The organism is Candidatus Syntrophocurvum alkaliphilum (genome assembly GCF_009734445.1).
Classification (GTDB): Bacteria; Bacillota; Syntrophomonadia; order Syntrophomonadales; family Syntrophomonadaceae; genus Syntrophocurvum; species Syntrophocurvum alkaliphilum.
On record NZ_CP046457.1, the window covers coordinates 1,802,056 to 1,917,398 of the forward strand.

General features: G+C 34.5%; 105 protein-coding genes (2 of these 105 only partly in view). 19 read left to right on the top strand and 86 right to left on the bottom strand.

Features of this window, described 5'->3' with window-relative positions; translation table 11 throughout:
- The 10 genes from gpmI to SYNTR_RS08745 all read right to left on the bottom strand — a co-directional run.
- Window positions 1-932, bottom strand: the 5' portion of a protein-coding gene (gene gpmI / locus SYNTR_RS08700) for a 2,3-bisphosphoglycerate-independent phosphoglycerate mutase (RefSeq protein WP_156204148.1). It extends 613 nt beyond the left edge of the window; the window shows 932 of its 1,545 coding nt (coding positions 1-932); the start codon lies at window positions 930-932; its stop codon lies off the left edge, out of view.
- Window positions 925-1,683, bottom strand: coding sequence for a triose-phosphate isomerase (tpiA, locus tag SYNTR_RS08705; protein ID WP_156204149.1), 759 nt, complete (start codon window positions 1,681-1,683; stop codon window positions 925-927). The genes gpmI and tpiA overlap by 8 nt, the downstream gene beginning before the upstream one ends.
- 2 nt (window positions 1,684-1,685) lie before the next feature.
- Window positions 1,686-2,813, bottom strand: coding sequence for a phosphoglycerate kinase (locus SYNTR_RS08710; protein WP_243140280.1), 1,128 nt, complete (start codon window positions 2,811-2,813; stop codon window positions 1,686-1,688).
- An 85-nt stretch (window positions 2,814-2,898) separates the two neighbouring features.
- Window positions 2,899-3,906: a type I glyceraldehyde-3-phosphate dehydrogenase gene (gap, locus tag SYNTR_RS08715; RefSeq protein ID WP_156204151.1), complete on the bottom strand. Its 1,008-nt coding sequence runs from the start codon at window positions 3,904-3,906 to the stop codon at window positions 2,899-2,901.
- Window positions 3,907-4,932, bottom strand: coding sequence for a sugar-binding transcriptional regulator (locus tag SYNTR_RS08720; protein ID WP_156204152.1), 1,026 nt, complete (start codon window positions 4,930-4,932; stop codon window positions 3,907-3,909).
- A 213-nt stretch (window positions 4,933-5,145) separates the two neighbouring features.
- On the bottom strand, window positions 5,146-6,525 hold the full coding sequence (gene rpoN / locus SYNTR_RS08725; RefSeq protein ID WP_156204153.1) for an RNA polymerase factor sigma-54: 1,380 nt from the start codon (window positions 6,523-6,525) through the stop codon (window positions 5,146-5,148).
- A 67-nt stretch (window positions 6,526-6,592) separates the two neighbouring features.
- Window positions 6,593-7,537 (bottom strand): DNA-binding protein WhiA, encoded by a 945-nt coding sequence (whiA, locus tag SYNTR_RS08730; RefSeq protein ID WP_156204154.1) that lies wholly within the window; start codon window positions 7,535-7,537, stop codon window positions 6,593-6,595.
- A gap of 131 nt (window positions 7,538-7,668) precedes the next feature.
- Window positions 7,669-8,628 (bottom strand): gluconeogenesis factor YvcK family protein, encoded by a 960-nt coding sequence (locus tag SYNTR_RS08735; protein ID WP_156204155.1) that lies wholly within the window; start codon window positions 8,626-8,628, stop codon window positions 7,669-7,671.
- A complete protein-coding gene (rapZ, locus tag SYNTR_RS08740; RefSeq protein ID WP_156204156.1) occupies window positions 8,629-9,519 on the bottom strand; it encodes an RNase adapter RapZ in 891 nt (296 codons plus the stop codon).
- On the bottom strand, window positions 9,483-10,271 hold the full coding sequence (locus SYNTR_RS08745) for a PHP domain-containing protein (RefSeq protein WP_156204157.1): 789 nt from the start codon (window positions 10,269-10,271) through the stop codon (window positions 9,483-9,485). The genes rapZ and SYNTR_RS08745 overlap by 37 nt, the downstream gene beginning before the upstream one ends.
- Window positions 10,272-10,949: 678 nt before the next feature.
- Here SYNTR_RS08745 and SYNTR_RS08750 point away from each other — a divergent pair.
- From SYNTR_RS08750 to SYNTR_RS08780, 7 genes are all read left to right on the top strand, one after another.
- Window positions 10,950-11,954: an ABC transporter permease gene (locus tag SYNTR_RS08750; protein ID WP_156204158.1), complete on the top strand. Its 1,005-nt coding sequence runs from the start codon at window positions 10,950-10,952 to the stop codon at window positions 11,952-11,954.
- Between the two features lie 21 nt (window positions 11,955-11,975).
- Window positions 11,976-12,881: an ABC transporter permease gene (locus tag SYNTR_RS08755; protein ID WP_156204159.1), complete on the top strand. Its 906-nt coding sequence runs from the start codon at window positions 11,976-11,978 to the stop codon at window positions 12,879-12,881.
- A 15-nt stretch (window positions 12,882-12,896) separates the two neighbouring features.
- Window positions 12,897-13,874, top strand: a complete 978-nt coding sequence (locus tag SYNTR_RS08760; RefSeq protein ID WP_156204160.1) for an ABC transporter ATP-binding protein — start codon at window positions 12,897-12,899, stop codon at window positions 13,872-13,874.
- The gene (locus SYNTR_RS08765; RefSeq protein WP_156204740.1) at window positions 13,874-14,839 is read left to right on the top strand and encodes an ABC transporter ATP-binding protein; all 966 of its coding nucleotides are present in this window, start codon (window positions 13,874-13,876) and stop codon (window positions 14,837-14,839) included. The genes SYNTR_RS08760 and SYNTR_RS08765 overlap by 1 nt, the downstream gene beginning before the upstream one ends.
- Before the next feature lie 361 nt (window positions 14,840-15,200).
- Window positions 15,201-16,766, top strand: a complete 1,566-nt coding sequence (locus SYNTR_RS08770; RefSeq protein WP_156204161.1) for an ABC transporter substrate-binding protein — start codon at window positions 15,201-15,203, stop codon at window positions 16,764-16,766.
- A gap of 70 nt (window positions 16,767-16,836) precedes the next feature.
- Window positions 16,837-18,123 carry a metal-dependent hydrolase family protein gene (locus tag SYNTR_RS08775; protein WP_156204162.1) on the top strand — a complete coding sequence of 429 codons (1,287 nt, stop codon included), beginning with the start codon at window positions 16,837-16,839 and terminating at the stop codon, window positions 18,121-18,123.
- Between the two features lie 77 nt (window positions 18,124-18,200).
- A complete protein-coding gene (locus tag SYNTR_RS08780) occupies window positions 18,201-19,058 on the top strand; it encodes a MurR/RpiR family transcriptional regulator (protein ID WP_197079083.1) in 858 nt (285 codons plus the stop codon).
- Window positions 19,059-19,136: 78 nt separating this feature from the next.
- On the opposite strand, the gene SYNTR_RS08785 is transcribed toward SYNTR_RS08780, so the two are convergent.
- The 16 genes from SYNTR_RS08785 to prfB form a co-directional block, all read right to left on the bottom strand.
- Window positions 19,137-20,168, bottom strand: a complete 1,032-nt coding sequence (locus SYNTR_RS08785; protein WP_243140173.1) for a bifunctional phosphoglucose/phosphomannose isomerase — start codon at window positions 20,166-20,168, stop codon at window positions 19,137-19,139.
- A 23-nt stretch (window positions 20,169-20,191) separates the two neighbouring features.
- Window positions 20,192-21,139 carry an ROK family protein gene (locus tag SYNTR_RS08790; protein WP_197079084.1) on the bottom strand — a complete coding sequence of 316 codons (948 nt, stop codon included), beginning with the start codon at window positions 21,137-21,139 and terminating at the stop codon, window positions 20,192-20,194.
- Between the two features lie 148 nt (window positions 21,140-21,287).
- Complete coding sequence (locus tag SYNTR_RS08795; protein ID WP_156204165.1) at window positions 21,288-22,091, bottom strand: Cof-type HAD-IIB family hydrolase; 804 nt, start codon at window positions 22,089-22,091, stop codon at window positions 21,288-21,290.
- Between the two features lie 94 nt (window positions 22,092-22,185).
- Window positions 22,186-22,545 (bottom strand): phage holin family protein, encoded by a 360-nt coding sequence (locus SYNTR_RS08800; protein ID WP_156204166.1) that lies wholly within the window; start codon window positions 22,543-22,545, stop codon window positions 22,186-22,188.
- A 462-nt stretch (window positions 22,546-23,007) separates the two neighbouring features.
- Window positions 23,008-24,789, bottom strand: a complete 1,782-nt coding sequence (uvrC, locus tag SYNTR_RS08805) for an excinuclease ABC subunit UvrC (protein WP_156204167.1) — start codon at window positions 24,787-24,789, stop codon at window positions 23,008-23,010.
- 488 nt (window positions 24,790-25,277) lie between these two features.
- Window positions 25,278-28,100 (bottom strand): excinuclease ABC subunit UvrA, encoded by a 2,823-nt coding sequence (uvrA, locus tag SYNTR_RS08810; RefSeq protein ID WP_156204168.1) that lies wholly within the window; start codon window positions 28,098-28,100, stop codon window positions 25,278-25,280.
- Window positions 28,101-28,667: 567 nt separating this feature from the next.
- Complete coding sequence (gene uvrB / locus SYNTR_RS08815; protein WP_156204169.1) at window positions 28,668-30,668, bottom strand: excinuclease ABC subunit UvrB; 2,001 nt, start codon at window positions 30,666-30,668, stop codon at window positions 28,668-28,670.
- A gap of 152 nt (window positions 30,669-30,820) precedes the next feature.
- Complete coding sequence (locus SYNTR_RS08820) at window positions 30,821-31,912, bottom strand: hypothetical protein (protein WP_156204170.1); 1,092 nt, start codon at window positions 31,910-31,912, stop codon at window positions 30,821-30,823.
- A gap of 178 nt (window positions 31,913-32,090) precedes the next feature.
- Window positions 32,091-33,332: a PDZ domain-containing protein gene (locus tag SYNTR_RS08825; RefSeq protein ID WP_156204171.1), complete on the bottom strand. Its 1,242-nt coding sequence runs from the start codon at window positions 33,330-33,332 to the stop codon at window positions 32,091-32,093.
- A gap of 161 nt (window positions 33,333-33,493) precedes the next feature.
- Window positions 33,494-34,648, bottom strand: coding sequence for a S41 family peptidase (locus tag SYNTR_RS08830; RefSeq protein ID WP_243140281.1), 1,155 nt, complete (start codon window positions 34,646-34,648; stop codon window positions 33,494-33,496).
- Between the two features lie 179 nt (window positions 34,649-34,827).
- Window positions 34,828-35,958 carry a murein hydrolase activator EnvC family protein gene (locus tag SYNTR_RS11740; RefSeq protein ID WP_279285949.1) on the bottom strand — a complete coding sequence of 377 codons (1,131 nt, stop codon included), beginning with the start codon at window positions 35,956-35,958 and terminating at the stop codon, window positions 34,828-34,830.
- A 118-nt stretch (window positions 35,959-36,076) separates the two neighbouring features.
- Window positions 36,077-36,967: a permease-like cell division protein FtsX gene (ftsX, locus tag SYNTR_RS08840; protein WP_156204173.1), complete on the bottom strand. Its 891-nt coding sequence runs from the start codon at window positions 36,965-36,967 to the stop codon at window positions 36,077-36,079.
- On the bottom strand, window positions 36,967-37,647 hold the full coding sequence (gene ftsE / locus SYNTR_RS08845) for a cell division ATP-binding protein FtsE (RefSeq protein WP_156204174.1): 681 nt from the start codon (window positions 37,645-37,647) through the stop codon (window positions 36,967-36,969). The genes ftsX and ftsE overlap by 1 nt, the downstream gene beginning before the upstream one ends.
- Window positions 37,648-37,719: 72 nt before the next feature.
- Entirely contained in the window at window positions 37,720-38,658 is a 939-nt protein-coding gene (locus SYNTR_RS08850) for a transketolase family protein (RefSeq protein WP_338140456.1), read from the bottom strand.
- A 230-nt stretch (window positions 38,659-38,888) separates the two neighbouring features.
- Window positions 38,889-39,719, bottom strand: coding sequence for a transketolase (locus SYNTR_RS08855; RefSeq protein WP_156204176.1), 831 nt, complete (start codon window positions 39,717-39,719; stop codon window positions 38,889-38,891).
- Between the two features lie 296 nt (window positions 39,720-40,015).
- Window positions 40,016-41,114 (bottom strand): peptide chain release factor 2 gene (gene prfB / locus SYNTR_RS08860; protein WP_243140174.1). Its coding sequence is split into 2 segments (ribosomal slippage): window positions 40,016-41,044 and window positions 41,046-41,114, totalling 1,098 coding nucleotides; the frame shifts between segments, so codons are not numbered across the junction.
- A 293-nt stretch (window positions 41,115-41,407) separates the two neighbouring features.
- On the opposite strand from prfB, the gene SYNTR_RS08865 reads away from it, so the two are divergent.
- From SYNTR_RS08865 to SYNTR_RS08880, 4 genes are all read left to right on the top strand, one after another.
- Entirely contained in the window at window positions 41,408-42,286 is an 879-nt protein-coding gene (locus SYNTR_RS08865) for a phosphate ABC transporter substrate-binding protein (RefSeq protein WP_156204178.1), read from the top strand.
- Window positions 42,287-42,358: 72 nt separating this feature from the next.
- Complete coding sequence (pstC, locus tag SYNTR_RS08870) at window positions 42,359-43,249, top strand: phosphate ABC transporter permease subunit PstC (RefSeq protein WP_156204179.1); 891 nt, start codon at window positions 42,359-42,361, stop codon at window positions 43,247-43,249.
- Window positions 43,246-44,088 carry a phosphate ABC transporter permease PstA gene (gene pstA, locus SYNTR_RS08875; protein WP_156204180.1) on the top strand — a complete coding sequence of 281 codons (843 nt, stop codon included), beginning with the start codon at window positions 43,246-43,248 and terminating at the stop codon, window positions 44,086-44,088. The genes pstC and pstA overlap by 4 nt, the downstream gene beginning before the upstream one ends.
- A gap of 3 nt (window positions 44,089-44,091) precedes the next feature.
- Window positions 44,092-44,841, top strand: a complete 750-nt coding sequence (locus tag SYNTR_RS08880) for a phosphate ABC transporter ATP-binding protein (protein ID WP_197079085.1) — start codon at window positions 44,092-44,094, stop codon at window positions 44,839-44,841.
- A 98-nt stretch (window positions 44,842-44,939) separates the two neighbouring features.
- On the opposite strand, the gene secA is transcribed toward SYNTR_RS08880, so the two are convergent.
- The 7 genes from secA to SYNTR_RS08915 form a co-directional block, all read right to left on the bottom strand.
- The gene (gene secA, locus SYNTR_RS08885) at window positions 44,940-47,447 is read right to left on the bottom strand and encodes a preprotein translocase subunit SecA (protein ID WP_420885501.1); all 2,508 of its coding nucleotides are present in this window, start codon (window positions 47,445-47,447) and stop codon (window positions 44,940-44,942) included.
- Window positions 47,448-47,540: 93 nt separating this feature from the next.
- The gene (gene hpf / locus SYNTR_RS08890; protein WP_156204181.1) at window positions 47,541-48,086 is read right to left on the bottom strand and encodes a ribosome hibernation-promoting factor, HPF/YfiA family; all 546 of its coding nucleotides are present in this window, start codon (window positions 48,084-48,086) and stop codon (window positions 47,541-47,543) included.
- Between the two features lie 418 nt (window positions 48,087-48,504).
- Window positions 48,505-48,801, bottom strand: a complete 297-nt coding sequence (locus SYNTR_RS08895; protein WP_156204182.1) for a zinc-ribbon domain containing protein — start codon at window positions 48,799-48,801, stop codon at window positions 48,505-48,507.
- A 145-nt stretch (window positions 48,802-48,946) separates the two neighbouring features.
- The gene (locus SYNTR_RS08900; protein ID WP_156204183.1) at window positions 48,947-49,444 is read right to left on the bottom strand and encodes a hypothetical protein; all 498 of its coding nucleotides are present in this window, start codon (window positions 49,442-49,444) and stop codon (window positions 48,947-48,949) included.
- A gap of 9 nt (window positions 49,445-49,453) precedes the next feature.
- A complete protein-coding gene (locus SYNTR_RS08905) occupies window positions 49,454-49,936 on the bottom strand; it encodes a hypothetical protein (RefSeq protein ID WP_156204184.1) in 483 nt (160 codons plus the stop codon).
- A 6-nt stretch (window positions 49,937-49,942) separates the two neighbouring features.
- Window positions 49,943-50,368: a flagellar export chaperone FliS gene (gene fliS / locus SYNTR_RS08910; RefSeq protein WP_156204185.1), complete on the bottom strand. Its 426-nt coding sequence runs from the start codon at window positions 50,366-50,368 to the stop codon at window positions 49,943-49,945.
- A gap of 156 nt (window positions 50,369-50,524) precedes the next feature.
- Window positions 50,525-50,887, bottom strand: coding sequence for a flagellar protein FlaG (locus tag SYNTR_RS08915; RefSeq protein WP_156204186.1), 363 nt, complete (start codon window positions 50,885-50,887; stop codon window positions 50,525-50,527).
- Between the two features lie 148 nt (window positions 50,888-51,035).
- Here SYNTR_RS08915 and SYNTR_RS08920 point away from each other — a divergent pair, with 148 nt between their 5' ends.
- Both SYNTR_RS08920 and SYNTR_RS08925 read left to right on the top strand, forming a co-directional pair.
- Window positions 51,036-51,527, top strand: coding sequence for a hypothetical protein (locus SYNTR_RS08920; RefSeq protein WP_197079086.1), 492 nt, complete (start codon window positions 51,036-51,038; stop codon window positions 51,525-51,527).
- A gap of 194 nt (window positions 51,528-51,721) precedes the next feature.
- Window positions 51,722-52,486 carry an SIR2 family NAD-dependent protein deacylase gene (locus SYNTR_RS08925; protein ID WP_156204187.1) on the top strand — a complete coding sequence of 255 codons (765 nt, stop codon included), beginning with the start codon at window positions 51,722-51,724 and terminating at the stop codon, window positions 52,484-52,486.
- 397 nt (window positions 52,487-52,883) lie between these two features.
- On the opposite strand, the gene SYNTR_RS08930 is transcribed toward SYNTR_RS08925, so the two are convergent.
- The 5 genes from SYNTR_RS08930 to SYNTR_RS08950 form a co-directional block, all read right to left on the bottom strand.
- Window positions 52,884-53,078: a YjfB family protein gene (locus SYNTR_RS08930; RefSeq protein WP_156204188.1), complete on the bottom strand. Its 195-nt coding sequence runs from the start codon at window positions 53,076-53,078 to the stop codon at window positions 52,884-52,886.
- 12 nt (window positions 53,079-53,090) lie between these two features.
- Window positions 53,091-53,459 carry a DUF8042 domain-containing protein gene (locus SYNTR_RS08935; RefSeq protein ID WP_156204189.1) on the bottom strand — a complete coding sequence of 123 codons (369 nt, stop codon included), beginning with the start codon at window positions 53,457-53,459 and terminating at the stop codon, window positions 53,091-53,093.
- A 69-nt stretch (window positions 53,460-53,528) separates the two neighbouring features.
- Window positions 53,529-53,999 (bottom strand): hypothetical protein, encoded by a 471-nt coding sequence (locus SYNTR_RS08940; protein ID WP_156204190.1) that lies wholly within the window; start codon window positions 53,997-53,999, stop codon window positions 53,529-53,531.
- Window positions 54,000-54,115: 116 nt separating this feature from the next.
- Window positions 54,116-55,147 carry a DUF2804 domain-containing protein gene (locus tag SYNTR_RS08945; RefSeq protein WP_156204191.1) on the bottom strand — a complete coding sequence of 344 codons (1,032 nt, stop codon included), beginning with the start codon at window positions 55,145-55,147 and terminating at the stop codon, window positions 54,116-54,118.
- Between the two features lie 290 nt (window positions 55,148-55,437).
- Window positions 55,438-57,030, bottom strand: a complete 1,593-nt coding sequence (locus SYNTR_RS08950) for a BCCT family transporter (RefSeq protein ID WP_156204192.1) — start codon at window positions 57,028-57,030, stop codon at window positions 55,438-55,440.
- A 711-nt stretch (window positions 57,031-57,741) separates the two neighbouring features.
- Between SYNTR_RS08950 and SYNTR_RS08955 the strand changes: the two genes are divergently transcribed.
- The 4 genes from SYNTR_RS08955 (at window position 57,742) to SYNTR_RS08970 (ending at window position 63,040) form a co-directional block, all read left to right on the top strand.
- Window positions 57,742-58,773 carry a TRAP transporter substrate-binding protein gene (locus tag SYNTR_RS08955; protein ID WP_156204193.1) on the top strand — a complete coding sequence of 344 codons (1,032 nt, stop codon included), beginning with the start codon at window positions 57,742-57,744 and terminating at the stop codon, window positions 58,771-58,773.
- A gap of 36 nt (window positions 58,774-58,809) precedes the next feature.
- Complete coding sequence (locus SYNTR_RS08960; protein WP_156204194.1) at window positions 58,810-59,361, top strand: TRAP transporter small permease; 552 nt, start codon at window positions 58,810-58,812, stop codon at window positions 59,359-59,361.
- Window positions 59,358-60,665, top strand: a complete 1,308-nt coding sequence (locus SYNTR_RS08965; RefSeq protein ID WP_156204195.1) for a TRAP transporter large permease — start codon at window positions 59,358-59,360, stop codon at window positions 60,663-60,665. Before SYNTR_RS08960 ends, SYNTR_RS08965 begins: the two co-directional genes overlap by 4 nt.
- A 200-nt stretch (window positions 60,666-60,865) precedes the next feature.
- A complete protein-coding gene (locus SYNTR_RS08970; RefSeq protein WP_156204196.1) occupies window positions 60,866-63,040 on the top strand; it encodes an HD domain-containing phosphohydrolase in 2,175 nt (724 codons plus the stop codon).
- A gap of 492 nt (window positions 63,041-63,532) precedes the next feature.
- Here the strand turns inward: SYNTR_RS08970 and SYNTR_RS08975 are convergent, their stop codons facing one another.
- Window positions 63,533-63,922 carry a hypothetical protein gene (locus SYNTR_RS08975; RefSeq protein ID WP_156204197.1) on the bottom strand — a complete coding sequence of 130 codons (390 nt, stop codon included), beginning with the start codon at window positions 63,920-63,922 and terminating at the stop codon, window positions 63,533-63,535.
- Window positions 63,909-64,766, bottom strand: a complete 858-nt coding sequence (locus tag SYNTR_RS08980; RefSeq protein ID WP_156204198.1) for a ParA family protein — start codon at window positions 64,764-64,766, stop codon at window positions 63,909-63,911. The genes SYNTR_RS08975 and SYNTR_RS08980 overlap by 14 nt, the downstream gene beginning before the upstream one ends.
- 443 nt (window positions 64,767-65,209) lie before the next feature.
- On the opposite strand from SYNTR_RS08980, the gene SYNTR_RS08985 reads away from it, so the two are divergent.
- Window positions 65,210-66,097: a glycine betaine ABC transporter substrate-binding protein gene (locus SYNTR_RS08985; RefSeq protein ID WP_156204199.1), complete on the top strand. Its 888-nt coding sequence runs from the start codon at window positions 65,210-65,212 to the stop codon at window positions 66,095-66,097.
- A 153-nt stretch (window positions 66,098-66,250) separates the two neighbouring features.
- Here the strand turns inward: SYNTR_RS08985 and SYNTR_RS08990 are convergent, their stop codons facing one another.
- From SYNTR_RS08990 to SYNTR_RS11745, 12 genes are all read right to left on the bottom strand, one after another.
- Entirely contained in the window at window positions 66,251-66,562 is a 312-nt protein-coding gene (locus tag SYNTR_RS08990) for a type II toxin-antitoxin system RelE/ParE family toxin (RefSeq protein ID WP_156204200.1), read from the bottom strand.
- Window positions 66,559-66,864 (bottom strand): type II toxin-antitoxin system RelB/DinJ family antitoxin, encoded by a 306-nt coding sequence (locus tag SYNTR_RS08995; RefSeq protein WP_156204201.1) that lies wholly within the window; start codon window positions 66,862-66,864, stop codon window positions 66,559-66,561. The genes SYNTR_RS08990 and SYNTR_RS08995 overlap by 4 nt, the downstream gene beginning before the upstream one ends.
- A 124-nt stretch (window positions 66,865-66,988) precedes the next feature.
- Window positions 66,989-67,309, bottom strand: coding sequence for a hypothetical protein (locus SYNTR_RS09000; protein ID WP_156204202.1), 321 nt, complete (start codon window positions 67,307-67,309; stop codon window positions 66,989-66,991).
- An 82-nt stretch (window positions 67,310-67,391) separates the two neighbouring features.
- A complete protein-coding gene (locus tag SYNTR_RS09005; protein WP_156204203.1) occupies window positions 67,392-67,706 on the bottom strand; it encodes a type II toxin-antitoxin system RelE/ParE family toxin in 315 nt (104 codons plus the stop codon).
- A 1-nt stretch (window position 67,707) separates the two neighbouring features.
- Window positions 67,708-67,965, bottom strand: a complete 258-nt coding sequence (locus tag SYNTR_RS09010) for a type II toxin-antitoxin system prevent-host-death family antitoxin (RefSeq protein ID WP_156204204.1) — start codon at window positions 67,963-67,965, stop codon at window positions 67,708-67,710.
- 375 nt (window positions 67,966-68,340) lie between these two features.
- Window positions 68,341-68,586, bottom strand: coding sequence for a hypothetical protein (locus SYNTR_RS09015; RefSeq protein WP_243140175.1), 246 nt, complete (start codon window positions 68,584-68,586; stop codon window positions 68,341-68,343).
- Between the two features lie 219 nt (window positions 68,587-68,805).
- Window positions 68,806-69,054: a hypothetical protein gene (locus tag SYNTR_RS09020; RefSeq protein ID WP_156204206.1), complete on the bottom strand. Its 249-nt coding sequence runs from the start codon at window positions 69,052-69,054 to the stop codon at window positions 68,806-68,808.
- Window positions 69,032-69,259 (bottom strand): hypothetical protein, encoded by a 228-nt coding sequence (locus SYNTR_RS09025; protein ID WP_156204207.1) that lies wholly within the window; start codon window positions 69,257-69,259, stop codon window positions 69,032-69,034. Before SYNTR_RS09025 ends, SYNTR_RS09020 begins: the two co-directional genes overlap by 23 nt.
- Before the next feature lie 96 nt (window positions 69,260-69,355).
- Window positions 69,356-69,754 (bottom strand): hypothetical protein, encoded by a 399-nt coding sequence (locus SYNTR_RS09030; RefSeq protein ID WP_156204208.1) that lies wholly within the window; start codon window positions 69,752-69,754, stop codon window positions 69,356-69,358.
- A 55-nt stretch (window positions 69,755-69,809) separates the two neighbouring features.
- Window positions 69,810-70,130 carry a type II toxin-antitoxin system RelE/ParE family toxin gene (locus tag SYNTR_RS09035; RefSeq protein WP_156204209.1) on the bottom strand — a complete coding sequence of 107 codons (321 nt, stop codon included), beginning with the start codon at window positions 70,128-70,130 and terminating at the stop codon, window positions 69,810-69,812.
- Window positions 70,120-70,383: a type II toxin-antitoxin system Phd/YefM family antitoxin gene (locus SYNTR_RS09040; protein WP_156204210.1), complete on the bottom strand. Its 264-nt coding sequence runs from the start codon at window positions 70,381-70,383 to the stop codon at window positions 70,120-70,122. Before SYNTR_RS09040 ends, SYNTR_RS09035 begins: the two co-directional genes overlap by 11 nt.
- A 472-nt stretch (window positions 70,384-70,855) precedes the next feature.
- Window positions 70,856-70,978 (bottom strand): hypothetical protein, encoded by a 123-nt coding sequence (locus tag SYNTR_RS11745; protein WP_279285950.1) that lies wholly within the window; start codon window positions 70,976-70,978, stop codon window positions 70,856-70,858.
- Window positions 70,979-71,145: 167 nt separating this feature from the next.
- On the opposite strand from SYNTR_RS11745, the gene SYNTR_RS09045 reads away from it, so the two are divergent.
- Window positions 71,146-72,165 (top strand): integrase core domain-containing protein, encoded by a 1,020-nt coding sequence (locus SYNTR_RS09045; protein WP_243140176.1) that lies wholly within the window; start codon window positions 71,146-71,148, stop codon window positions 72,163-72,165.
- 69 nt (window positions 72,166-72,234) lie between these two features.
- Here SYNTR_RS09045 and SYNTR_RS11750 read toward each other — a convergent pair whose 3' ends face one another.
- The 34 genes from SYNTR_RS11750 to SYNTR_RS09215 form a co-directional block, all read right to left on the bottom strand.
- On the bottom strand, window positions 72,235-73,578 hold the full coding sequence (locus tag SYNTR_RS11750) for a flagellin N-terminal helical domain-containing protein (protein WP_156204211.1): 1,344 nt from the start codon (window positions 73,576-73,578) through the stop codon (window positions 72,235-72,237).
- 418 nt (window positions 73,579-73,996) lie between these two features.
- Window positions 73,997-75,826, bottom strand: a complete 1,830-nt coding sequence (gene fliD / locus SYNTR_RS09055) for a flagellar filament capping protein FliD (RefSeq protein WP_156204212.1) — start codon at window positions 75,824-75,826, stop codon at window positions 73,997-73,999.
- Window positions 75,827-76,006: 180 nt separating this feature from the next.
- The gene (csrA, locus tag SYNTR_RS09060) at window positions 76,007-76,240 is read right to left on the bottom strand and encodes a carbon storage regulator CsrA (protein ID WP_156204213.1); all 234 of its coding nucleotides are present in this window, start codon (window positions 76,238-76,240) and stop codon (window positions 76,007-76,009) included.
- A gap of 3 nt (window positions 76,241-76,243) precedes the next feature.
- Entirely contained in the window at window positions 76,244-76,717 is a 474-nt protein-coding gene (fliW, locus tag SYNTR_RS09065) for a flagellar assembly protein FliW (RefSeq protein ID WP_197079087.1), read from the bottom strand.
- Between the two features lie 189 nt (window positions 76,718-76,906).
- Window positions 76,907-77,461, bottom strand: coding sequence for a DUF6470 family protein (locus SYNTR_RS09070; protein ID WP_156204215.1), 555 nt, complete (start codon window positions 77,459-77,461; stop codon window positions 76,907-76,909).
- 162 nt (window positions 77,462-77,623) lie between these two features.
- Window positions 77,624-78,553, bottom strand: a complete 930-nt coding sequence (gene flgL, locus SYNTR_RS09075) for a flagellar hook-associated protein FlgL (protein ID WP_156204216.1) — start codon at window positions 78,551-78,553, stop codon at window positions 77,624-77,626.
- Between the two features lie 174 nt (window positions 78,554-78,727).
- Window positions 78,728-80,953, bottom strand: a complete 2,226-nt coding sequence (gene flgK, locus SYNTR_RS11575) for a flagellar hook-associated protein FlgK (RefSeq protein ID WP_197079088.1) — start codon at window positions 80,951-80,953, stop codon at window positions 78,728-78,730.
- Between the two features lie 279 nt (window positions 80,954-81,232).
- A complete protein-coding gene (locus tag SYNTR_RS09085; RefSeq protein WP_156204217.1) occupies window positions 81,233-81,601 on the bottom strand; it encodes a four helix bundle protein in 369 nt (122 codons plus the stop codon).
- 59 nt (window positions 81,602-81,660) lie between these two features.
- The gene (locus SYNTR_RS09090; protein ID WP_156204218.1) at window positions 81,661-82,173 is read right to left on the bottom strand and encodes a flagellar protein FlgN; all 513 of its coding nucleotides are present in this window, start codon (window positions 82,171-82,173) and stop codon (window positions 81,661-81,663) included.
- 12 nt (window positions 82,174-82,185) lie between these two features.
- The gene (locus tag SYNTR_RS09095) at window positions 82,186-82,485 is read right to left on the bottom strand and encodes a flagellar biosynthesis anti-sigma factor FlgM (RefSeq protein ID WP_156204219.1); all 300 of its coding nucleotides are present in this window, start codon (window positions 82,483-82,485) and stop codon (window positions 82,186-82,188) included.
- Window positions 82,486-82,676: 191 nt separating this feature from the next.
- The gene (locus tag SYNTR_RS09100; RefSeq protein WP_156204220.1) at window positions 82,677-83,093 is read right to left on the bottom strand and encodes a TIGR03826 family flagellar region protein; all 417 of its coding nucleotides are present in this window, start codon (window positions 83,091-83,093) and stop codon (window positions 82,677-82,679) included.
- Window positions 83,094-83,112: 19 nt separating this feature from the next.
- Window positions 83,113-83,832, bottom strand: a complete 720-nt coding sequence (locus SYNTR_RS09105; RefSeq protein ID WP_156204221.1) for a ComF family protein — start codon at window positions 83,830-83,832, stop codon at window positions 83,113-83,115.
- A 384-nt stretch (window positions 83,833-84,216) separates the two neighbouring features.
- Window positions 84,217-84,525, bottom strand: a complete 309-nt coding sequence (locus tag SYNTR_RS09110) for a hypothetical protein (protein ID WP_156204222.1) — start codon at window positions 84,523-84,525, stop codon at window positions 84,217-84,219.
- Window positions 84,526-84,586: 61 nt separating this feature from the next.
- The gene (locus SYNTR_RS09115) at window positions 84,587-85,228 is read right to left on the bottom strand and encodes a response regulator (protein ID WP_156204223.1); all 642 of its coding nucleotides are present in this window, start codon (window positions 85,226-85,228) and stop codon (window positions 84,587-84,589) included.
- Complete coding sequence (locus SYNTR_RS09120) at window positions 85,229-86,392, bottom strand: sensor histidine kinase (RefSeq protein WP_156204224.1); 1,164 nt, start codon at window positions 86,390-86,392, stop codon at window positions 85,229-85,231. It lies immediately after the preceding gene.
- 237 nt (window positions 86,393-86,629) lie between these two features.
- Entirely contained in the window at window positions 86,630-88,069 is a 1,440-nt protein-coding gene (locus SYNTR_RS09125; RefSeq protein ID WP_156204225.1) for a phosphoglucomutase/phosphomannomutase family protein, read from the bottom strand.
- 33 nt (window positions 88,070-88,102) lie between these two features.
- Window positions 88,103-88,837: a DUF421 domain-containing protein gene (locus SYNTR_RS09130; protein WP_243140177.1), complete on the bottom strand. Its 735-nt coding sequence runs from the start codon at window positions 88,835-88,837 to the stop codon at window positions 88,103-88,105.
- 444 nt (window positions 88,838-89,281) lie between these two features.
- Window positions 89,282-90,421, bottom strand: coding sequence for a non-hydrolyzing UDP-N-acetylglucosamine 2-epimerase (gene wecB, locus SYNTR_RS09135; RefSeq protein ID WP_197079089.1), 1,140 nt, complete (start codon window positions 90,419-90,421; stop codon window positions 89,282-89,284).
- Between the two features lie 459 nt (window positions 90,422-90,880).
- A complete protein-coding gene (locus SYNTR_RS09140; protein ID WP_156204226.1) occupies window positions 90,881-91,288 on the bottom strand; it encodes a hypothetical protein in 408 nt (135 codons plus the stop codon).
- Window positions 91,289-91,473: 185 nt separating this feature from the next.
- Window positions 91,474-94,734, bottom strand: a complete 3,261-nt coding sequence (locus SYNTR_RS09145; protein ID WP_156204227.1) for a S8 family serine peptidase — start codon at window positions 94,732-94,734, stop codon at window positions 91,474-91,476.
- Window positions 94,735-94,886: 152 nt separating this feature from the next.
- Window positions 94,887-95,468, bottom strand: a complete 582-nt coding sequence (locus SYNTR_RS09150) for a TetR/AcrR family transcriptional regulator (protein WP_197079090.1) — start codon at window positions 95,466-95,468, stop codon at window positions 94,887-94,889.
- Between the two features lie 90 nt (window positions 95,469-95,558).
- Window positions 95,559-96,728 (bottom strand): TolC family protein, encoded by a 1,170-nt coding sequence (locus SYNTR_RS09155; protein ID WP_156204229.1) that lies wholly within the window; start codon window positions 96,726-96,728, stop codon window positions 95,559-95,561.
- Between the two features lie 165 nt (window positions 96,729-96,893).
- Window positions 96,894-100,019, bottom strand: a complete 3,126-nt coding sequence (locus SYNTR_RS09160) for an efflux RND transporter permease subunit (RefSeq protein ID WP_156204230.1) — start codon at window positions 100,017-100,019, stop codon at window positions 96,894-96,896.
- Window positions 100,019-101,152 carry an efflux RND transporter periplasmic adaptor subunit gene (locus SYNTR_RS09165; RefSeq protein WP_156204231.1) on the bottom strand — a complete coding sequence of 378 codons (1,134 nt, stop codon included), beginning with the start codon at window positions 101,150-101,152 and terminating at the stop codon, window positions 100,019-100,021. Before SYNTR_RS09165 ends, SYNTR_RS09160 begins: the two co-directional genes overlap by 1 nt.
- Window positions 101,153-101,403: 251 nt before the next feature.
- Entirely contained in the window at window positions 101,404-102,870 is a 1,467-nt protein-coding gene (locus tag SYNTR_RS09170; RefSeq protein WP_156204232.1) for a stalk domain-containing protein, read from the bottom strand.
- 214 nt (window positions 102,871-103,084) lie between these two features.
- Window positions 103,085-104,893 (bottom strand): stalk domain-containing protein, encoded by a 1,809-nt coding sequence (locus SYNTR_RS09175; RefSeq protein WP_197079091.1) that lies wholly within the window; start codon window positions 104,891-104,893, stop codon window positions 103,085-103,087.
- 262 nt (window positions 104,894-105,155) lie between these two features.
- Complete coding sequence (locus tag SYNTR_RS09180) at window positions 105,156-106,748, bottom strand: S41 family peptidase (protein WP_156204234.1); 1,593 nt, start codon at window positions 106,746-106,748, stop codon at window positions 105,156-105,158.
- A gap of 110 nt (window positions 106,749-106,858) precedes the next feature.
- Window positions 106,859-108,736 (bottom strand): serine hydrolase, encoded by a 1,878-nt coding sequence (locus SYNTR_RS09185; protein ID WP_156204235.1) that lies wholly within the window; start codon window positions 108,734-108,736, stop codon window positions 106,859-106,861.
- Between the two features lie 249 nt (window positions 108,737-108,985).
- Entirely contained in the window at window positions 108,986-110,971 is a 1,986-nt protein-coding gene (locus SYNTR_RS09190; protein ID WP_197079092.1) for an S-layer homology domain-containing protein, read from the bottom strand.
- Between the two features lie 202 nt (window positions 110,972-111,173).
- The gene (locus tag SYNTR_RS09195) at window positions 111,174-111,935 is read right to left on the bottom strand and encodes a transposase (RefSeq protein ID WP_156204237.1); all 762 of its coding nucleotides are present in this window, start codon (window positions 111,933-111,935) and stop codon (window positions 111,174-111,176) included.
- A gap of 68 nt (window positions 111,936-112,003) precedes the next feature.
- Window positions 112,004-112,504, bottom strand: coding sequence for a VanZ family protein (locus SYNTR_RS09200; protein WP_156204238.1), 501 nt, complete (start codon window positions 112,502-112,504; stop codon window positions 112,004-112,006).
- 133 nt (window positions 112,505-112,637) lie between these two features.
- Window positions 112,638-114,356: a CotH kinase family protein gene (locus SYNTR_RS09205; RefSeq protein WP_156204239.1), complete on the bottom strand. Its 1,719-nt coding sequence runs from the start codon at window positions 114,354-114,356 to the stop codon at window positions 112,638-112,640.
- An 18-nt stretch (window positions 114,357-114,374) separates the two neighbouring features.
- On the bottom strand, window positions 114,375-115,040 hold the full coding sequence (locus tag SYNTR_RS09210; RefSeq protein WP_197079093.1) for a leucine-rich repeat domain-containing protein: 666 nt from the start codon (window positions 115,038-115,040) through the stop codon (window positions 114,375-114,377).
- A 142-nt stretch (window positions 115,041-115,182) separates the two neighbouring features.
- Window positions 115,183-115,343: the 3' portion of a DUF4956 domain-containing protein gene (locus tag SYNTR_RS09215; protein ID WP_156204241.1), read on the bottom strand. The gene runs 517 nt beyond the window's last position; 161 of the gene's 678 nt are visible here — the last part of the coding sequence; the start codon falls outside the window, past its right edge — the gene reads right to left on this strand; the stop codon is at window positions 115,183-115,185.

Here is a 115,343-nt window from a genome sequence, read left to right on the forward strand (position 1 = left end):
AAATTCTGAGGTTTATAAGCCACAGGTGCAGGAATAGTAATGTCATATTGAGTCATACAAACATAATAAACTTGTGGAAACTTCTTTCTAGTAAAATTGTTAAAATCTTGTTCAACCAAAGCTCTGCTAATTTGGCGCGCTCTATCTGCTCTAAAGTTATAAAATATAATACTGTCACCATCATTAATAGTTGCAATAGGTTGACCATTCTCATCTATGATTACATGTGGTTCCACAAATTCATCAGTTATATCTTTTTCATAACTATCTTGAACTGCAGCATGAGCATTAGCTGCTTTAAGCCCTTCTCCTAAAACCATAGCATTATAGCCTTTTTCTACTCTTTCCCATCTTTGATCCCGATCCATGGGATAGAATCTGCCAGCAACAGTAGCAATCTTGCCTATACCTAACTCATTTATCTTGTGAGCAAGCATCTCTAAATAGGTGATCGCTGTTTTAGGACCGACATCACGACCATCAAGAAAGCAATGCATATACACTTTTTCTAAGCCTTTTCGTTTACATAACTCTAGTAATGCATAAAGATGTGTTATGTGGCTATGTACACCACCATCTGATAAGAGCCCCATTAAATGAAGAGCTCCATTAGTATTCTGCACATTGCTTATGGCTTTATTTATTTCTACATTATCAAAAAAAGTTCGATTTTTAATTGATTTAGATATTCGAGTTATATCTTGATATACTACCCTACCAGCACCAATGTTAAGGTGTCCTACTTCAGAATTACCCATCTGACCTTCTGGTAAACCTACATCTATACCACTGCTTTTTAGTAAAGTATCAGGATAGTCTTCTTGCAATCTATAAAAGTTTTTAGGATCTGCTAAGGTTATAGCATTATCCTTTTCTGCAGTTCTTTCACCCCAACCGTCAATAATCATTAGTACTAATGGTTGCTTAGACATTTTTATCAAACCTCACAATATCTGCAAAAGTATCTGGAGTTAAGCTAGCTCCTCCAACTAAAGCTCCATCAATGTCTTCCTTATTCATAAATTCTGCTATGTTTTCTGGTTTAACACTTCCACCGTATAATATGCGAATTGTTTTGGCAAAATCTTCATTAAATATTTTCCCCAAATACTCACGGATATAACCAATCATTTCCTGTGCATCAGTACAACTAGCGTTTATTCCAGTTCCTATAGCCCAGACAGGCTCATAAGCTATTACTATACCATTTTGTTTAATATCTAAATCTTTTAGACCATTAGTTAATTGCTCTTTCACAACCTCTAGAGCACGATTATTTTCACGCTCTTGTAATGTTTCCCCCACACAAAAAATGGGAATTAATTCTGTGTCTAGAGCTGCTTTAAGTTTACGATTTATAGTTAAGTCATTCTCAGCAAGAACAGTTCTTCTTTCTGAATGTCCGATTATTACCCAGTTGCACCCTACATCTTTAAGCATTACTGGAGAAATTTCACCTGTATAAGCACCTTTTTCTTCCCAAAATACATTTTGAGCCCCTAACTCTACATTTGTCCCTTTAAGTTCATTACTTAATACATGTAAGCTAGTAAATGTTGGACATAATACAATATCCTTTGTAGTTTCATTTGTTACTAATGGTAAAAATTCATTTATAAATTGTTTACCTTCAGCTATTGTTTTATGCATTTTCCAATTACCAGCTAACATTGGTTTTCTCATAATTACACCCCACAAACTGCAACACCGGGAAGCAATTTTCCTTCTAAAAATTCTAAGGTCGCACCTCCACCGGTAGAAATATGAGTTATATTTTTTTCTAATCCTAAATGGTGCACAGCCGCTGCTGAGTCACCACCTCCTATAACGCTAACTGCTGGAGAATCAGCTAGTTTTTTAGCTACCTCTTCTGTTCCCTTAGCAAATTGATCATATTCATAAACACCTAAGGGCCCGTTCCAAATTATAGTTCTAGCTTTTAATATTTCTTTACTATATTCTTCAATTGTTTTAGGTCCGATATCTAGAATCATCTTATCATCAGGCACTTCTAATACATCAACTACCTGACCTTGCGCTTTCTCAGAAACTTCATCTGCAATCACAACATCTAGGGGTAAAAGTATACGGGTATCTTTCTTTTCTGCTTCCTTTAGAAGCTCAGTTGCTTCATCAATCCGATCCTTTTCCAAAATTGATTTACCTACATTTATTCCTTTTGCTTTTAGGAAGGTATTGGCCATACCTCCTCCAATCACAATAACATCCATTTTATCTAATAAGTTATTTATTAACCCTAATTTATCATAAACCTTTGAACCACCTAAGATAGCCATTCGAGGACTTTCAGGATGTTCTATGACACCTTTTAACATTTTCACTTCATTTTCTACTAAAAGCCCAGCATATGAAGGTAAATAATCAGCCACACCAGCAGTAGATGAGTGAGCACGATGGGCTGTTCCAAATGCATCATTAACAAAGATATCACCTAGTAAAGCTAATTTTTTTGAAAAATCAGGATTATTTTTTTCTTCTTCCTCGTGATAACGTACATTCTCAAGCATTAAAACTTCACCTGGTTTCAATTCTTGTGCTTTTTCTTCGACTTCTGAACCAATACAATCATCTGCTATAATAACAGGTCCATTTATAAGTCTGCTAAGATACTGAGCAACTGGCTTTAAGCTATATTTACTTTCACGCCCCTTGGGCCTACCCAAATGACTCATTAAAATAACTTTAGCATTTTGCTTAACCAAATATTCTATAGTTGGTATTGCAGATTGTATTCGATTATCATCAAGAATTTCTCCGTCTTTATCCATAGGCACATTAAAATCTACTCGCATTAAAACTCTTTTGCCGCTTAAATCAATATCCCGTATACTTCTCACCTTTGAAAGCACCTCCAAGTAAATCGAATAATACTAAAAACTATTTTAGACCTTTAGAGGCAATATAGGTCACAGTATCTAGCACTCTTAGTGAATATCCCCATTCATTGTCATACCATGCTATTACTTTTGCCATTTTATTACCCATAACCATTGTTAGTAATCCATCAATTACAGCTGAGTGTTCTTCGCCATTATAATCACTAGATACTAATGGCTCTTCCGTATATTTAATAATTCCTTTTAAATTAGTTTCACTAGCTTTTTTAAATGACATATTAATTGCTTCTGCAGAAGCTTCTTTTTCCAACTCCACTGTAAAATCTACTAATGAAACATTTGGAGTTGGTACCCTTATTGCCAAACCATCCAGTTTACCATCTAATTCAGGGATTATTTTTCCTACCAAACCTGCTGCACCAGTAGTGGTTGGAATCAATGAGATTGCAGCAGCTCTGGCTCTTCTTAAATCATTATGCTCTAAATCTAAAACCTTCTGATCATTAGTATATGAATGAACGGTATTCATAACACCTTTTACAATACCAAAATCATCATGCAATACCTTAGCAACTGGTGTTAAACAATTTGTTGTACAAGATGCATTAGATAAAATATCATGTTCCGGCTTATATTCATCTTCATTTACACCCATTACTATAGTTAAATCCATATTTTTACCCGGTGCAGTTAAAACAACCTTTGAAGCACCGGCTTTTAAATGTTTTGCAGCACCATCCCTACTACGAAATACGCCTGTTGCTTCAACAATCACTTGCACTCCCATATCTGCCCATGGTAATTGTTCTGGATCCTTTTGGGACAAATACTTAAATTTTTTATTTCCAACAACAATATCTTCACCTTGAACAGACACATCTGCATCATAAACACCATGGATAGAGTCGTACTTAAATAGATGGGCACCACCTTTAGGATCTCCTAAATCGTTTACTGCTACTAACTCTATATCATTTCTCTGTAAAGCTGCCCTAGCTACTAAACGTCCGATTCTGCCAAAGCCATTAATAGCAATTTTCACCGCCATTTAATTCATCCTTTCTAATATTTTTTTTGCTGCACCCTCATCAGTAATAAGCACATTAAGCTGTTTACTATTTAAAACCGCTTCTATAGCATCAGTTTTATTACTTCCTCCAGCAACAGCTACGATAGTTTCAACATTTTCCAAATCTTTCTTTTCTAAACCTATACCAGGAAGTTCATATACTATGTTTCCCACTTTGTCATAATAATATCTAAGTGATTCAGCTAAAGCCTTTTGTTTTTTCAAAAAATTTATTTCCAGTTCAGATAATCCTCTCCGTTTAGCCATGTCAATTGCTGGGCCAATTCCATGAATGAGGATGTTGCTAAACTTTATGTTTTTTATAAGCTTGCTTATGTTAGCATCCTTTTTTAATATTTCAGCTGTGTTTTCTTCTAGATAATCAGGTATGTGTAGCAGTTTATATTGAGCTCCAATTGTTTTTGCTATTTTGGCTGCAATAACACTTGCTTGTTGTTCCATATCTTCACCTAAACCACCACGAGCAGGAACAATCATAGCTCCAGTTCCATCAATGCTACTATCTACTGCTTCAGCCATTTCAGCAAGTGTTGTTCCACCAGTTACTGCCACAGTACAACCGGGAAAAATAGCTTTTTGTAAAAATCGTGCTGCAGCTCTACCAATATCTTTTTTGGTAAATGGGTCAGACATCGAATCACCTGGCACAATAATAGCTTCTTTTAGATTAAATATTTCCTTAAATTTTTGCTCTAATATACCAGTGCTAAAAAGATATGGAACTAGTTCATTCATTTCATTTAAAATACCTTCACCAAGAACAGTTAGATTTATACCACTAGGTGTACTATACAGTATTCCTCGTTCTTTTAATCTATCAAGCTCTGAACGAACTAGCCTTTCAGAATAACCTAGATTTTTAGCAATCTGACGCCTGCCTATTGGTTGATAGTCAAAAACTTGTTTTAAGATCTGATATCTATTTTTTAGAGCATCTAATAATTCAGGTGCACATCGTTCTACAATTGTAAATAGTCTTTCCATTAAGGTAACTCCAATATTATTATTTGATGGGACAAGCTTCTAACTCAGGGTCAAATTAGTCCCAGTAAATGCAGACAAATTCCTTGATTTTTATTATTTACTACTAAATATTATAGCATAATCAATTAAAAATGTTGCATATTTCTTGCTTATCGTGACATATTTTCATTTTTCATAATAGAAAAACGGGCTTCCCCCCGTTTGTCTAGTTCCTTATTTATATCTTTTCCTAGCTGATGTAGATAATATTCCTAATTCTTGACGATATTTTGATACTGTTCTTCTAGAAATTTTTACCCCTTTTTCTTTAAGTATCTTTGTTATATTTTCATCACTTAAAGGTTTAGTTATATCCTCATTGCTAATTATTTCAGAAATAATATTTTTAATACTCTTAGAAGATTTTTGTTCATCTCCTTGACAGGATACACCTGTACTAAAAAAGTATTTAAGTTCAAAAAGCCCTTGAGGTGTTTGGATATATTTATTGTTCGTAGCTCTACTTACTGTTGATTCATGTACATCAATTAGCTCAGCAACTCTTTTCAAGTTTAATGGCTTCAAATATTTTATTCCTTTATCTAAAAATTCCTTTTGTATATCTACTATACACCTAGCAACCTTATACAGTGTCATTCTGCGCTGCTCAATGCTTTTAATCAACCATATAGCAGAACCCATTTTTTCTTCCATATATTTTTTGCAATCACCAGAAAAGCTTTCTGACTGGCGCATTAAATTTTCATACATATAATTTATGGTTAACCTAGGAAAGTTACTATCATTTACTACTATCATATATTCATCATCGACTTTTTCCACTATTACATCTGGAAATATAAATTTAACTTCATCAGAACTATACTGCAAACCTGGTTTTGGATCGAGTGTTCGAATTAAATCACAGGTTTCTTGGACATTTTTAACTGAAACACCTAAGGATTGGGCAATCTTGTTAATTCGGTTTCTACTTAAATCATCTAGATGGTCTTTTACAATGCTTTTCGTAAGGGAATCATCTTTACCATAGTGTTTTAATTGAATTAACAAGCACTCCTGTAAATTTCTAGCTCCTACTCCGCTAGGGCTAAATGATTGTATTACTTCTAATACCTCTTCTACTTTATCTATTGCTACATTAGCCTTTTCTGCCACTTCTTTAAGTTCAATAGAAAGGTATCCATTGTTATCAATACTACCTATTAGATAATGTCCAATGGTTAAAGAGTTGGAATCACAGTTAGTTAAATTTAGTTGAAATTCTAAATGCTCATATAAGCTAGGACGTTTAGTGATAAAGTTTTCAAAGGTTTTTTCTTCTTGCACTTCTTTTTCCCTATATTCAATATCTCTATCATTAAAGTATTCAAGCCAATCTTCTACATCAGCATTATTATCTGTATTCTCTTGAGTTTCTTCTTCTGTATATTCAATATCTTTTTCTTCTAACAACGGGTTTTCTGCGAGTTCATTTTGAATATACTCACTAAGCTCTAAAGTGGACATTTGCAATATAGCTATAGCTTGCCGCAATTCTGGTGTCATCACTAACTTTTGTTGCTGTTCTAAATAAACATCGTGTGTAAGTCTCATGCATGTCCCTCTCTTTTAAAAGTAGCTTCTAGTTATTTATATTCGTGAACTTTCAAGCTATGTCCTGCTATAAATAATCATCCTCAAGTAACTGCTCACAAATTCTTTCTAATTTTCTCATTCTATAAGCTGTCCCAGACTTAGTTAGAGGTGGACTCATCATATTCCCTAACTCCTTTAATGTACTATCCGGATAGTCAATTCGCAACATAGCCAATTCTTTTATCCCCAGGGGAAAAATATCTACACCATGTCTGTCTATAACTTTTTTTATGAGTTCAATTTGCCTTAAGGAAGCATCTACAGTCTTAGCTAGATTAGCGGTTTCACAATTCACCTGACGATTCACATTATTACGCATGGATTTAATAATACGTACATTTTCAAACTCTAATAAAGCCTTATTAGCTCCTATTATTCTTAATAAATCTACTATTTTTTCACTTTCTTTAAGATAAATTATTATATTACTTTTACGCTCAGTCAATCTAGCTTCTATATCACATTTTGCCAATAATCTTTTAGAATCATGCGCTAATTTAGTATCATTACATACAATTTCTAAATGATAGCTACCTTCAGGTTTATTCACAAAGCCTCGAACCAAAAAAAGGCCCCTTATATAAGCTCTTTTACAACACTTTTTCCCTACTAATCGCCAATTAATTTTATTATTAATTTTACAGTTATCATTAAGTATATTGAAATTTGCTAATACATTTATATTTTCTTTATTTAAAATAGTATCTATTATATATACTTTGTTTTTTTTAAATCTTTTTCTGTTATCAATTACTACTGTTGATTTTAAGTCATAACTTTCTTTAAGTATTTTAAAAACCTTTCTAGCAGCAGCCACATTTTCATTAACTATCCTTAATATTGTTTCATTAGTATTTAAAATATAACCACTAGAATTTAAAATTGCTGCTGCCTCTGCTTTTTTGCAACAATCCTTCTCTGGCATAATCCGTGCCAATTCATTTTTCACTTCATTAGAAAAATTAATCATAAAATCACATCCACAAAAATTAAAACACTGACAGGGGGGAGTAGAACAGGGGACGGTTCTCTGTTTTGCCCTTGTAGAACAGAGAACCGTCCCCTGTTCTACTCCCCCCTGTTCTACTCCGCCTGTTCCGCTTATCTGCCTATGGTTTTCATTATCACCTTAGCTAATTTGTCTGAGTCATGCCAGGCAAAGTCTGCTTGAGAAACAAGGTCTTCTTCTATTACTTTTACGCCTAAATCATTTATTTCTTGTAAAGCTTTTCTTACAGGTATAGCTTTTTCCTCTTTATAACGTTCTAATCTATATTTATCTATGTTTCCTGAATTCATTATAACATAGTTAAAAATTTGCTTATTTATATGCTCTAATATAACCTTTAGGTGATCATATGCTGTAAAATCATCAGTTTCACCTTGTTCAGTCATTATATTACTTACATACATAGTTACTGCATTAGAATCAGCTATAGCATCTACAACACCATCAACAAGTAGGTTTGGAATAATGCTAGTATATAGGCTTCCAGGTCCTACAATTATCGCATCAGCATCCCTTATAGCATTTAAGGTTTCTGGAACTGGTCTACAGTATTCTGGTTTTAAAAAAAGCCTTTCTATTTTATATTTATAATTCCTAATGAGAGTTTCACCAGAAACCATTTTACCATCACTCATTAGAGCCTTTAAGGTAACATGCTCTAATGTAGCCGGCAAAACATTTCCTCTTACTTTTAATACTTTACTAACTTCTTTAATAGCCGTTATAAAGTCTCCAGTTATTTCGGTCATTGCTACTAATAATAGATTACCTAAGCTATGTCCCTTTAGCCCTTCACCTGTTTGAAATCTATGCTGTATAACTTCATCCATTAAAGTTTCAGTATCTGCCAAAGCAACTAAACAGCTACGAATATCACCAGGTGGCAATACCCCTAACTCAGCCCTTAACCTACCGGAGCTACCTCCATCATCAGATACTGTGACTACTGCAGTTACGTTTGTAGTTAGTTTTTTTAGTCCTTTCAAAAGAACAGATAAGCCGGTACCTCCTCCAATTACTACAATCCTAGATTCTCTATCTATTCTATTCATTTAATCCTCCATAGTATATTTAGAAACATCTCGGTGTTTTACAGTTACGTTATATCCCAGTCTATTGAGTTGTTTGCCTATATAATCAGTTATAGCAACTGATCGGTGCTGCCCACCTGTACATCCTATAGCAATTGAAAGATTAGTTTTTCCTTCAGTAATATAATTAGGTATTAAAAACTTCAACAGATTTAAGAAACGACGAATAAATGATTTTGTAATTGACGATTCTAAAACATAGTCAATTACCTCAGTATCCTGACCAGTCATATTTTTCATTACTGGATCATAATAAGGATTTGGTATAAACCTTACATCCATGATTAAATCAGTATCTAATGGTATACCTGCCTTATATCCAAAAGAGATTAAACTAATTGAAAACCCACCTGAATTTTCATCACTACTATACAGTGTTAAAAGCTTTTCCTTTAAATCTCTAGGGGAAATATTAGATGTATCTATTATCACATTTGCCTTACCTCTTAGTTCTTCTAACATGCTGCGTTCATTCTGTATAGCCTCTAACAATCTTCCTTCCGGAGCTAACGGATGTCTTCTGCGCGTTTCTTTAAACCTGCGAATTAGAACCTCATTAGATGCTTCTAAAAATAAAATTTCATACTTTATATTATTTTGTTTTAGCTCAATAAGTGCATTGAAAAGATCGTGAAAAAACTCTCCTCCTCTAACATCCATAACTAAAGCTACTTTGTTTATTTTTCCCTCTGATTGCATGCTCAATTCTGTAAACTTAGTCAGTAAAGTTGGGGGTAAATTGTCTACACAAAAGTAACCCCAATCTTCTAAGTAGTTTACAACCTGGGTTTTTCCTGCACCAGATAAACCTGTAATTATGAGTACTTGAAAGTTATCATTTTTCTTTTCCACTCTATATTCCCCCCCATATGAAGTGAATTCACAACTCGTTCAGGCTTTATACCCAAGGATTCAACCAACTTACTTCCATACTTAAGGTCGCCTACGGTTTTTTTAAAGTGAGAATCACTATTCACAATAAAGTTTGCTCCAACCCTTTCTGCTTTTATTATATCAGATATTTCAGGATACTCATGACCACAGTTAATCTCAAATAATACCTGATTGTCTCGACATGCTTCTGCTACTTGCTCAATATCTACATTAAAAAATAATCCTGGGTGGGAAAGAATATCAACCTCGGGGTTTCTTGAAAGCGCTTCTATTATAGCAATTGTATTGTTTTTTACTGCTTTAGCCCGCTCTTTTTTCCCCAAATGACGAAGGGAATTTTGCAGAAAAAGGTTTAATCCATCAGCTATTGAAGTTGGCAATGTATATGGATGCAGTCCTATTATCAATATGTCCAAGCTTTTCATTACTTCCTTATCTATATCAAGAGTACCTTTAAAGTCCCTAACGTTAGCTTCAGCACCCAAAAGTATTTTTAAACCTAAATCTCTACTATTTATTTCGTTAATCTTTTTTCTTAATTGTAAATAAACATCACAATTTTTAACTCCAATAACCGCAGCTAAAGGCCCATGGTCAGTCACCGCCACCTCTTTCAAGCCTTTTTGCAGAGCAACTTCAGCTATTTCTTCAACTGTCTGATTACCATCACTAGCCCTACAATGAACATGATAATCTCCATAAAACTCCAAAAATCACACCTCCACTTATATATAGAGACAAAGGACATTAATAAAAAATTGATACCACTGCAAAGAGTAACTACAACAAACTTAAGGCTTAGCAAACATGTTTATCTAAGTCCCGAATAGCAAGGCGTGGTGCATAGATCACGGCTAAGTATAAATAAAAAATCATTTTAGATAATAAGTGCTAAGCTAAAATGAAGGTAAAGACCGATGAGTGGCGTGATAAACATGTTTGCTCAGCCGATTCCATACTCTAAGTTTAGCTTTTTGCAGTGGAATTAAATTCAAAATTAAGAATTCAAAATTAAAAATTAAAAATTCCATTTAGTGTATTACTAATATTTCCCGAGACCCCTGAGTTAATGTAAGTGATACAATTATGCTGTTTATAAAAACATTTAATTTCTAATGATTTAAAATACCATTATTCAAATTTACCCTAAGGGTTGTTGAGCTAATTATATACAGCATAAATAATAATTATTTGCATTTTCACTATTCTTTCTTTTTATTATGAAGATATTATTCAAATAACACGTTTTTATGAAAAAAGATGTTGAAAAAACACCAATTATGAATTAGGGTACTATATGTATAGTGAAATAATTTTTTCACCAAAAGCATTAGGTGAAAAAAATTTATCACCTTAGAAAACAATCTTGTTTGGGGAGAAAGAAACATATGAGAGACTATTTAATAAAGAGGTTATTACTAGCAATACCTACTATTCTGGGTGTTACAATATTAGTATTTTTATTATTACATATGATTCCCGGTTGCCCAGCACAGGTAATGCTCTACCCTAGAGGTACAGCAGAAGAAATTGAAGCACTTCGAGTACAGTTAGGACTACACCAACCTTTAATTACACAATACATTCAATGGCTAGGCAATGCTGTACAGTTTGATTTAGGTAACTCTGTTAGAACAGGTGAAGAGGTTCTAAATATTATAATTAGACATTTTCCCGCTACTATAGAATTAGCTCTTGCAGCTTTATTAATTGCTGTAGTATTCGGTATTCCTTTAGGTGTTATTGCCGCTCAAAAACGCAATTCAATAATTGATTATATTACCACCACCTTGTCACTAGCAGGTGTATCAATCCCTGTATTCTGGTTAGGTTTGATGTTAATATTTGTTTTTTCAGTAATTCTAGGATGGTTCCCCGTTTCGGGACGAATGACAATGGGAGCATCCATGCCAATTGTTACTGGGATGTACACAATAGATGCATTAATTGCTGGTAATTATGATGCTTTTCTCACAGCATTAAAACATTTAGCACTCCCAGCTATATCCTTAGCAACTATTCCTTTAGCTATTATTGTTAGGATTACGCGCTCAAGTATGCTTGATGTTTTATCTCAGGATTATATTCGTACTGCCAAAGCAAAAGGACTTCCAACGAGACGTATTATATATAAACATGCCCTTAAAAACGCCTTAATTCCCGTTGTTACTGTTATCGGTTTGCAATTAGGCAGAATGATGGGTGGAGCCATCTTAACTGAAACAGTTTTTTCATGGCCAGGAATAGGAATGGTAGTTGTATCATCTATTGGGGTCAGAGATTATCCAATAGTACAAGGTATTATATTAGTTATTGCCTTAGGGTTTGTTTTGATAAATATTTTAGTAGATGTAATCTATGCTTATCTTGATCCAAGAATCAGATATAACTAATAGCTAGGTGGTGAAGATTGAATGGAAGCTAATGTTACAACACAAGAAGTAAAAACTGAAGAATTTACTAAAAGAAGCTTAGTAAAAGAAACTACAAAACAATTCAAAAAGCATAAATTAGCTGTTATTAGCTTTTACATAGTAATTTTTATTCTGCTGATGGGTGCTTTTGCTCCAATTATAGCTCCTGAGGATCCTATTACTCCTCAACCTGAAAACAGGTTACAAGCTGGTTTTTGGGCTGGTAACAATGAGCAAATATTGGGAACAGATGAATTAGGAAGAGATATTTTTAGTCGCGTTATATATGGTGTGCAAATTTCCTTAAAGGTAGGGTTTATGGTAATTACTATAACTGCTGTGGTTGGAACAGCTATAGGTGTTATAGCTGGTTATTTTGGGGGTGTAATAGATCTCATTGTAATGAGGATTATAGATATTTTTCTATCTTTCCCACCCCTTTTACTTGCACTAGCAGTAGTTGCTGTATTAGGAACTGGCTTGGAAAAGGCAATGTTAGCCATCTCCATTGTCTATATCCCCCAAATGGCTAGAATAGTCCGGGGGTCAGTACTAACTGTAAAAGAATTACCTTATATAAACGCAAGTAAAGTTATAGGTGCAAAATCTAGTTGGATTATTACCAGACACGTTCTACCTAATGTTTTACCACCTGCTATTGTATTTTTAACCTTACTACTAGCAGATGCAATACTTTATACAGCTGCACTTGGTTTTCTAGGTATTGGTATAGATCCTTCTACACCAGAATGGGGTGCAATGTTAAGTAATGGTAGAGATTATTTAATATTAGGATACTGGTGGGTAACAGTTTTCCCTGGTCTTATGATTATGATATCAGTACTAGCATTCAACCTATTAGGGGACGGGTTACGTGAAGCCTTAGATCCTAAAATGGATATATAAAGGGGGATTCTTTGGATGGAACCCATTTTAGACATAAGAAATCTTAAAGTTAAATTTAAAAGTGATGATAAAATTGTTCGCGCAGTAGATGGTGTGAATCTACAGATAAACAGAGGGGAAACAGTAGGTTTAGTAGGCGAATCAGGATGTGGAAAAAGTGTAACATCTTTAGCCATTATGGGCTTACTTCCGAATAATGGGGATATATCTGATGGTTCTGTCTACTTTAAGGGAAGAGATTTAGTTAAGGCACCAGAAAAAAAAATGCAAAAAATTAGAGGTAATGAAATTTCCATGATATTTCAAGACCCCATGACATCACTTAACCCTGTTTTAACTATTGCTGAACAGTTAGAGGAAGTCATTCGAATACATGAAGGTGGAAGTAAAAAGGCAATTCGCAATAAAGCTATAGATCTTTTAAATATAGTTAAAATACCAGATGCCAATAGACGTATTTTAGAATACCCTCATCAAATGAGTGGGGGTATTAGACAAAGGATTATGATAGCTATTGCCTTAGCTTGTAATCCAACACTGTTAATTGCAGATGAGCCTACAACTGCTTTAGATGTAACTGTACAAGCCCAAATTTTATCTTTAATAAAAGAGCTTCAGGATGAGCTAGGAACTGCGGTTTTGCTAATATCTCATGATTTAGGAGTTATTGCCCAAGTTGTAGATAAGGTTTCGGTCATGTATGCAGGACAAATTGTTGAATCTGCTAAAACTCATAACTTTTTTGCATCTCCTAAACATCCATATAGTATAGGTTTGCTAGAAACTATACCTAAAATAGATGAATGTCAGGATGAATTAGTTGAGATAAAAGGGATGGTACCAGACTTATCAGAGGAATTTACAGGGTGTCGCTTTTACTCTCGTTGTCCAAAAGCGATAGATGGTTGCAATACTATTAATCCTAGCTTAATACAAGATAATGAATCTTTAGTAAGATGTTTACTTTATTCAGATAAGGTGATGAACCAATGATGAAAGAAAAAATATTAGAAGTTAAAAACCTAACTAAATATTTTCCTATTAAAAAAGGACTATTTGGGAAACAAGTTGATTGGCTTAAAGCAGTAGATGATATTAGCTTTACTGTTTACAAAGGCGAAACTTTTGGGTTGGTTGGTGAAAGCGGATGTGGTAAATCCACAACTAGCAACCTTTTATTACAACTAATTGAAGCCGATAGTGGAAGTGTCCATTTTAAAGGCAAAAACATCTTTGAGGGCAACACTAAATCAACACGTGAATTACGAAAAAAAATTCAAGTAGTATTCCAAGATCCTTATGCTTCTCTTGATCCTAAATGGCGGGTAGGAAATATTATCGAAGAACCACTAATACTTCATAAAATTGGAACTCCAAAAGAACGTCAAAATAGAGCTTTACAGTTAATGGAATATGTAGGCCTAAGACAAGATTATTACTATCGCTACCCGCACGAATTCAGTGGTGGTCAAAGGCAAAGAATAGGCATTGCGAGAGCTCTTGCCTTAAATCCAGAGATAATAGTAGCCGATGAACCCGTATCCGCTTTAGATGTTTCTATACAAGCCCAGATAATAAATATGTTTAAAAGGCTACAGGAAGAATTTAACCTAACCTATGTCTTCATAGCCCATGATTTAAGTGTTGTAAAACATATTAGTGACCGAGTTGCAGTTATGTATTTAGGAAAAATTGTGGAGTTAGCAACTACACAGCAACTATTCAATAATCCAAAGCATCCTTATACAATAGGTTTGCTCTCATCAATTCCTGTAGCTGATCCTTCTAAAAAACAAGAAATGAAGTCAATGGAGGGGGAAGTACCAAGTCCCATTAATCCCCCAGAGGGATGCAGATTTCATCCAAGGTGCCCACATGCAATAGATAAATGCAGTGAAGAATCACCGACACTAAAAGAAATTGAGAAGGGTCATACGGTAAGTTGTCACTTGTATTAAAGAAATTAAATATTGATTCCACTGCAAGAGCCCCTTAGATAGTACGACATCTTGCGTATATAAAGATAAGGAGCACTTGACGGAGCAAGGTAGTATTACCCGGTGAAAGCGGAGTTAGAAAAGGGGCGCGTCACAGGACGTGACGCGAAGGCTATCGCTCCAAGGACGGAGCGTTAGCCTGGTACCCTTTTATAACGTAGCTTGAACCGTAGGTAATACACCTTGTGGAGTCTGGCGACGTTCTTTATATACGCAAGAGGGGTTAGTTTAATTTTTTGTAATAAAATAAATATTTCTAAGCTCTTAGCTTCGGTAAGAATCCGAAGTTAATATAAAAATTCTTTAGGGAGGGATTTGTTTAATGTCTAAGAAGAAAGTTTTCACTACTCTGTTGTTATTGGTTTTTGTGTTTAGTTTCACGCTTGCTGGCTGTGGTGGAGAAGGAACCGGAGAAGTAGATGATACAACCATCTTTACAGTAGCAAGAAGTACTGACGCTGACCTAATTGATCCAGGCTATGCTTGGGCTGAAGGTGACATTGACCCAGTTTATCACGTTTTTGATGGATTACTTCAGTTTAAAAACGATGACTTAGATGTAGCACCAGCATTAGCTACCGATTGGGAAATGTCTGAGGATGGTAAAACATGGACTTTTTATCTACGCGATGATGTAAAATTCCATGATGGTACAGATTTCAATGCAGATGCTGTTGTTTTCTCTTTTGAGAGAGTACTAGATGAAGATCACCCCTACTACGGTGTTGTACAAGGTGGTTACTCATACCTTAATTACCTAATGGGTGATGTAATAACAGAAGTACGTGCAATTGATGAATTTACAGTTGAAATAGAGCTAGAACAAAAATTTGCTCCATTCATAACCTATATGGCGCACTACTCTCAATTTATAGTTAGCCCAACTGCAGTTGAAAAATATGGCGAGAATTTCCCCCAAAATCCAGTAGGTACTGGTCCATTTGTATTTGAAGATTGGAGACAAGGTGAGTACATAAGACTTGCGGCTAATGATAACTACTGGGGTGAAAAGCCGGAAATTGACACTTTAATATTTAAGGTAGTTCCAGAAACATCAACCCGTTTAATGGAATTACAAACAGGACAAGTAGATGCTATTAAACATATAGACCCAGCACAAATATATGCTGTTCAAAATGATGATAATATAGATTTACTTACAGTTCCAGGTGCTAATCTCTTCATGGGATTAATTAATGTAACCAAAGAACCTCTTGATGATCCAACATTTAGAAAAGCACTTAACCATGCAATTGATATGGATGCCCTTGTAGATGTAATTTATGAAGGTACCGGAACAAGAGCTATAAATGCTTTACCTCCTACTGTATTTGCCTTTGATGAAACTGCTGGACCATATGAGTATGACCCTGAAAAAGCAAAACAATTACTAGCAGATGCAGGATACCCTGAGGGAACAGAAATAGAACTTGCATCCTTTACTCATGCTCGTTCCTATATATCACAACCTGTACAAGTAGCTGAGATTATTAGAGCTGATTTACAAAGAATAGGTCTAGACGTTGACATTAATGTTGTAGAATGGGGTACTCTTACTGAAATGAGACAAAGTAGAGAGTTTGACGTAGCCTTATATGGTTGGTATGACGTTCCTTATCCAAGTAACTTCTTAAGAACAATGATGCTTGGTGGAAACCAATCCGGATATGAGCCACAAGAGCTAGTAGACATAGCTGATCAGGCTTTAGCTACTTATGATGAAGCAGAACAAGAAAAGCTATATAAAGAGCTTCAGCAAGAATACTATGAACAAGCTCCTATAATACCAATTGCTCACAGTAATTACTCCGCAGCAGTTCGATCAGATATTGAAGGATTTCAATTAGATATTATGGGTAATGTACTAATGCATGATGTAATTAAGTAAAAATAGGGTATAGGCAGGGGGGACACTTTACTCCCTGCCGTCTCTTATAATAAATAAGGGGAGTTTAAAAATGGCTATAGTTTTAAAAGGAGCAAAATTATTCGATGGTACAGGCAAGGACATTATTACCGATGGAGTAGTAGTAATAGGTGATGATGGAAAAATTGATCAAGTAGGTAAAAGACAAGATGTAAGCCCTATAAAGTATGATGAAGTTAGCTATTATGACTTAAATGGCCAGTTTCTAATGCCAGGCTTAATAGATGCACATATACACATAGGACTACAAGGTATGCCTGATACATACCAAGAAAATTATATTTGTGAAACTTCACGAGCTGTGCGCTCTGTTAAAGAAATGGAAGCTACATTACAAGCAGGGTTTACCACCGTTAGAAATTGTGGAACAGCTAATAAAATAGATTTTAGTGTTAAAGAAGGCGTAGAAAATGGCTGGATTAATGGCCCTCGAATTTTAACAAGTGGCGAAATTTTATCAACTACTTGTTCAGGAACAGAATACTTTGAAAATCTATATAGAATCGCAGATGGATATGATGAATTTAAAAAGGCTAGCAGAGAACAGCTAAAATTTGGAGCTGATTTTCTAAAGGTTATGGCTACTGGTGCTATTATGAATCCGGGAGGAATACCAGGAGCAGAACAAACAGATATAAAAGAGCTTAAAGCTATTGTAGAAGAAGCAACTAAATTAGAAAAAAAGGTTGCGGCACATGCTCACGGAGCACAAGGTATAAAAAATGCTGTACAAGCAGGAGCATATACCATTGAACATGCTTCTTTAGTAGATGATGAAGCTTTATCTATGATGGTAGACCACAATATATACGTAGTCCCAACTTTAACTGTGGGTTACCTAGTGTTAAAATATGCTAATGAAATTAATGTTCCAAGGTTTATGATTGATAAAACAAGACAAATACGAACTGTTAGAGTTAATTCTATAAAAAGAGCTCTTGAATCAGGAGTTAGAATAGCAATGGGCTCTGATGCAGGTGTATCACCCTATAATTATCACGGAAACAATGCTTTGGAACTTGTAATATATGTTAATGAAGGGTTAATGTCACCTACAGAAGCTATACTTAGTGCAACTAAAGTAGCTGCCGAAGCTTGTGACATTGCTTCAGAAGTTGGAACTATAGAAAAAGGTAAAATAGCTGATATGATAGTAGTTGATGGTAATCCTTTAGAAGACATTGAGGTTCTTTTAAATAAAGACAATATTAGAAAAGTAATTAAGGATGGAAAGATAGTAAAAAATCTAGATAAAGAGTCTCCATGTTCGATACCTCAGCTTACCCCTTACATGGAAGAAGACTTTCCTAAGGTCTAATACCACTTGAATTTTATATGCTATTTGGCTATTATTGGGTAGAAATAATATTTAAAAGAAGAAAGCAGGTTTATACATTGAAAAACGGTAATACCTTCTTTGAAAAAATTAAACAAAAAAGCGATAAATTATCCCCCAAGCAAGCACAATTAGCAAAATATATTATGGATAATTATAAAAAAGCTGCTTTTCAAAACCTAACTCAAATAGCAAAAGAAGCTGATGTTAGTGAATCAACTGTTGTTAGACTATCTACAACCTTGGACTATTCTGGTTTTATAGAAATGTCTAACGATTTACAGGATATTGTTCAACATGAATTAAAAGCATATGATAGCATCAGAAACACACTAAAGGGAGAAAACCTAAAAGAACTTAACATTTTGTTAACTGTTATTAATAATGATCAAAAAAATATGGATACACTTGTTGATAGTGTTTCTATGCAAGAAATTGAAGAAGTAGTAGCTAGAATTGAAGAGTCTAATAAGGTAATAGTTGTAGGCTTATATTCTTCTAGTTATATGGCAGAATACCTAGGATACACTTTAGGAAAAGTTAAAACAGATGTAGTTGTTATAAATAAAGACAGCATGGATGCCCATAATCTTATCTTAGCTTGTGATGAAAAAACTACAGTCATAATGTTATCTTTCCCCAGATACCCTAAACACTTAAAAAACCTTGGGGAAGCCTTTAGAAACAAAGGTGCTACAATTATAGGTATTACAGACAGCGTGTTTTCTCCTCTAAAAGTATTTACTGATAAACTTTTGATTGTACCTCTCAAATACATGTCCTTTTCAGATCCTTGTGGACCTATATTACTATTGTTGCAAGCAATCATTGTTGAATACGTAGCAAGAAACCCCGAGGATACTGAACACAAATTAAAACAATTCGACGAATATGCCAATCAAATAAACTTATTCTAGTCAAAAAAGGCCGCGGCGTAGAACAGGGGACGGTTCTTTGTTCCATTTTGTGAAACAAAAAACCGTCCCCGTGATTACCTAAGCTTTGGCTAGGGCTAATTCGCCTTTTAAATAATCTATAACCTTAACTGGAGTAGGATTAACATTATATTCTAAGGCTAAATAATAGCTAGCATAATCCCCTATATAAATTAGTGAGTATATCCGTGCTAGGTAGGACTGCCCTTCACTCTGTACTTCAATAACACTTCCCACCTTATCTTTTATTATATCTTTACTGGTATCCATGCGTAATTTGTTGCGTTCATTATCATTATCATCGCGTAGTAAAATAACTGCTATTTTATCTAGTATTTCTTCAGGCAACTCAAATCCAACTATTTCATTATGATTTAACTCTGGAATAACATTAAAATATGCTGGACATTTTGCGTTTTCGTTTATCTGGCCTTTCCACCTCATTGCAGCTACTTCAGATGTTCCTGCACAACCCCATATAACAGGTATATGACCTTTTACAAGTTGGGCAATAGTTTTAGCTTTATTATCATCACTATCAATATCTGGATTTAGTGAATCTCTTAGGTCAAGTAAAACATTATAAGTTTCATCTATCTCTTCTTTAACATTACTTAAAACCCCTATTTTTTCCATTGCTAGTGCCACTGGTGCAAAAAGATATCCTGTTGCTGCTCTTGGCACTAATCCTCCTGGTATATTAACAACTGGGAAACCATCAGCATTAGCCATTTCCCCTAGCTTTCCTCCCGTTGTAAATGCAATGATAGTTGCACCTTTGTTTTTAGCCTTTTCATATGAACTTAATGTTTCTTCAGTATTTCCTGAATAACTTACTGCTAAAACTAAGCTTTCATTATCAACAAACTCAGGAATATCATAATCGCGATTAATTATAATAGGGCTTGAAGCTTTTTTCAAAGCATAGGTTCTTAAAATATCGCCACCTATGGCTGATCCTCCAAGCCCACTAACTACAATGTTTTTATAGGATTTTTTATACTGTGCTAAAAAATTTAAATCAATATCCATACTTTCTTTAAACTGATTAGGTAGATTAAACAGATATTCCATCATTTTTTCTGGTGTCACAACGTTCCCTCCAAAATGTTTATTTACTGCTCTAAAGCCATAGCAGCACAACCAAGTAAACCTATATCTTCACCTAGTTCAGAAGCCTTAATTACCAAATTTTTGCGATGAAGTGCATATACATTATTATGAACATATTTAGATATAGATTCTAAAAGTAAATCTTCTAACCCAAAAATAACACCTCCACCTAAAATAAATATTTCTGGATTGAAGATATTAATTATATTACTAGTTCCAGACCCAAGATAATAAGCTGTTTCATTTATTAAATTAATGGCTTCAGGATCACCATTACGTGCTGCTAGTCCAACTTCATAGGCAGTAATATTAGCTTTTTCTTTTTTATAGGTTTTAATTCCTAAACCTTCACCATTTTCTATAAGTTTTTTTGCCTTAACAGCTATTGCTGTACCTGATGCACAAGCCTCTAAACATCCATGTCGGCCACAACCACAAATTCGCCCTTTGGGTTCAACAACCATATGACCAAATTCACCTGCACCACCATTAATACCACGGTATGGCTTGCCATCAATAATTATTCCACCACCAATACCACTACTTACAGTCATATATAGCAGGTGTTTATATTGTTTTTTTTGCCCAAAAAAATACTCTCCTAGTGCTGCAGTAGTAGCATCATGTTCTACTTGCACCTCTTTTTGAAGCCTTTTTTCTAGTTCCTCTTTTAAAGGAAAATACCCCCACTTAAGATTGGGAGTATCATATATAACACCATCAGGATAACTAAGTGGTCCCGGTGCCGCAACAACTATTTTCTCAATTTTATGTGCTTCTAAAGATTTGTCTTTAAGTAGGTCATTTATAGCCATTACTATCCTATTAACTATATCTTTAGGACTTCTTTCTTTTATAGTAGGCTGCTTAACACGCTTAACAATAGCTCCATCCTTGGCAACAATTCCACTTAATATTTTAGTAGCACCTAAGTCAACCCCTATAATCACGAATACAACGCTCCTTTTAGAAATAGACACACTCTGCGAGCACACTGACAATTTGATTTTATTGTGAAACCTATTTGTGAATAAAGTTAATAAATAATAATAATAAAAAGTCTGTAGAATCGGTATTTGTATGTGTTTATTTATTATTTTAGGCTAACACAAACCTATGTATTGCCTCTGCTACGCCTTTTTCGTCATTAGATGTAGTAATAAAATCTGCTACTTCTTTAACTGATGTGCGGGCATTCCACATGGCTACTCCTAAGCCGGCCCATTCTATCATTGCAAGGTCATTATAACTGTCACCTACAGCCATAACTTCTTTTCTATCAATATTGTAATGGTCAGTTATTACTTTTAAAGCATCTGCTTTATTGGCTTTTTTATTCATAACTTCTAAAAAAAATGGTTTAGAACGAGTAATATGTAAATTATCACCATAATTATTCTTTAACTCTAACTCCATATCTAATAACATTCTTTCATTATCGGTTACTGCCATAATTTTAAAGGGGTCATAAGTATCTAATGCATCAATTAAACTATCCATTATAACTGGCTCAACACCAGCCAATTTCACATAAAACTTTCCTTCTTCAGTTAGATTTTCTAAGCATAATCTATCATCATAATAAGTATGATAATGAACTCCGCACTTTTTAAAATACTCCATTATTTCTATTGACTCTTTTTTAGGGACAGGCTCATAATACAAAACTTCTTCTGATAAAGAGTTTTTAACCCATGCTCCTTGATAAGTTATCAATGGTACATCAATATTTAACTGACGAGCATATGGTAATGCAGAGCTATACATTCTACCCGTTGCAATAGTAACCATTACTCCTTTTTCCCTCGCTGCAGTTATAGCTTTAGCACATTCATCAGATATTCTTAGACCAGAATCTAATAAGGTATCATCTAAATCTATTGCGATTAATTTAACGGACATAGTCTCCCTCCTTAAAATGAGTTTATAATAAAGCCGAGCTTATTGCCCGGCTTTTTTAAACATAATTTATAAATAATGTATAATGATTATATTATTATCTAAACCTAAAGAATTTATCATCAACTAAATAACTAATTATAAAACTAATTATACTTAACACTATAGCACTTAATATAGCCCAACCAAAACCATGTATATAAAAGCCTTGAATGGTTATTGAAGTAAGCCACAGCATTAAGCCATTTATAACAAATGTAAATAAACCAAGAGTTAGTATAGTAAATGGTAGTGTTAGTATAAATAATATTGGACGTATAAAGGCATTAATTATTCCTAAAAAAATTGATCCAACAATAGCACCCCAAAAAGTTACTTCAAAACCAGAAATCAGAGCAGCAGTAAAAATTATTGCACAAATATTTAAAATCCATCGTAAAACCCAACCTTGTAACAAAACCCTAACCCCTTTCGAGTTTAAACTACTAATGATAACCCCTTATAAATTTTATTGTAACATAATATAGCTGTTTTCGATTTATTTCCCGGGAAATTAAAAATATGATTTCTTTTTGTCAAATAAGTATGTTTTAAAACAAGTAATAATTCAAAATTATGCTTTTACTGCAAAAAGCTAAACTTAGAGTATGGAATCGGCTGAGCAAACATGTTTATCACGCCACTCATCGGTCTTTACCTCCATTTTAGCTTAGCACTTATTATCTAAAATGATTTTTCATTTATACTTAGCCGTAATCATTCACCACGCCTTGCTATTCGGGACTTAGATAAACATGTTTGCTCAGCCTTAAGTTTGTTGTAGTTACTTTTTGCAGCAGAATCAATTATTAGAAATTATGTTTTTTTCTCCTTCCGAATAAATGACTAACCTAGGCTATGTGAATTAGAGTAGTTCATATTATTTAAAATATTCTTCGATATTTTTAGCTACATTTTTATTTATGCCAGGCACCTCTAATAATTGTTCAACACTAGCCTCCCTTATCTTAGCTACTGATCCAAAGTGCTTTAATAGGTTCTTTTTTCTTTTCTCCCCAATACCCTCTATCTCATCTAAAGCTGATTTTGTTACCTTTTTACTTCTTAACTTGCGATTATATTCTATTGCAAATCGATGGGCTTCATCTCTTGCTCTTTGCAATACCATTAAAGCTTCATCTCTGCGAGGTAAAACAATCGGCTTAGAAATACCCGGTTTAAAAATTTCTTCATTTTTTTTCGCCAAACCAAAAACGGGTATGTCGACACCAAGTTCATTTATGACATTTTGAACTGCATTAACCTGACCTAATCCACCATCTATTAATATAAGGTCTGGCTCAGGTAAAAAGCTTTCATTGCCTTCACGTGCCTGGGTAAATCTACGCTTTAGGGCTTCACTCATTGCAGCAAAATCATCATTTTTATCAATTTTTATCTTAAACCTTCGATAAGCCATTTTGTCAGGTACAGCTTTAGTAAGTACTACCATAGACGCTACCGTTTCTTCTCCTGCTAGGTGAGATATGTCAAAACACTCTATCCTTTCGGGAACCACTTCAATATTCAACACTTTACTTAGGTGTTGTAAAACCTTTTCATTCTTTAGGTCTTGGTTCATCTTTTCATCCCATAATAACTTAGCATTATCTAATACCATATCTAGCAACTGTTTTTTCTCACCTTTTTTAGGAACCTTAATTTTAACACTTCTTTGAGTTTTTTCTTTTAGCCATGATTCAATTAATTCTAATTCCTCAAAAGTTAAGTTTATTATAATCTCACCAGGTATATCAGGATTTTCATCATAATATTGCTTTATTAAAAACCCTAAAATTTCTTCTTCTTTTTCATCTATAGCCTTTTTCAGCCAAAAGGTATCTTTGCCTATTATTTTTCCTGCACGCAGTTTCAAGACTAGAACTAGGTTGTTTTTCTCATCATTTACCATGCCTATTACATCCATTTTATATTGAGCATCAAAACTAATCTTTTGCTTAGCACTAACTTTATTAATGGCATTAATCTGATCTCTTATCCTCGCTGCTTTTTCAAACTCAAGGTTATTAGCTGCTATTTGCATTTCTTCTTCTTTTTGTTTAAGTAAGTCTTTATAGTTTCCTTCTAAAAAATCAATCAGTCCTACCACTACTTTGTTATATTCCTCATGGGATAATTTGCCACTACAAGGAGCAAGGCATTTGTCTATATCTTTATTCAAGCAGGGCCTGGTTTTATTCTTAAAATTTTTGCAGGTCCTCACAGGAAATATAGATGTAAGAAGTCGTAGGGTTTCACGCAGTGAAGTTACATCAGTATATGGACCAAAGTATCTAGAAGCCCTATCCTTTTCTTCTCTAACCACACTTATTCGTGGGAATTTTTCTCCCGTAGTAATTTTAAGGTAAGGATAAGTTTTATCATCGCGAAGGTTAATATTATAGCGAGGTTGGTATGATTTAATTAGGTTGTTTTCAAGTATTAGGGCTTCGACTTCGGAGTTAGTAACTATATAGTCAAAATCAGCCACTCTGCTCATCATCACACGAACTTTAGGATCAAGACCTTCAGGAGATTGGAAATAAGAGCGCAAGCGATTACGCAGAGCCTTAGCTTTCCCTACATAAATCACTCGACTCTCCTCATCTTTAAACATATAAACCCCTGGATTTAAAGGCACATTTTTAAGACGATCTTTCATGTACTTTCACCCTTTATATAGTAGACACGGCTGGTTCTAATTCTTAATTTTTAATTTTAAATTTTTAATTAAGGTGAGGAAACTATCGTTTCCTTTGATATTATTTGAAGCATAGAATGCATTCTCTGCGTTTCAACGCGATATTTTTACAAGGCTCGCAGATCACTTATCTTATATATAATAAGGAAAACGTAGTTTTCCAACCACAATTAAGAATTAAGAATTCAAAATTGATTCTGCTGCAAAAAGTAACTACAACAAACTTAAGGCTGAGCAAACATGTTTATCTAAGTCCTTAAATAGCAAGGCGTGGTGCATAGATCACGGCTAAGTATAAATAAAAAATCATTTTAGATAATAAGTGCTAAGCTAAAATGAAGGTAAAGACCGATGAGTGGCGTGATAAACATGTTTGCTCAGCCGATTCCATACTCTAAGTTTAGCTTTTTGCAGTGGAATCAAAATTCAAAATTAATCAGTAAAAACATCTATGTTAGCAATTCCTTCAAATATTTCCCTGTATATGACTTTTTATAATTGGCTACTTCTTCAGGTGTGCCGGTTGTTACTATTTGACCACCTTTTTCTCCACCTTCTGGCCCTAGGTCAATTAAATAGTCTGCACTTTTTATTACATCTAAGTTATGCTCTATAACTACCACGGTATTTCCTGACTCCACCAACCTGTTTAGCACACCCAACAAATGTTTAACATCATGTTTGTGCAAGCCGGTTGTTGGCTCATCTAGTATATAAAAGGTTTTACCAGTTGATCTTTTAGATAACTCAGTAGCTAATTTTACTCTTTGGGCTTCTCCACCTGATAAAGTTGGTGCAGGCTGACCAAGCCTGATATATCCTAAGCCTACATCCTGCAAAACCTTAAGCTTTCTAAATACCTTAGGAATGTTTTCGAAAAAGTCAACACCTTCATCAACAGTCATAGCTAATATATCAGCTATAGTTTTACCTTTATATTTAACTTCTAAAGTTTCACGATTATATCTTTTACCTTTACATATCTCACACGGAATATATACATCGGGTAAAAAATGCATTTCTATTTTTATTATGCCATCACCAGAACAAGATTCACATCTACCTCCTCGAACATTGAAGCTGAATCTTCCCGGTTTATATCCTCTCATTTTTGCCTCTGGAGTATTAGAAAACAACTCTCTAATCCCATCAAATGCACCAGTATAAGTAGCCGGATTAGATCGTGGAGTTCTGCCAATGGGTGATTGATCTATGTTTATTACTTTATCCACATTTTCTAGCCCCTCTATAGAATCAAAATCACCCGGACGCCTTCTTCCACCTACTAATTCCTTAACCATGGCAGGATACAAGATGTCCTGGACTAAGGTACTTTTACCCGAGCCTGAAACTCCGGTTATAACTATCATTTTGCTTAAAGGTATTTCTACATTTATATTCTTTAAATTATGCTCTCTAGCTCCCTTAACAGTTAAGGTATTACCATTCCCATTTCTTCTTTCTGCGGGAATATCTATATCTAACTCCTTGGTAATATACTTACCAGTCAAAGATTTTTCACATTTGCTTATTTGTTCAACTGTTCCATGAGCAACTACCTCTCCACCATGAATTCCTGCCCCTGGACCTATATCTATTATATAGTCTGCTTCATACATAGTGTCCTCATCATGTTCTACCACTACTACTGTATTACCAAGGTCACGTAATCTCTTAAGTGTTGCTAATAACCTATCATTATCCCGAGGGTGAAGCCCTATACTTGGTTCATCAAGTACATAAAGAACCCCTACTAGACTTGAACCCACTTGTGTAGCTAAGCGTATTCGTTGTGCTTCTCCACCTGACAAAGTTCCAGCAGAACGCTCTAGGTTTAGATAATCAAGCCCAACATCTATTAAAAAGGTCAAGCGTTCCTTAATCTCTTTTACTACCTGGTTAGCTATAAAAGCTTCTCTTTCGGTAAATTCTAAGGAATCAAAAAATTCCTTGGCTGCGCGAACTGACATATAGGTTACTTCTGCTATAGATTTTTCACCTATCAGCACCCATAGTATTTCATCTTTTAATCGCTTGCCTTTACATTTAGGACATAGGCTAGTAGTCATATATTTTTCAATTTCTTCTCGAGAAGAATCTGATTTTGTTTCATGATAACGCCTAATTAAGTTATTAATTACTCCTTCATAAGTAGACCTAAAGTGGCCTGTCTCACCATAAGAGTTAGTGTACTTAACTAAAAATGATTCTCCTCCATTACCATACAAAATTAAGTCTATTTGCTCCCCAGTTAATTCTTTTAGTGGTTTGTCCATTGACACCTGGTATTGCTTAGACATACCTGCCACTATTTGATTATAGTAGGTATGGAAGTTATTAGACCAAGGTATAATGGCACCATTATCAAGTGATTTATTCATATCAAGAACTAAGGCCGGGTCTATCTCGCGTTTTTCTCCAAGTCCATCACACTCACCACATGCCCCAAAGGGACTGTTAAAGGAAAACATCCGAGGGGAGAGCTCAGGCAGACTAAAACCACATTCTGGACAAGCAAAATCACGACTAAAGAGCATTTCCTCATCTTCTTCATCTTTTAGCACCTGAACAATTACACTTCCTTCACTTAGTTCAAAGGCTAGTTCTAATGATTCTGCTAGTCTACTGCGAATTCCATCTTTTATAACTAATCTATCAACAACAGCACTTATAGTATGCTTTTTGTTCTTCTCAAGGGTTATTTCTTCATCTGATGTGTATTCATAGTCATCTACAATTAAGCGCACAAAACCATCTCTAAACAAATTGTCTATTAGTTTTTTGTGCTCACCTTTTTGCCCCTTTATTATTGGAGCTAAAACTTTTATTTTTGTTCGCTCTTCGAGGTTTAAAACCGTATCAACTACCTGATCAACAGTTTGACGTTGAATTGGTAAGTGGCATTTTGGGCAATGGGGTCTACCTACCCTTGCAAATAGTAATCGTAAGTAATCATATATTTCGGTTACTGTCCCCACAGTAGAACGGGGATTATTAGATGTGGATTTTTGGTCAATTGATATAGAAGGGGAAAGTCCCTCAATATAATCAACATCTGGCTTGTCCATTTGTCCTAAAAACTGGCGCGCATAAGTAGACAGAGATTCTACATATCGCCTTTGCCCTTCACTATATATGGTATCAAAAGCTAAACTAGATTTCCCCGACCCCGAAACACCAGTAAAAACCACCAGCTTATCCCGTGGTATTTTTACATCTATATTCTTTAAATTATGCTCTCTAGCACCTTTAACAATAATAAAATCCTTCACAATAAATATCTCCTCTATGGTTGTAATAATTATTAATAGACACTGACTTGCACAGACGCTTTATATTTTTTGACTTCACTGCAAAAAGCACAACTTAGACTATGGAATCGGCTGAGCAAACATGTTTATCACGCCACTCATCGGTCTTTATCTCCATTTTGGCTTAAGCACTTATTATCTAAGATGATTTTTTATTTATACTTAGCCGTGATCTATGCACCACGCCTTGCTATTCGGGACTTAGATAAACATGTTTGCTCAGCCTTAAGCTTGTTTGTAGTTACTTTTTGCAGCAGTATCAATTTAATTTTGAATTCTTAATTTTTAATTGAGGTTGGAAAACTTACGTTTTCCTTATTATATATAAGATATGTGCTCTGCAAGCCCTTGTAAAACTAAATCATATTGAAGCGCAGGGAATTAATTCTATGATACATATAATATTAAAGGAAACAATAGTTTCCTTACCTTAATTAAGAATTAAAAATTAAAAATTAAGAATTAAGAATAAGTCAGTGTAAGTCTGTCCCGTCTGTGTTTGTCAGTGTCTATTTTAAGTGTCTGCGTCTATTTCTTTTTCCGCTTGCGCGTTTTTTTCTTCGGTGGATTTTGGAGTTCTTTTATCACATCTCTTAACTGGGCAGCTCTTTCAAAATCCAAGTCTTCTGCCGCTTTGCGCATTTCTTGTTCTATCTCCTGTACTAGACGGTCTCTTTCTTCCTTGCCTAGCTCACCAAAATTAGAAATATCATACTCTCCAGGTTCTTCGGCTACAGTGGCTTCAATTGCCTCATGAACAGCTTTTTTAATACTCTCAGGAGTAATGTTGTTTTCTTCATTATATTTAATTTGCTTTTCCCTACGCCTATTAGTCTCATCTATAGCTACACGCATTGAATTAGTTATATTATCGGCATACATAATAACTTTCCCCTCAACATTACGTGCAGCTCGTCCTATTGTTTGTATTAGTGATCGTTCTGAGCGTAAAAAACCTTCCTTGTCAGCATCAAGTATAGCTACTAAGGCTACCTCGGGTAAATCAAGACCTTCTCTAAGTAAATTGATTCCTACTAAAACATCAAATACTCCAGATCTTAACTCTCTTAATATCTCCATTCTCTCCAGTGCATCTATATCAGAATGCATATACCTTACCTTTATATTAGCATTAGAAAAATAATCACATAAATCCTCAGCCATTTTCTTAGTAAGTGTTGTTACTAACACTCTAAAGCCTTGGTTTACTGTATCATGTATTTCATTAATTAAATCATCTATCTGGTCTACTGTTGGCCTTACATCCACCTCTGGATCGATTAACCCGGTGGGGCGAATAATTTGTTCTACCACCTGTAAACTTTTTTCCAGTTCATAATCCCCCGGTGTTGCACTTACATATATTGCTTGATTAATCTTTTCATCAAACTCATCAAACTGTAGTGGACGGTTATCTAAAGCTGAGGGTAATCTAAAACCAAAATCTACTAGGTTTTGCTTCCTAGACCTGTCCCCACCATACATACCTCTAACTTGAGGTACAGCTATATGAGATTCATCCATAAATAATAAAAAGTCCTCTGGGAAAAAGTCTATCAAAGTATACGGAGGTTCTCCGGGAGCACGTCCTGTTATATACCGTGAATAGTTCTCAATACCTTTGCAAAAACCTACTTCCTTAATCATTTCTAAATCATATCTAGTTCGTTGCTCTATCCTTTGTAGTTCTAAGAGTTTATCTTCCTCTTTAAACTTTTTCATTTGCATTTGGAGTTCTTCTTCAATTTCATCAGCTGCTAATAGCATTCGGTCACGTGTTGTTACAAAGTGAGATGCCGGAAATATAGTAACATGCATTCTACGTCCAAAAACCTCACCAGTTAAGTAGTTAAACTCGATAATTCTATCTATCTCATCTCCGAAAAATTCTACTCGTATGGCATTTTCTGATGTTGAAGCCGGAAATATTTCTACAACATCTCCCCTTACCCTAAAATTGCCTCTATCAAAAGCCAAATCATTACGTTCGTATTGGTTTTCTACTAATCGTTTTAAAAGATCATCTCTAGCTATCTCCATTCCGGGGCGAAGAGAAATCATCATTTCAAAATAATCTTTAGGTGAACCTAATCCATATATACATGAAACACTGGCCACAATAATTACATCCCTTCTTTCAAGTAAAGATGCTGTAGCCGAGTGTCTTAGCTTGTCTATCTCATCATTAATAGAAGAGTCCTTTTCTATGTAAGTATCGGTATGGGGTACATAAGCTTCTGGCTGATAATAGTCATAATAGCTAATAAAATACTCCACCGCATTATCTGGAAAAAAACCCTTGAATTCAGAATATAACTGTCCTGCTAAAGTCTTATTTGGTGCCATAATTAAAGTAGGCCTTTGCAATTCCTGAATAATTTGCGCCATGGTAAAAGTCTTCCCTGAACCAGTTACCCCTAAAAGCGTCTGATCCCGATTACCATTTCTTAACCCCTTTACTAATTTCTCAATAGCCTGTGGTTGATCACCAGTAGGTTTGTATTCAGACCATAATTTAAATTCAGCCATAATCTCTACCTCCTTTTCAAGGCTGGACCAAGGTGAAGCAGGGCGGCTGGTGAAACAGGGGACGGTTCTTTGTTTCATTTTGATGAAACAAAGAACCGTCCCCTGTTTCACCCCCACCTGTTTCACTCGCTGCACCGTGTCCTGCGCCTGCATTAGAATTTTTCTGGTTTAGTTTCTGCAACAAGCTCTTCTCTTATTTTGTTTCTCTTTTTATCTAGTCTTTCAAAGTCCATAGCAACTGAGTATATCTTTTTGAGCTCTTTAAGTGCATTATTAGCACCTTCAAGTTTTATTTGACCATTTTTTATTTGGGCTTCATAGTTACGTAATGCTTCACTAGTTTGAGTTTCTACAACAAATGGATCATAATCATCATCTAAATACTCCGACATATCTATTATTGAATCCCATGGATTAATAGAAATCTCTATATCGCCAGCATCTATTAATGCAATTTGCATATCTCTTAAAATTAACATTACTATACTTTCTACTTGAAATCCACAATGATAGTATTCCAGTAAACAACCTCTTTTTTTAGCTTCTTGTGCTAATTCATTAATGATTGTAGATTTGCAACTACCAGGAGGGCCTTTGAAAATAAAACGCTTCTTACAATAAGCACTTATTTCATCTACATAGTTTACCACTCCTTCAGCAGTAACAGCACTAGCAAAATAATGCTTTTCCTTAGATCTATTGCTAAATATTTTATCATTTAACTGCTTTAGTAAAACCTCTATTTTCTCTAGATTTAAAGAGTTAGATGTAGCTCTTTTTATTTCCTCCTTAATTTCCCCTGCCTTTTTCATTAATACAGCTGCTTCATTGTTTAAATTAATCATTGAATCAACTAATTCTGTAATAGCTTTTTTGTTATGTTTAATAGCATCCCTATCCCAATAATCTCCTAAATAAATCATTTCTTCTTTTGCCCCTGGGTACTTTGGATCTATAGGTACTGGCAAGCTACCGTTTATTACTGCCACCTCCAGTTGCGGAATATAAACTCCATCTGGACTCAAAGGATCTACTGCTGAAATCCAGAATTCGATTTCATACCCCTGTTCTGCCAAAGACTCGCCTAGTAACCTAATAAAGGTTGATTTACCTGATCCTGCTGGACCTTTTAAAATATACACTTTTGTTAACTCAGCAATTAGTTCTGGTATAAATGTATAATAACCTTGGATTGTATTACTACTTGTAAATACATATCCAATTCTACCCCTATTATTGCTCACCTTATTTCCCCCTTTTTAAACTCACAATCTCTTAATTAATATATTCAGAATATGAGTAAAAGGTTAATGCTTTTGTTAAGCAAATTATAATAAAATAGGGTAAAACAGGGGACGGTTCTTTGTTTCACTTTGCAAAGTGAAACAAAGAACCGTCCCCTGTTTCATCTAATTCATTTTCTTACTTTTTTAATTTTCTCCAATACTTTCTCACGGTTTTAAAAATACTATCATCTTGTAGAACCATATAGCGTTCAGCATGGTATTCGGGGACTGGTATAATACCTAGTTTTTCGCGGGCAGATCTGTAGATTGATACTTGTTTATATTTATTATCTCTTAATAACTCAATATTAATATTAGTATAGCTTCTCTCTAGTAAGGCCTCTAAAATATATCTATTTTCTACAAGTTCACCATTTAACTTAACTATAACATCTCCACTTCTAACACCTGCATTATAAGCTAAACTATTAGGAAGTACATCTAGTAATTTTACTCCATAAGGTGATTTTACATAAATAGGCTTGCGATTTACTTCTTCTCTCATTCCAAGCCAAATTATAAATTCGTGTCCTAAGGGTCCAAATAATGCAGCTAATAAAATAAATGGTGCATAATCAGAGGCTATTATAGCTAGCAACAATAATATGAGACTATAGCCAAATAAATTTAACGCAGACTTTCTAGCCGCTTGGCGCGGTGTTCTAGTAGTAGCTATTTCTCCATAGCCCAAAACTGCAACAACAGGTATAAGGGTAAAAACTTGATTTTTTATTGTACTAGGTCCTTCTAATAATGGCCACCAATCTGGCATAGCTAAACCACCTGCGGCCCCAGGCTCAACAACTCCTCCCATTCCAATAAGAGCTATTAAAGGTAGTGGCCAAAACTTTTGCAGGTTAAAACCACCTCTAAACTCATCATTTTTTTTCGCATATACCGGTACTGGGTTTAAATGTCCATTAAGCAAAATCAACAAGCTTTCAACCATATGAAGTACTGCTATAAGTCCCATGAGTTGAGGTACATTAACCTCTGGAAAACCAAATAAAATATTAGAAATTGCTAATATACCACCTGCATAAGCAAAGCATAAAAACCTAGGATTTATACTCATTAATAAAAGAGCAATAACCCACAAATATAATATTCCTATGCCAGTTAAATCTATACCTAGTAAAACTAGCAGTATACTACCAAATATTCCACCTAATAATCCAAATAATGTTGAAACAAATGCAGAACGCACATAAATATTATACTCTACATTAAGTATTCTATCGGAAATCTGATATATTTTTCGGTATTGCCACAAAACAAGAATAAAGATGAGAAAATAAATAGAAAGATAAAGAGGTGATTTGAAAGTTTCTAGCATGCTTTGTGCCATCATTGTTAATACTGCAGCAAAAAATTCCAACTTTTCACCCCCGCTAATTTGCATGTGAATTAAATGAAGGAAGCATAGGGACGGTTCTTTTGCTTCCTAAAAAGGAAGCAAAAGAACCGTCCCTATGCTTCCTTCGCGCTTCCTGCCTCCGTGCACTATGTCACTATGCACTATGTCACTATATAGCTTTATTATAAAAGTTGTTGTTTTAGAACTTCTTTAGCTCTTTTTAGTTGTAGATCTTCTTCAGCAGTATTTTCTACTTGATAATCTGGGTTTATACCAATTTCATGTATGTCAGTTCCTTTAGGAGTATAGTATTTTTGAGTAGTTAGCTTTAAAGCACCACCATCATTTAAAGGATAAACTTTTTGAACCAATCCTTTGCCAAATGTATTTTCTCCAACTAACACTGCACGTCCATTATCCTGTAATGCTCCTGCTAAAATCTCTGATGCACTAGCACTATTTTGATTAACTAAAACAACCATTGGAATATCAGTATTATTACCTGGTGCAGCACGAAAAACTTCTTTTTGACCAGTTGCACCTGCTACACTAACGACCTCATCTCCATCAAGAAAATAATCACTTATATAAATAGCAGAATCAAAATCTCCCCCACCATTATTTCTTAAATCTAGGATCAAACCATCTATTTGATCTTCACCTAATCCATTAATACTCTCTGCCATTTCTTGGGGTGACCTTGAATGAAATTGATTAAGATGTATATAGCCTATTTTAGGCACATCATGTATAATATCATCCTCTACAGAAGGTACATTTATAATTTCTCGCACTATCTTAAATGTATATTCTTCCGAATCTTCTGGGCGGAAAATCTCAATTTCCACCTGAGTACCCGGATCTCCTCTCATTAAAGCTACTGCCTGATCTTGAGTCATGTTTTGAGTAGTTTCCCCATTAATACCAATTATAATATCCCCATTTTGTATACCTGCTTCAGCTGCAGGGGTACCTTTAATAGGTGAAACAACTGTTAAGTGCCCTTCATCTGGATCTTGCAGTAAATAAATCCCGATACCGCCAAACTTAGCATCAAGCTTTATATTCAGTTCTTCCCACTTTTCTTGACTTAGATATTGAGAGTACGGATCTTCTAAGGATTCTACAATCCCTATTGTAGAGCCTTGAATCATTTGACTAAACTCAATATCATAAAGTGACTGGGTTTTAATTAATCCCACAACACTTAATAAAGTTCCAAACCCCACTAGATTGGTTATTAATAATAAAATCAATCCAAAAAAACTAAGAACTCCAAATGCTGAGAAAAATATATTTACACCTTTTAAAAATTTGTTATCTTTCAATATACGCACCACCATAATTTATTGTATTATCTATGCATACTTAATATGTTACCGTAATCGCAGTATTAACACAAAGAATTTTTTTATACTTTTCTTTTTCTACTCTTTTATTATTTGTTTGTATTAAAAAAAGAACTGGAACTAATTCAAATATTATCTCCAGCTCTTTTAATTTTTAGTAATATTTTTTAGTACAAATAAGGAATTGGGTCAACATGACTTCCGTTTTGCCTAACTTCAAAGTGTAAATGAGGCCCTGTAGACATTCCGGTTGATCCTACTTTTCCTATAAGCTGTCCCTTAGAAACTAGCTGGCCATCACTCACTAATAACTGGCTTTGATGAGCATATAATGTTGAAATTCCACCACCATGGTCTATAATAATTGTTTGACCATAACCACCTTGCCAACCAGAGTAAATAACTCTTCCATCATCTGCTGCAACTATATCAACACCTTGTGGTGCACCTATATCTATTCCTGTATGCATCCTATTAGTACCTAATACCGGATGAAATCTTTGACCATATGGTGAAGTAATATGAGTCCATCCTGGGGTAGGCCAAGTCATTATTCCTGTCCCTAGTACATCGTCCCCCTGTACACTTCTTATCATTTGCTCTAACTGGCGTGATGTTGCTTCTAATTCTTCTATTACTTTTTCATAATTTTCTCTCTCACTTTGAACACTACCCAAAAGGTTTTTCTTTTCATCAGCCTGAATAGCTAACATCTCTTTTCTCGCTTCTTGTTCATTTTGTATTCGCACTAACTCATTACGCTGGACTTCCATATCTGCTTTACGCATATTAAGTTCATTTTGCTTTTTGTTTATAGTTTCAATAAGTTTAGAATCCTGTTCAATTATTCTATTTAACATATCATAGCGAGTTAAAAAATCCTTTAAATCACTAGCATTTAATAAAACCTCTAAATAAGAAATATCTCCACGTTCATAAAGAAACACCAAACGTTCGTTTAGATACTCTGTTTGTTCCTCTAATTCCTCTTCAAGCAGTTCTATTTCTTCCTCAGTTTTAACAATACTTTCTTTAATGTGTTCTATTCTACTTTCAACTCTGCGCAATTCATTTTCAGTACTCATAATTTCCTGCTCAATTCTTTGAATCTGCCCAGTAATAGTGCTTTCCTCTTGTAAAATAGATTCTAATTGACTCTGCTGCTGTTGTATCTGTCGGCTGACGTCACGGAGCTCTCGTTGTTTTTGTTCTATATCATCAGCATAAACCGGCAATATAACAGTCATCATGAAACAAACCATTAACAATATTGAAAATATCTTTTTCGTTCTCTCCACTCCTACTTTCCTCCCATAAATTGATTCATCATGTAACGATTACCAATAAATTAATTCATAATTGATTATGCTTCCTAAACAACCATATTAGAATAATCGACAATATCTAATTTATTCTTTAGACATCCATGAAACGATTTATAGAAATTGTCGTTCCTAAAATACCTAATAAGACTCCAGCGCCTACTAGAGCAGCATACATAGCCAATAACTCACTAGGATCTGTCATTAATGGAATAAAGAGCATAGCTGTATTTACATTGCTAATTAAAGCTCCATATCCTGTTGCTAATATAGCTATAGCTAATAAAGATCCAAAAAGCCCTAGTAGTATGCCCTCTATAAAGAAAGGCCAACGTATAAACCAATCGGTAGCACCAATTAATTTCATTAAATATATTTCTTTACGCCTTGCATATATTGCCAACCTTATAGTTGTAGCTATTAAAAATACCGCACCAAAAGCAAGTAGTATAATAATGGCTGTACTAATCGTTCTAACCCAGTTGGTTACACTAAATAATCTCTCTACAACACCTTGACCATAATTAACCTTTTCAATAGCAGTCATAGAAGATATCTTTATAGCTAAATCTGGAACCCCATGTGGATCCTTAGCTTGAATATGAAAAGAATCTGGCAAAGGGTTCTCTTGAAGTGTGCCTACTAAATCAAAACCGTCTCTACCCACTCTTTCCTGCAGATAATCTAAGCCTTCATCTTTAGATACAAAAACAACTTCTTTTATTCCATCTATTCTTTCAAGTTGTGAACTCACCCTTGAGATTTCTGTTGAAGTTGATATAGAATTCTCCAAATAAGCAATAATTTCAACATCAGACTCAAGTTGTCCCATAAATTTATTAGCATTAACACTTAATAGTACAGCTACACCTAAAATAAGTATGCATATAGCTACTGTTGATACAGTTGCCAAGCTTAAAATACGATTTTTAAAAAGTGACTTTAAAGCTTCACGAAAAAAATAAGTTAAATTTCTTAATCTCATTAGATAAACTCCCCAGTCGGTCTATCTTCAACCACCCGACCGTCCTCTAGCATTACTACACGTTTCCGTGCGCTCTTGACCAGCTCCCTAGCATGTGTAGCCATAATTATTGTCGTTCCTTTGCTATTAATATCATATAATAGATCCATAATTTCATTAGATGTATTAAAATCTAAATTGCCAGTTGGCTCATCAGCTATAATAATCAAGGGACGATTAACAATAGCTCTAGCTATACCAACCCTTTGCTGTTCTCCACCTGATAATTCGTCAGGTAAAGAAGTCTCCTTACCTTTTAAGCCTACCTGTTTTATAACCTCTGGAACTCTATTCTTAATATCATTTTTGCTTGAACCAATTACTTCCATTGCAAAAGCAATATTTTCAGCTACAGTTTTACTTTCTAGAAGCTTAAAATCTTGAAATACGACTCCCATATTTCTCCTTAAGTTAGGGATCTCGCTTTTTTTCATTCTTACAATACTTTGTGAAGCTATAAATATCTGTCCTCTAGTTGGCATTTCTTCTCTAAACAGCAACTTTGTGAGAGTTGATTTACCGGCACCACTTGAGCCCATAAGGAAAATGAATTCTCCACGATCTATCTTTAAGGAAATATCATTCAATGCTTTTACACCATTAGGATATATCTTGGAGACATTGTAAAACTGAACTAACATTTATCTCCCTCCAATAAAAAAAACCACCATATAGGTGGTTCTACAAATATATTGCTTTTTCCTTTTAAATTTCTATATATTTTTTAGTAAATTAAGGGTATTTTCAACTATTTTATCAGTTGAGAGACCATAATGTTTTAAGAGCTCATCTGGAGTACCTGATTGTCCAAAAATGTCCTTTATGCCCATTCTATGTACTAAAACCGGACATTTTTCACTAACTACTTCACATACTGCACTTCCTAATCCTCCAATTACACTATGCTCTTCAACAGTTAAAATAGCTTTTGTTTCCTGAGCTTTTTTAATTATTAAGTCTTGATCAATAGGCTTTATGGTATGCATATCTATAACCGAGGCTTCTATCCCCTGTTGTTTTAAAATATCGGCAGCCTCTAAGCATTTTGCCACCATTATTCCACAGGAAATTAGTGTTACATCTTTTCCACTCCGTATTTCAATACCTTTTCCAATCTTAAAATCTACATTCTCGTCATGTATTACTGGAACCGAAGGCCTGCCAAGGCGTAGATAAACTGGACCTTGGTGGTCATATACGGAAAAAACAGCTTTTTCTGCAGTAACTCCATCTGCAGGAACAACCACAGACAAGTTTGGTACACTTCGCATGATAGCTATATCTTCAACTGATTGATGGGAGCCTCCATCTTCTCCTACAGTTATTCCTGAATGAGTTGCACTAATTTTTACATTTAAATCTGCATAGGCTATTGAGTTGCGCACTTGTTCAAAGGCTCGTCCTACAGCAAAAATAGCAAAAGAACTAGCAAAAACCACTTTGCCTGTTGTAGCTAAACCCGCTGCCATGCCTATCATGTTTTGTTCTGCAATACCAGCATTTATAAATCTCTCTGGAAAAGCTTTAGAAAATTCTGCTGTTTTTGTAGATTTAGACAAATCTGCATCTAAAACTACAACATTATCATGCTTTTCACCTAGTTTAACCAAAGCCTTACCATAAGCCTCTCTCGTTGCTTGTTTCGCCACCAAATATCCCCCTTACTTACTGCGTAATAATTTTTAATTTTGAATTTTTAATTCTTAATTATTGTAAGAAAAGCTTTCGCTTTTCTTTTGATCACATTAAATGCGATTTCTTTTGCTAGTTATGTCGTTAGCCTGAAGTCGATGCAAAGCACCGACAAAGTAATATATTAAAAGAAACGGCAGTTTCTTAACCTTAATTAAAAATTAAAAATTAAGAATTAAGAATTGATAAGTTATGCCATTAACTCTTCAAGTGCTTTTTCCACTTCTTCTTTTTTAGGTGCTACACCATGCCAGTCGGCTTTGTTTTCCATGAAGGAGCACCCTTTGCCTTTAATAGTATTTGCAATTATTGCTGTGGGTTTTCCTTTGTTATCACGGCTAGTATTTAAAGCCTCCATAATACGCTCATATTTATGCCCATCAATTCCTATTACATGCCATCCAAATGCTCTGAATTTTTCAGCTATTGGTTCAGGTGACATTACTTCGTTTATGGGACCATCTATTTGCAATCCATTATAATCCACGAAAGCTGTTAAGTTTTCTAATTTGTAATGAGAGGCTGCCATACAGGCTTCCCATACCATTCCTTCCTGTATTTCACCATCACCTAAAAGAGTATAAACTCTATAGTCTTTTTTATCTATTTTTCCAGCTAAAGCCATACCAACAGCCCAAGATATACCTTGTCCTAATGACCCAGTAGAAGCTTCAACACCAGGTAGCTTTTTCATATCAGGATGACCCTGTAGTGGGCTACCTAACTTTCTTAAGTTTTTTAATTGTTCACTAGGAAAGAAGCCTTTTTGAGCTAAAACAGAATAAAGAACAGGAGCAGCATGCCCTTTGCTTAAAATAAAACGATCTCTATTTTCCCACATAGGGTTTTTGGCATCTATGTTCATTTCCCAAAAATACAAACAGGACACTATGTCAGCAGCTGACAATGAGCCACCAGTATGACCAGAACCAGCCTGTCCCAACATCTCAATTATATCCCGCCTTATCAAACGAGCTTTTTCTTTAACTAATGAAATCGAAGTATCATTTATTTCTCTCAAGACAATAGCCTCCCTAATTATTAATTTTGAATTTTGAATTATGATTCCACTGCAAAAAGCTAAACTTAGAGTATGGAATCGGCTGAGCAAACATGTTTATCACGCCACTCATCGGTCTTTACCTTCATTTTAGCTTAGCACTTATTATCTAAAATGATTTTTTATTTTAACAACAGAAAAAATTGTGCCAGCTATAAGTAAGCCTGAAGTCGGTGCAAAGCACCGACAAATAAAATATAATAAAAGAAACGGCAGTTTCTTAACCTTAATTAAAAATTAAAAATTAAAAATTAAAATTAAGAATTCCTACTCATAAGTTGAGCATTTATAAATTCGTCTATATCTCCATCTAGAACAGCTTGGGCATTGCCTATTTCGACATTGTTTCTATGATCTTTTATTAGTGTAAACGGGTGTAGGGTATAGGTTCTGATTTGACTTCCCCATGCTATTTCTTTATATTCTCCCTTAAATTTCTGGAGATTATCCTCTAATTCCTGTTGTTTTAGTTCATATAGTTTAGCACTTAAAATCTTCATTGCACTGAGGCGATTAGAATGTTGGGAACGTTCGTTTTGACATTGAACAACTATACCGGTTGGAATATGGGTTATTCTAACTGCAGAATCAGTTTTATTAACGTGTTGACCACCTGCTCCGCCAGAACGATAAGTATCTACTCGTATTTCATCAGGATTAATTTTTACTTCAACTTCTTCACTGATTTCAGGCAATACTGCTACTGACGCAAAAGAAGTATGTCTTCTACCAGATGAGTCAAATGGAGAAATTCGTATTAACCTATGTACTCCTTCTTCACATTTTAGCTTACCATAAGCATACATTCCTTTTACTAAGAAGGTAACACTTTTAGTACCTGCCTCATCCCCGGCAAGATAGTCTAATATTTCTACATCATAGCCAGAACGTTCAGCCCATCTAGTATACATACGTAAAAGCATTTCCACCCAATCCTGAGCTTCAGTTCCACCGGCACCAGCATGTAAGGATACAATTGCATCTGCTTTATCATGTTGGCCTGAAAAAAGCATTATTAGCTCAAAATCACGGAACCTCTTATAAAAGTTTTCTAAATCTTTTACTGTTTCTTTATAAATCTCCCTTTCTTCCTCAAACTCAGACATTTCCAGCATGTCTTTTATATAATTAGCCTCATCCCATAGGCCCTCATATTTATTAACAATTTCTTTCAGTTCACTTATCCTTTTTAAAACCTTTTGCGCTTGTTGAGTATCATTCCAAAAGTCTTCTTTAAATGTTAGCTGTTCGTTTTTCTCTATTTCCTGTTTTCGTGTTTCGATGTCAAAGAGACACCCTCATTTCTTTCAAGGTTTCAATTATTTGGGAAATGATTCCCTTAGGTTCTTCAAGCATAGCCTCATCCTCCAAAATCTTAAAAGTTACTAAATATTCTATCACACAAGAAACATAGCATATATTTTTTGAAAATGGCAAGTTTTTATATGCAAACAACCATAACATTTTTTCATACTAATTTTTCTATTATTGTGCTTACTCTTAATTAAACACTAATAAATAGCAAATTCACAAGACTTAATCCCAGCTTTTTATTTTTTACTCTTTTTATTATAACTTAAAGTTATTTGACTTATAACACTCCACTATTGTAAACTAACAAAAATTTTGTCTTAAAGGGGAGAGGAAAAATGAAGAAAAAAAGTTTTGTAGTCCTACTCATTATTACATTTCTTGCATCTACATTATTAATAGGATGTGGATCTGACAGAGCAACCACTATTGATGCTGGTGGTTCTAGTACATTAGCACCTATTGTTACTGAATGTGCGGAAAATTTTAAGGAAGAATTTGTTACTTGGAATAATGTTGATCCTAGCTTTCCAGAAGAACCAATCTCTGTTTTAGTTCATACTGGTGGCTCAGGCTTTGGTATTAGTTCGACTTTAGACAGTACTTTTGATATTGGAATGGTTGCTAGAGATTTAAGAGAGGAAGAAGAAGAAGGCTTAGCTGATGGTAATGTTGTACAAATAGGTGCAGATGTATTAACAATAGCTGTTAATCCAAATAACCCCATTGTTGATGTAAAGCCTGATTTAACTAAAGAAGAAATCAGAAGCATATTTGCTGGAGAAATTAAAACCTGGAATGAATTAGATTCAAATTTACCAGATACCAATATAATTTTAGGAGTAAGGGATTTAGGTGGAGGAGCTAGCCAGATTTTTGATGATGCTATTATGCATGGAACTCCTATATCTGATGAAGCATTACAAATAGGTTCAATGCCTGCTCTGGCATCTAAAGTAAAAGAAAATGAAAATACTATTGCTTATGTTTCTTCAGGCTTAGTAAATCAAAATCCAGATGAAATAACAGCATTAAGTGTTGATGGAGTTGCTCCTACTATTGAAAACATTAATGATGGATTATACACAATAGGTCGTCCTTTATTATTAGTAACTAAATCTGAACCAAGTGCTAAGCAACAAGCTTTCATAGATTATTTGCAAACTGAAAGTGCACATGAAGTTATAACAGATTTAGGATATATACCATCTAATTAACCAGTGTTAAATGTGGTAGAGAGTATAATGATATACTCTCTCCACTTATTTTTGTAAAGAGTGTGGGGATAAATGCTACTGAATAAACGTTTTTTTGATAAATCATTCAAAATAACCTCTACTATAATTGCATTATTATCAAGCTTAATATTAGTCGGTGTACTAGTATATATATTTCGTGAAAGCTTGCCAATATGGCAAATAGTTGGCCCAATTTCTTTTATAACTGGCACTGTTTGGAGTCCAGTCTCTGACCCACCTAGTTTTGGAATTGCTTCAATGGTTGTCGGTACTTTATGGGTAGCCTTTGGTGCACTACTTATTGCTGTACCACTTGGCTTTAGCTGTGCTATTTTTCTAGCGGAATTTGCCCCTAATTGGATTGCAAACATATTGCGCCCAGTATTAAATATTCTAACAGGTATACCCTCCGTAGTTTATGGCTTTTTAGGGGCAGCAATTTTGGTAAGGTTTTTTGAAAATGCCTTTGATTTAGCTAGCGGTGAATCGCTTTTTTGTGCTTCCCTAGTACTAGCTATAATGGTAATACCATATATTGTAGGTATTTCAGAAGCAGCTATAAGATCTGTTCCTGATGAATATCGACTTGCAGGTAGGGCATTAGGAGTATCAAAACCTTATACAACTATTAAGATTCTATTACCTATGGCTAAAAAGGGCATGTTAGGCTCTGTTGTTTTAGCATTTGGTCGTGCAGCTGGTGAAACCATGGCTGTTTTAATGCTAGCAGGAAATGTACTTAAATTTCCTTCATCTTGGTTTAGCATGGGAGAGCCTTTACCTGCTCTAATTGCTTTAGAACTAGGGAGTAGCGCACCGGGCACTATGCACTATCAAGCATTGTTTGCAGCAGGCTTAGTTTTAATAACATTTGTTACTTTAGTAAATATACTTATTAATCGTATGATTAAAAATAATATGAGTCAGGTGAATAACTCTTGAGAGTAAGAAAAAGTTTAGACCGATTATTAATATTAGCATTCTGGGCATCAGGTTTACTATTACTTGCTGTTTTAGCAGGTATGCTTGCCTATCTATTTATTAGAGGTGGCTCTAGCTTAACCCTAGACTTTATTAGAATGACTCCTGCTGGTTCACCTGTGGGGTCAGAAGGCGGAGTATACCCAGCTATAATGGGAACTATATATTTAGTTATTATTGCTCTAATTACATCATCTATTCCCGGAATTATAACCGCAATATATTTAACTGAGTATAGTAAACCTTCTCGCCTACGTGATAATATTGAAATATTAATTCAATCTATGGCAGGGGTCCCCTCAATTATAATAGGTCTTTTTGTATATGCTCTATTTGTTGTACAAATGGGTTGGGGAATGTCTTTGTTTGCTGGTGGTATTGCATTAGGAATAATGATAATTCCAGTTATAGTAGTAAGCACCCGTGATGCTCTGTTAGCTGTAAATATTGAATATCGTTTGGTAGGTTTGGCAATGGGGGTTTCATCTGCATATCTACTATTTCGAATTATAATTCCTCAAGCATGGCCGGGAATTCTAAGTGGAATTTTATTAGCAATGGGGTATGCCGCTGGTGCAACAGCTCCCATTATGGTAACAGCAGCTGCTGTTTCTGCCCCAGTTCCAGGTAGCTTATTTGAACCAGTAATGGCTCTGCCATATCATTTATATATATTATTTAGTGAAAGTATATCTATGGATAATGCTTTTGCAACTGCTTTACTATTAGTTATTATTCTGTTAATTATTAATGCTTTAGCAATGTTTTTAAACTCCTACCAAAGAAAGCTGAGGGAATAAAAAGTGAAAGCTATCGAAATTAAAGATTGGAACAGCTGGTATGGACATCACCATGTATTAAAAGATGTCTGCCTTGAGTTTGACAATAATGCCATTACTGCTATTGTTGGTCCATCTGGTTGTGGGAAAACAACTCTTTTAAGAAGCCTAAACCGAACAGCCGAGATTGGAACTACCTTTAAATGCAAAGGAGAAATATTAGTTGCGGGAGAAAATATTTATAGTTCAACTAATGTTGAAAAAGTACGCAGAAAAATTGGATTGGTTTATCAAACTCCCATAGCTTTACCTTTATCAATTAAAGAAAATGTCCTATTTGGTCCGCGTTATTATGAAGAAAGAAATAAAAAGAAGCTAAACGAAATATTAGAATCCTGTTTAATACAAGCAGCATTATGGGATGAAGTAAAAGACAATCTTAATAAGCCAGCTTCCCATTTATCTGGAGGCCAGAAGCAACGCTTATCTATTGCACGTGCTTTAGCTGTAAATCCTAAAGTTTTGTTATTAGATGAACCTTGTTCTAGTCTAGACCCTAATTCAACCCATCTGATAGAACAACTAATTATTGAGCTTTCTAATAATCTTCCCATAGTTATTGTAACTCATAATTTATTTCAGGCCCGTAGGGTAGCAAATGAAACTGTTTTTATGCTTGATGGAAAGATAGTTGAAAAAAATAAAACTGAAGCGATGTTTACTAGCCCACATGAGGCTGAAACCAAAAAATTCTTTTCTGGTTTAGTAGGATAGTAATTTTAAATAGTAATTGGCTGAGCAAACATGTTTGCTCAGCCTTAAGTTTGTTATAGTTACTTTTTGCAGCAGAATCATATTTAAATTTTTATATTCTACTCATTTCGCCCACAGCATTTTTTATATTTCTTACCACTTTCACAAGGGCAGGGGTCATTGCGGCCTATTTTAGGACCTTTTTTAACTGGTTTATTTTCGGTAGCACCTTCACCTTGGTTTTCAAATGTTTTGCGCTCTTGTTGTTGTTCTACTACTTTAACTCTGAGGATAAAGCGTACTACATCCTCTTTTAAACTGTAAATCATATCTTGAAATGCTTCAAATGCTTCATATTTATATTCAACTAATGGATCTCTTTGAGCATAGGCTCTTAGCGAAATACCTCCACGCAATTGGTCCATCGCATCAATATGATCCATCCATTTATTATCTATCATTCTTAGCATTATAGCTTTTTCTATTTCTTTCATGGCTTCTTGCCCGAGTTCTTCCTCGCGCGCTTCATATAAAGCATAGGTTTTTTCCTTCAAAAGGTTCTTTACTTCTGTTTGATTCAATCCCAAAATATCTTCTTTAGTAAAGTCAACAACAGGAAGAACATGCTGCTCTACATAAGTAAGAAGTCCGTCTAAGTCCCACTCATCAGCATATCTTTCCTCCCCAGCAAAATTATCAACCACTTGGTTAATAACGTCCTCTATCATTTCTTTTATAGTATCCTTTAAATCATCACCATAAAGCACCTTATTGCGCTCGCCATAAATTACTTCACGCTGTTGATTTATAACATCATCATACTCTAAAACCATCTTACGAATACTAAAGTTGCGACTCTCAACTTTTTTCTGGGCATTTTCTATGGCTCTTGAAATCATATTGTTTTCAATTGGCATATCATCATCCATACCTAGTTTATCCATTACACCTTCTATATTAGATGAGCCAAACAAACGCATTAAATCATCTTCTAATGATACATAAAATCGTGATTCCCCTGGATCTCCCTGACGACCAGAACGTCCTCTAAGCTGGTTATCTATACGTCTAGATTCATGTCTTTCAGTTCCTAGTACATATAGTCCACCTAATTCTTCTACTCCTTCACCTAAAACAATATCTGTACCTCTACCAGCCATGTTAGTAGCAATGGTTACTGCCTTAGGCTGTCCAGCATCAGCTATTATCTGTGCTTCTTTTTCATGATGCTTAGCATTTAGCACCTCATGCTTAATACCTTTTTTAGTTAACATCTGACTTAATAATTCCGAGTTCTCTATAGATATAGTACCAACAAGAACTGGTTGACCTTTTTTAGATCTTTCTTCTATATCCTCTATTACTGCATTAAATTTACCCTTTACAGATCTATAAATATAGTCAGACTTATCCTTCCTAACCATAGGCCTATGGGTTGGTATTGCTAAAACTGTCATACTGTAAATATTAGTGAACTCTTCTTCCTCAGTTTTGGCTGTACCAGTCATGCCGGATAGTTTATCATACATTCTAAAAAAATTCTGGAAGGTAATAGTAGCTAGGGTTTGGGATTCTTTTTCAATTTTAACCCCTTCTTTAGCCTCAATAGCCTGGTGCAAACCATCACTATATCTTCTACCAAACATAAGGCGACCTGTAAACTCATCTACTATTACAATCTGCTCTTCTTTAACCACATAATCTCGGTCTTTTCTCATTAAAAAGTGAGCCTTTAACCCTTGGTTTATGTGGTGGGCTAACTCCATATTTTCCGATAAATTTTCTACATCAAAAAATTCTTCCGCCTTTTTTACCCCTTCTTCAGTAAGTGTTACCACATTAGTTTTTTCATCCATTATAAAATCTTCTTCCATTTCTAATCGGGGCATAAATTTGGCTATTTGATAATAAAGAGTTGTAGGTTTATCTCCTTCACCAGATATAATTAAAGGTGTTCTAGCTTCATCTATTAAGATAGAATCAACCTCATCTATAATGGCATAATTCAGATTTCTCTGAACCCTATTCTCAGGATTTATGACCATATTATCACGCAGATAATCAAAACCTAGTTCATTATTAGTAGCATAGGTAATATCACAATTATAAATTTCTCTTCTAGTAGTGTTATCAAGCCCATGCACTAATGCTCCAACAGTTAGTCCACAAAACTCATACACTGGACGCATCCAGTCCGCGTCCCTTTGAGCTAAATAATCATTAACAGTTACTATGTGAACCCCTTCGCCTGTTAGTGCATTAAGGTATGCTGGTAGTGTAGCAACTAAGGTTTTACCTTCACCGGTTTTCATTTCAGCAATCCTACCACTATTAAGCACCATTCCCCCTATTAGCTGTACATCAAAATGGCGCATTTCAAGAGTTCTTTTAGATGCTTCCCTTACTATTGCAAAAGCCTCTGGTAAAATGTCATCTAGGTTTTCACCTTCATCTATCCTTTGGCGAAACTCTTCCGTTTTTTTAGGAAAGTCTTCATCCTTTAAAGACTCAAACTTAGATTCAAGAGCATTTATTTCATCTACCCTTTTCCTAAGTCTATTAACTTGTTTTTCATTATCATCTAATAAATTTTGCAAAAAATTTCTTATCATATTTCTTTTTGACATAGCCTAACCTCTCTCCAAAAAAAGAGGAACCTATAGGCCCCTCTAGTTTTTTCTACTTTTTTTATTTTATCATTTTTTGTAAGAAGTGTTCAACTAATCAAAATTTGGTTCAATTAAACCATAATTACCGTCAACTCTTTTATATACAACATTTACCTCTTCTGTTTCGGCATTGAAAAATACAAAGAAACTATGTCCTAATAGGTTCATCTGCATTATAGCTTCCTCTTCATCCATTGGTTTCATGGCAAATCGCTTGGTTCTTACAACTTTAAACTTTTCTGTTTTGTCTTCTTTGTTTAACTCTTTTTGAATTTCTTCTTGGATTCCTTGTTTAAGCCCTACTCCTCGATGTCTTTTGTAAAGCTTCGTCTTGTGTTTTTCAATTTGTTTTTCGAGCTTATCAATAACCTTATCTATAGAAGAATACATATCATCTGTGGCTTCTTCTCCACGAAGAATTACACCATTAAGAGGGATAGTTACTTCCACCTTATGTCCTTCCCCTTCTACCGATAGAGCTACCTGCGCCTCCTTTACATCATCAATATATCTTTCTAATTTGGAAAGCCTTTTAGTGGTATAGTCCTTCAAAGCGTCTGTGAGGTCAATATTCTTTCCTCTGATATCTAATTTCATATAACCACTCCTTTCCGATATTATTTATTATATTCTACTTTATATATTTTAAATCCTTCTACCCAAAAAGTAGTTAATTTATAATTTATCAAATTGTAATTATATTATACAAAATTTAGTAATGATTCCACTGCAAAAAGCTAAACTTAGAGTATGGAATCAGCTGAGCAAACATGTTTATCACGCCACTCATCGGTCTTTACCTTCATTTTAGCTTAGCACTTATTATCTAAAATGATTTTTTATTTATACTTAGCCGTGATCTGTGCACCACGCCTTGCTACTTAAGGACTTAGATAAACATGTTTGCTCAGCCTTAAGTTTGTTGTAGTTACTTTTTGCAGCAGAATCAGTAATAACTTTTCACCAAAAAAATAAAACCGGGCTTAAAAAGCCCGGTATATATATTCCTTATAACCTAATACGATGCTTGTCTTTGCTGTTGGAAACAGTCCAAACAGAAAACAGGTCTACCTTCTACAGGTCTAAAAGGAACTTGGGTTTCGGCTCCACACTCAGCACAAACTGCATCATGCATTTCACGAGGAGCTCTGTTGCCGCCACCACCGCGGTTGTTACGGCGATTGGATCTGCAATCCTTACAACGCTTAGGTTCATTTTCGAAACCTTTTTCATGATAAAATTCTTGTTCACCTTCAGTAAAAGTAAACTCTTCTCCACAGTCTTGGCAAATTAATGTTTTGTCTTCGAACATCTAAAAAAATCCCTCACTTTAGTAGTTTTTTTGCCGGTACTTACCGGCACTCTAAGTTTATTATATACCCTTAAATGAAAAATAGCAAGGAACAACCAAAATTATCCCTGCTTTTCTTAATTTCACTACGAAAAGGTGAAACTTATTAGTTCTTTTCTTTATTTTGATTCATTGATTTATTATAGGCACTTTTTGCCTGTTTATTACTAGCTTTGGGGGCATTTGATGCACCTGTACCTAAACCACTTCTAATAAATTTTTCATTTTCCTTATCAACAATACTTATCTCTCTTAAAATATCTCCAGTTTGCGCTATAATATTTTTTAATTCTTCATACTGATTACTATCTAGCTTTTCATGTAACTGACTAAGAATAAAGCTTGACATGTTAAGCTCATCAACTATTTCATCCTGTAAAATTTTATTATGCTGATTTAAAACAATAATCTCATCTAGACATTCAGTACGCTTTAGCAATAATGCTTCTACTTCCTTAACATCCGTAGCTTCTGTTTGTTCAAGCTGCATTTTAGCATAATAAAGCATCTTAGCATATAAGTTTTGCTGATTTCTAAAGTTTTCTATACACTTGTTAACCATATCTTTTATTTGTTGATTACTTTTTGCACCCAAACCATTCATTCCTTAAATTTATTTTTTTTGATCAAAAAACCATCCATCTGTTGAGAGATTTTCATAAGTATAAGCTTTATGTGCTTTTTTGTTTTCTCTCACATTTGTAAGTTTGTCTTTTAATTTTAAGAATATTTCCTGCATCAGTGCATTAGCCTTTTCATCTACAACCTTTATATCCATCATAATATCTTTTATAGCATTATTATTAGCTATTATTTCATCATATAAATCAGCAGAAGAGTTGTCCTTCAATTTGCTATCAGCAAAACTTGAAATATCATATTTTTCTTGTAAATAATCCCGTGATTTTTCAATCTTTCTAATTACTTCCTGACGATCAGCTAGGATCTTAGTTATTTTTTCACTTAACTTTTCATCAAGATTATCTTTTTGTTTTTCTTCTTTTAATAATTTATAGAGCTCCATAGTCAAATCACATAATTGATTATAGAGCTCTATTTCATTTTTTTGGACATTAGTAATTTCTAAAATATCCATGATTAATTATCCCTTTATACTCAGATTAGAAGGCTGGGCATTATTTGAAGCAGATGCACTATTGGTTGCATTTATTGCTTCCTGCCAAGCCCCCCTAAGCTCAGACAGCAACCCCTTAACCTCTTCTAATGGCTTGACATCCTTGTTTATATTAGCTTCTACTAACTGATTACGCATATATTCATAAAGACTAAATAAGTTATTTGATATCTCATAATCCATATTTAATGTAGACATTAATTCTACTATTATATCTTGAGTTTTAATAATCGATTGATGAGCTTTATTATAATCTTTATCTTCAATCTCTTTTTGAGCATTAATTATATTTTTCACCGCACCATCATAAAGCATAAGCAATAATTTTCCAGGAGCAACTGTCTCGACCTTTGCTTTTTTATAAGTATTATATGCTTGAAGACTAGCATTCATAGTCGCTATTCCTCCTTAGTTCTAAAGAGTTGATTATGTGTATACATATTATATCGTATAATTATATAAAAAGTTTAGCACTTCTTAGGACTTTTTGGGTTAATTTGCTAGGACTATAATGAGATAAAAAAAGACTATTAGTATTATATTATGTAGCTACACAATTTCATCTACCAAAAAGCCTACTGCATCATCTAGTATTTCCTGTATATGTGCCGCAAAATCAAGTAGCTTTTCTGGTGGAATTTCTCTTATTATCTCTTCTGTCATAGAATCAATCATTTTTACATGAATACGCTCACTTTCTTCATGTACATTAAACTTAATATTATAATCAGAAATCTTAAATGCTTTATTAAGTTTATCCGTAGCTTTAGTCAAATTATCTAATGTAGGTTCTAACTTACTTGTGCTATCTTTTGTTTTATCAGCTATTGATTTGTTTTCAGATTTGTTATTCATCTTAACTTCCTTTTTAATAGGATTATCAAAGGCCTTCCCTTGCCCTTCAACACGCATTCCCTTTCCCCCTAATATTTTATTTGTATTTATTATCGTAATTTTATAAACATATCTTTAATAATCTAAACTCAAAAAACATTACTGGATATTTTTACAACTTTAATGAAAAAATAAAATATATAGTTAATTTAAATCTCCTTAGGAGGTGATCTTTTTCGATGTAATTTCTCATGGTCTTTGGGGTGGGGCTTTATTTGGATGGAGAAAAAACTATTGGTGGGCCTTTGGTTTTGGGGTAATGCCTGATATCCTTACATTTGGCCCCTATGCAATCTATCGTTTATTATCTGGTGATTTAGCCTATGGTAGACCTGCTATCGGTGACTATCCACCGTGGCTATTTACCATGTACGATATAACTCATAGCCTAATAATCGCAGGAATAATAGTATTTATCCTTTTTAAACTAGTTCCACCTATAGGCTATGCTTCATTAGCATGGATATTACATATACTTATGGATATCCCATCTCATAGTCATGACTATTTTCCTACTCCATTTTTATATCCTATAAGTGACTTTACTGTTGATGGGTTCTATTCAATATACATGTGGGGAGTTAACTGGTTTTTACTTATAATAGTTTATACCTTCTTTTTCTTACAAAAACGATCACAAAAATCCAAAGCCAAGTAGTTGGTTTCACTGCGAAAAACTAAACTTAGAATCGGCTGAGCAAACATGTTTTTTGTAGTTACTTTTTGCAGCAGAATCAGTAGTTTTAAAATACCCTATTGTCTTGTTAAGAAGGTGACAGGCATAATAATAAAATGTTAACATTATAATATTATGGCTTTGTTTTTCAATAAAAAGCAGGAGGTTGATTTTTTATGAATAGTGATTTACAACGAATAATAGACCTCATGAAAAACTCGAATAACACTGTGGTAGTAACCGGTGCTGGTATCAGTACCGAAGCAGGCATACCCGATTTCAGAGGGGAAAATGGGATATACCGTCAATTAGGCGAAGACCAAGTAATGGAGATAATTAATATTGATTATTTTCGTAATTTCCCAGATAAATTTTATTCCTTCTATCGTGAACATTTCAACTACCCAGAAGTAGCTCCTTCTGATGCTCGTTATGCTTTAGCGGATTTAGAGCAACATGGATATGTGAAAAATATTGTAACACAAAACATTGATAACCTTCACCAAAAAGCAGGAAGTAAAAATGTAATTCCTATACATGGAAATGCTGAAAGATTCAAATGCCTGGGTAGAAGGTGTGGCAAATTATATGATAAGCAGTACTTTTTAGATAGTGTTGAACAAGTACCTAAGTGCTCTGAATGTGGCTCTATTCTAAAACCTGATGTAATTTTATTTGGCGAAAATATATATAGCTATATGGATGCAGCTGATTCTATAATGTCAGCTCAATTACTAATAGTTATAGGATCATCATTAACTGTTTATCCATTAGCAGGCTTTGTCAATCATTTTTGTATCCTTACTCAAGACTTAGTGATAATAAACAGAGGATCAACTGCATTAGATCACTCAGCTCAGGTAAAGCTAGACACCACTGGCACTACTACTAGTGAAATATTAACTGAAATTTGTAATCAATTAGGAATAGATTCATTTTAAAATTAACTTATAACAAAGCAGCTTTTTGCATCAGAGTCCTTTCGTACTTATTACAAAAAAAGAGCGAACAGAGAGTGTACTTCTGTTCGCCCCGGAGAAGTCTCCTAAAACAGGGGGAATAACTGAATAATAGATTTTTTGGAGATCTGTGATAAGTTTTACTTCCAACATAATAAATATGCAAATAATATGCCAAATATGCATTTATAAAAAACCGCAGTCAATAGGCATTTTAGCTATAATAACACTTTAATGTTGGTGCAAAGTCGCAACGCCTTGTTGCATTTTTGTAAATTAAGCACACTTAATTTGCTGTTAAACAAAGAAAATAAAGGGAAATATTGTGTTGCATAAATGCAATGAAGAAGCGGTGCTAAACACCGCTTTTTATTATCCTCTATCCTCGAACATCAATCTTACCACCAATATGTGGGTGTACTGATTGCTCCATAGCCTTTACATTATCCATAAGCTCAGTCAACATTTCACAATTTTGAGTAGCAGTATCCATAGCCATTTTTAATACAGAAACACTAGCAGACTGCTTAAGTTTTGACTCATTTAGCGATATAGATAAAGCCGCTACATCCATTATCCCACTCCTTTATGACAAAATATATGGCTTTATAGTTTTCTCAATCTCCTTTTTCCATTCCTGAAATGCAGGTAATAAACTTGACTTCATAAGTTCTAAACCCTTTGCAGGTTCCTTATTCTCATAGGTTGCTACCATTTGGTCAACTGAATCACGCATTTTTTGGCTTTTATTTTCCAAATTGTTCTCTGGAAGTTTTTCTAGCATAGGTTGCATTGCACTTTCTATGGAAGAATATCCTACAACAAGATCATTAAACATCATAAGGGTTTCTTCAAATTTTCCTTCTTCAGTCTTTAGTTTTACTTGCTCTAAACCACTGTCCATGGTTTCTAATAATTCTAAGATTCTTACTATTACTTCATAATACTTTTCCATAATAAATATACCTCACACACCTTGTAAAAATATTCTAAATAGATAGTTCTTATTTTTCTATAAAATTAATTATCTCCTATAGTATGTATCATCGTTTTTGATGCTTTCTCCAAATTGTTTAGCTAATTTATTAAATGATTTAATTAATCCTAACATACTAAATAATAGTCCTAAAACTGTTATAGCTAATAAACTTAATAAAAATGCAAATCCATATTCTTTATCAAGTAAAAAATAAACTGTCCCTGCTATACCAATTATTATTATAAAAGACATCAATATTTTTATTACTAGTATTATCTTTTTATCAATAGCAACATCAGGCTCTTCCTGTGACGGTTCTCTTTTATCATCAAGGGGTTCATCTTCTAGGTGCGAATTTAGCCTGAGCTGATTCTGATTATTATCATCATCTTGCTTGACTTCTTTTTTTCCATTCTGCTTAATGCTAGTATGTGCATTAACCTTAGCCATCATAAACATAATTGTACCAGCTACTAAAAGTCCAACACCAGCAGACATAAGTATTATGGTAGTCATATAAATCCATCCTTATAATTATTTATACCCATTTTACTACCCTTAAATAAAGTATATCACACCCGCAAATTACATGAGTAAAACCAAAAAATATAGAATCTTTTATTTATCTTGACTTACCAGCGCGTACGCTTAGTTTCACCAAACCCCTTTATTCCTGAAAAATGCACCTTTTCTCCCTTAGGCTTTTGAAAGTATCCGGAAAACTCGCCCGGAAACTGCCGGAAAAACGTTTTTAAAAACCGAGTTTTTTTCATTTCCTTCATCTCATCATATGGGGTGAAAGTTAAAGATATAATGCCATTTTCATTAAAAGCCTTCCACTCATGCATAGGATTTAAAGGATCATAATCAAAAATCACCCGTCCAAAACGATACCTTTCACCATCCAGCCATAAAACATTCTCAGAATAATAGGTTTCATTAGTAAATGCAGCAAAATTTCCACCTATTGATAAATTTTCTTCCTTATCATAACCCGAGAACCCTATCCAGTACCATTCGGTTTCCCTTTTATAATAGCCAGCAGACCAGTTATAAAATAGTGTAGTATTAGATAGATCAAACTTTAGTTCTTTATCATCTAACTCAACATTGATAAAATCGGGTTTTATAAGTGAAGCTTTTTCAGTAAAGCTCCATCCATTTTGACCTGCCGGACATAATACTCTTAAAGGGCGATTTAAATTAAAATCATAATAAAACTGACCCGCAAAAGAAAAACGATTGCCTAAATTACAATTTACAAATAGCTCACTAGTTAAAAAATTTTTATTAATATCTATACCATTTTTGCCTTTACTATAAGCAATAGAATGTTTATCAGGATTAGCCGGGAAATCGAATTGTTTTTGTTTTTTAAACATACCATATACCTTATGGTCAAATAGCAAGCCTTCTTTGAAATCATAAAGATAAACAAAACAGTTATAACAATAGCTTAAATCTGTCATTGCTAGACCTAAAATATATTTATCACTAATCAAGCCTAAATAATTTAACTTATGAAACTTCCACTTCTTTTTAAAACCCTCTATTTCCCGATCAAAAAAGTCTAGTAAGCGATAATCCTGATAATTAAAGTCAATAGGATATTTGTCTATTATCCCATAATTAGCTCGACCATTTTCATTGATAATCGAAAACATCCTCAATCCTCCCAATGCAAACCAGTAATTCCCCTTATTTAAGATATCGAAATCTTAATACAATACAATTAGCATAAACAAAAAAATAGATGATGTCTACATTATAAAAGCTGTAATCCCCTAGAGCTCTGCTATAAAGAATGATGCAAAAAAGCGAGTCTGACATAAATTTAGTCAGACCCGCTTTAATTAAAAAATTAAGCTTGGTTTCACTGCCAAAAGCTAAACTTAGACTTTGGAGTCAGCTGAGCAAACATGTTTATCACACCTTGCTACTTGTAGAACCATTTTTATTGCTTGCGTTCTTCACGCAGATCATCTAAGGCAGCTTGCACTCGAGCACGCTCTACTGGTAGTGAACCTTCTTTAAGCTCCCCATAAAGTGCCTTAAATAAACAATAAATCATTAGAAGCATAATAATCATGAAGGGAAATCCTCCAAGGAGAGACGCTGTCTGCAATGCAGCTAGTCCACCCGCCAATAGCAAGACAGCAGCAAACGCTCCTTCTAAAACACCCCAAGTAATGCGTAATCCCATTGGAGGTGTAGGATTACCTTCTGATGTTAACATACCTAATACATAGGTTCCTGAGTCAGAAGAAGTTACAAAGAATATTGCTACAGATATCATAGCTACAACTACTAGTAAGCTTGATAAGGGGAAGTTAGCTAGCATAGCAAAAAACCCTAACGCTTCATCAGTTGCTACTATATCGGCAATTCCACCTGCTCCAAAGTGTTCCATGAATAATGCCGCACCACCGAATACACTAAACCAAATCATGCTTATAACTGTTGGTACTAACATTACACCTATAGCAAAACTACGTATAGTTCTTCCTCTAGAAACTCTGGCGATAAAGGCTCCTACAAATGGCGCCCATGCAATCCACCATGCCCAATAAAAGATTGTCCAAGCATCATACCAACCTTCAGTTCCAGCTCCAGCTGCATCTAAGCCAAATGACATACTTAATAAGTTTTGTAAATACTCACCGAAAGAATGAGTAAATAGGTTAACAATAAATAAAGTTGGTCCAACCACAAATACCAATAGCATAAGTGTTCCCGCAATAGTAATGTTTATTTGACTTAACCACTTAATGCCTCGGTTAATACCTGTGGTTGTAGATACAATGGCTAAGGTTGTAACAACAACAATTATAGTTAGCCATAGTGCAGGATTGTTTTGTATGCCGAATAGTGTTTCCATTCCTCCACCAATCTGCATAACACCCATACCTAATGAGGTTGAAATTCCAAATAGTGTGGCTAAAACCCCTATTATATTTACTGCATAGCCCCAGCCACCATTTATACCATCACGACCTAATATTGGTTCTAAGGTTGAGCTTAATAGCATTGGAAGTCCTTTGCGGTATGAAAAGTAAGCTAATGCACCCGCAACAACAGCATAAATAGCCCAAGGGTGTAAACCCCAATGGAAAAAGGAATATTGCATAGCCATATGTAAGGATTCTGCGGTGTTAGCTTCACCATAAGCTGGCCACATATAGTGATTAATCGGTTCTGAAACACCCCAGAATAGTAAACCAATTCCCATACCAGCACTAAATAGCATTGCAAACCACGCTTTATTCGAATAAGCCGGTTCTTCATCATCTCGTCCTAGTTTTATTTCTCCGAGAGGACTTAATATTAAAAATATAATTAAAAATAAAAACGCACTGCCTCCTAGAATGAATGCCCAGCCTAGATTAGTAACCATCCAATCAAAGGCACCGTCAATAAATGATTCAAAGGCTTCAGGCAACATAATTCCTATGGCAACAAATGTTACAGCTAAAATAATAGAGATAATAAACACAGGAGTTTTAATCGCATCACTAAATAACGTAAGACCTTTTTGCTCTTGTTCCAACTTTTTCAACCCCCTTTAAATTTTGATAATTTAGGACTACCAAATAGTCAATTTATACCAAGCCCCCTCTAAATCAAAATTAAATAAGAGCAATATTTATAATTAAAACAAAGATAAATATATGACCAAAGGCCGAGAAAAACCGACACTTTTAGCATATTTAAATAATTAAATGACTATATGTTATTTGATATAACTATACCTATCAAACTCTTTATCCCTCTCAAATTAAGGCTCATAATCGAAGACTAGTATATTAAGTAAATTAAACTTAGCCACTTGGCATATACTATAAAATGCGCTATTTTTCTTGCCAATCTGATAAGGTTGAGCAGGGTGGAACAGGGGACGGTTCTCTGTTCTATCTAGTGATAGAACAGAGAACCGTCCCCTGTTCCAGCTCCCCCTCCCCTGTTTCGCCTGCCGCCTCTGCCTCTCCCCCTGTTTTATAAAAAATTTTATATTGAAGTATTTTTTTAATTAACTTATAATAAACATGTAGTAAAATACTTGTAGGCAAGCAAGTAGGTAGTTTGGTAGAAGTTTGGTAGTTAATCAAATGTGGTTTCAAAAGTTAAAAGGAGTAGAATGGTAGAAAAGCAGGAATATTATCTGTGCATTATTATGCATACATTTTTGTGTATTTTGTGCATATTATTTTCGCCATCAACTCCGCAAGGAGTTTTTTTTATTTTAAGGGGGGTTTGTTTTATGAAAAGAATAATTAGTATTTCATTATTAGTATTTCTTACATTAATCATTTTTACAATTAGTGGCTGCACTAATTCAGAGGACGAAAATCATAACCTTGATTTAGCACATTTTTTCCCATCAACTCATCCAGTTCATACACAGCTACTTGAACCTTGGGCAGATGAAATTGAATCCACAACTGATGGAAGAATAAAAATTCATATTCATCCAGCAGAAACTTTATTACAGGCTGATGCAATTTACGATGGAGTTGACCATAAACTTGCTGATATTGGTCTATCATGCTTTTCTTATACAAGAGGGCGATTCCCAGTTTCAGAAGTATTTGAACTACCAGGCATAACCTATGAAAGCTCAGAAGTTGCAAGTATAGTTGCATGGGAAGGAATTAATAAAATTAATCCACAAGAAGTTCAAGACACCAAACTATTAATGCTATTTACTACAGGACCAGGACATTTGTATACTAAAGAACCTGTTAGAAGTCTTGAAGATTTAATGGGAATGGATATTCGTGCAACAGGTCTTTCAGCTAAAACTTTAACTGAATTAGGTGCAAATCCAATTCCTATGTCACAAGCAGGTGCTTATGAAGCTTTATCTAGAGGTGTAGTCAAAGGTAATCTTGGACCAATAGAGGTGTTAAAGGGATGGAATCAAGCAAATGTAACACAGTATGTTACAAAAACACCATTTCTATATAATAATGTTTTCTTTATTACTATGAACAAAGATTCATGGGCAGCACTAGATAACGAACTACAAGAAACAATGTTAGAGATTAATGAAAAATATTTATATGAAGTTGCAGCAGGCTTATGGGATAAACAAAATGAAGAAGCTTTAGAGTGGATAGTAGAAGAAAAAAATATGAAAACCTTTACATTAACCGAAGAGGAAAAAGAACGCTGGAAATCTCAGGTTAATACAATACAAGATGATTTCGTAAATGAAATGAATGCCTTAGATTTGGACGGTAAGAATATTTTAAATACAGTTAAAGATTTAGTTGATAAATATAATAATTAATCAGTATAAATAATTATATCCAGAGGGGAGAAGAAAATGGTTATTTTTGAAAATTTTTTTACCAAAATTACTAAAGGAATGGATTTAATTGCAGGTGTATGTGTTTTTATAATAATGGTTGTTGTTGTTGCAAATATTATTCTCCGTTCAACTATAAACCAACCCATCTTAGGTACATATGAAATAGTAAGTTATTTAACAGCTACTGCAATAGCTTTATCACTCGCTTACTGCGCTATACAAAATGGCCATATAGCAATTGACTATATTGTGAACCGGTTATCACATCATTTTCAAAGAGTTTTAAATATAGTTATTAACTCATTTTCATTTATATTTTTGTCTATTATAAGCTACCAAATGATGATTTTTGCTTTGAGTATGAAATCCAACGGAATAATTACTGCCAATGCTCAAATACCTGTATTTCCTTTTGTTTTTATAATTGGTATAGGATTTGCAACTCTTTCTATCGTATATGGTATTAAAGTAGTTAGTAGTCTGATAAAAATCCCATTTTCATTGCCATTTGCCATGCCTAGTTTTCCTTTATCACTACCTGCTGTGTCAAAAAGGAGTAGCAAATGAGTCATTTAACTATAGGGATATTAGGCATTCTTCTGTTCTTTGTATTAATTTTCTTGAGAATACCAATTGCTTTTGCTATGGCATTTACTGGTTTTATAGGATTTAGCATTCTAACATCATTTGACGCTGGTTATAGAATGTTAGTTACTGAGATTTATAACACATTCACTTCCTATTCTTTAAGTGTTATTATTATGTTTATTTGGATGGGTTTTTTAGCTTATTATTCAGGATTAGGTACAAGGATGTACTTATTTGCATATAGACTTGTTGGGCATCTACCTGGTGGTTTGGCTATTGCTACTCAATTTGCCTGCGGTGCATTTGGTGCCATTTGCGGCTCTAATACTGCCTCCGCAGCCACTATGGGTGCTATTGCCCTTCCAGAAATGAAAAAATACAATTATGATTCTTCTTTAGCTACTGCAAGTATTGCTGCTGGTGGAGTTCTTGGTGTTTTAATACCACCTAGTGTTATTTTTATACTTTATGGTATGACTACTGAACAAAATATTGGGAAGTTATTTATAGCAGGTATTATTCCCGGCATACTTCTTATGCTTTTGTATATTGCAAGTATATTTATACTTACATTAAGAAATCCTGAATTAGCACCACCTGGTCCAAAAGCTAGTTGGAAAGAACGACTGCAAGCTCTATTTGGAGGTTTATTCGAGGCATTAATTATTTTTTCTTTGTCAATTGGGGGACTTTTTGTAGGTTGGTTTACTCCGACTGAAGCAGGTGCAGTTGGAGCAGCAGGTATTTTTATTCTAGGTTTATTAAAAAGACAACTCAATTTCGAAAAAATTAAAAAATCACTTTTAGATACTACCAAAACTACTGCTATGATTATGTTAATTATTGCTGGTGCAATTATATTCGGACGCTTTATTGCTATTAGTAGAATACCGTCTGAACTAGCAAATTTCATAGATTCATTACTACTACCAGTCTTTTTAATAATGGGCTTTATTTTATTAATACATTTTATTTTAGGTTGTTTTATAGATGCCTTAGCACTAATACTGCTTACTACTCCTATTTTTTACCCTATAGTAGTTACTACTTTAGGGTATGATCCGATATGGTTTGGAGTGATTATAGTGTTAATAGTAGCTATGGGAGTCATCACTCCACCTGTAGGTATTAATGTCTATATTATTAAAGGTGTTGCAGCTAATGTTGAACTAGAAACTATTTTCAAGGGTATTTGGCCATTTTTAATAGCTATTATAATTTGTATTGTATTATTAATAGCTTTTCCTGGGCTAGCAACTTTTTTACCTAACTTGCTACAATAGGTAAAACAGGGGGCGATGAAACAGGGGGCGGGGGCGTGAAACAGGGGACGGTTCTTTGTTCTATCTAATGATAGAACAAAGAACCGTCCCCTGTTTCACGCCCCCGCCCCCTGTTTCACCTTTTTAAAATAGACAGCAGGAAATATGTACTATGTCGCGAACGTTAGATTTAGGAATAATTTAAGGGGAAAGGCAATCGTATGATTTCTAAAAAACACTTAACAGATAACATTAACTTCTTTTTTGATGCTAGTTTTGCAATTGATAAAGATGGTAAAGTAATTGCATGGAATAAGGCTATGGAAGAAATGACCGGAATTAAAAGAGAAGAAATAATAAATAAAGATAATTATTCATATGCTGTCCCTTTCTACGGCAAACCTAGACCAGGGTTGCTTGAAGTATTTATAAAAAACAATGAAGATATTTATTCCTACTACCGCAATTTAAATATAGAAAAAAATAAAATAATAGCAGAAACATATTCTGAGTTCCTAAACGCAGGACAAGGAGCTCATTTATGGGTTGTAGCAACCCCACTATATAATGAAAATAAAGAGCTGATCGGAGCTATTGAATTCATACGAGATATAAGTGAAATAAAACAACTAGAAACTGATCTAAAAAAGAGTAACGAAAAATATCGCAACTTAGTTGAACAGCTAAATGAAATAATCTATGAAATTGATTTAAATGCTAGAGTTACTTATATTAGTCCTATTATTGAACATATAGCCGGATATAAACCAGAAGAAATAATCGGACACCGCTTTACTGACTTTGTGTACCACGATGATTTAGAAGAAAGAATGGCTCAATTCCAAAGAGTTGTAACGGGAGTTCAAGACTATACCGAATATAGAATGGTAACTAAAATAGGTAACCCAGTTTGGATAAGAACATCAGCTAAGCATATAATGAAAAATGGGAAAGTGGTAGGATTAAGAGGAATCATTTGTAATATCAATGATAGAAAAAAAGCAGAACAAAACCTGCAAAAAAGTGAAGAAAAATTCAGAGCACTTTTTGAAAATATGCAAGACGGAGTTATCATATATGAATTACTATATGATGAAAACAATAATGCAATTGATTATAAAATAATAGATGCCAACTCTGCATTCGAAAAACAAACTGGAATATCACACAACAAATCAATAAATAAAAAAATTACCGAATTATTAAATCTAGAAAATGCTCCATATCTAAAAGAATACGAGCAAGTAGATAAAACTAATATACCATACACTATTGAAACATATTGCAAACTATTAAACCGACACTTTAAAATGGATGTTTTCTCAATCAAATCTGGTCAATTAGCTGCAGTTTTTGAAGATATTAGTGAACGCAAAAAAACAGAAGAACAAATTCGCCACTTAAGCTATCATGATAACCTAACAGGTTTATATAATCGATCTTACTTTGAAAAAGAATTTCCAAACATAGATAATGCAACTAATCTCCCTATTAGTATCATCACTGCTGACCTTAATGGTTTAAAACTATTAAATGACACCTTTGGGCATATTATTGGGGATGATCTATTAAAATTTGGTGCAGATATATTTAAAAAAGTGGTTCGTAAAGATGATATTGTTGCAAGGGTTGGTGGAGACGAATTTGTTATATTGTTATCTAACACATCACAAAAAGCCGCAGAAAAAATCATTGATAGAATACAAGCCGAATTCGACAATAAGCAGATAAAAGGAATAAAATTAGGTATATCCATTGGTGCAGCTACAAAAACCTACGAAAACGAAAATATCCAACAAATTTTAGCACTTAGTGAAGAAAAAATGTATAAAAACAAGCTTTATGAAAGTAAAAAGACAAGAGAAAATATAATCCAAACACTGCTCGAATTTTTAAATAACAAAAATATAGAATCTAAAGAGCACTGTGATAGGATAGCTAAATTAAGTGTACAAATAGCTAAAAAACTCAACCTACATAAAGAACAAATAGAAAAATTAAAACTATTAGCTACTATGCATGATATTGGAAACATAACAATACCCGAGAGTATATTAAATAAGCCAGAAAAACTAACTGAAAAAGAATCTGAACAAATAAAAAAACACGTCGAAAACGGCTATAAAATTGCAAGCATGGCTCCAGAGATGAGCCATATAGCAGAAGAAATACTAAGCCACCATGAAAGATGGGATGGGCTAGGTTATCCCAGAGGCTTAAAAGGTGAAGAAATCCCTCTACTATCCCGTATAATAGCAGTAGCCGATGCCTATGATGTAATGACAAATGATACACCCTATAGAAAAGCAATGACAAAACACCAAGCCTTAGAAGAGCTTTCTGCAAACGCCGGAACTCAATTTGACCCTTATATTGTAGAAGCATTTTTGAAATAGAACTCGTAACGTAAAACAGGGGATGGTTGTTTATTTTATCTAAGATAGAACAAACAACCATCCCCTGTTTTTTTTTTACTTTTCTTATAGCTTACGTTTTTTAGTTTTATTTTTAAGGATTTTATAAGATATTTTCATATAATCATCCCATAATTTTTTATCTAACATTTATACACCTGCTTTCTTTTGACGGTCACCTACTTTCAAAAAAATTTTAATAATGTTTTTATTTATAAACACCTTACATGTAAGTATTCAAAGTTGTTAAAATTACTTTCTTTAACCATGTGAAATAAAATTTTGAAGCTTATAGTACCTATCTTTTATTATGATTTTGTCTAACTATCTATAACCTAAATTTAAGTTAAATCCATAAGACAATTTTCATTATACCATAATAACCAAATTTTGGCCAGTATAAAACAGGGGACGGTTCTTTGTTCTATCTAAGGATAGAACAAAGACCGTCCCCTGTTTTACCTTGATCTCATATTATGAAAAGGCTTGTCCTTTATTACTTGAAGATTTAACTTTTTCAATTATTAAACTGATTAACCTCTCTTGTTTGCGCCAACGGGTATAACTACGAGATGGATCTAATGAAAAATACGTTAAAATAGCTTTTAATGTTTGAGCATCAAACTCAATTAATTCTGAATGTAATCCTATAGCACCTTTATCATAATAAACTTTAAAAGGATCAAATCCTTCTGGTACTCTCACCTTCTCTTTTTTTGATTTAACAGCTGGCTTAGAGGAGACTTGTATCATCTCTTCAAATGGTGCTGACAGTCGTTTTGCCATAGCTTGATTATTCTCTATCTCATTAGCTAAAAGCCTTAAAAAATCCGCCATTTGTTTTCCCATATTATCTTTTGACATACTTTAAAACCTCCTCAGTTAACTGCCTATACTCTTGATAAGGTCGATTATAACTATATTTCTCTTGTAGGTTCTGGTAGGATGCTGAATAATCCATGGCTGCAGCTGACTGATTATTTTCGGGTATTATTGTTGAGAAAACTCTCTGATAACCTAACTTTACTGCACTTGACTTTAATCTATGTAATTGCCCTTTATGCACAGATGCCTGAGCCCTATATTTACTAACTACTAATCCCAAAGGACTAATCTTACTAGCCGTGTTCTTCTTAAAGCGATTAATACGCTGAACTATCTGGGGTATCCCATAAGTAGAAAGTATATCAGGAACAACAGGTATTAAATAATAATCACTAATAAGTAATCCATTTTGAGTAAACAAACCTAAATCAGGTGGGCAATCAATCATAACCATATCGTATTCATTAATTCTATCTGCTATTGCATTCCTTAATTGCATAACAGAATCCTGTGTAACCCCTTTACCTTTATATAAAACCTCATCTTGAAACTCTATTAAATCAATACTTGATGGAAGTAAATCTAATCCTTTTATCCCTCCACCAACATTAGATACATCCTTTATAATAGCCTCATCAGCTGAAAAAACAGGGTATTTATTAACACTATCTTTAAATACACTTAATAACGTTTGCCCCCGAACATTTCGCCTTTTCCACTCATGTTCGTCTATTAATGCAACAGTGGAATTTGTTTGTGGATCAATATCTATAACTAACACCTTCAGTCCATAGACAGCAGCCATAAACTCAGCCAATGCAACAGTAAGTGTAGTCTTTCCTACACCACCCTTTAAATTTATAAGGCTAATGACTTTAGCCATAAAATCACTCTTTCTAGAAATTATAGTTTAATAATAATACGCTAATTAAATACAAATAACCTGCCTCATAAGATTAATAATAAAAACAGCACTCTGCACAATTTATCTGCAAAAGGCTTTAGCTATGTCGAATAACTCCAGTAAAAAAGCAACATTTAAGCTTTTCGCTAAAATGCTGCTCATAATCCTCTTTATCATTAAATAAATATGCTTGTTAATTATTAAATTTAATTTATAATTAACTTAATATGTTTTAAAATTGTTCATTTTTCATATTTTTTGAAGATATTTTACTTAAATAATAGTTTTTGTAATAGAGATTTAGAATTTAAAAATTGGGAGGTGCACACTAAGTAAAGGTAGCTAGATTTCTATTTTTCAAAAACTATCTAGGACAGTAATTATCACATAATTAAAATAAGGGGTTTAAAGGAGGAGAATTAATGTTTATAAAAAGCAAAAAGCTTGTTATTTCATTAAGTATTTTACTTATTTTCTCAATTACTATAATGGGCTGTGGTTTACAAGGTGATGAAGAACACAAGGGTGATGTAAGAATTGTTTATGTTGAGTGGGTATGTGCTACTGCATCTTCTTATGTAATAGCTGATATATTAGAAAATAAAATGGGATATAATGTAGAAGTAATGCCTTTATCTGTTGGTGCTATGTTTGAAGGACTAGTAAGTGGTGATGGGGATTTCATGACTACAGCATGGCTACCTGTTACTCATAAAAACTATATGGATACTATGGGTGATGATTTTGATTTTGTAGGCATTAATACTGAGGGAGCTTATTTAGGTCTTGTTGTACCTGATTATGTTACAATCTCATCTATTGAAGAAATGGCTGAATATAAAGACAAATTCAAAGGAGAAATAGTTGGAATTGATCCAGGAGCTTCAATGATGGCTGCTACTGAACAACTAATTATAGATTATGATTTAGAAGGATTTAATCTAGTTGAAGGTACTGATGCTACCATGACAGCCGCTTTAAGTAGAGCAATTGAAAGAGATGAATGGGTAGCTGTTACAGGTTGGACTCCACATTGGAAATTTAGTCGTTGGAATCTGAAATTTTTAGAAGATCCTAAAGGACTTTATGGAGAAGAAGAATACATAGGCACTATTGCAAGAAAAGGTTTAAACGAAGATATGCCAGAAGTTTATGAATTAATCTCTAATTTTGAATGGGATGTAAATGATTTAGCTAGTGCTATTGAACTTGCTGAAGAAGAAGGCGCTACCAGTGAATCAGCTGCCGCTAAGTGGGTTGAAGAAAACGAAGATTTAGTCAACAATTGGCTTCCAGAAGCTTATAAATAAAATCAATTAGAGGAAGTTAAAGAGAATGTCTTAGGTTCCGTGTAAATAATAACAACTAAAAGCTAGTTTGTTCATTTATAACGGAATCTAAGATATACTCAACCTATTAAGTCCCGGTCCCCTTGTCTATGTATTAGTCTTCTGCTTCGTTTGCTACAATTGTTCTTCAATCTTACGACCACCATACATAATACGGATAATCACAACCGTTGTTTTTGATTCAACGGGCAGATAGAACACCAAATAATTATCCACTGGCAAAACCCGCAAGCCTTTGCTATACCAAGGTTCTTTCTCATAAAGATGATACCGCTTTGGCATTTTATTCAGCTTTGCAATTGCATCCATGATTCGTCGTGATTGATTTTTTGCAATTTCTGGCTCAAGCAGAGCAAATGCAATATACTCAAAAATACTGCGCAAGTCTTGTTCCGCTTGTTCGGTATAAACTACATTCCATTTCATATATCATAATCCCGTGACATTTTTTCAGCTACACTTTCAGCAGAAACGACTCTTCCATCAATTAGGTCTGACAAGCCTTTCTCGATTTCAGCATTGAATTGCTCCTCAGTAAGTGCACTTATTGACTGTAGTTTACTTTGCGATAACTTCAAATCAAATGGGATACCTCGTTGAAGTGCAACCTGTCTAAGGAAAAGTTCGATTGCCTTTGACATCGGAATACCAAGCTGCTCTAAAACAAGCTCCGCCTGTTTTTTGACTTCGGGCTCAACACGAGCAAATATGTTTGATGTTCTTGCCATAACGGGCACCTCCTTTTAATTAAAATATACTAAATTGTATTGCGATATGCAAGATGCCCGCTAGCAATCCGAAATCATATCTAGATATTATTAAAACCAGACAAGGGACAGGGACTTGTCTGGTTTATATTATTTTGCTAAGTTCATCTATAAATGCTGGTTTGTTTTTGTAATTAATTTTTAGCTCATTAACCATATCTTTTTGTTTATCCTTGCCAGCTATCTTTCTATACCTTTTCAGTATTTCACATACTCCTCGGTAATCTGTTCTTTTTGATGAATTATTTGCTTTTGTTCTAATATGTATTTTATATAAATCAACAACTTCTTCACTAAACCTATCATTTAATAAATATGCAAATTCTTCTATTCTACTCGGATCATCTCTTACAAATTCAATTAACGCGTCTAAATCATTTTCTTCTAGTATTAGCTTAAGGTACATATTCCTCCCACGCCAACTCTTATTGTTTTTTAATCTCCCCTGTACCTTTTTAAACTTTAGTTTGTGTCTGGCATATGCTCAGTTATAAGAAATTCTGCCAGTCCCTTCTATTATAAAGCACCCTAATTATTGTAACGATTTTACTCTCTTCATCTACAATATAAAAAACAATGTAATTATTAACTACTATCTTTCTAATCCCTTTTTGAGCAAGTAATTCATGACTTACTAATGCATGTCTAAATTGCATACTTCCTAATGATATAATTGCATTTGAAATTCTAGAAATCACTCTTTGTGCCGTTTCAGGCTCTAATAACTCCTTAGATATATACCATATTATTTCTAGCAAATCACTTTCTGCAGGTTTAGTAATTTGAATATCGTACGTTGCCATACTATAAATCCTTTTGTATATCTGACAATGCATCTTTAAAAGATCTTACCTTCTTCTCTTGCATTGCATCCATCCCCTCGTCAAGCAATTTATATAGCTCAAACTTACCCACAAGCTTTTCATAAGTTTCAATACTCATAACAGCAAGATCTCCCTGACCATTTCTAGTAATAAAAACTGGCTCATTATATTCATTGCAAAACTCAGAAATCTCATTATATTTATTTCTTAAATCTGAGCTAGGTCTGATTACAGGCATTAAAAACACCTCCTTTAGGTTATCAATATTATATCATAAAAAAGATATGTATTTGAAATTACTCCTTATTTAATATATTCTTTGCTTTGTTATATTTCATTATATTCATAGAAAAAGACTTCTACACCATCACTATTAGTAAGAAGCCTTTTAATGACTTATATAATTTTTACTTTTTTCATCTAGATCGTTTACTTCACTCTCTAACTTTTTAAACTCCCTATTAATCTTCTATTTGCTGCTGAGTTAGATTGCCTTCTTGTACCAGTTCAGCTAATTGTTTCATTTGGTATAGTTTTTCTTCTATTTCATCTAATACCTGCAGTCTATTATTTACCCAATCTAATAATTTTTTGTAATAGTTATTAACTAATACTATTCTTCAACCATTGCATTCATAAAAGCTCCCTTTTCTTTTGACTGGAGCTTTTCATTTTTATAGCTTCCTAGCACACCACGCACTTTTTTGCTGTGTTGCTTTTTTATATCGGCATTTTCTATGTTTTCATATGGTAAAATTATTATTTCAACTTTTTTGTTTTTAAGCTCATCAGGAATGTCTATAATACTAGCTAATACATCACTATTGGCAACTTTCCTTACAATCTTCAAATTTTTCACTCCTAACGATATTTAAGAAAAATACTTTAAAAGTATTATACCTTGTATCTTAAATCAATAAAACAACAGGATCTATTTTCCATTTGATAGTTATTTTCGTTTTACTAATATATAACATTTACTCTATTATAATTATATCATATTTTCAATTTAATGGAATTTATCTTGATTCTGAATACAAAAAAGACTTCTACACCATCACTATTAGTAAGAAGTCTTTTAATGACTTATATAATTTTTACTTTTTTCATCTAGCTCGTTTACTTCACTCTCTAACTTTTTAAACTCTTTATTTATATCTTCTATTTGCTGCTGACTTAGATTACCTTCTTGTACCATTTCAGCTAATTGTTTCATTTGGTATAGTTTTTCTTCTATTTCATCTAAAACCTGCAGTCTATTGTTTACCCAGTCTAATAATTTCTTGTAATAGTTATAACTAATACTATCCTTCCTCCATCCAGGCATCTAGTTTTTGCATTACTAAATCATAGGTTTGCTCTGATACTTCGGGTAGACCTCCTAAGGCAGCTGATGCTGCTTCAAATCCTTGTTTAATTGCATCTTTTAATAGTTCTATTTTATCCTTATCTCCACCTGATATAGCTTTGGCAAAATCTACTATGCGATCACTTACTTTTTCTGCACTTAGTTTGCCGCCTTCTTTTATCATAGCTTTAGCTTCTGCCCGAAAACCAAATTGCTATACCACACCATAATTCAACAGCTTTAAATTTATCATTATCTAAAAGATCCATTAACATCTTAGCTATAAATTCAAATTGTTTAATTCTTTCATTTCTATTTTGTACTTGATTCTCATCTTCTTTTTTTCTCCTAAGATGTTTTTTACCACTTTATAACCTGAAAAATTATTTACTTTCTGAGTCATTTCTTTATAACCTAACTTTTGATCAACATCTATAGGCCACAAAACCTTTAAATTCACTTCAGGTATATCATTCCTATCACAGCCATCAATGAGATTAATATAGTATTCTATTATTTTATCACTTACATCGTTTGGAACAGGTACTACTACAGAAGGATATTTCTTGGCCACACCACTTATAGAATTTGAAAGTCTGTCATGAAAAATTTGGTCATTTCCTCCACTAACCCTTGAAAGACCAAATGTTTTAACGCTTTTTGGTAATATTCCCTTCACTTTAATACAGGTTTTGGTTAATTCGTCACCTTTTTCCTCATATGATCAGATGCTCTTAAAGTAAACTTTGATATTTTTGTCTTCCGTATAAAACTCTCATGATGTTGACTTGCTCTTTCTCTTCATCAACCAGATAAAATACAATGTAGTTATTGATAGTAAGCTTACGGTATCCTTTATTTTTTAGAAATTCATCCTCTACATAATTGCAGGAGAAAGGATAATCTTTAAGCCGCATAACACTGTGTTCGATTTTCTCCATAAGAGTTACTGCCGCCCCTTCAGCATGTAATTCTCTTGAGATATGGTAATAAATTCCATCTAAATCTTCACTGGCAATAGGTGTGAATTTAATCTGATAATTTTTATTTTCCATACTTATCCTTTAATCTCTTAAAGACATCTGCTGCATCTTCCAGGGGCTTTCCATTTTCAAGCTGCTCTTCTGCTTTTGCTAGTTTCTCATAGAGTTCTGCTTTAGCTAGTTTTTTCTCATAGGTTTCCATGCTCATTACAACCATGTCACCATAGCCATTTTTCGTAATAAAAATCGGCTCTTTATTCTCATGACATAGTTTTGAAATCTCCGTTGTGTTTCTTAAATCTTTAATGGGTCTAATATCAGGCATAATTACCACTCCTTCCACATGTTTATATCGTGGCTTAATTATAGCATAATTATGTCTGATATTATATAGACTGCATCTAATTTATAAAATCTCATCAATATAAGTTGTCTCCTGACTCAGCTTTCTTCGCATCATTTTTAGGTATAACTTAAAAATACCCTAAAACAATAATTGAAAAGTACTCCACCATAAAATAGAATCCTATGTATATTATTACATAGGAGGTTGGGGAGTTGATAAGCTTGCTTAATAAACGTAAGCGTCAAAATCTTAACACCTATATTTAAAGACTAAATCCATGCCATAATTCTAATAGATAAAAATTAAAGGATGTGAGCTATGGATTTACTTTTTTACAGTAAATAAATAAGCTCCAATCTAATCCTTATTAAAGGAATAACTGGAGCTTTATTATATATTGATGTATTAAATTGGAGATTACTTTATTCTTCATCTTTATTAGGCATTCTGCTTAAGTATCAATGCTACCATTTTGAGGTGCGATTTCATCACTAAGTTTTTCTCTTAGATATTCTACTGCTTCTTCCATGGTATTTAGTGATATTAGTATATTATCAGTTAGTTCTTTTTCCATTTCTTTCACCTGCTTTTGCCATCACTTTGTGGTTCATAATGTATGAGAGAATTAATTTATATTTTTGAAAAGGAGTTGAGCAAACATTGCATATCAATTTTACTGCTTTATTTAAATTCATTAAAGAATGGTTATATTATGTTTATTGCTTTTTATCAACTTATTTTATGACCAAAAAACAACTCCAACATGAAGTCATTGCTTTGCGCTCAATAGTTGCATTAAGTGAACATGATATTAAAACAAAAAAACGCCCCAAACCTAAAGCTACTCCAGCTTTCCGCCAACTATGGGTGTTGCTTTCTAAAACTTATGATAAATGGGACTTTACTATAGCTTATTTTAAACCTGCAACAATTATAAAATGGCACAAAACAGCATTTTCTTTTTACTGGTTTAAAAAATCTAAAAAGAAGGGAAGATCACCAATAAAGCTAGAGGTTATAAATCTTATAAAAAAAATACATAAAGAAAACCCTCTATTATCTCCCGAAAAAATACATGAAAAGCTAATTCTTTTAAATATTAAAAATGCTCCCGCTCCAAATACTATCGCTAAGTATCTTCCCCAAACAAAAAAACCTCCCTCAAAAAAACAGGTTCAATCTTGGAGAACATTTCTAAAAAACCATGCAAAAAATACTTGGGCAATGGACTTTTTTACTATGCCCACTTTAACTTTTAAAATTCTTTATGTTTTAGTAATAATTAATCACGGCAGCCGAAAAATTGAACACTTTGCTGTAACTACTAATCCAAACGCAGATTGGTTAAAGCAACAATTAAGAAATACAACACCTTATGATCATAAACCTAAATATATTATTCATGATAATGATCCTGTTTTTCTAGCTAAATCTGTACAGGAATTTTTGAATTTTTCAGGTATAAAAGCTAAAAAAACCTCTATAAAGTCTCCTTGGCAAAATCCTTATGCCGAAAGAGTTGTTGGCATTTTACGGCAAGAGCTTTTAAATCACATAATTCCTTTAAATGAAAAACATCTTAATAATTTACTAAAAGAATACATAGAAGATTACTATAATACCCATCGCACCCACCAAGGAATTAATGGCAATACACCAATTCCTTCACCTACTTATTTACCTACAAAAGCTAAAAATTCCAAGCTTAAATCAACTCCAGTCCTAGGCGGGCTATACCATACATATAATAAGGCCTCTTAAGTTGTTATTTGTAATATTATTGTATTTTTTCTATGCAACTTTCGGATAAGTGTGGCATAACATGGATATTTATTGAATATTTTTTATTATTTGTAACTTAAAAGCTTGTTTTTTATGTAATGTTTTTTGTATTTTATTGTATTCTTGTAGTTTAATGTTAATTTTGGTGTTTAGATATGTTTTTTGAAGTGGACACCCATCAGAACCATCGAAGAACTCAATGGTTTCTTGGCCAATGGTAAATCCAGTACCCTCTAAGTGTTTTACTAAGCCATCAACGGAAAGAGCCCCTGCCGCTGTAAAGTAATCTGTATTGTCTTCACTGATACCTTGGTTTAAAACTTGGTTTTTAATTGTATCAAGATCGAAATCAACAGTTGCTTCTGAATATTTTCTTATAGCGTTTAATCCTGTTCCTGTTACATCACTAGCTGTAAAGCTAGCTGCTGTTAAAGAGCCACCCGCAGAGTAGTTCATTAAGTCTGCAGCTTCAATTCCACCAGCATTGTCATCTAATAAACCAGTTGCCTGAATTTCTTGACCTGCACCAGTTGCTACAGTAGCAATAGTTAATGCATTCTCATCTCTAGAAATATTGTAATCTTCAGCATCTATCGATTCATTAACCGCAATTGCTTGATTTAAAGCTTCTTCTGCAAGTCTTGTAATTTGTTCTTTTGACATTCCATCTTCGATGTAGATATCTACATCGTCTCCAGCGTCATTGATATTAATGTCTCCAGTAGAAAAAGTCGTACTATCATCTTCATTTTTAAAGTTTAGTTTAATATCTTGTCCGTTTAGGCTAACTGTTATGTCTTCATCTAACACTCTGTTAGTGTCATCAGTTGATGACTCAACTGCATCCTGAGCAAACTGAATCTGAATAGCTGCTTTTTTCGCAGGAATAAATTCCCCACCCTCAAGATATGCTGGCACATCATCTAGACCTGCTTTTGGAAGATTTAAGTCACCTTTTAGTTCCGGATCTACCCCTTCACCTTGAAGTATCTTTTGGGTGTTGAACTCGGTGGTGTTTCCTATTCTATTTATTTCTGATGTTAGCTGATTCATTTCGTTTTGCATTGCTTGGCGATCAACTTCTACGTTACTGTCATTAGCTGCCTGGGTTGCTAGCTCTCTCATTCTTTGTAAGATATCATGGGTTTCGTTTAGTGCACCTTCTGCGGTTTGGATTAATGAGATACCGTCTTGGGCGTTTCTTTCTGCTTGTTGCAGTCCTCTGATTTGGGCTCTCATTTTTTCTGAGATGGATAGACCGGCTGCATCGTCACCAGCACGGTTGATTCTTAGTCCTGATGATAGTTTCTCTGTTGATTGTGCACCTTCTGCGTTGTTGAGTGTCAACTGACGGTGGGTGTTCATTGCCATCATATTGTTATTAATAATCATATAATTATTCCTCCTTGAATAATAAGCTCCTACGTCCTTGTAGGGCGTTTTTTTTCAACACATTTAGTACTGTGGAGTCGATGAAGTAGTATCGACCTTTAGACTATTTCAACTCTCCCCCCTTTGCTTTGGAGTAGTACTTTTTGTGCCTTATTTTATATATCGGATAATTTGGCAGGAAGTTTATAGGTAAATTTGAAATTTTGTCATTTTTTTAGTGAATAGATACAGGTAAGCATAGACTTTAACGAACTTTGACAAGGTTTTAATTTTGAATTCTTAATTTTTAATTATGGTTAGGAAACTTGCGTTTCCTTTTTTATTAAAATTAAAAGGGAAAGCTTTGCTTTCCCTTCGTTAATTAAGAATTCAAAATTTAAAATTAAGAATTGCTTCAGTCAAGCTTGCTTGACTGAAGCTAGCCCATTTGTCCTAGTTGTGAGGCTAGCCAGTCGCTTTGGCTGTTCATTTCTGCCACGGCTCTTTCCATGGCTGAGAATTGGCTCCATAGTCTTTCTTCGGTTCTTATCATTCTTTGTTTCATGTCTGCTATACGTTGTTCTTCACGACTTATTTGTTGACCTAGAAAACTTGGATCATGGGATAGTCCATCTATGCCGGCTCTTTGTCTGATACTGTCTATGGCGTTGCCTGCTGCTTCATGCAATGCACGTGCGATTCCAGGGCCTTTTTCAACTACTTCATTTCCGTTTTCGTCTTCTTCAACTACTCTATCCTGAGTAAATAATTGGATAACACCTTCTAAATCATCAGATAATGCTGCTCTTAACTTGTCTTCGTCTACGTGGAGTTTGCCTTGTTCTTGCCAATTTTGAGTACTTATGCCTATGGCAGATAGTTGTTGATAGTCACCTTCTATGCCTTCTACTGGTGAGGATGTAGCCATACGAAGGTTTGAAGCTATGCTATTTAAAAGAGGGTCAGCTCTAAAGTGTCCACTTCTAGCTTTTTCTTCCCACATTTCTATTTCATCTTCACTCATGGCTCTTCTTTGTTCATCTGTTAATGGTGGAAAATCACGATGCCTTTCTTCACCTAGCTTAGTGCTTATGTTTTCTATAATTTTATTGTATTTATCTACAAATCCGGTTATTTTTTCTACTACTGCGTCAGTGTCGTTGCTGACTGTTAGGTTTACGGTTTCACCAGCTTGTTGTAGGTTCATGTTTATGCCCATGATTTCTACATCATTGCTTTGGAATTCCAGATCCTCCATGTCATTGAAGTTTATTTTAGAGTTTACACCTGTTTCACTGCTCATTTGTAGTTTGAATATGTTGGTTAGTAAGCCTTCTTCATCGGACAAGATGGAGACGTTATTTTCTTCGTCACCATTGATACTAAATTTATTATCATTAAAACTAGCTACATCTTCCCCTAATTTATCATTTATTTCATCTATAATAGTATCGATATTATCATTGGCACCAAAACTTAATTCCTCTACATCTTTGCCTATTTTTATTGAAATATTAAATACATCTGATTCACCAACTAATTCGGGGAATATTTCCTTTAACTTTTCATCTGTATTGATACTTTCACCTAATGATTCTGTACTTTGTAAAGTAGTACTTTCATCCAAATTAAGCTTTAGTTGGTCCGACAAAAAGCCATCATCTGTCAAAACTGATAGTTCTGAATTAGTACCAGTATCAGTTGTCATTAAGAAGAATCTATCTATATTAGCATCGTAGTTAGCGCGGATGCCTAGGTTAGCATTGTTTATTTCTCTTACTACATTGTGTATGCTAACTTCTTCAGTATTAAATGTAAATGCTTGTTCACCTGATTGACCTTTTAAAGTGAATGATACTTCATCACCAATATCTTCCCCAAACTGAGCTTTAAGATTGGATATGTCATCATTTGACTGTAAAACATCACTAGTTTTATTTACTCCACGAGCTAATTCTTTTATTTCTACTTCATAATTTCCTTCTATGGCACTTGATCCTGCGGTTGCGCTTAGAGCTGATTCGTTTGATGATGAAACTTCCCTGCTCATGTAGCTGCTTTGTAATCGCATATCAAAGGCTTCGTTTCTTAGGTTTAGAAATTTTGAGTTTAGTTCGCGATAGTCTTCTCTTTTCCATTCGAGAACTTGTTTTTGTTGGTGGTGGCGGTCTACCTTCATTTTTTCTATTTTCATCATCTGATTTACGATGTCTTCGGTATCGAGGCCGCTGGCTATGCCGCCGAATCTTATGTTGTTTACGCCGTACACAATTACCCCTCCCTTTGGTCGGTAATTTTGAATTCTTAATTTTTAATTTTTAATTATGGTGAGGAAACTTCGTTTCCTTTTTTATTTTGTTTTTCTCGCTTCGCGAGTTGTTTATTGGGAAAAGCTTTGCTTTTCCTTCCTTAATTAAGAATTTAAAATTAATAATTAAAAATTAGAAGTTTACTTCTTATAGTCTTTTAGTTTGTCTAGGTTTTTACCTAGGTTGCTTATGTTTTGGGTTGCTTGAATGTTTTCTTGTATTATTTGGTCGTAGATTTCTTTTCGGTATATTTTTACGTCTTTGGGGGCGTTTACTCCTATTTTTATGGAATCTCCCTGTATGTCGATTATACTTATTTCTATGTTGTCCCCTACTATAATGCTTTCGCCTTTTTTTCTACTAAGTACTAGCATAGGCTATGGTCCTTCATTTACAGCCGCTTTTTGGGGCTGGTCTTTAGTTTGATTGAAAATATAGTGCTTAGTAGTATATTCGGATTTTTCAGAGACAAACTGAAGTCCTTTTTTTGTTTTATGGTTAATGGCTATAGGGGCCAATAAGTTTGCTGTTGATTTTTTGAAGTCTTCGGGTATTGTTAGTATACAGTAGACTGCGATTATTGGTGTTTCGTCTTTTTTTACTTCTAGTTTTTCTAGGTGTTCATCATCTAGCTTTACTTTGTAGTCGGAGAAAAAGCTAAATGGGTCGGTTAGTATTAAGCATAATTCTGGGTTTCTTATAGCTTGGAGATAGAAAAATGGGCTGTTATCGTCCATGGGGATTAGCGCAAATTGAGTTTGGTCTTCGAAGCCGGGAATGCCGGATTCGAAGGTGATTAGGTTTTTTTCTTCTATTTCTATTTGGCCTAGGATTGGGCTGTTTATTTTCACTTTAGGTCTCCTTTCTGAGTTGGGGTTTTTTAATAGACGCTGGTTCGCTTTGCTCACTCACTGACTTTTTGGACTTACGCAGACTTTTTTTTGTTTTTTACGAGCTTCGCTCGTTTTTTCTGTGTCTATTTTTTATTTCTGAGTCGCTGCGCTATCTGGTTTAATGTCTAGCCGCTTCGCCATTCATAGCTATGCTGTTATTTGTTTTTTGGGGATGAAGTTTATTTCTAGGTAGTTTTTTTGGTTTAGGTATATGTCTACTTTTCCCCATTGGAAGTCTTGTTGTATTGTTCCTTGGTTTATATTTATGTCTAGGGTTCCTTTTTGGGGTATTATTTCTACTGGGTGTTTTTCAAAGTTTATGTTTGGTCTTTGTTTTGGTATTGCTTCTACGTTGAAGTCTTTTTGGGTGTCCATGGCTCTTTTTGCTAGGTCTTGAACGGTTATGTTTCCTTCTATTTTAGCCAGCATATCACCTTCGGCGGCTATTTTGCCGATGGCTTGGATGCCGGATGATTTTGCTTTCTGAGAGTGATAGTTAACAAATTCTATCGGTGCTCTTTTGTTGAAGTCGGCAAAGCATTGGGATTGGTCTATGTGAACTTTTGGTTGCTGTTTTTGTATTTGTACTTCTGGTTTTTGGGTATTTATTTGTAGTTGGGGTTGAACCGTATTCAGCCCTAGGAATGGTTTTGTTGTGTTTATTCCTATTTGGGCGAATTGTTGATTTATGTTTATTTGCATTTTGGGCAACCACCTTTTTTATAGACGCTGGTTCGCTTTGCTCACACACTGACTTTTTGGACTTACGCTGACTTCTTTTTTTGTTTTTTTAAGCTTCGCTCGTATCTTTTATTAATTTTCTGTGTAAGTCTGTTACGTCTGTGGGAGTCTGTGTCTATTTTTTTATCTTAAGAAGTCTACTAAGCTGGGTTGGATTATTCTGGCTCCTGCGGAGAGGGAGGCTCGGTAGACGTTTTCTTGCATTTTTAGTTCCATTATTACTTTTGCCATATCGGCATCTTCGGTTTGTGATAGTAGTTCGTTATATGATATCTGGGTATCTTCTAGACGATTTTTTTGTAGTTCTAGTCTATTTACTCTGGCTCCTATGGTTGAGCGAGCTGAAAGTAGGTCATCTATTTTAACATCCAGATCTCCTAAGGCTTTGTCCATTGCGTCAGAGTCACCTTCACGAATAGACTCTACTAATCCATCTAGTAAATCAAATACACCCTCTTTTCCATCAGTATCTTCTGTTTCTTCAACTCCCATGAAAAAGTGGGACATATCTTTATCATTTAAATTCATAGGCATGGTTATACCAGCTGATATTTCAACTTCGATTGATCTATCATTGCCATTCCATTGATGGGGGTTATCTGGATCTTCGCCCTCTTTGTAAGGTGCTTCGGTTACATTTGTGCCGGCAAATACGTGTTTAGTTCCATAGGTAGTATTTGCTAGCATTTTTAGTTCGTCATTGAGTTCTTCTATTTCATCAGCAAGAGCTCGAAGTGCTCCGGTATCGTTGGTGCCTGTTTTGGCTTTTACTGTTAGTTCACGGGCTCGGTGCATTATCTGGGTAGTGTTGTTTAGTGCTGAGTCGGTTGTTTCCATGAAGTTTATGGATTCACCTAAGTTTGATATATATCTTTCACCTTCGTTTATGTTTGTACGCAGGCGCAAGGAGTTAACCAAGCCACCAGGGTTATCTGATGGGAGGTTTAGTTTTTTACCAGTTGATAGTTGGCGCTGGGAATTTTCCATTTGGCGCATGTTGTTGTTTAGATTTCTGTTTAGGTCGTTTACTAGCATTGTGTTTGTTACTCGCATAATTCACCCTCCGGGTTAATTTTGAATTTTTAATTCTTAATTTTTAATTGTGGGTAGGAAACTTTCGTTTCCTTTTTTATTATAATTTATTGCAATGCAATTTTTTAAATTAGAAAAGCTTTGCTTTTCCTTCCTTAATTAAGAATTCATAATTAATAATTAAAAATTATATAGTTATCTTCCTACTAAGCCCATTCGGTTTACTATGGTTTCTATGGCTTCGTCTATTGTTGTTATGTATCTTGAGGCTGCGTTGTAGGCGTGTTGGTATTTTATCATGTTGGTCATTTCTTCATCTAGGGACACGCCTGAGTATGATTGTCTTTTGTTTTCTAGTTCTCCTAGTAGTTGTTCTTGGTTTGTTACCATTCTTTTGGCTTCTTGTGATTTTACTCCTACATTAGCCGCTACTGAACGCCAGAAGTCGTCGGTGGTAGCGTTTTTGATAAGGTTTTCGTTTATGTTGGTTATTTGCACTTGGTTTATTTCAACTGGTTCATCATCACCAAATAAGAAGTCATTTCCATCTTCATCTCCATCTCCATCAATTACCCCTTTAAAATCAGGGTCTTGGGAGTAAAAAAGTAAGGTGTCACCATCTGCGCGGACGTTTACGTTTATTTCATCTTCATCTAACTTTTCTTGTATGGCTACAACTAAATCGTTAATATCGTCAAAATCATCCTCATTTATATTTATACTTATTGTTTCATCCTCTTCACCATCAAATTGAAAGGTTAGGGCTCCATCAATATTTTCTCCAAATTCTAAATCTGTCTCACTAGCAAACACGGTATAATTAGAGTTAAGTACTGCTTTGATGTCATCTGTATCAAAATTCGCTAATAAGCCATCATCATTTTCACCATCTTCTACTCCATGAAATCTTGAGTTTGGTGATTCAAATATAATGGTGTTTCCATCTAGTCTGACATTTATTTTTATGTCTTCATTTCTTAATGTTTCATTATTGTCTAGTTGCTGCTGTATGGCTGTCGCTAGTTCGTTTAGATCTTTTATTTCTTGTTCGGGTATTTCTATTTTTATAAGGTCTTCAATGCCTTGAATGTTAACTAGCATCTCTCCACCTATTTCTTTTGGAAAGTTATTACCTTCAAATTCACCAGTTTTAAACGCATTTTTATCAGTTTTCATATGTTGTTTTAACTGAGCAATTTTTAATGCATTGGAGCCATCACCAAAGTTTACTTTTTCTCCGTCTTCCCATGTTCTGTTGCTAGCTGCTGCTATGTTATTAGAGTCGTTTTTTATAGTGGTGTCTAAGCTCATTAGTTGTGCCCAGTTTTCAATGTCGTCAGGGTTTTTAGGCATTTTGAAAAAATTAGTTCCATCTGGAGTACCTGATTTGTTGTTTAGGCTATAGCCTCCACGATGAACATCGTTGGTTCCGATTATTACTGTTTTGGCTAGTTTGTTTAAGTCATCTATCATTTCTTGGATAATGCCTTTATAGTTTGAGTTTGCATCTTGTTCTAAATCTGTTTTACCTCGGGAGTCTAGAAGGCCTCTTAGTTCCCCACCATTTATATTAGCTTTAGCCCCTGTATCACTCCAAACAGGCATGTGCATGCCGTTTTCATCTTGTTTTGTTGATAGTGGGGTGTAATTGTGACCTTGTACTAGGGTTCTGCCACCAATTTGGACAGTAACCATTCCACTATAGCTTTGAGTTTGTCCACCGTTTTCATAGTGCGGCTCTTCGTATACGTTTATGTCTGTTATTTGACTAAGTTCTTCTAGTAGCATGTCTCTTTTGTCTAATAGGTCGTTTGGTTGTTTACCTGCTATGCTAATTCCTTGTATTTGTTCATTCAAATCAGTTATTTGATCGGCTAAGGAGTTTATTTCATCTATTTTTATTTTTACGTTGCTGTTTACGTCTTCTTTTAGTTCAAATAGTTGTCTATGGGTATTGTTAAAGGCATCAGCAACTGTTTCCCCTAGCTCAGCTACTACTGCTCTAACTGATTCACTTTCTGGATTTACTGATAGGTCTTGCCATGATTCCCAGAACATATCCATAACTGCTCTTAGCCCTTCTTCTGAGGGTTCGTTAAGGATTACTTCTACCCTTGATAGGTTTTGCTGGACAGAGTCCCAGTAACCTGCGGTTTTGTTCTCGTTGCGAATTTGGTAATCGAGGAATGCATCGCGCATTCTTTGGATGTCTTCTACTTTTACTCCTGTGCCTATTTGACCAGCTGGAGCATTGCCTGCAAGCATGGGAGCATGCCAGGGGCGATTTGTTGTTATGTTAGCCACCTGCCGAGAGTAACCGGGGGTGTTGGCGTTGGAAACGTTGTGACCGGTTACGCTAAGGGCTGTTTGGTGGGTCATTATTGATCTTTTGCCGATTTCTAGACTCATAAAATTTGACATGGAATAACCTCTCTTTTAATTGTTCTATTATAATTAGATTAGACCCATCTTTGCTGACGGGTTTACATTGTATTTATAATTTTAAATTTTTAATTTTTAATTCTTAATTGTGGTGGAAACTGCTGTCGCAGTTTCTTTTTATTTTTCTTTTTCTGTTTTTGTGGTTGTTTTTACTATAGAGATTAGTAGTCTAATTAATTCGTTTGCCTCTTTTTTTTAATTTTAAATTTTTAATTTTTAATTCTTAATTGTGGTGGAAACTGCTGTCGCAGTTTCTTTTTATTTTTCCTGTTCTGTTTTTGAGGTTGTTTTTACTATAGAGGTTAGTAGTCTGACTAATTCGTTTGCCTCTTCTAGTAATTTATTTCCTTCTTCTTCATCAATAAGGCCACTGTCTTTTAATAACCTTATCCAATAAGAACTTTCCCTTGCTTCCTTTGATGCTAGAGTCATTTTATGAATGAAATCTTTTCTGCTACCTGCTGCTAATGCTTCTTCGATGTTTGCTCCTATACTAGTACCTGATCTCATTAATTGCCTAGATATAACATATTCATTTTCTTTTTTAGCTAAATACCGGCAAGTTTTAATAACCTGCAATGCAAAGTAATAACTTTTGTCTTTAATAATATTTCGTTTTATATTCATATTTTTTTAGTCCTTAATTAAAAATTCATAATTAAAAATTAAAAATTATTAACAGTAATTTACCCCTTTGTATCTATTATATTTTTTTTGGGGCGGGAGGGGGTTTCGTCGGATTGGGTGCCTTTTTGGGAGTAGGTTCCGGCTATGTCCCCTTCTATGGCCGCCTGCATTGAGAATATGTAGTCTAGGGATTGGTTTATTAGTTCGTTGTTTTCTTCGTTTAGGGCTCTTAAGCGCGCTAGGTTATAGTCTAGGCGTTCTATTGCTTCTTTTAGGTCTATATATAGGACATGATTGTTTTTTTGTAAGGCTGTTATTATGAATTCTGCATTCATTTGTTCGGTTTTTAGTTTTAATTTGCTAGCAATTTGCTCTTGTAATTTAAAACGGGCACCTTCGGTTTTCTCTAGATTAGAGACTATGATGCCCTCTTTTTGTATGAGTTTATCTAGTTCTTGTATTTTTCCTAGTATTATAGATTCGCGTTTTTCCTCTGCTAGTTGAACTAGCTGATCAAAGATTTTGTTTTGTTTGTTTATTGTATCTATAAATACTTTTAGGAGATTATGCATTATCTCACTTCCTTAGATAAGCTTATCTATTATGGCTTGCTCTATCATTTTCTCCGCAACTTCATCATTTGATTTGGTGTAGGTTCCAGTAGATATTTTTTGTTTTGCCGCATCTATTTTGTCTTGACGTAAGTCATCTGATTTTTTGATTGATTGCATAGCTTTTTGCTTGGTTTTACTTTCATTTGATATAGCTATTTTATCTTTTTTGGCAGCACCTTTTACTTCAGTGGTTTTTTGGATGTTTTTGTTTTTGTTGTCTTTACCATATGTTTTTAAAAGGTTTTGCACTTGTGCTTTTGATATAAACATTGTTTTTCCCACCTTAGTGTGTTTTTCTTATTATTTTATATTTTCGCATAAAAAAACGCAAAGCTTAATAGCAATTGCGCTTGTTTATATTTATTATTCTTTTATTTTCGTTCTATTGCTCTTTTTTTCGGTGTGATATACATGCTAAATGCTTGATAGTTAATTTTGAATTCAAAATTAAAAATTAAAAATTAGCCCTCATCTTTTCCCCTAGTATATATCCTATCTGTTTGGCGGCGTTTTGGTTCGGGTTCTTGTTTTCTTGGTTTTTTTGGTTGGGCTACTTTTTGGAAATCTGCTGCTAGTTGGTTAGTACAGTTGTCACAAAATCTTCCTTGGGATATTTTTTGCCCACAGCTTACACATTCAAGTACGTTTTTAAAACCTCTTGATTGTAAGCGACCATCACGTAGAAATTGAAGGATTTTTTCTTCCTCTACATCGGTTGCCTCTGAAGTTTCAAAAACACTAGCTCCTGGATGCTCTCTAATGTATCTTCTAACAATTAAGTATTCTTCTTCTTCATTTTCTTGGCATTTGCGACATCGGTTTTTTCCTTGGTAAGCGAAAAGTCTACCACACTCCTGACAGTTTCTAAGGTCTGCCATCCGTAAACCCTCCTCTGTTTTAGTTGCCTTTACCAGTAGCCCAAGTTAGTACAGATACTCTTTGTGCTCCCCCTTCTAGTAATACACGAGTACATTCTTTACTAGTTGAACCAGTAGTATAGACATCATCTATCAATAATACATTCTTCCCCTTAACTTTGCTATTATCCTTCAATTGAAATGCACAAAGTAGATTTTTTTCTCTTTCTTCTCGAGATAGTTCTCTTTGGGAAGGAGTTTCTTTAACTCGAATTAGGCTTTTGCTATCAACTTTTGTTTTTATATGTTTGCTAATTTCCTTAGCTAAAACTTCTGTTTGATTGAATCCTCTTTGCTTAAGACTTCCCTCAGATATGGGTACTGGTACTAGTATATCTATAGGCCAAAATTCTGGCTCAGCTCTAGCTACCTCTGCCATCATATATCCCATTATTATAGAAAGGTGTTTTCGGCCTAAGAATTTAAGAACTTTTATTGCTATTCTATATGTGTCTTCATATGGACCAACAGCGCGTGCTATGTGGAATGTAGGGTTCATTGTTGAACAATCAATACATATAGTTTTTTCTTCACATAAGTATTTACCACATTTTTGGCATATTGGAGCAGTTGTTTGCAGATCTCGAAGTTTCTTAAGGCACTCATTGCACCAAGGTTGTCTACGTTTGTAGTTCCCTGGTGTTCTGCACAAACAACATATTTGTTGAGGTATTAAAATGTCTAATAAAAAGTTTATCAATTAACCCACCCCAAACAACTACCCTTACGATATAATATTCAAATCTTAACTTATCTGATTGTCGTGACAAAACAGTCAAACAATCATCTTATCTCTCTCCCTCTTCGATAAGTACAGGATTTTAAATGATTCAAGCAGTCTCAAATATAGAAAATGTATACATGATTTTTGTTTGATTTTATCTTAATATGTTTAATTATATCATAATATAATAGGTTAATAGCGTCTTCCCCTAAAATAATGTCAATCATTTGTTGGTGATAATTGGTTTTTAATTCTTGGTTTCAGTGCTCAAAGCTAAAGTTAGACTATGGAATCGGCTGAGCAAACATGTTTATCACGCCTTAAGTTCTTTGTAGTTATTTTTTGCAGCAGAAGCATTATTTAATTTGTTATTATTGATTCTGGGTATTGTATTATGATTGATGGGTTTTTTCTTAGGATTCGATTTGTGATTAATCTTGCTTGGTAGTTATATCGGTGTTTAGGTAGGGTTTCAATTATCAACCTGTCCTTTTCATTTAGTTTTCTGAGTGCACCTCGTATAAACATTTCAATATCTTCATCATCATCTATCTGTAGCTTAACCTTATTTACCGGAGATTCTTTTATTGATTTGCTGGCTATTATCAAAACAATCATTATTGTCAACCATATGCAAAAACTGGCCACCTTAAGAAGAATTACCACCATTAGACCTCCCCTTAGCCCCTTTGTATATACTATGCTGAGGGGAGGGGGGTTGATTCCTGGATTATTCTTCACTTACAATTCCATTTTTTAGAGCATGTACCGCAGCCTGAGTTCTATCCTTTACTCCTAGCTTTCTAAATATGCTAGTAAGGTGATTTTTTATGGTCTTTTCGCTGATAAACATTGTTTCAGCCATTTCTCTATTGGAAAATCCTTTTACTAATAAAATAAGGACATCTTTTTCTCTTTTGGTTAATTTGACTTCATCTTTTTTGCGTTCAGATTTAGAAAGTTCTCTAACTAATCTATTAGCCACTTTAGGGTGAATTACAACTTCTCCTTCAAGAACTTTATACAAGGTATCAATTAATTCACTTCCTGCAACATCCTTTAAAACATAAGCTGAGACCCCTGCTTTTACCATTTCAACTACTTCTTCATCTTCATAAATGGTTAAAGCAACAACTTTAACATCTGGTAATTCTCTTTTTATTATCCTAGTCGCTAATATACCATCCGTACCGGGCATGTTTACATCCATTAAAATAATGTCAGGTTTCGCTTTTCGTGCAATATTTATAGCACCCTGTCCATCCCCAACTTCATCGATTACTTCTAATTTTTCATCAAGCTCTAATAGTTTTCGTAGTCCTTCCCTTACTAAAGCATGATCATCTGCTATTAGTACTTTGATTTTGTCCATTTACCTCTCCCCTTCTATTGGTACCTCTATTATAACTTGGGTTCCCGATCCTATTTTGGATATTATATCTATCTTGCCACCGAATAGTTCTACTCGTTCTCTCATACCCATTATTCCGTAGCTTTCCTTATCAGAGTGTAAAACTTCTTCAGTATCAAAACCCTTACCTGTATCTTTGATAATTAAAAGTAGGTTTTTTCCATTATCCTGTATTTTTACTAATACACGGTTTACTCCTGAGTGTTTTCTAGCATTGGTTATAGCTTCCTGCACTAGGCGAAAAAGAGCAATTTCTAGGGATGAATCATATTTATGTTCTTCTCCAAAAACAACAAATTCTATATACATATTGTATTTAGCTTCATAGTCATCAAAATATTGCCTAAGAGAATTAATAAGGCCTGTCTCATCAAGTGGAGTTGGTTTTAAGTCAAACATTACTCGGCGTATATCTCCTAGACTTTCTTTAGCCATTTTTTTCACATTATCAGTTTCATCACTTATTTTATTTGTATCATTTTCTATAAAGTGTTTTACTAAATCTAATCTGATTAGCATACTTGCTAGTATCTGAGCAGGGCCGTCATGAAGCTCTCTTGCTATTTTTCTCCTTTCGGATTCTTGAGCTTCTATAATCCACATACCTATTTGCTGTCTTCTATATGTTTCTTCAATGCTTTCAGATATTTTTTCGACATTTCCCTGTAAAATCTTTAGTGCGTATCCAGTATTTTTTAAATAGTCATCTGCTTTTTTTGTTATTTCTTCATACCTGCGTATTTCTCGAGAGAGGTCTTCGCGTTTTTGGCGTAAGTTATATTCTTCATGTCTTAAACTATTTAATTTTAGTTGAAGATCTTGGGCATTATTATATGCCTCTTTTATATCTGGTTCTGAGTAAGACCTAAAATTGCGACTTACCTCAACTAATCTATGGCGGGCTAGTCGCTCTTGTTTTTCAGCTTCATCTACTTCATTTATTTTTTCATTTATTTGTATTCGTAAGTTTTCAAGTTCTGTTTTAAGGCGGGTTAGTTGTTTGGTACAGTTATCAGCTATTTCAAATATATCATCCTGACCTTTATTCAGGACGTCTACCACCTGTGACAATACCTCATCTAGGTGTATGAGTTCTGCTGCATTATTATGTTCTTTATGTGACATAGAAACCACCTTTTTGCTAGAGTAAGTAATTTGTTATATAGTTTTATTTTATTATTAGGTATTGTTTTTGGTACTTGTAGAGATTTAGTTTTGATTTCACTGCAAAAATCTAAACTATTTATATTTAGCCGTGATCTATATATAAAGTTATCCATTTTTTCCAAAAATCCTTCTTTTTTGTCTGAATTGCATGAAAAAACCTGACCTTTGGTCAGGTTTTGGCGAAAAGTCTTGTTTTTATTTTCTCGTTAGCCCTAAAGCTTCTAGGACTTCTTGTTGAATTTCTTTTAGTTTGTTTTCTCCATTTGACTCTACGGCTTCTACATATATTCTAAATAAAGGTTCTGTCCCGGAGGGGCGTATTAGCACCCAGCTACCATCATCTAACACTATCTTATTTCCTTCTTTGTCACTATAGGTGTCTACTTTTACTCCTGCAATTGATTTAGGGTGATATGCTTTCATATTGGCCAATATTTCATCTTTTTCTTTTGGTCTAACTGCAATATCTAAACGTTCGCTAACAACACTTCCATATTCTTCATAAAATTCTTCAGATAGCTCATCAAAGGTTTTTCCTGTTTTAGCTAACATTTCTGCTGCTAATAGGCATGCAAGTATTCCATCCTTTTCAGGAATGTGACCAAATATGCTTAGTCCTCCACTTTCTTCTACTCCTAAAATACAGGCTCTATCTCGCATGGCTTCACCAATATATTTAAATCCTACTGGTGTCTCTATTACACTTAATCCATTGCGTTTTGCTACTCTGTCTAGCATATGGCTAGTTGCTATAGAGCGACTTACCGGACCACGGAATGATCGGGTTTTTAGTATGTGATTTAATAATAAATATGAAAAACGGTTAGGGGTTACAAAATTGCCCTCTTTATCAATAATTCCAAATCGATCTGCATCTCCATCTAGTGCTAAGCCTAAATCAGCAGAATATGTTCCTACCGAGCGTTTTAAGTCAGATAGTATATGTACGGTTGGCTCTGGCATGCTACCTCCAAAAAGGGCATCACGATAATTGTTTATAGTTCTTACTTCACAGCCTAGCTCTAATAATATTTTATCTAGGTAACCCACACCTGCACCAAACATCGGATCAGCTACAACTTTTAGGTCATTTTCTTTAAAGCTTTCTACATCGATTATTTTCATTAGATGTGCAATGTATTCTTTATCTACATCTATATCCTCTAATAGTTCAAGCTTTCTAGCCTCTTCAAGTTCAAGCTCATAAACACGAGCTCCTTCAATTACTCGATTAACTTCTTCTTCAATCGCATCCGTTTCATCCGGTAATGCCGGTCCTGCATATTCGGGTATAAATTTTATACCATTGTAATTGGGTGGATTATGACTTGCTGTAAGCATAATCGCTCCACCAGCTTCGTTTACACGAATTGCAAATGCTGTAACTGGTGTAGGTGCTGTTTTTTTAAGAAGAAATACCTTTATTCCGTTACCTACTAAGACTTTGGCACATTGAGCTGCAAAATCTTCGGACATGAAACGATTATCATAGCCTATTACTATTCCCTTTTTGCCTAAGTTTTTACTATTTGCATAACTAGCTATACCTTGTGCTACTATTTTTACATTTTCAAAGGTGAAATCCTTAGCTATAATAGCCCTCCAACCATCAGTTCCAAACTTGATTATAGACATATAAATCCTCCTTAATGACTGGGTATGGATAAATTAATCTGAAATATCAATAATATCATCTAATCGATCTCTATCTTCATCAACATATAAGTTTTTATCTTTATCTATGGCTGCATAAGTAATGCCTTGTGGTCCATTGTAACCTAATCTTTTTAGTTCACTCATTAACCATGCTTCATCAATGTTATTTTGCTTTAAATTTTGGTATATAATCTCCCCATCTATTATAAGTTCTGAAGGTATTCCTTCATAGTCTGGTGATATATTTAAGTCTGAAGGATTAACTGGTCGCTTTTCAGCCTTCTTCTGAACACTTAAAACTCCATCAGTTTCTGCTATAGCAAATTCTACATCATTTAAATCAAAAACATCCTTTTCTCTCAATTGCATTAAAAGGTTTTCCATATTATACCTTGCTTTTGCCATGTTATGTTCTAATATTTTTCCATTATGAATAAGTATAACTGGCTCACCTTCTATTAGTTTACGTGCAGCTCTGTTTTTTTCAGTTACTACACCCATTAAGTAGTTAAAAAATGCAAAAACAGTTAATATCCATAGGTATAAAAACACGTTTTCATAACCTGGGTCTACAGCTATCATAGCTGCTATATTACCAAATGTAATACCAGTTATATAGTCATAAAATGTCAGCTGACTCATTTGTTGTTTCCCTAAAATTCGTGCATAAACTAGGATACCAGCAAATGCCATTGCTGTTTTAAATACTGCTGCAATGTAAGGGTCCATTGCCTGTTCTAGTTGCATAAACTAACCTCCCTGGAAATAATAAAAAAACCCCTATATTAGTCTGCCAGAGAGGATGTAAATTATACAAAAAGCTATGCTTTTAATTTTGAATTTTGATTCCACTGCAAAAAGCTAAAATTAGACTATGGAATCGGCTGAGCAAACATGTTTATCACGCCACTCATCGGTCTTTACCTTCATTTTAGCTTAGCACTTATTATCTAAAATGATTTTTTATTTATACTTAGCTGTGATCTATGCACCACGCCTTGCTATTCGGGACTTAGATAAACATGTTTGCTCAGCCTTAAGCTTGTTGTAGTTACTTTTTGCAGCAGAATCAATTTTAAATTCTTAATTTTTAATTAATGTAAAAAACTAAGCATTTTTATTATATTTTTTGTTTAGCTATTTATGATGATAAAAAAGCAATTAGCATTCATATCCTTAATTAAGAATTTTTTAATTTAGGTTTCCTATTCTTACATATAAAAATTCTTTTATTGTTTTTATTATTCTTTTGGCGGCTTTGCCGTCACCGTAGGGATTAATGGCTTTAGCCATTTTTTCATATTCTTGTGTATTTGTTAATAATTGCTTGGTATCATTGTATATATGCTCATGTACTGTTCCTGTTAGTTTTACTGTCCCTGCTTCTACTGCTTCTGGACGTTCTGTGGTGTCTCTTAAAACTAAAACTGGTTTTCCTAGTGAAGGTGCTTCCTCCTGCATCCCTCCTGAATCAGTCAATATAATATGTGATGCATTCATTAAATTGGCAAATGGTTCATAGTCTAGTGGTTCGATTAGGTGTATACGCTCTTTATCTCCTAACATTTCATGGGCTATATCTTTTACTATGGGGTTTTTATGCACTGGGAAAACAACTTCTATATCTGTAAATTCTTCAACCAGGTCAATTAATGCACCGTAAATCTGACGCATTTTTTCTCCCCAGTTTTCTCTTCTGTGGGTTGTTACTAGTAAAATCCGGTTATTAAAATTTATTTTAGATAGTTCTTTAGGAAACTGATAATCATCTTTTATTGTTGTTAATAGAGCATCAATTACAGTATTCCCTGTTACCCATATTTTAAAGTTAGCTGCTGCTTCACGGAGTAGGTTTTCCCTTGATGTATCTGTTGGAGCAAAATGTAGCTCTGCTAGTTTTCCAGTTAGGGTTCGGTTCATTTCCTCTGGAAAAGGAGAGTATTTGTTCTTGGTACGTAACCCTGCTTCTACATGCCCAACCGGTATTTTTTGGTAAAACGCAGCTAAAGCTGCAGCAAAGGTTGTTGTCGTATCACCATGTACTAATACTAGACTAGGCTTTTCTTTTTCTAGTATTTCTTTCATCCCAGTAAGAACTTCTGAGGTTACACTATATAAGTCCTGTTGTTGTTTCATCAGGTTTAAGTCATAGTCGGGTTTTATATTAAAAAGGTTTAAAACCTGATCTAGCATATCTCGGTGTTGAGCAGTTACAGCAACAATAGTATTTATATCCTCTTCCATCTTTAACTCATTTATCACTGGAGCCATCTTTATAGCTTCAGGTCGGGTACCAAAAACCACCATTACTTTTCCTAGATGTATACCCATTGCTTTGCACTTCTCCTTTTTTTATTAAAACTTAGCATGTCTATAAGATCATAACTACCTACGCCAGTAAGGTTTTTAATTTTGAATTTTGAGTTCTGGTTTTACTGCGAAAAGGTAAAGTTAGACTATGGAATCGGCTTAGCTAACTTGTTTATCACGCCACTCATCGGTCTTTACCTTCATTTTAGCTTAGCACTTATTATCTAAAATGATTTTTTATTTATACTTAGCCGTAATCTATGCACCACGCCTTGCTATTTAAGGACTTAGATAAACATGTTTGCTCAGCCTTAAGTTTGTTGTAGTTACTTTTTGCAGCAGAATCAATTTTGAATTCTTAATTTTTATTTAATGTTAGAAAACTTGTGTTCCTTGATTATCATATGTTTTGTTAATTGTTATGTGAACAAAGCTCTCTTTCTTTTCCTTAATTAAGAATTAAAAATTAATAATTAATAATTACCGTTTCAGCATAGAAACGGGTAGTATCTTTGTCACCTTAAACACCCAGCAATTTTTCAGTTCAAAATTACAATATTTAGTTTGGTCTAGGCGTTTTTTTATACGGTCGTAGTATTCACCCTGGGTTTGATCTTCCTTTAATTCAACATATACTCTTATACCATCTTTTGTTCTTTCATTATCTGTTAATAATACTAAAAATACTCCCTTTCCGGTTTCTTTTAGGTTAGCATGCGTTAAATCTGCTCCAAAGCGTGCACAGATAATTGTTTCATCATCTATCATTTCCATTATTGATATTACTGCTATGTTAACATTATATTCCTTATCTACAGTACTGAGGGTTGTCGAGATATAATTTGCATTAATAAGCTCTTTTGCCTTTAGAATTAATTCTTGATTCATACAATTCCTCCTTTTCTTATTAGAGGATAATATACTATTTAGGCATATAGTAATATATTCCCAACATTAAGTCAAAACAAAACACGGAAACGCGGACACACGGAGGAAGCACGGGGACGGTTCTTTTGCTTCCTTTTAAAAAAGGAAGCAAAAGAACCGTCCCCGTGCTTCCGCGCCCGCGCTTCTTAATTTGAGTTTACTTTTTGTATATTAAATGTTAAGGTATTTCGTTCTAGGTTTTTGTGTACTAGGACTTTGCCGTCTTTTGCTCGGTATAGTCTATCATTTATCAATAAGGTTCCGGTATAGGGTTGTTTAGTTTCAGCTTCTATTATGTTTAATACAATGGTATCCGGAAGTGATTCTTCCTTTTTGTAGGCAGCCCCTATTATAAATTCATTATCAATATAACTAGTTCCCCTATCTCCACCTTTTATTTGTGAAACTAATAAATAATCACTGGTTTTTTTATCGTATAGGCTTAATGTTGCTGAACTGTAAACCACTACTTCCCACATACCTGCATCAGGCTCTTCTATATCAAGCTCTAACTCGCGTTCTGCACGTAATCCAGGTGGAGTTATACCTACATAGTTGGTTACATCATAAAGTTCTCCATTTGGCTTATATATATGAAGCCTTGCACGCCCTTGTAAATTATCTAGAATTCCTAAAATCCTAAGCTGAAAATACAGACTATCAGTATCCTCCGGGACATCAAAATAATATCTTTTCATTTCTCCAGAAGGTAGATTATCATAACTCATATATTCTCCCCTAGAGTTGTATTTATGTGGAACTATAAGGGTTGATAGGATTTCGATTTTTTGGTCACTATCAACAATATTTCCCTTTACCAATCCAGTATGTAATCCAGATTCTTCTGGTATAGTAAAATCAAAATTTATATTTCTATAGCCATTACCAGCAATCTGAGTAGTCTTCCTATTTATATTTATCCAATCAGCTTGACTCTCCCATTCTATGTAAGCACTTTGGCTTCTATCGTTTGCCACCTCAGTTTTACTGATCCCTGGAAGATATTCACGTATAAATACACCTGCGCTCGATCCATCTAATGTTGTTTTGGTATCTATATGTAAGTGATTAGGTAGCCTTTCATAGTCTTGTATTATCTCCCATGCCTTATATACATCCAAAGCACCAAATCCCTGTTCAATATTACTTAAGTTTTCTAACTGTCTGGCACTATCTTTTAAAGCATTTTTCACCATTAAACTATTTACTGGTTTACCACTCATCCACATGTTTTCAATTAATAGGGCTCCCGCTCCCGATACAAATGGAGCGGCCATACTTGTACCTTCCTTTAGGTAGTAATTTGAACTCATCCATGTCGGATAAGTAGAAATTGCCGAACCTGGTGCAAGTATATCTGGCTTTAATGTACCATCTGCTGAGGGACCAACTGAGTTAAAATACCAAAGACTTTCGGTTTCAGTTCGCCATCCATAATCAGTTTCCCATAAATCTGGGGAAATATAGGCACCTACAGATAATACATTATTCACATCTCCGGGAGTTGCTAAAGTCCCTAGACCCGGACCATTATTTCCTACTGCTATGCAAATAAGTCGGTTTTTTGCTAGTTCATTTATCCGTCTAGTAATGTTTTCAAATTCAGCACCATTAACTGGATAATGACCTAAACTAATGTTTATAATATCCGCCCCATTATTTACTGCATATTCAACTGCTTGGATAATCTTATCTTCACTAGTAAATCCTGCACTATCAACAACCTTTATGGCCATTAAATGTGCATTTGGAGCAACACCTTTTACCTTTCCATTACCAGCTAAGATTCCAGCAACATGAGTTCCATGCCCATCACTATCATATCCAAAATGTACCTGACTTCCATCTGTAGCTATATCAGTCAAAATAAAAGGAAAACCAGATGGAAGATCCTCTGTAGCTGAAAATGAGGCATAGCTATGTCTATTGTCTCTATATGTTCTTAAAGGAACTTCATCAGATAAATCCATATTTCCATTAGTATCAACAAAAACCGTATCATAAACTCCAGCCTGTTTAGAGTCTACTAATAGCACCATAATCTTATCATCTGTTTTCTCACTTCCAGTAAAATCTATATCATGTACATATGCTATCCAGTCTTCATACCAATACCCATATTTATAGTTACCACTTACTGAACTAACATTAGGTAAAGTCACTTGCCCTTCACTAGTTGTTATTGTTTGTTGGTTGGAATCAGCTTGTGCGGTATTAGAAATTTGTACTCTGCCTTCATCACTTAAATTAACCCAATCTAATATTTTGCGTGAGTTAGACTCAGTTCTTTGCAGGTCTCTATGTAATGGGTCAATACCGGTATCAATTACTGCTATAGTCACACCTTCACCTGTTGCACCGGTTTCAGATTGCAATTGGTTAATACCTGATATTTGTTTACTATGTTTTAAGCTAAGTTCTAGATTTTCCTCAGATTTAGGTTGTGGCTCGGTAAAGTTTCTACTAAATAAATGATTATCTGTTTGGGGTTTGGTATAAGCAGTTATGCTTATATCATCCATTTGTCTTATGTTTACATCATAGTATGTATCTTCATAATGGAGGAAACCACTGACTATTTCACCCTGTGAATTTACATTAAAACTAAAGCGGGTATTGGTTTTATCTGATAAGGAATCTATCACTTCTCCTCTATCCATAAAAGCTGCACCATCAGCTACGGTAAAAATATGATTTTTACCACTTATTCTAATATCTACAGTAGAATCTTCGGCACTTCTAATAATACCGTTAAACTGATATAATAAGCCTTTTTTATCCATTAATTGCATAAGGATTGATGCTGCTTGTTCACGAATAAGGTTATCCTGAGGCTTAAAGGTTTCATCAGGGAAACCAGAGATAATTCCAAGTGTTAATGCCACTTTTATTTCTTCTAAAGCCCAGTCAGCAATATCTTCATTATCTTTAAATTCTAGTTCTTCTAACTCATCTTCTTGCAGTTGGGAAGCTCTAACCACTATAGCAGAGGCTTCCTCCCGAGTTATAGGTGCTTCAGGGTCAAATTGGTCATTTCCACGTCCATTAATGATTTCTAACTCTTGAGCTAAAAGGATGTAGCCCTTGGCCCAGTGGTAATCTGCTACATCATTAAATGTGGAATCTCCACCTGAAAGCAGATGAGCCTCTTGGTCTTCTTCTAAAGCATGTATTATAAGCTTTGTAAATTCAGCACGACTAATTTCATGATGGGGTCTAAATGAACCATCATTATAGCCATTTAAAACTCCAATAGATTCAAGCTGGGTAATCTCTCCTTTTGCCCAGCTATACTCGATATCCCAGAAGCTAGCATCTACTGGGGAAGTTATGTATGTTATAGTTGCAAAGGCAATAAAAAAGATTAACACTAAACTTTTTACTGCTTTATTTATATTAAAGATCATACTCTCTCCCTAAAAAAAACGATGTTTTTTAATTTTAAATTTTGAATTTTTAATTCTTAATTATGGTGAGGAAACTTGCGTTTCCTTTTTATAAAATTAGGAAAGCTGTGCTTTCCTTCCTAAATTAAGAATTGAAAATTAATAATTAAAAATTATTTCGCTTTTATTCCATTCATAATTAGATCGGTTACTTCTTGGGATAGTTTTTGGATGTTGAATTCTTTGTTTTCTAAAACTATAGGAGCCCACATGGCACCTAGAACACCTGTAATTATTTGAGTTACTAGGTTTGCGTCGATATCTCTTAGCTCTCCTTCAGAAATAGCTGACTGTATCAGGTCTTGCATTACACTCTCTTTTTCTTTACGTAAATTGTACGCCCAATCTTTCAGTTCTTCATCAATTATTTCTGTATCCCAAAAAATAATTCTTGTTAACTCTCTATTTTCAACACAAAATTGAAAGTGTCCTTGTAAAAGCATCTGAATTCTTTTTTCCATTGGTATCTTTTCTAGGGAATCTATAACAACTTTGTTAAAGTATTTATTTAAGCTTTGATCCATCATTTCTTGGAATAATTGGAGCTTGCTACTAAAGTATTCATAAATAGTTCCTTTACCTATTCCCGCTTCAGCAGCTATCTCACCCATTTTTGCATTATGATATCCTTTTTTAGCAAAAACCTTAGCCGCAGATTCTATAATTAAATCTTGCTTACTTATACTGTCAGACATTACATGCCTCCCTGAATTAACATTTATGATCATTGACTTCTAGTTTCTTTCCTATAAATCGTAACAGAGATTTTATTCTCTGCTACGATATTAAAAGCCTCCACCTGCAACTGGACCATAAATTCCATATTTAAGACGAGATTTTAAAACATTATAATTATGTATGCATTCTGATAAATCTGCTTCTGCTTGCTTTAACTCATCTGATGCCTCTTGAACTTCGGTTAGTGTTGCCATACCTAGCTCATAGCTAAGTTCCTTTAGCCTGTATGCTTCTTCCCTTAGTTCTACAGTTGTTTGTGCATATTGGTACTGTTCTTCTAGTGTTAAGTGACCATGATACATTTTGGTTGCAGCTGATAGTATGCCATCTTTAGTTTGTTGTAAGGAAAGCTCTGCTCTTATCATATCCTGTTTGCCTGGCTGAGCATCTCTATACCTCTCATCATAATAGTTAATGTCAAATTCATAGTTCCATTTAGCCATCTTGTAACCATCTCTTGCTCTAATAATACTTATATCATTTTCTTTCGCATCCTCAATAAGCTCATCTAATGCGAAGTGTTTCTTTTCAAATTTAAACGCGCCTCTTGGATTTATTACTGTATCAATATCTATTCCCATTACACTATTTAAAGCCATCATCTTTTGTGTATGTTCACTTCTAGCTCCACTTAATCCCATCCTTGCGGCACTCTGCCCAGCTTCAGCACCTAATACTTCAGCCCTAGCTACCATACCTAATTCATAGTTTAATTCTGCTATTCTTAGCAGTTCATCAGCTCTTTTTAAAGCATTTTCAGCAATAATTTTTTGTTCCTCTGCTTGAATTAAATTATAAAATGCTTCTTCTACATTAATTTTTACTTCATTTATTTGTGCTTGGTAAATTTTTTCTGCTTGTTTATATTCACGTTCTGTTAATTTTGGTAATAAATATATAGCTCTCTGACCATCATAGGTAGCACTTGGACTAGGTAATGTTATTGGAACACCCATATATTCAATAGTTTGTGATTGAGCATCAGAATAATCTTTACTGGTATCTTGTGCCCGTGAATACTGTAGTGACTTTTGCTTCTTCTCAGCCTCAGCTATTCCTATACCCGGATTGTTTTCCATGGCTATTTCTACTGCTTCTTCTAGTGTTAAGGTTAACTCATCAGGCTTTTCCCCATCAGCCTGTCCTGGCATTATAGCTACCCCAAATAGTAGGGTTGCCATAACAAAAACCGATACAAATTTCCGTCCCCAACTCATGAAAATACCTCCTGCCTCTTTTTATTTCGGATTTTAATTCCGTTTCTAACCGTCAAATGAATCCGCATTGCTCAATATAATTATGTAACAAGGAGGGAAAACGAATAGTTTTTCCCACCTCAATTAAAAATTAAGAATTTATAATTAATAATTACTATATAACTATTACGACTCTATACTTGCTTCTTCCTCTTCTGTATCCTTAGAAAATCTTTTTCTAATTCTAATCCCTAAGTCATCGAATATGCTGTAGACTACGGGAACTAAGACTAGGGTTACTAGAGTTGACACAAGTAATCCACTAATAACTACTATAGCCATTGGTGCTTGGAATTCAGTACCTTCGCCCATACCTATAGCAAGTGGTAACATCGCTAAAACCGTACTTAATGTAGTCATCAGAATTGGTCTTAATCTTATTCTCCCTGCTTCAATTATAGCTTCGTTTCGTTCCATACCCTCAGCTCTTAGGCGGTTTAGATAGTCTACTAGTATAATAGCATTAGATACTACTATACCAACCATCATAATTAACCCAACAAAGGCTGGCACACTAAATGCTTTACCAGTTATCACAAGGCCTAGCACAACCCCTATAAAGGCTACTGGGACTGAAAACATGATAACAAACGGGTTAAAGAATGATTCATATTGTATTGCCATAACCGCATATGCTAGCACAATAGCTAACATTAGGGCCATAGCTAGAGTTTTGAAGCTTTCCTCCATTTCCTGAGTCTCTCCACCATATTCTATGGTATATCCAGCTGGTAAGTTTAACTTATTAGCTTCTTCTCGTATTTCTTCCATAACACTAGCAAGATCGCGCCCTACTAAGTGGGCATTAATATCTGCTAACCTGACTTGATCCACACGGCTTATTTGTACAGGCCCCTGTTCTACTTCAAAAGTAGCAACTTCTGATAGCCTAACAATTGCCCCAGTTTGACTCATAATGGGTAGATTGCTCAAATACTCAACATCCTTATAATCTTTTGAATCGTAGGTTACTCTTACATCTATTTCAGAGCCTTCAAAGCTGTATTGGGTAGCAACCCTACCTTCCATAACATTTTGTATTTCATTTGATATTTGCATTGGTGTTAAACCATATTGAGCTGCTCTTTGTCTATCTACTTTTATTTGGAGTTCTGGGTTTCCATCCATTAGTGATGATGATACTTCTCTAGTACCTGAAACATTTTCAATAATATTAACTAGTTCATAGGAAATTTCCCTTAATATATCTAAGTCATCTCCACGCACCTGAACATTTATAGGTCCGGATGTACCTCCAAAACTAAATACGTCAAAAACTGTAGCATTTATTTTTGCACCAGGGATATAGTTTACTTTATTTCTAATCTCCTCTGTTACTTCCTCAACACTACGATCGCGTTGATCAAGGGGAACTAGCTTTGTATATATTGTAGTCCTATCAGGCTGACCTGAATCATCCATCATATTGCCTGAACTACCAATAGTACTGAAAATTGTTTCTACCTCAGGTATTTGACGCAGCTCTTCCTCTACCTGACTTGTTACTTCGTCTGTATGGCCAATAACTGAGCCTTTATCGGTTTCTATAGTAACTGAAATTTCACCCGTATCCATTGTAGGTAAGAATTCAGCTCCGATAAATGGAACCCCCGAAAATGAAGCAACGAATAGGAACGTTACTGCTGCTACCACTGTTTTGCGACGTCCTAAAGCCCATTTTAGCAAAGCTTTGTATTTTTCACTTATTTTTTCTAACAACTCTCCAAATTTATTAGTTGCATTAGCTATCCTACCAGTCTTTTCCCTTGTTTTCTTCATTGATTCATCAGTTAATAACTTTGAAGACATTAGTGGTATAACTGTTAGAGCAATAACCAATGAACATATTAGAGCAAAACATACTGTAATTGCTAATGGTAAGAAGAATATTGCTGCTATTCCCTCAACAAATAACATGGGAGCAAAAACTGCTAAAATTGTTAGGGTTGTAGCCAATACGGCAGTTCCAACTTCAGAAGCTCCTTTTTTGGCAGCTTCTTTGGCTGACAAGCCCAGCGATCGATGTCGATAAATATTTTCAAAAACAACAATCGAGTCATCAACCATTCGCCCTAATCCAAGTGCCAAAGCCCCAAGGGTTATCATATTAACTGTATAGTTAGTAAAGTACATTAATATGAATGCACTGACTATTGATAATGGTATAGCTGTAAATATAATTAAGGTACTACGAGCATTTCTTAAGAATACGAACAAAATAAGCATCGCTAATATAGCACCTTGAATTATTAGCCTTTGGGTATTATTAAGAGCTTCATGTATGAATTCAGATTGATCAAAGGCTATATCAAATTGTATATCAACCCCAAGCTCCTGATTTATCTTGTCTAATTCAGCAACAACTGCTGCACAGGTATCAGCAGTATTTGCATCTGTCTGCTTTAAAACATTTACTGCTACCGCGGGATCACCATTCACCCTAGTTAATTGGTTTTGGTCCTTGTAGCCATCAACTATGGTAGCTATTTCTCTAAGCTGCAAAATATGTCCGGCAGGTGTTGCTATTGTAACATCTTTTATCTCTTCAACTGTTTCAAACTCCTGTAGTGTACGTACATAATATTCACGTTCACCCTGAGCAACCTGACCACCTGACATAGCAAAGTTTTCAGTCTGTAAAACCTGAACTACCTGTGACATGGCAAGTCCGTAGTTTTCAAGCTTTACTGGGTCAACTTCTACCTTTACTTCACGCTCAAGCCCTCCTAGTGTCATTACTGATGCTACACCAGGAATCCTAGCTAAACGTGGTTCAATAACATCCTCTGCTATGGTTTGTACCTGAGCTAAATCATCACCACTAATACCCATTTGCAGGATAGGCATCATTGTGGGGTCCATCCTAACTATTAATGGGTTTTCCGCACCATCGGGGAGAAAACGTTCAACCATGCCAACTTGATCTCGCATGTTGGCCATAGCCTCATTCATATCTGTACCCCAGTTAAATTCAATAATAATCATTGAACTTCCAGCACTTGAAGTAGAATGAAGGTTTGTAACATTAGATACAGTTGCTAGCATTCCTTCCATAGGAATACTAACCTGGGACTCAACTTCCTCGGGTCCTGCACTAGGATAGGAAGTAATTACCGCTGCTACCGGAAGATTTATATCCGGATATAGTTCTATTGACATTCGTGATAAAGTAAAAAAACCAAGGATAACTAAAACAGCTACTATTATAGTTATGGTTACCGGCCTTTTTACTGAGAAATCTACTATTTTCATTATCTAACCCCCCCGGTAACTCCTCGTACCAGGCTTCCATCACTGACAAGTGTATTGCCCCTAGTAATAACCTTTTGACCTTCTTCCATTCCATTTAGTACTTCAATCCATTGACTGCTTTCGACTCCGGTTTCAACTTCGATTTGGCGGGCGCGGTTTTCTTCATCAACTATAAACACCACCTGTTGACCGCCCCTTGGAATAACTGCATTTCTGGGCACACATAAAACATCATCAGCACTAATTGTATTGATTCTTAATTGGGCAAACATTCCCGATTTTATAAGATTATCTTCGTTTTGAAGTGAAACTTTTACTGGATAGCTTTGCTTCATAGGGTCTGCTGCACTTGCAACACTGGTTATAGTTCCTGTAAAAGGCTCCTCTCTCGCTGCACGAATATATACATCAACTTCACTATCTTTTTGTATATGAGATATTTCATTTTCACCTACTAATACCTCTACTTCTAAGTGTGAAGTTTCAGTAACTATTGCTGCAGGTTCATTAGGATTGGCTGTATCACCTAAGGAAAGGCTTATGTTGCCAACAACACCATTTATAGGTGAAGTAATAATAGTATTTTCAAGTTGATTATTAGCCTCCATCAACGCTGCTTCTGCCTGTGCTACAGCAGCATCAATAGAGCCACTATCTAGGCTTTCATGTTCATCTCTGGCCATTTCAAGCTGTTGGTCAGAAATTGCACCTTCCTCATGAAGTCTTTGCATTCGCTCATAATTCTTTTTTGCAGCTTCTAAAGCTATCTCGCTTTGCCGCTTATTAGCTTTAGCACTTGCTAAACCAGCTTCAGCTTGTTTAATGGCAGCATCAAAATCACTACTGTCTAAAGTTAATAACTTTTGACCATTTACAACATGGTCACCCGGTTGAACATGAACATTCGTGACTCGTGCTGGCACCTTTGGCATAATATAAACTTCATTTTGTCCTCTAACCGCACCTGTATAGCTCATGCTTCTAGCTATATCACGTTTTTCAGCATTAGCTATTGTAACTGTTAACTCCGATTCTTGTATAACCTCTTCATCTTGTCCACAACCTGATATAAATAAGGATAGGATTAATAACAAGCACAACATTAGATAAACTGGTGTTTTTAAGCGATTCACTTAGTACCCTCCTGCATAATAGAATATGTATATAAATTTTGACCGACCAGTTGGTCAGTCTCATAATTGAATTATACATTTCTATTTAAACACAGGCAACAAAAAAAATTTGAGTGAAGTGAAACAGGGGGGACTGGGTGAAACAGGGGGGACGAGATGAAACAGGGGACGGTTCTTTGTTCTATTTCGGTAGAAATAGAACAAAGAACCGTCCCCTGTTTCATCTCGTCCCCCCTGTTTTATCTTTTCTTTTAGTTTCGTATATCTACTGTGCGGGTTAGATTATCCCAGCTTACGGTTCCACCTAGGGCTTCTGAAACGAATCTTAGTGGTATCATAGTTCTGTCTACTTCTGGTAGTATTTCTGGTGGTGCATCTAGTTCTACTGGATTGCCATTTACATAGGCAATCTCATTTCCTATATATAACTTAATAGTATTTGAGCCTCTTTCCGCAGTTACACTTCGCTCCTCATTATTCCAGCTAATGTCTGCTCCTAGTATTTCAAATATGCGGCGCATTGGTACCATTGTGCGATCATTTTTTATATATGGATTAGGATTCATGTAGTAACGGGTTCCGTTAATAAATACCCTTATTTCTTGGTCTTCCACACCGGTTAAGCTTTGAACATAAAGATGAGCCACATTACCACTTAATATAAACCAACTAATTTTATCATAACCTAATGCAGGTTGTACTTCATAATCTCTTGATCTAGCAATTTTGCTTAAATCATCTGTATTTAAGTCTAGCAAATAAATATCGGGATTTCCGTCTTGAGCATCAACCCAGGCAACATAGTTTTTCCATATAGTTGGCTGAACTTGATTTGCATTACTATCTGTTAGTTGAGTTAATTCTTTACTAGATAAATCGTATAACCATATGTCTGATGCTGAGCTGTGCTGTACACTTTGTCCCCATATAGTTTCAAAGTAACTCTCATAGGACGGGGACTCTTTCTTTTTATCTTTATCCCCTTCGTTGTTTTGTTCTTCTTCAGTGCCTTGCCTAGTGTGGATGCCAGTATTAAAACTTGCACTTCCACTTCTTAACTCAGCCCATACAATTTTGCCATTACTTATAGTTAAATTGTTTTTATCATTTCTAGTATCACGCACAGTTGATATTTCACCACTGTTAATGTTATATGCTTTTATTTCCTTTTTACCTTGAACTTCTTCGAACCAAACAATATATTCCTCATCTATATCAGGACTAGTCTGTGGATTATTATTAGGATTCAATACTTCCTTAGATCCTGTATCTAGGTTATACATAACAATATGCGACCTTCCACCACCATGGTCTTCCCATACTACAATATCGTTACTAATCTTAACATTTGACTTTTGTGATAAACTATTATCTATTACACGAGATTGTCTGTTTTCTAAATTATATAAATGAACATCTACTGTAAACCTTTGGTTGGTAAACACTAAATTAGTACCATCAACATCAAAAGAGCTAATGTTTCTTTGTGTAATATTCAAACGGTTAAAGCTATTTGTCTCTTTATCCCAAACTTTAAAATATCTATCTTGTCCCTGCTGTTGTAAACTAACCCCACCGTCCTCTGTAAGCACCATCTGTAAAGGATTAGCATTCCGCTGAATCACCTCTGCCTTTATATCGGCAGGACTTGCTAAAATTGCTGTAAACATTACTGCAATTCCTACAAAAGCTGCTAAAAGAAATCTATGAATTCTCATCGCTATAATTCCTCCACTTCTAAATATTACTAATTACATTCTAATACTATTTGGTTTATAAATCTATAAGAAGAATATACCAAAGGATGAAACAGGGGACGGTTCTTTGTTCTAACTGTCGGCAGTTAGAACAAAGAACCGTCCCCTGTTTCATTCTCTTTTTCCATAAAAAAAGGCAAAGCTTTACGCTTTGCCAATAACAAGGTGTTGGATTTTATTGGACAAATATTAATCTAGAGTCGTGATCATAGTCTACTTCTGCTTGTAAGGTTTCAGATATAAATCTAAGGGGAACTAGGGTGCGTCCGTCTTCAATAACAGCAGCACAATCTAATTCTTTTTCTTCACCATTTACAAAAGCAGTCTCACTATCTATCGGTAATTCAATTATTAAATCATCACGAGTTATTTTTACTATTTGGGTGTCCGGACACCAATCTACTTCAGCACCTAAGGACTCAGTTAATGCCCTCGCAGGCACTATGGTTCTATTATTTGCAACTCTAGGTTTTACATCATATACAGGTTGTAATCCATTTACAAAGGTTTTAAGCTCTGTGTTTTGATAGCGTAAATGGGCATCAATCAGAAGTTCCTTATACTCGTCACTTCCTTGCATTTTAGCAAACATTAACTCGTACATATTTAGTACTCTTTCATTACCAAATTTTTCGAATACTGAAGCTAAGTCTTTATATGCCTGTGCTACTTCATCTTTATTTAATTCAACTTCATCATCTAATTCATCTAGCTCTTCTATAATACCGTTTGCCACTTCTTCGATTAATTCTTTATCTAAATCTTCATCTTCGTTAGCCTTATCGCGTAAATTTTTTGCTACTTCAGAAGGACTTCTTCCCTCTATTAAAGCCTTTATTACACTTTCAGCTGGATTTCCTCTTACGTTTTCTAACGCTCTTTCAAGACCACGTTTTTTACCTCTGTCTTTTTCTTCATCCTTAGTTTCTTCTTCATCTTTATCGCCATTTTCATCTTTATCTTCATCAACATTTATGGCAACTACTTGCTGCTCCATTCTAACTAATGCTTCATATCTAGCAGGTTCTGGTGCTTCTCCAACCCATGCATCAATTGTTACTATAGTATCTTCTAAATCACTAAAGTCAACTTCAAAGGTGGTAGTAGCATCCCATCCATTTTCAATTGTAAAGCCGGAAGATGGTCCAAAGTAGCCAAGATAATAATCAAGGTCTAGTACTCTGTTTAATGTAAAACTTAGATCATCACCATAAGAAACAGTAATACTATCTTCTTCTAGATCATCTACTTTAACCATCATTGCATATCTAGCATTTTCATAGTCTGTTCCTGTGTTAGTTACTGTTACTGTTAAACTTACAATTCCTTCATCAACTGTTACTTCATCAACTTCAAAGTCTATTATAGGTTCGGTAACCACTTCTTCATAATTTAGTAAAACAAATAAGTAATCTTCATATTCTTGTAAATCTTCAGGAATTTCTTTTTCTAAACGAGGATTAGTAATTACCTGAGCAACAAAGTCATCATCACCGGGGATTTCTAACTCGTACTCTATGACTAAAATATTTTCTTCATCTAAATACATATCTACTATTTCAATACCATAACCAGCTGTATTGCGGGTTCCCATATCAATAACAACAGTGTCATCTTCAATATAGCATTTTACACCCTCAATTAATTCTTCTTCTGGCTTCTTATCTTCTTTTTCTTCTTTGTCATCCTTTTCTTCCTCTTCAAATTCGATACCATCTAATTTTTTTAAGATACCATAAGGTAAGTTTTCTAATTGTGCTTCTAAATCTCCAGAGAAATCAAGTTGTTTTAAAATTCCTGGGGGTAAAGCCTTTCTTATTTCTTCATCTAATGCATCTATATTAGATAAATCCAACTGCTTGCCTATTCCTGGCGGAAGACCTCTTAAACTATCCTGTGATTCCTCTGCCGCAATCGCTGCTACACCCGTTAGAGTAAATGTGAATATTAACAATGTGATAATACTCAATCTTCTAAGCAGCATACTCTTCTTGAACAAATTATCGCCTCCTTTTAATTCTCTTCCAGTATATGCTTTGTATATTTAAATATTAAACATTTGAATTGTCAAAATAAATGGGGCAGGAGTCCTGTTTTCTCTGCGGCATTATACCAAATTTTTTTAAAGGAGTTTCGGGGAAGGATATTTGCAAGTCCTAGTGAAACAGGGGGGGAGTGAAACAGGGGACGGTTCTTTGTTCTATTTCTACCGAAATAGAACAAAGAACCGTCCCCTGTTTCACCCCTTATTGAGCTATTCTTGCAACAGCTATCAATGGGTTGTCTAATGAATTGCCGTTTTTATATTTAACTGTTTCGTGGACTACTAACCAGTATTCAGTTAGTGGCTCTAGGTCTTCTTGTGGTTTTATCTTTATAGTATCTGAGGATTTTTCTCCTATACTAATAGATACTGCTTTACCACTATGTGATTCAATTAATTCAATAGAATCCTCATTAACAGTATTCATATCAACATTTACACCTAGGTTTATAGAAAACTGCTGATCTGTCGGCACATTATTAAAGAAACCAGTCTGTCTGTAATTAGGAAAATACATTGGCCAGCGCAAATTTTGGTGTGCTTGTAAAAAATGCATCTCTCCCCATTCTCCAACTGCCGTTAACTGATCGGGTGAGGTTTCATTAAAAACAGCCCCCCAAGCATCCCAATACTTAGGTTTTCTAACTTTATCAAAATCAATAGTAAATTCCTTGATATTATTTTCAAAAACAACATAAGATGCTTTATCTTCCGGTTCGGATAAAAGTAATTTAGCAACAGTCTTAGGGTTAGCACTACGAACTACTAAGTCTGGCATCACCCCTACACCATCAATTTCATCATAATTAGGTGAGTAAAAACGATTTATAGTTGCCTTTAGCTTATCACCATTAGAAAGTGAAAAAATCTGCTGAACAGTTCCTTTGCCATAGGTTCTAGTACCAATTAAAAATGCTTTCTCGTGGTCTTTTAACGCAGCTGCTAAAATCTCTGAAGCACTAGCACTAAACTCATTCATAATTAAAATAGTTGGTTTATCCACCTCAGCACCACCGGGCAGTGCTTCATAAGGATTTTTTTCACTTGAAGACTCCACCTGCAAAGCTACCTCATCACCAATAAAGCTTCCAGCAATCTGGCGAGCAGAACTAAGATAGCCTCCTGTATTATAGCGCAGGTCTAATATTAGGCTTTCTGCAGACTCTTTTTTAAGATTTTCAAAAGCATTATCAAATGCCCTATTTGTAGTGCGGCCAAAAGAATCAATATCAATATAGCCAATACTATCATTTACTATTTCACCTGTAACATTAGGCACATCTATAACATCGCGGACTACAGAAACATCTAAAACCTGCTCATCTCTTTTAACCTTTAAATCAACCACACTATCAATAGGTCCTTGCAAAATACTCACAGCTTCTTCCGAAATCATCCCCGCTAGGCTTTTTCCATCAGCCTTAGTTATAAGGTCACCCGCCTTAAGACCTGCAGCTTCGCCCGGAGAATTTTCAATAGGTCTTATAACTCGTACCCCTTCTGGTTCCATTTGAATATGTATTCCAATACCAGTAAATGACTCATCAAGATTAGATATATATCTATCATATTCCTCAGCAGTTAAATACTCAGTATGTGGGTCATCTAGTATTTGTAAAATTTCATCTATAGATTCAGCATGGTGAATATCCTCTGGAGGTTTTTCAACATACCTTTCCTCCAGTAACAACTTAACCTCAGAAACAATATCATCAGCATATACCGGTGCTGCAAAACCACCAACTAATAATGCAACTACAACTATAATACCTAGCAACTGTCTAAATCTACTCATACTTCCTCCTTGTTATACTATAATTAATGCCATTCTATAACAAGTATCGAAATCTGTCACTATATAACAGGTGGGCGAAACAGGGGACTTCGAAGTCCCCTGTTTCACTCCTATCTCATTCTTAGGTTATATGTATATTCAGTACCTAACGAATCTAGTGCTATGTATCTATCGCCTGATATTATTAGACTTTCAGTGGCTAATCCTTCTAGTGAGTCATCATACTTAACAAAGGGTCTACTATTTATGAAGCGCAAGCTAGGATTTTCCTGCACCATTTCTCCATTTACATATAATGAAGGAATTGGCCTGCTACTATAATAATCAATAAGCTCCTTAGATAAAGTACCTATTATCTTATCAGCTTCCTCTAATTTGATTGATTCACGTTCTTTATCCTCTATTACTATAGTTAAAGCTATTGGCTCACGGTGAGGAAAGTAAACTAATGCCATATCACCCGACATTCGTGACAATACCCCAATTTTATTGGCAACCACTACATTATCAGGGGCATAACGGCCTATTTTATTTTTATCTGCTGTATCCTCTAAAAAACTAATTCCCTTACTAGACAGGTAATCACTAACTACTTGCCGATTTTCTAGCAAAACAAGCTTTCGAGTCAAATCAACAGTTGTTGAATAATTATATGATTTATTTGTTGAAAAGTCATAAAACTTTCTAAAAACCCTAGTATCGTTCAGATAATGTCTAACAGCAAACGAGTTCACCCTATCCGTACCCAAAGCATCTAGGACTATGTTTGAAGCTACATTATCACTAATACTAATCATTAATGATAAAAGCCTATCAAAAGTGTAACTAGTTCCTTCTTCTTGATGTTGCAATGAGCCTGTTCCTGCCACCTTTTCTTCATCTATGTATTTATCACTTTCCTTTAACTTATAGGTACTATTTAAATATTTATTACCTCGTTCAACTTCCTCTAAATAGCACAGTAAATTTAAAACCTTGGTCAAACTAGCCGGATAAAATCTTTGGTTTCCATTGTAATTTACCGTAGTATTTGTAGCAAAATCATAGACACTAGCTCGTAGCCTATTATCACTTTTTTTTGCTTCCTCTGCAGCCTTATTTATAATCGCTAATACTTGGTCATTGCTAAGATTATTTGCTTCACCTGGTAAATCGGGCTTTTCTTTTAAAACTTTTTTAAACTTTTCTAAAATATTTTTAACCTCACTTAAACTAACCTTTTTAAAAGGATCAAAATCACCTCTATTAATTTCCAATAAGCCTAAATGAGCAGCTAAATTAGCATTATAATATGCATGTTTAGGAATCTTTTGGGCATCAGGAAACATATAGTAATCTGCCTCCGGAATAACTAAATTATGAAACCTAGAAATATGCCCCACTAATATTTGAGCGATTTTCCAACGCTCGATACTTTCATCTTCATACGATTCCTGCCTAATCTGTAATGCAACAAAATCGGTATATATATCTACTAGCTTATCTTTATTAAATCCTTTTAATGAATTATTAATCTCAGTTACCTTTATTAATCGATTCAAATAAGAAACATTATTATCAAATATTTCACTTATAGCTCTAAGCGGCACATATAATCGGTCATTCATTATTTTAGCTGGTACATCCAAAGATAGTTTTTCATTATCAACTTTTATTACTGAACTATCTGGTCTACAAGTTATTGACATATCGTCTTTAGCCAAAATAGCCTTCCGTTCATCCTCTTTCCAATCAACTTCAAACTTTAGACTTTCCGAAATAAATCTGATTGGAACTAGTGTACGACTTTCTATAATCACTGGCCTTATATTAGAGTTTTCCGGATCTATTAAAACAAACTCATCATTAATCTTTGCATAGGGACTCCCCACCTGAAGCAGCATGGTTCTACCCTCTCCCTCAGCTTCTACACTCTCTTGTGCCTGAACACTACTTATTAAAATAATATTAAAAACCAACATCAAAATAACTACTAAAACCTTTTTCATTTACTACCTCCTTATCAATATAAGAGTTAAAATTTATTCTACACTAGTATACGTAAAATTTATGAAAATTATTGTCACTAAGTTATTTTTTCTTTAGCATAATGGTATGTGGGATTTAATACTAATGAAAATAAGGGTGAAACATGGGGCGGCACTGGTGAAACAGGGGACGGTTCTTTGTTCTACCGCTAGCGGTAGAACAAAGAACCGTCCCCTGTTTCACCAGTGCCGCCCCATGTTTGAGAGCTGTTAGTCAATAAAAATTACGGCAGCGTAATCAATACCATTTACTCGATCAACTTCTACATATACTATATCTCCTTCAAGCAAATCATCTATATCTACCCATCTATCACCAAGCATTACAATGGTACAATCATCAAATCTAATTCTATCTCTGTTTCTATTATCTAACCTAAAATCAGAACGATTTACTTCATAGACTTCTTCATTAGATATAAATCTACGACTATCCTCTAGCACCCTGATTTTAACTACTTCATCATTATACTCATCATAAAGAACATATACTGTATCATCTATATGGTCATCACTTAAATCATATAAATCAATTTCACTACCACAACAATATATTTCAGCTCTTCTTTCCACATATAAAGTTTCTCTACTAGACTGGCTACGCCAACGACTTCCTGACCAATAATCTACATCAGTTAGTCTAATCTCATCACTACGAGTATATACATCATCTAACTCAGCCCTATATACTATATAATCATCACCATACCCTCTATCACTACGTCTAGGGTCAATAATTACTACAGCCGCATTAAAATCAGAAGGCCAATTAATCCTATCAGCTACTAAATAAACATCATCATCTCTTCTCAAATCATCAATATCTAATAATTCACCATTGTGCACTACAATCGCACAATCATCATAATCATAAGTTCTTGTTGAATTAGATAAACTAAATGTTTGCCTGGAAGTATTTAAAGTCCTTATATCACTGCTTTCAGTAGTTTCACTGCCATCACGAGTTCTAATCTGAACAGCTTCCCTACGATGCTCATCATAGGCAACATAAACCGTATCCCCTCTTCTTAAACTTCGCAAACTAATATCGCGTTCATCTTTATAAATATCAGCCCTACTAGCGACATCCATAGTCTTACTTCCTGATTCACTACGCCAACGTGTGCCATCTATATATTCAACACTTCCTGACCTTAGCTCTATTCGATCACGACTACTATCAACAGAGCTAATATCTCCTTTATAAACAACAATATCTCCATCCCTATAATCATCACGATCCCTATCATATCTATCAATTACATCTATATATGTAACATATCCATTTATAAGCTGGACTTCTACATCATCTCCAAACCTATAAGGTAACTGCCAAGAATAATTAACTCCAAACTGAGATAAATAGTTAGTAGCTAAATCAAGCTTTAAATAATTTCCTCTTTTTATTATTTCTAAGGTATCATTTTCAAAATCAATATCATAAAACTCCCCTGTTAGATAAACGGTATTAGACGGCGTACTGGGCGCAGGGTCATATATACCATCAGTAGGCAACCCACCAAAGAATGGATCTTGTCCGTATGAAGGTGGACTAATCGTGCTTCTCTCAGTATATCTACCATCTACTCGATTTAGCAGTGCCGCCATTTCTCCACGCATTATTGCATCTCTAGGCTTAAAATAACCATCAGCACCTACAATCACACGATCATTTATCAAAGGAGCAATATAAGGGGCCTTTTGTACTGCTATCTGGCCACCATCTTCAAATTGCACTAAACTACTATGATAATTACTAACTGGAGGTAGCTTCAATGCTTTACTCAACCATATAGCAACCTCTTGCCTCTCCACCGGACCACGCCAATTTGATATGCGAACATCACTAGAATCTATAATTCCCTCTTGCATAGAAACATATAAATACCCCTTAGCCCATTCCGCTGCATTATTAGGACTAAAGGTAGTTGAACTGCTCGGAACATTAGCTGTATCAGCCTCGTCATCTAAACCTACTAATCGCAGAATCATCGCCAAGGTTTCCTGACGGCTTAAAGATACGTTTGGAAAAAAATAACCTTCACCATCACCTTCGATAATCCCTACAGCATTCATCCTTAAAATATCATGTTCCGCCCAATGTCCCCTAATATCATCAAATGCCAAAACATTACTAGGTAAAACAAAACATAGTAAAAAAAGGCCAGTTGTTAAAATAGAAATTAACCTTTTCAATGCATTTCCTCCCACCATTACCACGTTATACTATTTATTATATCGTATAAATACAAAAAAAAATTAGTAAATTGAGTAAAACAGGGACAGCAGGACGCAGGTGAGTAAAACAGGGGACGGTTCTTTGTTCTATTTCAGTAGAAATAGAACAAAGAACCGTCCCCTGTTTTACTCACCTGCGTCCTGCTATCCCTGTTTCACCTTAGGCTCTATAAACCTTATTTACGGTCAATCCAGTTAATCTAACCAGCTGCCTTAATGAGCTTCCCTCGATTTCCTTTAAATATTTCAAAACCTCTTTTTGCATTTTAGGATCCTCATTTTGCAGTGAAGCTAATTCAATATTATATTTGTTTAACACCAAACTCCTTATTTCTTTGTCGGAAACAGTTTTCTTTTCTGGAGTTATTTCTAGACATTGATCATCATTAACTGCCACATTAAATTCTTTAAACATATCAATAGCCTTTTCCTTATCTTCATCAAACATTGCCAAAGCAAAATCTACATCAACAATCTTTGCTTCGGTAATGTATTCCTTATAACTACTCCACTTATATGACTCAATATTATCAACCAAACCTGCTTTTAACGGATTCTGATGTATGTATCTTAATACTGTTAAAAAATAAGTGTCATCTTCTACTGGTTCGCTTCTATATCGGTCCTGAAACAAGTGTCCTTTCCTATTATACTGCCAATTGTACCAGTACACGTAACTTGCCCCTATTCGCCTCATGGTATTTCCCAACTCTTCATTCCCTTCCTTTATAAGCAAGTGAATGTGATTACCCATCAAACAGTAAGCATAAATTTCATATTCAATTTCTTTGCGGTATTTAGCAAGTGTTTTAATAAATTTTTCATTATCCTCATCATCTACAAATATATTCTGCTGATTTATACCTCTCAACATTATGTGATATATGTTTGTCTCACTTTTCCTTCGCGCTACTCTTGGCATAAAAAATCACCCCACCGTTAGTTTAATTTACCAGTAGGGTAATGTCAAACAAAGAACCGTCCCCTGTTCTATGTTTTGAATTTTCGCAAGCTTAAAACAATAAAGGCTAAAATTATATATCCAACTACATCTATAATTACATCTTCAATACATCCTGTTCTGCCATCTGTAAAGTACTGATGAGTCTCATCAGCCACTGCTACAGCTAGCACCAATAAGCCTGCTATAATCCACGATCGTAGTCCATTTACACCAAAGCCCTTTAACACCCAAACAAATGATAAACCTAAGAACCCATACAATACCATATGAGCACTTTTACGCATGGTAAACTGTGCAAATTCAATTGGATTGGCATAACTATCATGGAAGCGCCCTGCATAGTGAAATTGAATTTGCGGTAAGGTCATTACTATTTGTTCTATCCTCTCACTATCTTGAACTACAGGATACACGTACTCTTTCTCTAACTCATTATTGGGAACTAATATAATTATCCCCAACCAAAAAAACATAAGTGCAACCCTTGTTATATTTTTTATAAAACCTTTCTCGATACCTATTATCATCCTTTCGGCACCCTGCACCACATCTAGTTTTTCCTTTTAACAGTGAAACAGGGGACGGTTCTTTGTTCTATTTCATTGGAAATAGAACAAAGAACCGTCCCCTGTTTCACTGCACCAGCACCCTGTTTCACCTTCACCTCAAGTCTACTTCAATTGTTGAATCCTTTAAATAGCCATCAATAATTGTAACTTTATTAGAATAAGGGTTCACTTTGGTTTCTAGATACTCTTCACTGCCTACATACCTAGCCTTTAAATCCCATTGGTTGTAGTTTTCATCACTAACTGGTTGTGAAGATATAAACCAATTTAGGTCTTCAGGGTCATGTCCATAAGCAACATCATTTCTACAAAACAATGATAAGTTTCCTTTTATACCACAACCATCACTGCTAATATTCCACACCTTATTCAACCCTTTATGTTCACTATTTTCATGGGGTTTAATAGAAATACTAACATTACCCGGTTCATCTATACTAGTAATTTCAAACTTAGCTATAACCCAACCTATAGCATCTGTAAAGAAAACCGTATCACCTATATCATAGTCATTAACATCTATAACAACCAATTCATCAGTTATTGGATTTAACTGGCGGTTAAGATTTTCATAGCGTAAATTAACAAAATCAATTAACGCTTCTACTTGATAATCAAAATCCTTTGGGGTACTGTGATGGTTAGCTTGATGTAAATGAAAGTTTTCTTCACTTGGCTCTATTTGCATCTGCTCACCAATAATAGCTTCTAAATATTCAATCTCAGTCTTAAAATAATCTATAGTAAAAACCTCATTCATCAGCTCTTCTATCCGCTCAAATAACATAAGTCGCAAATCTTTAGTATCTAAAAATTTTAAAATAAGTTCATTATTCCAATTCCAGCCTCCTTTTATGGGGTGTTCATAAAAGAAATAATCATTAGCAGTAGTATTTCTCGTATGTGAACCAAAGGTTAAATCCTTATCCCAAGGAATAACCTTCCATTTAGAAGACTCATCAAAATGATCCTTATATAACCAATAATCATCAGCATAAAAATCAACATCCCCAATGAGATAATGTACAGCTAACCAATCAATAAAATAATCAATATCAAACCTTTCAATAAAACCCTTGTAATACTCCTCACCTGCTGGTGTATTATATACCCATCTTAATAGCTCCTCTACTTCATCCCAATTGGGATTGCCCCTATAATCCAAATTATCCTTTAAAAACTCCTCTGCATCTACTACAGAATCAATATCAAAAGCAAACATAGAGTAATTATCAATCTCCGGCTTATAAATATTTTGCCTAAACCTATCCCTTACTAATGTTCCCCTACCATGTAAACCATGATATTCTAAAAGGTCACTATCTACCCTCTCCACCTGCACATAAGTACCTTCAAATACATCATTTATATGCAGCTCAAAATACCTGGTTCTAGGAGCTACTTGTCCTAAATGTAAAAACATATCCATAGATAATTTCTCTCTCATCATAGTGGGATCAGTATATGTTGCATTTAAATTCATTCGATTGCTACCATACAAAAAATCCTGTTCTTGATCAAAAATTATATTAAATGATTTCTTAGGTTGATCCCTAGCACTATTGCCTCTAAACCTAAATCCATCTAAATGCAAAACCTCTCCATCTTTCCCTAGTTTTATATAACCATCAATTCTATTATTAGCATGTGGATCTGCATATAACCTTTGTAATGCAGTATCTTCTGCATAAAGATACAGTGGTATTAACTTCTCATCAAAACTCTCTTTTCCATGATCAGTATAACTAACCCCAACAATTGCAAATAACAATAATATAGTAGGCCCTAGTATAAAAACATGCTTTTTCATCCTATCCCCCAAATCAAATTAAAAATCCTTTTCCTCTATATAATCATAATAACTAGCTACTGGTGAAAAATCTCCAATTATATTACCTTCTAAATACAGCCTTTGGTACAAACTAGGCAAATCCTCTAAAGGACCTATATCTTCAATATAATTATACCTAATATTCAAATCCTTAAGTAACTTAAAATTAGATAATACCGATATATCCTCAATACTATTATCTCTAATATTAAGCTCTCTCAGTAAAACTAAATTCTCTAGTGGTGATATATCAGAAATAAAATTCCCCCGTAAATTTAAATCCTCTAAATTAGTTAGATTTCTCAGTGGATATATATCTGAAATAATATTACCTCTTAAATCTAAAACCTGCAGACTATCCAGCTCACTAAGCGGAGTTATGTCAACTATATCATTATCACGCAGTATTAATTTCTCTAAATTCTTGAAATTTTCCAAACCAGTTATATCCCTTATACCATAACCCTCTAAATCAAGAACGGTAATATGCTCTATTTCCTGTAAATAAATATTACCATCTAATTTCCCTACTGCTTCACGTACTGCATACTCTAAAGCATCATCTTTAAACTGTATTGCCTCATTCCTAATAAAATTAAGGGGAATAACTATCGAGATGCTAATCATTAATATAAACAATACTGCTATTACATATTTTTTCATCTTTGCTCCCATCCCCTACTAAATTCTTTTATAAATATATTAACAAAATAACTAATACCTTAAAACAAAAAGCATCCATTAAGCACACCACTTAACAGATGCTTTTAAATCTAACTTTCATAACATCTAACATAACTCCCACTTAAAACGTCCCACTAGCCAAATTAATAGAAACCTTTAAGTTTGAATTACGCTCTCTAATAGCATCTAAAAACTCCTTGTGTTCTACTCCCTCTTTACTCTTAACCAAATATACTAATTCAAACATAGTTCCTAAATTTGTTGTCTCTACACGCTGCAAAG

What these genes read in the sequence shown, in the direction of transcription:
- tpiA (WP_156204149.1), bottom strand. Translation starts at nt 1,683, where the DNA reads ATGAGAAAACCAATGTTAGCTGGTAATTGGAAAATGCATAAAACAATA.
- SYNTR_RS08710 (WP_243140280.1), bottom strand. Translation starts at nt 2,813, where the DNA reads ATGCGAGTAGATTTTAATGTGCCTATGGATAAAGACGGAGAAATTCTT.
- gap (WP_156204151.1), bottom strand. Translation starts at nt 3,906, where the DNA reads ATGGCGGTGAAAATTGCTATTAATGGCTTTGGCAGAATCGGACGTTTA.
- SYNTR_RS08720 (WP_156204152.1), bottom strand. Translation starts at nt 4,932, where the DNA reads ATGGAAAGACTATTTACAATTGTAGAACGATGTGCACCTGAATTATTA.
- rpoN (WP_156204153.1), bottom strand. Translation starts at nt 6,525, where the DNA reads ATGAGACTTACACACGATGTTTATTTAGAACAGCAACAAAAGTTAGTG.
- whiA (WP_156204154.1), bottom strand. Translation starts at nt 7,537, where the DNA reads ATGATTAATTTTTCTAATGAAGTGAAAAATGAATTGGCACGGATTATG.
- SYNTR_RS08735 (WP_156204155.1), bottom strand. Translation starts at nt 8,628, where the DNA reads ATGAATAGAATAGATAGAGAATCTAGGATTGTAGTAATTGGAGGAGGT.
- SYNTR_RS08750 (WP_156204158.1), top strand. Translation starts at nt 10,950, where the DNA reads ATGAGAGACTATTTAATAAAGAGGTTATTACTAGCAATACCTACTATT.
- SYNTR_RS08755 (WP_156204159.1), top strand. Translation starts at nt 11,976, where the DNA reads ATGGAAGCTAATGTTACAACACAAGAAGTAAAAACTGAAGAATTTACT.
- SYNTR_RS08760 (WP_156204160.1), top strand. Translation starts at nt 12,897, where the DNA reads ATGGAACCCATTTTAGACATAAGAAATCTTAAAGTTAAATTTAAAAGT.
- SYNTR_RS08765 (WP_156204740.1), top strand. Translation starts at nt 13,874, where the DNA reads ATGAAAGAAAAAATATTAGAAGTTAAAAACCTAACTAAATATTTTCCT.
- SYNTR_RS08770 (WP_156204161.1), top strand. Translation starts at nt 15,201, where the DNA reads ATGTCTAAGAAGAAAGTTTTCACTACTCTGTTGTTATTGGTTTTTGTG.
- SYNTR_RS08775 (WP_156204162.1), top strand. Translation starts at nt 16,837, where the DNA reads ATGGCTATAGTTTTAAAAGGAGCAAAATTATTCGATGGTACAGGCAAG.
- SYNTR_RS08795 (WP_156204165.1), bottom strand. Translation starts at nt 22,091, where the DNA reads ATGTCCGTTAAATTAATCGCAATAGATTTAGATGATACCTTATTAGAT.
- uvrC (WP_156204167.1), bottom strand. Translation starts at nt 24,789, where the DNA reads ATGAAAGATCGTCTTAAAAATGTGCCTTTAAATCCAGGGGTTTATATG.
- uvrB (WP_156204169.1), bottom strand. Translation starts at nt 30,668, where the DNA reads ATGGCTGAATTTAAATTATGGTCTGAATACAAACCTACTGGTGATCAA.
- ftsX (WP_156204173.1), bottom strand. Translation starts at nt 36,967, where the DNA reads ATGAGATTAAGAAATTTAACTTATTTTTTTCGTGAAGCTTTAAAGTCA.
- ftsE (WP_156204174.1), bottom strand. Translation starts at nt 37,647, where the DNA reads ATGTTAGTTCAGTTTTACAATGTCTCCAAGATATATCCTAATGGTGTA.
- SYNTR_RS08865 (WP_156204178.1), top strand. Translation starts at nt 41,408, where the DNA reads ATGAAGAAAAAAAGTTTTGTAGTCCTACTCATTATTACATTTCTTGCA.
- pstC (WP_156204179.1), top strand. Translation starts at nt 42,359, where the DNA reads ATGCTACTGAATAAACGTTTTTTTGATAAATCATTCAAAATAACCTCT.
- secA (WP_420885501.1), bottom strand. Translation starts at nt 47,447, where the DNA reads ATGTCAAAAAGAAATATGATAAGAAATTTTTTGCAAAATTTATTAGAT.
- hpf (WP_156204181.1), bottom strand. Translation starts at nt 48,086, where the DNA reads ATGAAATTAGATATCAGAGGAAAGAATATTGACCTCACAGACGCTTTG.
- SYNTR_RS08895 (WP_156204182.1), bottom strand. Translation starts at nt 48,801, where the DNA reads ATGTTCGAAGACAAAACATTAATTTGCCAAGACTGTGGAGAAGAGTTT.
- SYNTR_RS08900 (WP_156204183.1), bottom strand. Translation starts at nt 49,444, where the DNA reads ATGAATGGTTTGGGTGCAAAAAGTAATCAACAAATAAAAGATATGGTT.
- SYNTR_RS08905 (WP_156204184.1), bottom strand. Translation starts at nt 49,936, where the DNA reads ATGGATATTTTAGAAATTACTAATGTCCAAAAAAATGAAATAGAGCTC.
- fliS (WP_156204185.1), bottom strand. Translation starts at nt 50,368, where the DNA reads ATGAATGCTAGTCTTCAAGCATATAATACTTATAAAAAAGCAAAGGTC.
- SYNTR_RS08915 (WP_156204186.1), bottom strand. Translation starts at nt 50,887, where the DNA reads ATGCGTGTTGAAGGGCAAGGGAAGGCCTTTGATAATCCTATTAAAAAG.
- SYNTR_RS08925 (WP_156204187.1), top strand. Translation starts at nt 51,722, where the DNA reads ATGAATAGTGATTTACAACGAATAATAGACCTCATGAAAAACTCGAAT.
- SYNTR_RS08930 (WP_156204188.1), bottom strand. Translation starts at nt 53,078, where the DNA reads ATGGATGTAGCGGCTTTATCTATATCGCTAAATGAGTCAAAACTTAAG.
- SYNTR_RS08935 (WP_156204189.1), bottom strand. Translation starts at nt 53,459, where the DNA reads ATGGAAAAGTATTATGAAGTAATAGTAAGAATCTTAGAATTATTAGAA.
- SYNTR_RS08940 (WP_156204190.1), bottom strand. Translation starts at nt 53,999, where the DNA reads ATGACTACCATAATACTTATGTCTGCTGGTGTTGGACTTTTAGTAGCT.
- SYNTR_RS08945 (WP_156204191.1), bottom strand. Translation starts at nt 55,147, where the DNA reads ATGTTTTCGATTATCAATGAAAATGGTCGAGCTAATTATGGGATAATA.
- SYNTR_RS08955 (WP_156204193.1), top strand. Translation starts at nt 57,742, where the DNA reads ATGAAAAGAATAATTAGTATTTCATTATTAGTATTTCTTACATTAATC.
- SYNTR_RS08960 (WP_156204194.1), top strand. Translation starts at nt 58,810, where the DNA reads ATGGTTATTTTTGAAAATTTTTTTACCAAAATTACTAAAGGAATGGAT.
- SYNTR_RS08965 (WP_156204195.1), top strand. Translation starts at nt 59,358, where the DNA reads ATGAGTCATTTAACTATAGGGATATTAGGCATTCTTCTGTTCTTTGTA.
- SYNTR_RS08970 (WP_156204196.1), top strand. Translation starts at nt 60,866, where the DNA reads ATGATTTCTAAAAAACACTTAACAGATAACATTAACTTCTTTTTTGAT.
- SYNTR_RS08975 (WP_156204197.1), bottom strand. Translation starts at nt 63,922, where the DNA reads ATGTCAAAAGATAATATGGGAAAACAAATGGCGGATTTTTTAAGGCTT.
- SYNTR_RS08980 (WP_156204198.1), bottom strand. Translation starts at nt 64,766, where the DNA reads ATGGCTAAAGTCATTAGCCTTATAAATTTAAAGGGTGGTGTAGGAAAG.
- SYNTR_RS08985 (WP_156204199.1), top strand. Translation starts at nt 65,210, where the DNA reads ATGTTTATAAAAAGCAAAAAGCTTGTTATTTCATTAAGTATTTTACTT.
- SYNTR_RS08990 (WP_156204200.1), bottom strand. Translation starts at nt 66,562, where the DNA reads ATGAAATGGAATGTAGTTTATACCGAACAAGCGGAACAAGACTTGCGC.
- SYNTR_RS08995 (WP_156204201.1), bottom strand. Translation starts at nt 66,864, where the DNA reads ATGGCAAGAACATCAAACATATTTGCTCGTGTTGAGCCCGAAGTCAAA.
- SYNTR_RS09000 (WP_156204202.1), bottom strand. Translation starts at nt 67,309, where the DNA reads ATGTACCTTAAGCTAATACTAGAAGAAAATGATTTAGACGCGTTAATT.
- SYNTR_RS09005 (WP_156204203.1), bottom strand. Translation starts at nt 67,706, where the DNA reads ATGGCAACGTACGATATTCAAATTACTAAACCTGCAGAAAGTGATTTG.
- SYNTR_RS09010 (WP_156204204.1), bottom strand. Translation starts at nt 67,965, where the DNA reads ATGCCTGTAATCAGACCTAGCTCAGATTTAAGAAATAAATATAATGAG.
- SYNTR_RS09020 (WP_156204206.1), bottom strand. Translation starts at nt 69,054, where the DNA reads ATGCCTGGATGGAGGAAGGATAGTATTAGTTATAACTATTACAAGAAA.
- SYNTR_RS09025 (WP_156204207.1), bottom strand. Translation starts at nt 69,259, where the DNA reads ATGATAAAAGAAGGCGGCAAACTAAGTGCAGAAAAAGTAAGTGATCGC.
- SYNTR_RS09035 (WP_156204209.1), bottom strand. Translation starts at nt 70,130, where the DNA reads ATGGAAAATAAAAATTATCAGATTAAATTCACACCTATTGCCAGTGAA.
- SYNTR_RS09040 (WP_156204210.1), bottom strand. Translation starts at nt 70,383, where the DNA reads ATGCCTGATATTAGACCCATTAAAGATTTAAGAAACACAACGGAGATT.
- SYNTR_RS11745 (WP_279285950.1), bottom strand. Translation starts at nt 70,978, where the DNA reads ATGGAAAAAGAACTAACTGATAATATACTAATATCACTAAATACCATG.
- SYNTR_RS09045 (WP_243140176.1), top strand. Translation starts at nt 71,146, where the DNA reads ATGACCAAAAAACAACTCCAACATGAAGTCATTGCTTTGCGCTCAATA.
- SYNTR_RS11750 (WP_156204211.1), bottom strand. Translation starts at nt 73,578, where the DNA reads ATGATTATTAATAACAATATGATGGCAATGAACACCCACCGTCAGTTG.
- csrA (WP_156204213.1), bottom strand. Translation starts at nt 76,240, where the DNA reads ATGCTAGTACTTAGTAGAAAAAAAGGCGAAAGCATTATAGTAGGGGAC.
- SYNTR_RS09070 (WP_156204215.1), bottom strand. Translation starts at nt 77,461, where the DNA reads ATGCAAATAAACATAAATCAACAATTCGCCCAAATAGGAATAAACACA.
- flgL (WP_156204216.1), bottom strand. Translation starts at nt 78,553, where the DNA reads ATGCGAGTAACAAACACAATGCTAGTAAACGACCTAAACAGAAATCTA.
- flgK (WP_197079088.1), bottom strand. Translation starts at nt 80,953, where the DNA reads ATGTCAAATTTTATGAGTCTAGAAATCGGCAAAAGATCAATAATGACC.
- SYNTR_RS09085 (WP_156204217.1), bottom strand. Translation starts at nt 81,601, where the DNA reads ATGAATATAAAACGAAATATTATTAAAGACAAAAGTTATTACTTTGCA.
- SYNTR_RS09090 (WP_156204218.1), bottom strand. Translation starts at nt 82,173, where the DNA reads ATGCATAATCTCCTAAAAGTATTTATAGATACAATAAACAAACAAAAC.
- SYNTR_RS09095 (WP_156204219.1), bottom strand. Translation starts at nt 82,485, where the DNA reads ATGTTTATATCAAAAGCACAAGTGCAAAACCTTTTAAAAACATATGGT.
- SYNTR_RS09100 (WP_156204220.1), bottom strand. Translation starts at nt 83,093, where the DNA reads ATGGCAGACCTTAGAAACTGTCAGGAGTGTGGTAGACTTTTCGCTTAC.
- SYNTR_RS09110 (WP_156204222.1), bottom strand. Translation starts at nt 84,525, where the DNA reads ATGGTGGTAATTCTTCTTAAGGTGGCCAGTTTTTGCATATGGTTGACA.
- SYNTR_RS09115 (WP_156204223.1), bottom strand. Translation starts at nt 85,228, where the DNA reads ATGGACAAAATCAAAGTACTAATAGCAGATGATCATGCTTTAGTAAGG.
- SYNTR_RS09120 (WP_156204224.1), bottom strand. Translation starts at nt 86,392, where the DNA reads ATGTCACATAAAGAACATAATAATGCAGCAGAACTCATACACCTAGAT.
- SYNTR_RS09125 (WP_156204225.1), bottom strand. Translation starts at nt 88,069, where the DNA reads ATGTCTATAATCAAGTTTGGAACTGATGGTTGGAGGGCTATTATAGCT.
- SYNTR_RS09130 (WP_243140177.1), bottom strand. Translation starts at nt 88,837, where the DNA reads ATGCAACTAGAACAGGCAATGGACCCTTACATTGCAGCAGTATTTAAA.
- wecB (WP_197079089.1), bottom strand. Translation starts at nt 90,421, where the DNA reads ATGGGTATACATCTAGGAAAAGTAATGGTGGTTTTTGGTACCCGACCT.
- SYNTR_RS09140 (WP_156204226.1), bottom strand. Translation starts at nt 91,288, where the DNA reads ATGAATCAAGAATTAATTCTAAAGGCAAAAGAGCTTATTAATGCAAAT.
- SYNTR_RS09145 (WP_156204227.1), bottom strand. Translation starts at nt 94,734, where the DNA reads ATGATCTTTAATATAAATAAAGCAGTAAAAAGTTTAGTGTTAATCTTT.
- SYNTR_RS09150 (WP_197079090.1), bottom strand. Translation starts at nt 95,468, where the DNA reads ATGTCTGACAGTATAAGTAAGCAAGATTTAATTATAGAATCTGCGGCT.
- SYNTR_RS09155 (WP_156204229.1), bottom strand. Translation starts at nt 96,728, where the DNA reads ATGAGTTGGGGACGGAAATTTGTATCGGTTTTTGTTATGGCAACCCTA.
- SYNTR_RS09160 (WP_156204230.1), bottom strand. Translation starts at nt 100,019, where the DNA reads ATGAAAATAGTAGATTTCTCAGTAAAAAGGCCGGTAACCATAACTATA.
- SYNTR_RS09170 (WP_156204232.1), bottom strand. Translation starts at nt 102,870, where the DNA reads ATGAGAATTCATAGATTTCTTTTAGCAGCTTTTGTAGGAATTGCAGTA.
- SYNTR_RS09175 (WP_197079091.1), bottom strand. Translation starts at nt 104,893, where the DNA reads ATGCTGCTTAGAAGATTGAGTATTATCACATTGTTAATATTCACATTT.
- SYNTR_RS09180 (WP_156204234.1), bottom strand. Translation starts at nt 106,748, where the DNA reads ATGAGTAGATTTAGACAGTTGCTAGGTATTATAGTTGTAGTTGCATTA.
- SYNTR_RS09185 (WP_156204235.1), bottom strand. Translation starts at nt 108,736, where the DNA reads ATGAAAAAGGTTTTAGTAGTTATTTTGATGTTGGTTTTTAATATTATT.
- SYNTR_RS09195 (WP_156204237.1), bottom strand. Translation starts at nt 111,935, where the DNA reads ATGCCAAGAGTAGCGCGAAGGAAAAGTGAGACAAACATATATCACATA.
- SYNTR_RS09200 (WP_156204238.1), bottom strand. Translation starts at nt 112,504, where the DNA reads ATGATAATAGGTATCGAGAAAGGTTTTATAAAAAATATAACAAGGGTT.
- SYNTR_RS09205 (WP_156204239.1), bottom strand. Translation starts at nt 114,356, where the DNA reads ATGAAAAAGCATGTTTTTATACTAGGGCCTACTATATTATTGTTATTT.
- SYNTR_RS09210 (WP_197079093.1), bottom strand. Translation starts at nt 115,040, where the DNA reads ATGAAAAAATATGTAATAGCAGTATTGTTTATATTAATGATTAGCATC.